Consider the following 115343-nt stretch of genomic DNA (forward strand, 5'->3'; position numbering starts at 1 on the left):
GTGTGCGTCGGCTGCACGCCACCTGTGCAGGTCGGCTCGGGTGCGGATGAGCGGCAGAACGGTGTCGGCGAGTTCGGTCACCTCACCATTGTGGATGAAGCCGTTCACTTCGACGCAGACTGTCGGCGCCCCTTCGTAGCGTGAGCCTCACCAGGTCATCTCCGATGGCCGACAGCACGGGGAGGGTGCCATGACCGAAGCCAAACTGAACGCCACCATATGGTCCTCATTTCGTGGCCGTCTCGCTCGACGGTTGGTGACGTTGAAACGCGACGAGTTCGTCGAGGTTCACGGCGCAAGTCAACGGAGTCATACCGCGCTGATCTTCACCTTGACCGGTTCGGGCCGCATTCGATGCGCAGTAGACGGAATGGCTCTCGGCCCCTTCTGGCCGCCAGAGGAGGCGTCGGTCGGGCTGGCGCAAGTCGCGACGCTTGATCGGCTCGGTTGGCGGCAGTTGCGGTCGGGCGAGTACATCCGCGAGTCTGGCAAACGCAGTCTGGGTGAGCTCGTGTCCGCGGTCGTTGACGTCCTCCGGCAGGTGTGGGGCGTCACCGACCCGTCGTCGTTGACGTTTCACGATCCGTTCGGACTGGAGGCAAAGAAGGCCGCGCCACCGCCGGACAGTCCACAGGAGGGCATCGCGCTGCCCGGCACGACCACCTCGGTCGGGATCGTCCCCGACGACGCGCAACACCTGCTGGAGTTGGTCCGTCAGGTGCTGTCCGCAATCGTGGGTGCCCGTGTCGAGATCGAAAGCAATGCGGTTCATTTCATGACTGTGGATCGTGTCGACACGAAGTGTCTGGTGTCGCCGCATGCGATGCGAGTCGAATTGTGCACTCCGGTCGGGCATGTGACACCCGATATGGCGCTCTTGGGCGCGGTGATCGCGGAGCATTCGTCGCGCTGGCCAGACATTTCCATGGTTGTCACGAAAGGCCACGTGTTCGCTGTGCGTGCACTGGACTGTGCAGTCTTCCATCCACTCAACTTCGAGGCGATGTTGACATCGTGGGTCGAGTTCTGCAGTGACGGTGCCATCGACATCATGGAGCAATTCCACCCCGGGTCGGTCAGTCACTACGACCCGCCGCCCGGCAAACTGCCGATGCGACTGGCCGCTTTGCTCGAGGAGTTCACTGCAGATCCGACCACGATGACACCCGCCGAACTCGTGCGACGCACGAAGGCCAACACGCCTCTACTCCGACGCTATGCGCGGATATGCACTGCGTTTCTTGAGGATTCGACCGTCGCCACCGATGCTGACGGCGAACTTCGACGATCAGTGATCGAGAAGTTCATGCCGGTGCTGGTGGCTGCGACAAGCCTTGCCGCCCAACATAATGTTGCGTGGGAGATGCCGCGAGGTGCGTAGTGTAGGCGTGCTCAGCAATTCACTCCCGCGAGCCTCATGCAGTGCGGCGGGAGCGGTACGGTCGGACCGAAGCCATCGGCGCTGTCGGGGTGGTACCAGATGCTGCGTGTCTCGTTCATCCAGTGGTTCGACTCGGCTTTGGACACATGCTGTTCGGCGAGCGCCTGGGTGAGCATGTCCCAGCAGACAACGTCGCTCGAGGGATCGCCGATCGCACGACACTGCCGGATTGCCTGTTTGCGGTGACTTTGCCCTGACGCCAGGCCGCCGCGAGTCTGTGGACCTCACGTTCCTGGCATCCTTCATCGCAGAGTGAACCACGGTGTCCACACTGGGAGCGATTCTCCCACGCAACCGGGATCGTTGGAATCCTTCGATTGGATGACCTCCGGAGCGCCGCCTTCCCAGCCCGACGGTCGGCGCGTGTCGCGGTCACGATGCTGTAGCCAGTCCGCCCGAATTGTCGGTGCTGCCCGATAGCTTGTCACTACTCGTCGGCACGAGACCCAAACGGCCACGGCAACAACGACGAACAGTATCGAAAGCAAGGAGTGAATGATGATGAAGGTACACAAGCTGCCGTGGGTGAGTGCTCTCGCCGCAGTTGCCGTGATCGGTGGTGTGGCTGTGACAGCGGGCCCGGTCGTGGGCGACGTCGCCGTGCGCGACTCGGGACAGATGTCCATTGTGTTGGCCGGCTACACCGTCAGCCAGCAGAACGCGATCGGCAAGGCCAAGGAATACCTTGCGATTTCGGAGTTCTCGCGCTCCGGACTGATCGGTCAGCTCAAGTACGAAGGCTTCTCGGAGTCGGATGCGACGGTGGCGGTCGACAGTCTGCGAGTCAATTGGAACGCGCAGGCGGTCAAGAAGGCCAAAGAGTACCTGGCGATCTCGTCGTTCTCGCACTCCGGTCTGGTCGACCAGTTGGAGTACGAAGGCTTCACCTCCAGCCAGGCCGAGTACGGAGTGCGAGGCGCAGGACTCTGACGTCGCACACCGGTGGGGTGTGATCTATCTCCGGATGTGAAGGACGACACCGACAAGTGGGCGAGTGTGGGCCTACGGTGACGTATGGCAAGTACAAAGTCGTACGCCCAGTTCATCGCTCACGACGTCGAGTCGGTGTGGCAGGTCGTCGGTGATCCGACGCGATTGCCGCAGTGGCACAGCGGATATCGGGAACTCTCGCTCGACGGTCCGGCTGCAACGGGTGCACGCGGTGACTACGTACAGTCGCACCGCGTGGCCGGACGGTTTCACCGCCGTCTCGCGCCACCGTTCACCATCACGGTGTACGACGAGCCACGACACTTGCAGCTGACCCAGCCGGAACCGGTGGGTGACGCCGTGATCGACTTTCGTCTCACTCCGGCCGACGGTGGCTGCATCCTGACCGAAACCGTCACCGCGACAGCCCGATCGGGTTCGGTGAGTCGGCTCATCCGGTCTGGAGTGCCGCAGTTGGCCGACCGGGTCGACGTGGCTCGCCTGGCCACGCTGGCGGGTGTGGCGCCCGCCGACGACGCGCTCACCGTTGTGCTGGCCGGTGGCAGCGGCGCGCTCGGCCGCCATCTCGCCGCCGATCTTGTGTGTCGCGGGATTCGTCCGGTGATCCTCACGCGCAGTGTCGATCCGGAATTGCCGTTCGAACAGGTTCGCTGGGACGGGCGCAGCGTCGGGGAATGGTCTGAGGTGCTGACCGCGGATCGTCCGACCGCGGTGGTGAATCTGGCGGGCAAGCTGGTGGATTGTCGACCCACCGAACGCAATGTGGCGCTGCTGCGGGACAGCCGGGTCGATGCGACCCGCGCGTTGGTCGAGGCGTCGAAGCGCCGCGCCACCCCGATCACACACTGGCTGCAGGCGAGCACTACCGCCATCTGGAGCGACGCCGGCGAGCAGTGGTGTACCGAGACCACGCCTGTCCCCGACGGCCTACCCCAGATGACCGGGGTAGCCCGGCCGTGGGAGGAAGCGGTGGCCGGCGCGAACACCGACCACTTGGTGACGTTGAGAACCTCGATTGTCCTCGACGCGCAGGCGCCGGCGATGAAACGTCTCGCCGACCTCACCCGCGTCGGACTCGGTGGTCGTGTCGGTTCAGGTCGCCAGTGGTTCAGTTGGATTCACGTCGACGACTGGCTCGCGATCGCCCGCGCCGCACTGGGTCTCGACCAGCAGATCACCATCCCCGACGGGCTGGTGATCGGCGCGAGCCCCAACCCGGTGCGCAACGTCGAACTGATGGCGGCACTGCGCTCGACGCTGCACCGACCGCCCGCGCCGCCGACACCTGCACCTCTGCTACGACTCGGCGCAATCGCGCTGCGCACCGACCCGGCGCTGGGCCTCACGGGGCGACGCGCGCGGTCGCAGGTGCTCGACGACGTCGGATTCGAGTTCCGTTTTCCCCACCTCGAGCAGGCGTTGGTGGACCTGTTGGGCGAGACGTCGTAAGACTCAACCTGGCCGAAGTCGTGGCGAGCGGGTGGGGGATATGGGAGTACGCTGCGATGTTTACGATGTTGTGGCGCAAAGTGGTCCGACGCTGTCTCTATGCGTGCTGCGCCTCAAATCAGTCGTAGATGGCGAACGGATGGACGGTGCTGCATGGGTCGCGGAGCGTGAGAAACGACGGATGGATGACCCACCAGTGGCGGCGCAGAAGCGCGATCGATTGCGTCGCGGCCCGGAAGAGCTGCTTGCGGCCGAATTCGTAAACGTACTCCTCCTTGCGCGGCAGATATCGCCACTCGCGGTCGTCCAGTGAGGGGTGGTCGGTCGACGAATAGCCGACGGCAAGAGAGTCTTTGGGGACAACCGCGCGCATACGACGGGACCTGGTGACGCGATAGGCAATGAGCAGATGGTCGCGCCCGTTCATTGGATGCGATAGCTCGATGAACTCGAAGGTCCCCGGGCTCAGGTCGCCGAGACGCGCGGCCAGGTCGTCGATGAACTCGCGCCACGACTGGTTGATCTGAGTGTCGTAGTCGCCAAGCTCGTCGAGATAGTCGTCGTGACAATCGATGGTGATTCTCCGTCCGTGCAACGCCGCGTAGCCGACCAACTCGTCTTTGCGGGGATCAGGGACCCAGAACGATCGGGGTCGGGGGAGCGAAGCTCGTGTTGTCGGGGAGGGATTGCTCGTCATTGTCTTCGCCGACCTGCTTCACCGTCTTCGCTTTGTTGAAGGGGGAGTCGCCCTGGCGGGCAAGTGAATCGTCGTACCACTGGAACCACGGGTAGTTGTACTGCCGGTACTGTTCGATGGTCAGCGGCTCGTGAGGCGGCTGTGTATCCGTGATCTCTTGCCACGCAACTGTGTTGACGATCCGCAAGACCGCGCTGGCCGGCGAACTGGTGTCCCAGTTCTCGGTGGGTTCGATCGGCGTCGCAATCGACTGTATGATCGATCCGCCCGCGCCCAGCCCCATGCCATCGGTGCTGGCATCGGGCACTGAGCCGCAGATCTCGGACATGTATTGGAACCGTGGGCGCTGGGCCCACTTGTCCGCACGCAGTGGTGCGACGACGAAGCGGATCGTGCCGTCGTCTTCGCCGGTCAACTGTTCTGCGACCGAGTACCCGCCACCGAGCGGCATCGCCACGAACTGCCGCACAGTGGTCGGGTCGGCGTAGAAGCCGTCGAGCCACGGCTGGGTGGGAATCTCCACGTAGTCGTCGTCTGCGGAGTCGATCTCCGGGCGGAAGGGCTCGCCGGTGATGGCGTTGAGCCCGCCGACACCGATCTTGACGAGAAACGGATAGCCCGAGTCCGTGGAGAAATTCATCCACATCGCCTCCGACTGCCACATCGGAATCACCGACTCGCGCGCTCGAGGATCGAGATACACGGGGAACTCGCCGAGGCTCGGCGGCAATCCGTAGGTGGTGTCGTCGTCGGGTACGCGCAAGGTGCGCTCGAAGGTGATGCGCAGGATCGCGTCCTCGTGGACCTCGGGGAACGTGAAGACGAGGGCGTCGAGATCGTCGGTGGCCGACATGGAAATCTCCGTTCGTGGATGTTGAGACCACCGTACGAACCGGGTACGACAAACAGGCGCGGGCGACGGATCTAGAGTGCTCAGCGTGACGTCTACTGCAGAGACCCGTGGCCACCTCTTCGTCCTCCATGGGCTCATCCAGAACTTCGACTACGACGCCGTCATCGTCCCAACCGACCATCGCTTCCACATCACCTCGAGCTGGCCAGAGTCGGTCACGGGAGTCCGCCACGACGCCAAGCCACATGACTGGCCGCGCCCCTTCGCTCGGAGCGCGACCAAAGCGCCGGTCTGGTTCATCAGCGTCGCCGACGAAAGCACGCTGATCGAGGACGAGTTGATTGGTCGGGTCGCCGACACGCTGTCGGCGATCGCCGACGCGGGATTGGTGAAGCCGGACAAACGTGAGTACCTCCGCATCGCGATTCCGGTACTCGGCATCGGAGATGGCGGCCTCGGTGACAGCCGAGGTGCGATTCTCCGATCGTTGCTGGCGACGCTGCAGTCGTTCACGACCAACAATCGCATCGACGTCCTCCTGGTGACCTCCAACCGGGCCGTCTTCAGCGCCGCCCAGCATGCTCGACGCGAACTCGCGCGGCAGGGTTCGCCGGTGTGGGACTTGAACGCGGACGAGATGGGCGAGGCGCGTCGGCTCGGTGGGCTGGCTGCCGATGGGCATCTCGCGCTGTTCTTGGGTGCGGGCGTCAGCATTGCCGCCGGACTACCGACCTGGGACGGGCTGTTGGAGAAACTCGGCACCGACGCCGGCGAGCGGCCAAAGGATTTCGATGACTTGGGCGCCCTCGACAAAGCTGAGTACCTCGCCGTAAAGGTGGGGGCGAGCGAACTGAATGCCCAGGTGCGCGCCGCGATTGGTGAACCCGCGAAAGTGGCTGTTGCACATGCCCTTCTCGCAGCGATGAGTTGTCGCGAGGCGGTCACCACCAACTACGACGCTCTGTACGAGCGTGCCGTTGAGGCGACCGGACGACATCGACCGACAGTCTTGCCGTGGGAGTCGGTCGACCCGAAACGGGAGTGGCTGCTGAAGCTACACGGTGACGCGAGCCGGCCCGAGACGATCGTGCTCACTCGCCGGGACTTCGTCCTGTTCGACACGAAGTCGAAGCCGGCCGGGTCGCTTCTGCAGGCGCTACTCCTCACCAAGCACCTGCTCATCATCGGGGCGTCGCTCAACGACGACAACGTGATCCGACTCGCCATGGAAGTCGACGAGTACCTCGTGCGGAGCGGATCACGCACAGCCCGTGGCACTTTCGTAGACGTCTCCGGCAAGCCGGCGAGGCAAGAACTCTGGACCGAGCAGTTCCACTGGGTTATTTGCGAGGGCGACAGCACGTCAGCACGTGCTCGACGCATGGAGGTCCTGCTCGACGCCGTCAGCGCGTTCGCGACCGCCGACGCGCCGTGGGTGCTCGACGAGCGATTTGATGGGTTGCTGTCTGAACAAGATCGAGCGGTGACGGCGGATGCGCGAGCGTTGCTGCGCGCGACGGGACTAGCGCACGCGTCCACTTTGCTGCGTTCTTCTCTTTGACTTTGGGGCTCAACTCCACGAGCTCGATCCTTTGTCAAGGGACATGTAGAACTGCCCACTGGTGGCCATCAAGACTGCCCGTAGGCGGTCACGTGGGGGTGCCCGGTGGCGGCCATGAAAGTGCCCACGAGACCACCACCGGGTTTGGAGTTGGGGTTAGGTCAGTGCGGTGACTCCTTTCCCGGTGAGGGCTTGGGCCAGGCGTACGGAGTCGCCGCTGGTTTGGCAGAGGTGTGCGTGATGCAGCAGCCGGTCCACGGTGGCGGTGGCCAGTGTTTTGGGCATCAGCTCGTCGAATCCGGAGGGGTGCAGGTTTGAGGACACTGCGACGGATTTGCGTTCGTAGGCGGCTTCCACGACGCGGTAGAGCCCTTCGGCGGCATCGGTACCCACCGGGAGCAGGCCGACGTCGTCGATGACGATCAGTTCGGCGCGCACGATTTTGGCGATTGCTTTGCCGAGGGTGTCATCGGCTCGGTGGGCACGCACGAGGGTGCCGAGTTGTTCGAGGCTGAACCAGGCCACCGGCATGCCCGCTTCGATCACTTTCTGCCCGAGGGCTTCGAGGAAGAATGTCTTACCGGTCCCGGCGGGCCCACACACGACGAGGTTCTCCCGACGACCGACCCATTCGAGGGTTTGCAGGGCGTGTTGGGTGGGGATCGGGATGGAGGAGGCGGACTCGTCCCACACGTCGAAGGTTTTGCCGGTCGGGAAGCTCGCCGCTTTCCGTCTGGAGGCGAGCATCGAGCGGGCGCGGCCGGCGGCCTCTTCGTCGAGGAGTGCTTTGAGGACGTCGGCGGGGTCCCAGCGTTGGGCGCGGGCGGTCGCCAACACCTCGGCGGCGATGGCGCGGGCATGGGGCAGGCGGAGTTGTTTCATCAACGCTTCCACCTCGGCGGGCAACGATGCCAGTGTCGTGGTCATCGACCATCCTCCTCGGTGACGTCGTCACTGTTGGTGTCGTCGATCATGTTGGTGCCCAGCATGTTCCATCCTTTGGTGCCTTGTGCCAGTGAGGTGGTTTCCGAGGCGTGCGCGCGGGTGAGGTCGAGGCCTTTGCTGGCCAGTACCGAGTCGAGGTCACCGGTGGCGAAGCGGCCGTGCACCGCGGCATGCCCGAGTGCCCAGTCCACATCGGTGTGGCCGTGCAGGGCCGCCAACTCGACGGCGTGGGCCATCTTCTGAAACATGCGTTCGGTCCCGACGGCAGCGGCTTCTTTCAACCACAACCCCGCACCCTCACCGATCGCCAGGAACGACCGCTCGGCATCGGTGCGGGCCCGAATCCGGTAGTCGCCCGGCGTTTTCGGGTGATACCCAGGGAAATGGGCGTCATCAATGGCCGGGATACCCCGGGTGGTTCGGGCATGCCGGGCTACCTCGGTCGGCCCACCCGCATCCAGGGCGCACACGATGACCTCATCGGCGCCGGGATGGTGCCGTACCCACACCGACTGTCCCAATAGTGTTGCCGGAACCGAGTATTGACAGTAGTCGAAGGTGATCATCGGGGTGTTGTCGGGAACCCGGCGGGTCACTCCCAATCCTGTCGTGTGTGGCATGTCGGGGATTGGATGCAACCGCTGTCGTTCCTCGGCGAGCATCTCCACCGGGCGCCGCCCGGTTGCCCGGTGCTCCCGATCATTGATCTGGGCCATGAACTGTTCACACGCCGCCTGCACCTGGGTGAACGACTCGTAGGCGTCGAGCAGGTTGGTGTCGGTCGGCACGATATCGGCTTTGGCCAGTTTGACCGCGTTTTCCACCCCGCCCTTGGTGGCGGGGTCGGCGGGCTCGCAGGTGAGCACACTGACGCCGTAGTAGCGGCCGAGGCTGACCGCGTCGCGGTTGCGGACCGGGACCCCGGCGACATGCCCGGTGGTGACGGTTTTCTCGTTGTCGGTCAACACATACGTCGGGGCGCCACCGAGGATCCGGAACACCCGGTCCAGGCCGGCGAACACGCTCGGCGCGGTCCGATCGCGCAACGGGATCACCACCCGATAGCGGCACCACGCCAGCCACGCCACCAACAGCACCACTTTGCGGCCATCGACGAGCGGGCCGTCACCGAAGTCGTACTGCAACCACAGCCCGGGTTCGGTGATCCACGGCCGGTGGACCCGTGTGTTCCCCAGTCGCCATTGGGTTTTCACTTCCGCGACCGCACGGCGGGTGGTGCGTTGCGCGCCGGTGAAACCCAACGCGACGAGTTTCTCGTGTGCTTTATCGGCGCGGATCTTGCCGCGTGACTCGGTCACCCATCGTTCGATCTGCGGTAGGAAATCGTCGATCAGCCGGGCCCGGCGCACCGCCGGCGCCAACCCCGCAGCCCGATCCTCGACCGCCTTCTTCACCGTGTGATGGGAGCAGCCGCACAACGCGGCCGCCGCCCGATACGACCCAGTCAGGTCGTAGGCATTGAGTATGTCCATGAGTTCTCCGTCAGACTTCAAGAGGGTCTCTCTCGTGAGGTTCCGATACGACTAGGCATCGACATCGAAACCAACGGGAGAGGCCCCCACAGCGCAGACGCGCCGGATCAACAAGCAGACGTGGGCAAAATCGTGGCCACCAACGGGCACCTACCTGACCGCCAGCGGGCAGTCCTTATTGGCCGTCAGCGGGCACTTTCGTGGCCACCCATGGGCAGTTTTTCATGGCCGTCGACAATCCTTCCTTGGCGGGTGCAGCCGGGACTCCGTCGGCCTCCGGATTTACCCGATCGGACAGTACCTGACTGGCCAAGAGGCAATCAGCGGTCTGCGTCATCGTCGCGTGCTGGAGATGGATCGCCTCGTTCGTAGTCCGAACGAACTCAGATCCACAGACACAGTGTCGACTGTCGGTGACGGCCGATACCGTATGTCCGGTAAGTCGGACACCGCATGGCAGCGGTCTGAGTTGGGGTGGCTAGTGGGCAGTCGTGAGGATGACGTGGAACTTCGGGACCGCGTTGGCAGATTGATGCAGTTCCTTCGGGAGATCGTGAAGGCGAGAAGCGCGCCAGTACTCAACGTTGAGGGCCACGAGCGGGTCCGATGGCTGTACAGCGACTCGACACCCTTGAACATTGACTTGAGTGCCTCCGCGGGTGAAGTGGTCGTTCGAGCGCCGCGGGTCAACCTAGACGAGCCACCAGCTGTCACTGCTGCTCTCCGTGACTGGCTGGATGACTATTCGTACCTCGATAACAGCTGTAGCGAAGGCCCTCGGCTGCGCGGCGAACTCGCCGCGGGAACATCATCGAGGTTCACTTCGGATCAGGCAGGTGAGGCGTATCGCCGCTGGTACGAGACTTGGAGGCGGTGGGCGCAGACCGACCGCCAACGTCGACCCCATGCAGAGCTCTACCAGTCGCTCAGCGACATGCGGCACGAGTTGAAGGCACAGCCTGAGTCGGTGGAGCTTGTCGTAGCTTCCGGCCTGCTGACGATGCCTGCACACCTATCCGGCGGCGATCGGGTGCGCACCCACCTCGTCACACAGGAAGCCACGATCGAGCGCGACGACGAAACTGGTGACCTACTTGTCCAACTCGCTGAGCTGACATCGTGCCGTCTCGAAGACACCCAGCTGCTGACCGGGATCGAGATGTTCGATCAATCCGGTAGCAGACTCCTACAGACACAACTTCAGGAGCATCTATCGCCGATCGACGATGGAATCGGGGTATTCCTGAAGGCCTGGGCGTTGCGCGCACTAGGGGCTGATATCGAGATCGACGGTTCATTTGAACCGCCGACGGAGACCCGGGATTTGGCCTTGCACGTCGCACCAGCGCTTGTGCTGCGGCGAAGAGGTGCATTCGCGCTCGTCGACTATTACGACCGGATGATCGCCCAGGCCGGACTCCCGGACGCGAAGACGCCGCTCGGGTTGGCGCAGCTCGTCACGTCGATTGAGGCCGAAGATCGCGTCGAATGGCTCGAATCGACGGGCGCAACCGCACCGCGTGAGCTTGCCGAGGACCCGCTCTTCCCGTTACCCGCGAACACCGAGCAAGCAAAGATTATCGACCGGCTCGGCGGCGATAGCGGAGTGGTTGTCGAAGGTCCTCCTGGTACCGGCAAGACTCATACGATCGCGAACCTCGTCTCGGCGTTGCTCGCCCGTGGACAACGTGTCTTGGTGACGAGCGAAAAATCCCAGGCATTGGAGGTGTTGCGGGGAAAGCTGCCACCCGAGATGCAGGAGCTGTGTGTCTCGATCACCGATCTCGCCAGAGGTGGATCGCAGGAACTCAACCGTAGCGTCGCCACGATCGCAGAACGTAAGACCTCCTTCATCCCCGAGGTCGCGGATCAAACTATCGCTGACCTCGCTCAGAAGCGCGACCAGGCACGAGCACGCCGCGCGGAGACTCTCGAGTCGATTCGTGCGCTGCGCGAATCAGAGACCTTTCAGCATCCTGAGATCGCACCTGGATATAGCGGAACTCTCGCGAACATTGTCCGTGAGCTAGAGAGCAAGCGTTCGAGACTTGCTTGGCTCCCAGGACCAGTCCGCGTTTCCGAACCGCCGATAAATCCTGACCAGCTCACAGAGTTCGCTGCCCTTCTGAAGGCACAGACGCACGAGCACCGATCCCGCGCCGATCAGTACCTTCCGTCACTTAACGACGTACTTCCGCCCCATGGGCAGATGATCAAGCTGTTCGACATCGTCAGCCGCCCAACTCTCGCAACGTCGCCACGCTCAGCGGAACTACTCGCCATAATCGACAGCGCCGACGTCGACACCACCGCTCGCGTACAAGCTACCTGTGAAGAACTGCAGAGAGCCATCAGTCGTATTCGGGCCTTACCGCCCGAACTGCAACAACTCGCCGATCGTGTCATGTCCGGGACCATGGATCACCTATGGGCACGCATCGAGAATGTCGACCAGTATCTGACTGCGGCGATTGACGCTGACCGAAGAATCGGTGTCACACAGGTCGACAGTCCTCCTGTTTCCCGTGGTGCGCTAAACGTCATCAAGCAATGGCTGGCAAAGCTCGAGGCAGGTGCTGAGTGGCGGGGTCGGTTTCGTAGGTCTGACGAGCAGAAGGCTTTCGACACGCTCGAATTGAGCCTCGTGGTCGACGGTGACGCGGTGACCAATGCTGCAGCACTGGTGACCGTCGTCGCGCACCTGAGCTGCCTCGACGCCATCGATTCCGCGCGGCACATCCTGCTCGACCTTGGGGTACGATTCGACCCGCCACCATCGAGATCCGGGCAGGTCAATGCGCTTCACAACCTGCGTCGACAGCTCGCCGACATCGAGCATCTGATTGCGATGAGAACATCGCTTCAGCGCGAGATTGAGCAGGTGAGTGGTCACCAGATCTATTTCGGCACAGTCGATGAGGCCTCTGACACCGCGACTGCTGCCGCCGGTATCACCCGCGAGATTCAACGGCGGGAAGCACACGACGAGATCGGTGCGACGGTCGACAACCTTCACAGCGTGTTTGGGAATGCACCGGCGCCTGAAGCTCGCGAGCTCGTCCAGAGCATCAGGTCTGCGTCGTCGTCGGCGTTCGACCAAGCGGTGCAAGCTTATGTGCGTGCCCAACAACAGCAACGGGAGTTGACGAACGCCAGTGCCATCGCCGCAGCCCTTCGCGATGCCGCACCAGGACTGCATACCGCGATCGTGGACAACCCGGACGACCAATGGGCCACTCGCGCAGACACTTTGTTTGACGCATGGCACTGGCGGTTGACAAGCGATTGGCTCGCCAACCATCGGCAGCCAGGTAGGGAAGCCACACTCAGTAACGAACTCGATGCCGCCACTGAGGACATTGCTTCACTTACCGCGCGACTGGCTGCACAGCGCGCTTGGAAGAGTTGTTTGCAAAGGATGACGGCCCGAGAGGTCACCGCGTTGCAGGCGTACCGCGATCACATCCGCAGCGTTGGCAAAGGCACAGGCAAGTACGCCGAGCGGTATCGACAAGCGGCTCGCGAGGCAATGAGCGAAGCGCAGACTGCCGTGCCCGCGTGGGTGATGCCGACGCAGCAGGTCCTCGCGTCCATCCCGCCGCAGCCTGGGGCCTTCGACGTAGTGATAGTCGATGAGGCCAGCCAGGTCGACATCACCAATCTCTATCTACTCTGGCTCGCACCCAGGATCATCGTCGTTGGCGACGATAAGCAATGCACACCAAGCGAAGTCGCCCTGGGAAGCCTTGACGACGTGTTCACCCGGCTCGACAATTACCTACCCGACCTTCCCGGTCACGTGCGAACGACCTTCACGCCCCGATCGAGTCTGTTCTCGTTGCTGCGGTCCCGGTTTGGGCAGGTGGTGCGGCTCCGCGAGCACTTCCGGTCGATGCCGGAGATCATCCATTGGTCGAGCAACCAGTTCTACCTTGACGCTCCATTGGTTCCGGTGCGTCAATTCGGATCGGACAGATTGTCCCCACTGCGAACAACATTCGTTCCTGGCGCTACCGTGACCGGCAAGAATCAAACCCTCGCGAACCTCGCCGAGGCCCGGGCAATCGCCGATCAAATCCTTGCGTGCGTCGACGATCCTACTTACGCAGGAAAGACGATGGGTGTGGTCGTGTTACAGGGGCAGGCACAGGTCGTTGCGATCCAGAATGCCCTGCGCGGGCATCTATCGGAGGAGGAGTGGAACGATCGCCGTTTCCGTGTGGGCACTCCTCCGGACTTCCAGGGCGACGAGAGGGACGTAGTGTTCATGTCGCTGGTGGTCGCTCCGGAACAGAACTTTCAGTCGCTGACTCGAACCGAGTTTGAGCAACGCTTCAACGTCGGTGCCACGCGCGCAAAGGACCAAATGTGGCTATTCCACTCGGTCACCATTGACCGACTGCGAGCGGGAGACTTGCGGCGATCGTTGCTGGAGTACATGACATCAACGGTGTCGGCGCCGGCTGATCCCATGCCGGAGAACGTTTCGAATGACTTGCGTGACAGTAGGTTCGATAGCCTCTTCGAGCAACGAGTATTCAATGAGATAGTCGCACGTGGTTACCATGTGAATCCGCAGGTACCCGTGAACAACCGACGAATCGATCTCGTTGTGACGGGCAGCGCGTCGCGCCTCGCTGTCGAGTGTGACGGCGACGCATTCCATACAACCCCCGACCAGCTCCGGGCAGACCTGGAGCGTGAGATCGAATTGCGTCGTTGTGGTTGGACGTTCTGGCGAGTGCGCGAATCAGAGTTCTACACAGATCCCGTGGAAGCAATGTCCGGACTGTGGGATGAGCTTGGTGCACTGGGTATCCTCCCCGGAGCACGAATCGCGGGACCAGAACCTGGACCATTTGACGGGCCGATCGCCGCCGCGACCGACGAAGAGGTGGAGAATTCCGCACCTGCGCGCGCCGCCGACATGGACACGGCGACTGCAGTGTTCGGAAAGGTGAGCGACCCTGTTGACCACGTGATCCGTGGGGGTGGGGTGTCTGGCGATTCGACGGCGTTCATGGCCGCTACGCGCGGCAACGAAGTTACCCCGATCGATGATGGCATGAGCGAGTTGGCCGCAAACGATCTAACGCTTCTGCCGGGCAGGGGAGCCGATCGCGAGCAACGGCAGGGAGAGAGGCCTTCCAGCAACGATGTGCTGGCACCGCCGCCTGCTCCAGCGAGCACGCAGGAAGAAGATCAGGGCGATGGCACACAGGTGACTGACGTTGTCATCCGAGATGCCGTGCTATACAACGTCGAAAAACTCGGCATCGTCGAGCCACAGGACCTCGCGGAACAGTTAGAGGTATCGGCTGACCGAGTAGAGCGAATCATGGATCAACTTGTCGCCGACGGCGAATTGTTGTGGGAAACAGAAGAACTCGACGAAGCTGCGGAGGCCGATTCTGACGACACCGTTCGGATGTCTGAATCGGTAGCCGAACCTTCGGGAACGGCCCGTGAAGCTGAGACCATTCGGCGTGTCCTGGTAGCAGGTGCGTGGTCGGCTATACCGATGACCGTCGAGCGGGCACGCGCGATCACTAAGCTCGACGAGGACGACGTGCGTGGTCAACTTGCTGCGTTGGTGGCGGCTGGCGAGCTGAAAGAGCAGACGGTGCATGGAGTCCAGGCTTGGGTGCGTCCTCAGCGAGTGCATTCATGACCGAACTACGCGCTTGGCAGCAGGAGGCCCTCGACCAGTGGAGTGAACTCGGCTACCGTGCGGTTGTCGAGGCGGTAACCGGTTCGGGGAAAACGGAAGTCGGGATTGCCGCCACGATCGCCGCGGTCGAGGAATATCGGCAAGTACTGGTAGTCGTGCCATCGCGGGACCTGCTTCGCCAGTGGTACGACCGTCTGCGTCATTCTGGATTCGCGGGACGTGTAGGCCGGCGCGGTGACGGCAGTAGTGACTCGTTCAGGCAATGCGACGTGTTGATCTCAACGGTTCAGTCGTCAATCGGCAATCACGTCGAGTTACCACACTCGGGTGCGTTGCTGGTAGCCGATGAAGTTCATCGATACGGGGCCGACAGCTTCGCTCGCGTGCTGTCCGACGTGTTCGAGCGCCGGCTTGGCTTGACTGCGACGTTCGAACGTTCTGATGATGGAATCGAGCGCGTGCTGGCGCCGTTTTTCGAGCACACCATCGTTGGCTGCACCTACCAACGAGGTTATGCCGACGGCATTCTCGCGCCTGTCAACGTTGCGATGGTTCCTGTCCCTTTCACGCCCCGCGAGCGTGCGCAGTACGACAATCTCGATGTCATTGCACGCTCCGAGCGCGGTGTTCTCATCAATGAGTTCAGTTGTCGTGCCGAGCCGTTTGGTGCATATCTCCGGGATGTCCAGCTACTCGCGGGGGACGCGAACGGCGATCCTCAGTCCGTTCGGTCTGCTCGGCGGTACCTAAAGGCGTTTGCCGATCGGCGGGAACTCTTGGCATCTTTGCGGGGCAAGGAAGAGGCGCTTGCCGAGATTGCTGGCGGATTGGAGCGGTCGGGCCGAGCCCTGGTCTTCGCCGAGACGAAGGCGGCTGCGGCGTCCGCGTCGGAAACTCTTCTTGCACAAGGTGTGGCCGCCGCGCCCTACACAAGCGATCTCAACCGTGCGGACAGAATCGCGCTCCTCAAGACCTTCAAAGAGGGCTCGATCACCACTCTTGCAGCTCCCCGGGTGCTCGATGAGGGCATCGACGTGCCCGAGGCCGATGTCGGGATTGTGTTGGCGGCCAGTCGTACTCGGCGACAGATGATCCAGCGGATGGGCCGCGTCATTCGGCCCAAACCTGACGGCCGGCCGGCAGTCTTCATCGTGATGTTCGCGGAAGGCAGCTCCGAAGACCCTAAGGAGGGTGCCCACGCGACATTTCTCGAGCAGCTCATCGAGATCGCTCGAGACCAGGTTCGAGTGGAAGCCCGTCAGGTGCGCGATCTACTCAACTCTTGGCTGCCCGAATCCAGACCGGGGAACTCCGCCGCGGACAGCGCGGTTGCGAAGGAGTTGGCGTCGTCGGCGACGATCAAAGTCGCCGAGAACGCTGCGCTCATTCACCGGCGTGCGTCCCAGATTCGACGTAGCGTGGTAGACGCGACCAAGTTCGCACGACCGGATGTCCTCGATACTGTGCTGACTGCACTGCTGGAGCTGGACCCTATCGAGGCCGAGATTCTGGTTCACAGTTTCGGTCTCGATGGTGAAGACCCGCTAGACATCGCATTGATTGCCGAGCGATGTGGTTCGGACGCGGGCACGGTCCTGAAGCACCACGAAGCGGCACTGCTGAAAGTTGTTCTGCCCGAGGGCAAGGCGTCCGAAGCAGCACCACCGCCGACGATCAATAAGGTCGTCGGGCCACATCCAGAACGAGTCACGCAACGCCCCGCGCGAAGTGGCGCGACGCCGACTCCGCTCGACGTGTTGAACAGAGCCCGTGGTGTTCGTTCGGTTCAGCCCATCGATAACCGAAAAGTTGTCCACAAGCAACGGTCTGCGCTGATCCTCGACCCCAACCCAGAGATCCAGAATCAGCCATTTGGTCTGCGGCATATCCACCTTCCGGGAAAGGAGGATCGTGGAGCACAAAAGGCGGCCGCGTCGATGAGTGGACCCGTCGTACAAATCTACCTGGAATATGAGGGCTACCGAGCTGATGCGCGCCTGGACTTGCGCACCGGAAGAGTAACCGTCGACCAACCGGTCCAGGGCCGTCGGGAGTTCGACGACCCTGATGCTGCCGCCCTCGCCGAGGTCGAATATTACGGAGGGACGGTGGCTGGCAAGGTCGACGGGTGGTCGATGTGGAGGGTGCGACATTCGGGGGAGTCCATTGACAATCTTCGTGATTGACGGGCCGAAGATCGCTGAGACTCAGGCTCTCAGGAAAAAGAGCTGCGGGCCAACAGTGGTCACGGTGGGTCCCAAGAGCGCTTCTGCGCTCAATGGAGAACTTTCAGTTGGGGGGCACGAATGACTCAAGCCTTGCTAGACCAGTTTCCGCACTTCTCTGAATTTGACCCTGGCGCCTACGGCGAGGGAAGTCTGGATCCGCTGGGCCTTTCAGCAGTTGCCGAACGAATGGCTGAGCAAATGGTTCCAGGCCTGCGAGCGCGCATGAGTCAACCAAGGTTCACGACTTTGGCAGTTGCCGGGGCGCATGCTTGTCAGGCAATCCGCGACCTGACGGCAGCTGATGGGAAGACGAAGCCCGACATCGCTTTTGAATGGATCATCGTCGAATCCTTTGTCCGGCATCGTGCGTCAAGTGACATACGCGCACTGCCGGGAACTCAGAAGACCTCACGTGCAATCAAGATGAATCGGCGGCTCGGTCCGTCGACATACTTGTCGGGCCCGCGAGTGTTCGGTTTCACGGGCGTCTATCGCCCGTTCGCATTGGATTCGGACCTACTCACCAAGGATGGCAGTCCAGGGACGAACGCGGACGCGCTTCTCGGCACTTGGGAGAAAGAGCGAAGCCTGGACGGCTTCTTGGGCGGTGTACCTCGGACCCCCGGCGGAAAGCTTCGACGCAAGATCGAAGAGGCTTGCGTCGCGGCCCTACAATCGTCGGAGGCCACGCTAGCGCCTGGTGGCAGTGTGATGCGGGACCTCGCTGCGACCATGGTGCCCTCCGATTCGGGGCCTGGCGAACGCAGGATTCTGAGGTCACTTATCCTGAGTGCCGTTGGCGGTGAGCCACATGAGATCCGGGCAGAGTTGTGCGACCGGCTCCTGCAAATGCCGCACAACGATATGGGGCAGCGGGAGATAGCCACCAGACTCTTGGACGATGGAACGGTGTCCGTCGCCGCGCGGGCGGTGCTACAAGCAGCATCCACTTACGAGGAATGCGCCAGCGCAATCGAGCGCAGCTTTCGCCGCATCCTGCAAGACGCGGCCGCCCGCGGCGGCACGTTCTCGCAGTCTAAGGCCAGCAAGACCGTGGGCCTGGAAGAGATCGCTGCCAAGTTGCCCGAACAGGTGAGGCGTGCGGTGAATGCTGCCGGCCACGTGCAGGATCACCTCGCGGAGGACGTCAGTCGAAATCTACAGGCGTTCGAGGACGCTGCAGAGCCCGCAGCATTCATCGAAGCATTGCTTTCCCGCCACGATCAGGTCCAGTCGGACAAAGGGAAGCGCCCGTGGATCGACCCGCTGGGAAAGAATTGGATCGTGCGCACGCCGTACCGCAACCAGTCCGTTGATCTAACCCACACGAACTGGATCCACCCGATGCGTTTGACCACGCTGGCAAACTTTCTCGAAGAGACAGCATGACGAGCAAGCTACGTCAGAAGCCGCTGCTAGACCTGTGGCAGGCGCCCGATGGTGCTGGCAAACCCGTTGGTGTTCTTGCGAGTACATTCGTCATCGAACCTGATTTCTTTGAGCGTAACTGCTTGGCACGCTTCTTATCGGTGCAAAGCGTCGATGAGGGGACTGGGTCGGTGGAGGACGTCGTTGCCCAAATCGAGCTCGAAGAGAAACTCTCTGAGCCAAGTGTTGCCGTTCTCGCTGACCGCAGCGCGCAAGGAGACCGCCTAACACTGCGATGGAACCTTCTGCACTGTCACGTCGGCACTGGTCTCATGCATTCGAAAGTTTCGATACTTCTGTGGGAGAACGCCACCCGGATCATCGTGGGATCGGCAAACCTAACGCCTGCCGGCTACCGATACAACCTGGAACTTATGATCGCGGCTGACTTCGGTGAAAACTGCATCCTGCCCCGTGACGTCCTCGATGAACTCGCCGACGAGTTCGAGTCGTACCTCGATCTGGTTCCTGGTCTGGGTCCGCAAGTTCCGTCCCGTCTGCAAGCCGAACGAATACTCGTTCAGCTTCGCGCCCGTATCGCGGAGCAGCCACGGACTCGTCCCCGTTTTCGAGTGGCCTTGGCTCCGACGAACGCGAATTTGACACCCCTGGAGCGCTTACCCGACGTTTTCGCCGGCAACGATCCTCTGTCGGCGACCCAGCTATCTCCGTACTGGGATAGCGCGAACAGCGCTGCACTAGAATCGGTCTCGGCATTGCTTACGGGAAGGCCAGCAATTGGTCGACGTCATGATGTCGCGGTGGTGGTCGGACCTACAGGCGAGGTGCCTTTCCCAGAGCAGCGCACGAGCGACGTCGGAGGGGTCTATCTCCTGGAAGGCGTTGTTGGCGACACTCCTCGCGTTCTCCACGCGAAGTGCCTCTTGATTCAGAACCGGGAGTGGGTCTCGGCGCTGATTGGGAGTTCGAATCACACCGCAGCGGGCCTGGGTCTCTCGTCTTCGAAGAGGCATCGCGAGCTCAATCTGTGGCTAGGTGCTCCCGCCGCTAGTAAGGAAGGCGCCGCGCTCAAAGCGCTCATCCCGCTTGGCAGTCCAATCGCAGCGGAGCCAGTATATGAAACTCCAGTAGATGAGGATGAACCGGAAATGACTGTGTCACTCCCGACCTTCTTCACGCTGTGCCGAGCAATGAAAGGTCCAGGGGGCTGGAAACTGAGTCTTGGCTTCGCGAGCAACCCTCCATCCTTGTGGACTATTACCACGCACCAGGGCAAGAAAGTAATCGACGAAAAGGTGTGGATTGAGCACGGTCGGCAAGAACAAGTCATATGGAAAGTCGAGACTGAGAACATCCCACCGTACCTAACGGTCGCGTGGTCGGATGGGCAGGCCAGTTGGGTCGTGCTTGCGGATAACCGTCACGATCTACCGCCTGGACCGCGTCTTGCCGATATTCGATCGAGCCAGCTACTCGACGCGCTCGGCAGAGGAAAGCCGTTGTCTCAGGTTGTGCGTGAGCACCTCGAAGATGAGACAACCCAACGCAGTCCAGACGACAGCGGTGTCATTACCGATCCGCTCAAACGATTCGACTCGCACAGCACCCTGCTGCGTCGAGGCCGTGCTCTGGCCAATTCGCTCACAGCGCTCGAGCGGCGGCTCGCCCGGCATGTCAATACCGTCGACGCGCTCGAGGCTAGGCTCAAAGGCCCACTGGGGCCGAGCTATTTGGCTACTCGAGTTGTCGATGACTTTGAAGACGGGCAGATTGGGCTTTCTGAAGCGCTGTTCACGGTCGCTGAAATCGCACTCTCCGTGTCTCGAGTGGATTGGGACGGCGTACTCCCAACCGATGATCGTCCCGAGGGGCGTGCTGCTGTTCGCGATACGGTGCGAGTGATCGATGCACTCCGTGTGAACCTTGGCAACGAACCACCAGATCTCGCGGGCTATGCCGCTCGTGCTCTCCAGGAGGCCAAGAAGTGCACAGCAACCTAACCTCGAGTCTCCGCAGCCATGCTCGAAGTGATTTCGCCGACGCGTGGCAAAGGCAGCGGCACACTGCAGACGACATTCTGGGTCGCCTGGCAAACGGGCAGGAAGGGGTAATCCTTGCCGATCAGGTCGGCATGGGCAAAACCTACGTTGCTCTGGCTGTAGCATCCTCGTACATCCTGCGTTCTGCGAAGAATGAGCAAGTTGTCGTGTTCGTACCGCCGCGGGTGGCACCGAAATGGGTCGAGGAATGGAAGAAATTCAGCGAGTCATTGCTTCACGAAGGCCATGGGATTCGCTGTGTCGATACACCGATCCGAAGTGGCGAGGACTTTCTACGCGCATTGGACGATGCACCGTCGCGTCGGAATCACGTTGTAATTCTCACGCATTCAGCGCTTACGGCGAACCTGCAAGACGCGTTCATTCAGCTCGCCCTCATGTGGTATGCGACCCGCAAGCGATGGGGAGCTGGATATAGGCGCGCGCAGATTGCAAGGTGGTCAAATGGCCGACGCGGGCTGCTTCGGGATCGCAGGTTCACTACTGAAACCGTCGACCAACTCATGCAGTCATCGCCCGAACAGTGGCGCGCAGAGTGGACCAGAATTACCGGGCAGGATCTCGCCGACGACCCTGTTCCGGCGCAACTCCACCTCGTGATGAGTGACATCAACCTCGACGGAATTTGGGAGGTGATCCAGGATCTGCCGCACCGAGCTTCGGCGAATACAGACGAGCGCCTGAAAGTCGCGCGCAAGACGCTCAACCAAGTCACCCAGGAAGTCTGGAGGCGAGTCCTTGCCCAGGCTAAGCCGAGAATGCCGCTGATCATCGTCGACGAAGCACACGCGCTGAAGAACGACGCCACTAACATTAGCCGTCTATTCTCGCCTCGCTCAGATCATCCTAGCGATGGCGCTCTCGCTGGAATTTTCGAGCGCATGCTCTTGCTGACGGCGACACCGTTTGAGCTGGGACACGACGAGCTCATTCGTGTCCTCAGCCGACTTAACGCGATCCGCCCGATGCGACCGAAGCCAGCAGAACCGCTCGTAGACCGCCTAGACCGACTCAAGATGACGCTCCGACGAGCTCAAGAGACAGCGATAACGTTGGAGCGATCATGGGCACGCCTAGTTGAGGACGATTGCATTCCCTTTGACCAGTGGTCACTAGATGGGGAGCCGAATGGCGAGTGCAGGGCGGAGGTTCGGCAGGCGTGGAGAGATGCGGGCTCTGCCGTCCGTGCTCGCCGTGAGCTCTTCAAAGAGCTTCAGCCTTGGGTCATTCGGCACGAACGAGACCAACGACGGGAATATTTCGAGGGCAACGCAATCCGTCTCAGTGCTGACAAGGGCGGTGGAGGTCTCGTGATTCCGGATTCAGCAGCTCTACCATTTCTGCTGGCCGCGCGAGCGCAGGCAGTCGCAGCTGATGAGCGTTCCGGCGCCGCTAGACCGCTGTTCGCGTATGGGATTGCGTCCTCCTATGAGGCATATCTTCGACTCGAATCAGGAGAGGGCGTTCTCGATGCAGACACGGATCACGAGGGGGTCGAATCCAATACGGACGTTGACGAGGACCCTGGCAGGGCGCACGTGCACTCTGGATCGTCGGCAGGGTGGTACAGCCGTGAGATTGCAGCGATGCTTGGTTCGGCAGAGATCCGCGCTGCTCACCCTAAGATTGATGCAACGGTCGAACGCGCTGTCGCACTGTGGGAATCGGGTCAAAAGTGTCTGATTTTCTGCTGGTATATCCGCACAACCGCCGCTCTGCGGGATGCCCTCAACAAACGAATTGACGATGTGGTGGAGGCCCGTGCGTCCCGCGCCCTAGGCGTATCAGCGGAGGAAACCAGCAGAGAGCTAGAAAGAATTGCCGATCGCCTGCTTCGAACTGGGAGCGCCAATCACAGTCGGATACGAGCGCATATTAAAGATCGATTTCAAGACGGGACGGCGGGTGACGTCGAGCTGGCCAATTCACTAGCCGAAGTCGCAATCCGGTGTCTCCGCACTCCTGGGTACCTAGTCCGCTACACCAGGCTTGGGCCAAGATTCGGTGTCGACGAGTTGCTCAGTGGAATTGACGGCGACAATCCCGCTCATGTTGACCTAGTTACCAGGTGGTCCGGCTATGCCGGTCGGGTTGCATCTATGACTCCAGCCGAACGGGCGAGCATTCTGCATCACTTACTGGGAGAGGATAAATCGGCCTCGGGGCGTGGCGCCTCCCTGCAGCAGGTTCGACGCGCATACGGTCAGACTGGACGAGAAGATCGCGAGCGGCTGATCAGGGTATTCAACACTCCATTCGCGCCCGACATCCTCGTCGCAAGCTCAGTCATGGGCGAGGGCATAGATTTGCACCAAGAGTGCCGTCACGTGATTCACCATGACCTTGACTGGAACCCAAGCAAACTCGAGCAACGAACTGGGCGGCTCGATCGAATCGGCGCTCTAGCTGAGCGCGAGAACACGAAAATCGCTGTATACGAACCGTTCCTCGCTGGAACCCACGACGAGAAGATGTTCCGTGTCGTGAAGGATCGCGCGGGCTGGTTCGGCATCGTCATGGGAAGTGCGGTACGCGAGGATGAGATCTTTACCGACGCGGTGGAGTCAAGGATCCGGTTACACCCGCGTATCGCCGGTGCGTTGAGGATGGATTTATCGAGCCCAAACGGGGATTAGTGTGTTCACGCGATACGAGACGGCCGTTCATTTCGGCGATGTGGTCACCGGCGGCTCAACTCCGTGTAGTCCTGAAGGCGCTGGACAGTGCGCCGTCCCGGAGCGCCAGTCCGCCAGGTTGTTGTTCTCCGTCGTCTTCAACGGGAACCTCGACGCGTCGATGGCACGCAACGAGATACTCAAGCGCGGCCTGTGCAGTGACGCTCACCCCAGGCGAGTGCGCGACGCGCAGCACGAACTCCACGAAGGTTGCGGCCCGCCATGACAGGCTGTAGACCGTCGCCCGTGCGACACCTTCACGGAAATGGCGGCACTAGTTGAAATAGGACTCAGATGGGGCTGAACGCATACCAGGCGAAGTACTACGCCTACGAGCTTCAGCGTTCCTATGCGAACGACCACGTCGGCAAAATTGCAGGCCTTCTATTCGATGCCCAGGTGGAGCCCAAGCCGCATCAGATCGATGCGGCCCTTTTCGCGCTTCAGACCCCGTACCTCAACGGCGTCATCCTTGCCGACGAGGTAGGCCTCGGGAAGACGATCGAAGCTGGCATCGTCATAACGCAGTACTGGGCTGAGCGCAAACGGCGAATCCTGATCATTGCGCCGTCCAGTCTGCGCCAGCAGTGGCAACAGGAGCTCATGGAGAAGTTCCTGATTCCCAGTCAGCTGCTCGACCCCAAGCTCAAGGACGAACAGCTAGCGCGAACGGCTGCCCAAGGCGCAGAGGTGCTGATCTGCTCCTACGAATTCGCACTCCGCCACGAGACGAGCCTGCTCCGCCAATGGGATCTGGTGGTATGCGACGAAGCCCACCGGCTTCGCAACTTTTACACTGGCCGCAACAAGGCCCCCGAATCCATCAGCCATATCGTTCGAGGTTCTAGAAAGACCATCCTGCTCACGGCGACCCCACTGCAGAACCGCCTCGAGGAGCTGTACGGGCTCGTCAGCGTCTTCGACCCCGACTACTTCTACTCACTCGACGCATTCCGTGAGCGGTACGTCAAGGCCAAGGGCCTAGGCGACAACGACGACCTCGTCGAGCGTGTCGCCGGGATCAGTAAGCGCACGTTGCGGCGTGACGCCGAGAAGTACATCCACTTCACGAAGCGCATGCCCCTCACCGTTGAGTTCATGCCCAGCCCTGCCGAGATCGAGCTCTACGACAAGGTCAACGACTACCTGCAGCGAGACGAGCTATTCGCGTTCTCGAACTCCCAGCGTCACCTGACAGCTTTGATTCTCCGCAAGCGCCTCGGATCGAGCACCTACGCAACGGCCAGCACGCTCGAACGCATTGCAGGCCGGCTTGACGCGGAGGTCGAGGCTGGCATTCGTCGAGACAGCCGAGGCGGCCTGGTCCTCGTTGATTTCGATACCGACGACCTGACCGACGAAGAGGTCGAAGAGCTCGAAACAAGCTCAGCGTCAACGGAGTTCGTCCCGACGGCTGGGGCGAATCTTGGCAACGAAACGCTTGAAGCGATGCGGGTTGAGGTCGAAGAACTCCGCAGCTACGCGGCTCTAGCGCGGTCGATCACGGTCAACCAGAAAGCCGTGAAGCTCGCCGAAGCTTTAGATCGAGGGTTCGAACGGCTCAAGGAACTCGGGGCGCCCCAGAAGGCCATCATCTTCACCGACTCCACCAAAACTCAGGATTACATCGCCCGCACACTGACCGAAGCGGGCCGTGGCGAGGGTCTCGTTCTCTTCAACGGCACCAACAACTCGGCCGCGGCCAACGAGATCTACCGCGAGTGGCTCAAAGCTAACGAGGACGGCGACGTCATCACCGGCATCCCGGCCGCGGACCGGCGCAAGGCACTTGTCGACTACTTCCGCGATCAAGGCACCATCATGATCGCCACCGAAGCAGCCTCCGAGGGCATCAATCTCCAGTTCTGCTCCATGCTCGTCAACTACGACCTTCCCTGGAACCCGCAACGTGTTGAGCAGCGGATCGGCCGCGTCCATCGCTTCGGGCAGAAGTTCGATGTCGTTGTTGCCAATTTCGCCAACAAGGGCAACGCGGCGGAGGCGCGCATTCTCGAACTCCTCGCCAACAAATTCCACCTCTTCAAAGGTGTCTTCGGAGCCTCGGACGAAGTGCTCGGCTCCATCGAGGACGGCTTCGACTTCGAGAAGACCATCAACCGAATCTTGAGCAACTCCCGCAGCGACGCGGATATCAATAAGGCGTTTAAGGCACTCGAGAAGCAGTACGCAGGCGAGATCAGTTCAGAGATGGCGGCCGCCAAGTCCAAGGTGTTCGACAACCTCGACCCCAACGTCCAGGACCGACTCAAGTCGTACGACGCCCAGTCCGGAGCGGTACTCAACAAGTTTGAGCGCTTGCTGCTCGCGATTACGAAGCGCCAGCTGGCCGACTGTGCAGACTTCGACGGCGACGGACGCCGCTTCCTCCTTCGCGAGTCGCCGGTCAACGACGCGCCGACAGGTCGCTATTACTTCAGGTCTGAACCGCTCGATAACGCCCACCAGTACCGATTCTCCGGACCACTTGCGGGCCACGTTGTCGAGTCCGCCAAGGCCGTCGACACCCCTGCCAGGGAACTTACCTTCAGCCTTAGCAAGTCCGAGCGGGCCAGCACCGCAGTCAAGGAACTTGTTGGCAAGTCGGGTGAACTCACGGTCAAGCTCATCACGTTCAGCATGAAGGCCAAGAACGACGACATCAGCGAGTCCTACATGCTCGCCGGAGGCGTGGCCGATGACGGTCAGTGGCTCGACCACGAATACGCCGCCGACCTGCTCGATCTGGCCTGCATAGATGAAGGCGCCCAGGTCAGCATCGACGACGCCAAGTTCGAGCAGTACCTTGCCGAGCGCCGCGGCCACCTTGAGCGGGAGGTGCAGGGCAGAAACTCTCGCTACTACGACCAACAGGAAGAGTTGCTCTACCGCAACCAGCAGGATCGCCGTGCCGAGTCTGAGGGCAAGATCCGCGAGTACAAGGCCAAGGAGAAAGAAGCCCGCAAGAATGCTCGAACTACCGACGACCCGATGCAGCAGCTCAAGTTCAAGAAGGAAGCCCGCAAGTGGGCCGAGCGCGCAGAGGACGAGGACGAAGAGGCGCGCATGGCTCGGAAGAAGATGCGCGAGGAAGCCGACCACTACCTCGAGCTGATCGAGCAGACCCTCAAGGGCACACAGACCATCAAGCACTTGTTCAACATCCGCTGGAACGTGGTCACCTGATGAGAACTACCACCGCGACGACACCGACTACTAACCCGTAAGGGAACAACCGAGGAACCAAACAATGACCAACGACGATCACCAAGACATCTACGAAACACCGGGCAGCACACCCGACTTCAAGACAGAACTGGCTGCTCAGCTCTCGGAGCTGATCCCTGAGGCTATCGCCGACGGCAAGGTCGATGTAGAGAAAATCAAAGAAATCCTCGGGGATGACGCCGGTGACGACCGCGAGCGGTTCGGCCTTTTCTGGGCGGGCAAGAAGCGAGCCCTTCGCGCAGCGCAGGAGCCGACGACGGCAACGCTGAAGCCCGATGTGGAGAATAGCAAAGACTGGGATACGACGAAGAATGTGTTCATCGAGGGTGACAACCTTGAAGTGCTCAAGATCCTGCAGAAGCACTACCACGGCAAGATCAAGCTGATCTACATCGACCCTCCGTACAACACCGGCAAGGACTTCGTTTACCCAGACAACTACAAAGAGGGTCTCGACACTTACCTCGAGTGGACACGCCAGGTCAACGAGGAGGGCAAGAAGGTCACGACCAACGCCGAGACCGAGGGCCGCTACCACTCCAACTGGCTGACCATGATGTATCCGCGCCTCAAACTCGCGCGGAACCTGCTCACGGATGACGGTGTCATCTTTGTCAGCATTGATGAGAACGAAGACGCGAACCTTCGGTTGCTCATGGATACGGTGTTCGGCGCGTCAAACTTCGTGGGTGAGTTCGTCTGGCAGCACAGCATTCAGCCGAAGGGTTACACCAACACGGTCTCTCTGCACCACAACGTTATTCTTTGCTATCGTCGCAGCGAATTGTTTGAGCTACATGCGCTTGAACGCACTGCTGAGCACAACGTCAACTATCGGAATCCTGACAACGACCCTCGTGGCCCTTGGCGCGCGGGCGACGTTCGAAACGCCCTCTACAGACCCAATCTTCGTTACCCGCTTGAGACTCCGAGTGGCAAGACGATTGAGCCGCCTGAGAATGGCTGGCGATGGAGCAGGGAGACGATGGCCGCGAAGATTGAAAGTGGTGAGATCGTCTTTGACAAGGCCGAAACCAAGATCACGCGAAAGATCTACCTCGACACCGTCGAAGGCCGCGCCGTTGAATCGATCTGGTTCGGCAAGGAGGTTGGCGTCACTCGCGATGCTGCGCGCGAACTCAAGGCTCTCTTTGACGGTGTTCTGCCTTTTGATACGCCGAAGCCGATCGGGCTGATCGAGCGAATGATACAGATTGCTGGGGTTGGCAATGGCGACATCGTCCTCGACTTCTTCTCTGGTTCCGCTACAACCGGACACGCAGTGATGGCCTCGAATGCGAAGGATGGCGGAACCCGTCGTCACATCCAAGTGCAGCTGCCGGAACCGACCGGTGAAAACTCTGCGGCTTACAAAGCTGGGTTCCCAACGCTGGCCGACATCGCACGCCGGCGACTTGAGCTGGCGGGTAGTCAGATAAAGAACGAGGTCACCGCTCAGACAGTGGACACAGGATTCCGCGCGTACCAGTTGGCCGATACGAATTTTTCGAAGTGGCGGCTGTCGAGCGACGTTGAAGAGGACGCGCTACAGCGGCACTTGCTCAGCCTTCGTGACAGCGCAACTGACGATGCTTCAGCCGATGAGCTGCTCAGCGAGATTCTGCTCAAGCAGGGCTACGCGTTGACCGAGCAGATCGGCAACGCTGAGGTCGACGGGCTCAAGCTCAAGACGGTTGGTGGCGGCCTGGTCGTGGCCTACCTCGACGAGAACATCAAGCCAACACTGCAGCAATTGCGGGCCGTGCTTTGCAGCGAGGACCTGGCAAGGTTCATCATTCTGGAGGACGCGTTCAAGGGTGACGACGAGCTGAAGACCAACCTGGTGCAGGAAGCGAAGACGCGCGGCGTGGAATTGTGGACGGCCTAAGCGATGGAGTTCAAGTTTGATCCCAAGCAGCCGTATCAGCAAGAAGCGATCGCCTCGGTGGTTGACCTGTTCGAGGGCCAGCCTGTAGACGCAGACGCACTAGAGATCAAGCTCGAGGGCACTTTGCCTACGCCCGGCGGTCAGCAGGCGCTCGACATTGCTGGAGAGGTCGGCGCAGTCGGTAACAACCTGTTGCTTGACGACGAGGCGCTGCTGCAGAACTTGCAGGCGGTCCAGGACCGCAATGGTCTCGAAGTCGTGAGCGAACTCGCTGGTGACGCGCTCGACTTCGACATCGAAATGGAGACCGGAACGGGCAAGACGTACGTCTACCTTCGGACGATCTTCGAGCTCGCGCAGAAGTACAACTTCCGCAAGTTCGTGATCCTCGTGCCGAGCACTCCGATCAAAGAGGGCGTGACCACCAGTATCAAGCTGATGGCCAAGCACTTCCAGGATCTCTACGCCGAGCCGTTCGACGCCACCGTTTACAGCGGTTCGAGCGCCGAGGAAGTGCAGTCGTTCGCGACCAGTACGAGCGTTCAGATCATGGTGATGAGCATCCACGCACTCCGCGGTGACAAGAACTCCCGTGTCATTCACCAGACCCGCGACAAGCTCAACGGACTACGCCCAATCGACTACTTGAAGGCCACCCACCCGGTCGTCATCATGGACGAACCGCAAAACATGGAATCGTTGCTTAGCCAGTCGGCGGTTGGGGAACTCGACCCGCTCTGCACACTGCGTTTTTCTGCCACGCATCGGAAGACCCGCAACGTCGTCTACCGACTTGACCCTGTGGATGCCCACGACCTCGGCCTCGTGAAGCAGATTGTTGTCGCAGAGGCAGTCCAGCAGGGCGCCGACGCTGCGCCGTATGTGAGGCTCGAACACGTTCGCAACGACAAAGGCTTCGTGGCGCGCATGGAGTTGGCCGTCCGCAAGGAATCCGACGGCTCGATCGAGCGCAAGTCCGTCAACGTCAAGAATGGTCAAGACCTCGCCGTAGTTACGAAGAACTCCGCCTATGAGGGCTGGCGTCTCAACGAACTCAGCATCGAACCAGAATCGGTTGAAATCTTTCCGCACGGGTGGTTGAACGCGGGTGAGTCCATCGGCGGCTCAAACGACTCGATCTACCGCGAAATGATTCGAGAGACTATCCGCGAACACCTCCGCAAGGAGACGATGCTTCGTCCGCACGGCATCAAGGTGCTCAGTCTGTTCTTCGTCGACAAGGTCGCAAGTTTCCTCGGTGAGGGCTACGACAACAGCACCGCCAGTGGCGACTTCGTGAAGTGGTTCGACGAGCTGCTGGTTGAAGAGCGAGCTAAGAGCCGACAGTGGGCCGCGATACTTCCGCTCGACCCGGTGGACTATCGCCGTGCCTACTTCTCGGTCCTCAAGGGTAAGAAGGGTCAGAACGACACGTTCAAGGACACCAGTGGCACGACCAAGGCCGACGACGACGCCTACGAACTCATCATGCGCAACAAGGCGAAGCTGCTCGATCAAGACGAGCCGGTCCGCTTCATCTTCAGCCACTCTGCGCTGCGGGAAGGTTGGGACAACCCGAATGTCTTCCAGATCTGCGCGCTGCGCGAGATGGGCGAGGCCGCCGAGCGACGGCAGACGATCGGACGTGGACTTCGCCTGCCGGTCAACCAGTCGGGTGAACGCGTTCCTGATCAAGGTATCGCCCAGTTGACCGTTGTGGCCAATGAGTCGTATCGCGAGTTCGCCGACAGCCTCCAGAGGGAGTACCGCGAGTCCGGAGTCAGTATCGGCCTTGTCCGGGTGGGCGAGTTCGCCAAGATCATGACCGTCGACGACACGACTGGGGAAGAAAAGCGCCTCGGGTTTGCTGGGTCGAAGTTGATCTGGGACGAGCTGGTAGAGCGAAGCTTCCTCGACAAGGAAGGCAAGGTCACTGCCAACTTCCGCCCCGAGACGCTCGGGTTCACGCTCGGCCCCAAACCGGACTTCTTCTGGCCTCAGGACGACATGATTCAGGTCATGCTCGACTGCCGAATCGAGCGCATGGTCAAGACCCAGCGCAAGCGCGTCGCGCGCAAGCTTAACAAGGAGATCTACACCTCCCCCTGGTTCGAGGATTTCTGGCGAACCATCTCCCAACGGACCACCTACAGGGTGTCACTCGATCGTGAACAGGTCATCGCGGAAGCAGTGGACAAGATCAAGGCTGAGCAGCCTATTCACCCGCTTCGTGTCCAGGTGACCCGTGCTGGCGTGAAGCTGGTTCGCGGTGGCACCAAGACCCGCGAGACCGCGACCCGCTCGGCCGAGCTCGCTGGGGCGTATCAACTGCCTGACATCATCAGCGAGCTGCAGGAAGCAACGTCTCTGACGCGCAAGACCCTGGTTGACGTGCTGACTCGTTCCGGCAAGCTGAACGAGTTCATCGGGAACCCGAACGACTTCATCGCCATGGTGAAGCGCCACCTCCTCAACGTCGTCGCTGCGTCCGTACAAGAGGGCGTGCAGTACGAGAAGGTCGGTGGATACGTCTACGAGCTCCGCGAGCTCCAGGCTGACGGCGCCGAAGCTCGCGACCTTTTCATGGACCGCGTCTATGAGGTCACATCGTTCGAGTCGAGCAACGCTAACGGCAAGACCGACTTTAACTACATCCAGATCGACTCCGACGGAGCCGAAGCACCTGAGCGAAAGTTCGCCGAGTTGCTCGACTCTCGCGAAGACGTGAAGTTCTTCATGAAGCTCCCCGGTAAGTTCAAGATCGAAACGCCGGTCGGTCCTTACAACCCGGACTGGGCGATCATCAAGCAAGAAGATGGCGAGAACCGCATCTACATGATCCGCGAGACCAAGAGCACACTCGACGAGTCGAAGCGTCGCCCGACCGAGAACGCCAAGATCAAGGCGGCAGGTGAGCACTTCAAGCAGCTGGGCATCGGTTCTGCAGAAGTGTCTGGTTACGCCGTGAGCACGCCAGGGAACTGGAACCTTGGATGAGCAGTGACATCCACTTTCCACAGATGTTCGGATTGTGTGCCGGTGGCGCTTGTTCGATGTCTTGTCGTCGTAGATTCTTCCTGCTCGAACACTCGAGCAACAGAGTCCAACAACGACTGGACCAACTCCGAAGGGCTCACCTCACAGCAACTTCTCACGGTGCGTGATTGCCCCTCGGACCAACCCGGAATGATGTCCCCATGACCACGCAGCTCGGCCAACTTCCCGGTGCCGTCGCCGAGGCGAAAGCAGGCAACCCGCTGGCCTCGGTCACCATCGTCGTGCCCAGTGTCGGCGCCGGCCGAGACGTTCTGCACCACCTCGCGCGCACGCGGACGGTCGCGAACATCGAGGTCCTCACTGTTCCGCGGCTGGTCAGCAAATGCGCAGCTCCGGTTCTCGCGCCGCGGGAGGCGTTACCGTATCCGCTACTCGAAGCGGCTATTCAGCGCGTCCTCGCCGAAGAACCAGGCCTGTTTCGCGATGTTGCAGAGGAGCCGATTACCGCTCAGGCGCTCGCGGGCGCTGCATGGGAACTCACCGCGCTGGGGCAGCCCGCGATGGAGTCCCCGACGCCGTTGGTCGCAGACCTGCTCCGCGTATACCGCATCGTGGTCGAGCGACTCTCGGACCGCTATTACCTCCAGCACGAGGCATTCACGGCCGCGGGTCAGAACACTCGCGCCCCTGGCTCGCTCATCCTGTACTGCTTGCGGCCGACCGCGGCGGCCGAGCGGGCATTCATCAGTCGCCTGCATCCGGTCGCCGTCGTCGAGGCCGAACCAACGGTCACTCCGACCCAGGTCGTCCATACTTCCGACGCCGACGACGAGGTACGTGCAATCGTTCGGCTTGTCCGCAAGCGTCTCGCCAATGGCGTTCCAGGCCATCGGATCGGAATCTTCTATCCTGCCGACGACCCCTACCTGCCGCTCTTGCACGAGCATCTCTCCGCCGGCCACATTGGCTTCACGGCGCCCGCGTGCCACACCCTTGTCGACCGCCCTGCCGGTCGGGCGCTGCTCGGCCTTCTCGAACTCGACCACGAGAAGATGCCACGTCGCGAACTATTCACGCTCCTTGCTGAGGGCGCACTTCGACGCCCCGAGGTCAACGACCAGCCCATTTCGCAGCATCGCCTCGAAATTCTCACTCGGCGTGACGAACCCATCGTCGGCGGTAGCGACTGGCAACGACTCACGCAGGTCGGTGCCCACGAAAAGCACCACCCCGCAGCCGTCGCGGTCCACACCTACATCAAGCAACTCCAATCGCAATTAGAAAATATCGTGGCCTCGCCAACCTGGGAAGCTGTCGCCCGCGAACTCGGCACCCTCATTGAGACCCAGTTCCGCACACCGGCTTCCGACATCGCGATCACCGACCTCCGAACCATCCGCGCCGATTGCGCCGACCTCGCCCATATGGATGGCATCGCACCGCCACTTAACGGTGCCCGGGTGCTCGATGCCGTGGCGGTTCGACTGCGCGCCCATCGCGGCACGCACGGGACGTCTGGCGAGGGCGTGACGGTGGCACCTATAGCAGTGGCTGCGGGCCGCGACCTAGACGTCAGCATCGTCGTTGGCGCCGCCGAAGGATTGGTGCCGCAACCGCGCCGCGATGACCCGCTGCTCCCACCCGAACTGGTGGGTATCTCCGCCCGGGATCACATCCAGGCGCAGTACCACGCTTTCGCGAGCGCCGTCAGCGCCGGTCACAACGAACGGATAGTCAGCTTCCCACGTGGCAACCTCCGTGGCGGTGCCGAGAAAGTGCCCTCGCGCTGGCTCATCCCGGCCCTCGCCAACCTGTCCAACCGCGACGTTGACGTTGTGCGTTGGCAACAGCAAACCGCAGGTGTGTCGACAATCGTGGCGGTCGAGTCTTTTGATGTCGCAGCGCAGCGAGCCGACGACCGCATCGGAGCTTCGGCAGCATCCGAAACCGAATGGTGTCTCCGGGAACTCGCGTCTGTTCCAGCCAACCGACGACGCGGCACCCTCAATGATCCGACAATCAACCTTGGTATGGAGATGCGCAGTGACCGCCTCAACGGTCGATTCACTCGCTTCAACGGAAACCTTGGGTCAGTCCGCGAACTGATCACTACCTTCGATCATCCGGTCTCGCCGACCGGACTTGAGCAATGGGTCGCAAGCCCGTATCAGTACTTCCTGGAACACATTCTGCGGTTGCAAGCGCTCGATGACCCCGACGAAATCGCACAGATCGACGCGCTGACACGAGGAACCCTGATCCACAAGATCCTCGAACGCTACGTCCTCGACACCATCGAGGGCGCACAACTGGACTACCGTCGCCTGAATCAGATCGCCCAGGACCTCCTCGACGAAGCCCAAGCCAACAGCCCTGGGTGGCTTGAACAACTCTGGGCCAAAGACCGCGGAGTCATCACACGCGACCTCGCTGACTGGTATCACCACGACACAGACGATCACATCGCCGGCTGGCGCCCCACCGCCGCCGAACGCGACTTCGGCACCGAACACGACGTGCCATTGAACCTGTCCAGCAGTGTCATCCGATTCCGCGGGCAAATCGACCGCATCGACAAGCACGCCGACGGGCGCATCCGGGTCACCGACTACAAGACCGGAAAAGCCGACAAGTACCGCGACCTCTGCGACGACACCCCGACCAACAGTGGCTTGCAGTTCCAGTTGCCGGTCTATGGGATCCTCGCACGCACGCTGGGCGACAACGTCGAAGCGCGCTACTGGTTCGTTACCGCCAAGGGGCAGTTCAAATCCATAGGCTATGCAGTGACCGATGACGTGATCGGGACACTCGCAGCTGACATGGAATTGGTCTACCGCCACATCACCGCCGGACACTTTCCGCCGAAAATCGAAGACACTCACTGGGAACTGCCGGTCGTCGACCTTCTTGGCCGTGCCGGGTTGCGCCGCGCCTGGGCGAACCTGGAGAACGTCGATGACCTCGCCGACTACCTCGCGAAGTATGGAGGCTGAGCATGACCACCTTCGCCCTTGCTGACCAGGCAGCCCGTAACCGGATCACCACCGAGACCGCTACGACGTTGTTCGTCGAAGCCGGTGCGGGCAGCGGGAAAACGCATTCGCTGGTCAATCGAATTTGTCAACTGGTGCTGCACGATGGAGTCGAACTCGACGCGATCACCGCCATCACCTTCACAGAGAAGGCCGCGGCCGAATTGCGTGAACGCGTCCGCGTCGAACTGGCGAAGCACGATTCAGACTTGGCGCGAACAGCTCTCGAGCAGATCGACACCGCGGCCATCGGAACATTGCATGCCTTCGCGGCCCGCATCATCGGCGAGCATCCACTCGAAGCTGGGGTACCGCCACGCATCGCCGTGGTCGACGCGATGGGATCGCAGCTGTCCTTCGAACGGCGCTGGCGACGCATGCGGACGAGGCTGTTCACCGACGAAGCGCCACCGATGCTCGTCGACGCGATGGGCATCGTCATGGCGACGGGCGCCTCGCTCGACCAGATCCGTGGACTCGCCGACGCGCTTGACCGTAACTGGGATCGGCTGACTCTCGACGACAACCCGCTAGGCATTGCATCCGCCGACATCGACCGAATCCTCTGGGAAGCCGACGACATCGTAAGCTCGCTCGATGACTGCCTAGACGTGAGCGACAAGCTCGCCGCGAAGCTTGAGGAACTCCGCGAATGGCGAATCCTCGTCGCAGCGGAACGTGATGCGACGGGCTGGATTCCGATGGTTCGCCTATGCCCTGGACCGGGCAGCGGCGGTGCCAAAGACAACTGGGTCGGCGGCGCCAAGCGGGTCAAAGAGATCAAAGCCCGGATCAAAGAGTTGCGCGATGAGATCTGCCCCGAAGTGGTCGGCTCCTACATTGACGGAGCCATCCGGGTCGTCGTCCGCCATATCGCGGAGATCGTTGTCGACGAAGCCGCCCAACGTCGGCGCAGCGGCCAACTCGAATTCCATGACCTGCTTGTCCTTGCCCGCGACGTCCTCGGTTTCCCCGACGTCGCCGCCGCAGCTCATAGCCGCTACCAGCGAGTGTTGCTGGACGAATTCCAAGACACCGACCCACTGCAGCTGGAATTGGCCCAACGCATTGTCGCCGGCAGAGACGAATCCGGGCGCTTATTCACCGTCGGTGATCCCAAGCAGTCGATCTACCGTTTCCGTCGTGCCGACATCACCGCCTACATGCGCGCCCGCGACCACGCGCCCGCGGCCGACATCGTTCAGCTGACCACCAACTTCCGATCGACGCTACCTGTTATCGATTGGGTCAACAGAGTATTCGGTTCGCTGATCGTCCCCTCCGCGGGAGTTCAACCCGACTACACACCACTCGATGCCGCGCCCGGACGGCCATCTTGGGACTTCATTTGGGGACCAACCCCATTCGTCTTCCCCGACAGCGACGAGCCGGTCGCTGACGAGCAATCGCTCTCGGTCGCTGAGGCCACCCGTGCCCGCGAATCCCGGGACGTAGCACGCATCATCGCCACCGCCGTCGAACATCGCTGGTGCAAAGAAACACTCAACGGCGAGGACTATAAGCACACGCCACTGCAGTGGAAAGACGTGTGCATCCTCATCCCGTCACGGGCGATATTGCCGTTTCTGGAGAAGAGTCTCGACGCAGCGGGTATCGAGTTTCGGTCTGAGGCGTCGAGCCTGGTGTACTCCACGCAAGAAGTGCACGACTTGCTCCTCGTGTGCCGAGCGTTGTCCAACAGCGCCGACGAGGCCGCGCTCGTCGGCGCTCTCCGCACGCCGTTGTTCGGGTGTGGGGACGACGACCTGCTTCGTTGGAAGGCCGCCGACGGCCGATGGCGCATCTTCACCGATCTTCCCCTCGGACTGGATGACTCACCAGTCGCGGCGGCATTCACCTACTTGCGGGGCGTGGCTTTCGAGCTTGGCAATCTGAATCCGGCCGCGCTGCTCAGCCGGATCGCAACCGATCGACGGGTGTTCGAGGTGTCGATGGACTCGCCCCGACACCGCGACGTCTGGCGCCGATTGCGCTTTGTGATCGACCAGGCCCGAGCGTGGTACGCCGAAGATCGCGGATCGTTGCGTGACTACATTGATTGGGCCTCCACCCAGGCCGACGAGAATGCACGTGTCGCCGAGACGGTACTCCCGGAGATCGGTGTGAATGCTGTGCGTATCATGACAATTCACGCGGCCAAGGGTCTGCAGTTCCCGATGGTCATCGTTGCGGGCATGAGTGGTGGGTTCCGCACTCAACCCGAATCGGTGCTGTGGGACGAGAACGACACACTGCAAGCCTGCATCTCCGCATCCGCGACCTCCGCCGGCTACGACGATGCTGCCGATGCGGAGAAGATCCACGCAGAGGCGGAGAAGATCCGGTTGCTGTATGTCGCGTGCACACGCGCCGAAAGCCATCTGGCGGTGTCGGGGTATGTGGGCAAGCGCGGAAGGTCGTGGGGTGAAACGTTGGCGCCCGGCCTCGATGGCCTGCAGAACCAGGTGCCCGACCTCGTCGAACCGGAGCGCCGCGACGACGAGGAAGTCGGTCAGGAGGCGCGGCAGTCGTGGGCTGCGTGGTTGGCAGAGACTGCAGCTATCGAGTCTGCGTCGTCGGTGAGAGCGTCGTACTCGGCGACCAGGATCGCGCACGGCGAAGACGAGACTGTGGAGTCGATTCTTCGGAGCTACCGCGATGCGGGTCTGTTGACGGCGGCTGCGTCGCCCGAAAGGGTGGCTGGCGGAACTGACAGCGCTGACCACGGCACAACACTGGGAACCGCACTTCATGCCGTACTGGAGAGCGTCAGGTTCGATGCTGACCCGCAGCTTGTCGATCAGACGGCGCGCGCGGCCGCATCGGCCGCCGCCATGGTAGATGTCGAGCGATTCGTCGCTCTCGTCCAGTCCGCGTTGGCATCTGAACCTGTTCGACGTTCCGCGGAACGTGAGCATTGGCGCGAGATGCAGCTAGCCGGGGTCGGCCCTGATGGCGAGACCGTTGTCGAAGGCATCGCCGACCTGATCTACCGCGACGACGACGGGTCCCTGGTGATCGTCGACTACAAGACTGATGTCGGGGTGGCCGAGGCGACGTTGGAAGCGTATTGGACACAGCTTTCCATCTACGCTGACCTGCTCAGGCGTGCGACGGGGGAGCAAGTGTCGAGGCTCGAGTTAGTGTTCTGTCGAGTGGGGGATGCATCGGTCCTCGCACGGACCATCAGCAAGTGAGCCCGGGCGATCAACCTTTTTGCGGAACCGGTACCCCTAGACTGACGGCATGTCCTCCGATATCCATATCCTGTCGGTTGATGGCGCTAGATCGCGACCTCTGGAACCGAGCACACTTGCTGCCTCGCATTACCTGGAGTCCACGCATCTAGAACAGTGGGTTTGCGATAACCCATCCGTCCTCGGGGAGGGCGTGATGGTCGTGACCCGCCAGTACGCCCAATGGTCGTCGGATGATGGCGATCTGGCACGCGAGCGTCTGGATATCCTCGGACTTGATACCTCAGGACAACTCGTCGTCGTCGAACTCAAACGCGGCAACGATTCCCGCATCCACCTCCAGGCCATCACCTACGCTGCGCTCGTCGCAGGTTTCGACAAGCACACGTTGGCGGACGCGCATGCAGAGTACTTGGGAACGCTTGGAGTCGAAACGTCGACAGAAGACGCCCTGAACAGACTGGTCGATCACGTCAGCGATGACTGGGACGACGACATTCTTAAGGCGCCACGAATTGTCCTCATCGCCGAGTCGTATGCGGCGCAGACGCTTACAACGGTGTCGTGGTTGTCCGAGATCGCTCCGAAGCTCGTCCTCGAAATGCACACAGCCAACCTGTTTCACGGTTTGGCGGACGGATCGGAGCCATGCGTCGTTTTTCGGCGGCAGTTCCCGCCGGATGATCCGGCGGCTCGCGTCCTGACTCCCGGTGTCGCAGCGGTTGAGTCAGCCTCGACTCGAATCGCAGAGCGCAAACGTGCGGCTCGATCGACCTATCTACTGCACGAGAACCGGGCGATCCCCGAAGGCGCCAGCATCGCACTCCGACTCCGTGGCTCGCTGTCCGCTGAGCTCGTCGACCAGGTGGAAGAGTGGGTTGCCGAGGCTCCGGAGCGAGGTCTATCAACGTGGGTTCGCAACAAGGACAAACCTCTCCAGTGGAATGCCGAAACGGTGCTAGGGCGCACCTGGACCCCGACAAACCTTGCTCGGCACGTCATTGCCGAAGCAACAGGGGTGGACAAAGATTCGATCCCCGGCGGAGATGTGTGGTACTTCGAGGGGAAGAGTCTGATCACCCTGGCACGCGAGGTTTCGGGGCAGGAATGATTGAAGTCCGGGTACGCGCCTGCATTGGTGCAGGAAGGGAAATGTGACGACTCAGGAGGAGTTCGACCGCGACCTGCGGCTCGAAGCGATGGGGTGGCTTACACGACGTAGCCAGGACGGTCTCGATGCGCTCCGATCGGACGACTTGCTCGAGTTCACCTTTCGAGGTGATCGATTTCGCCTCATGGACGCCCAGCGCGGGATTCGCAAGCCGCGTCAGCTAGACAGCGCGCTCTCCATCCGCACGGTGTACAGCGCTGACGAGGCTAAGCGACCCTATGCGGACGAGATCGGTGACGACGGGTCGATCAGCTACAAATGGCGAGGGGATGATCCCGAGCATCCGGAGAACCGAGCCCTGCGGCGCGCGATGGAGAATGGGCAGCCGCTAATTTGGTTCTTCGGCGTGGGCACAGCATTGTACAAGCCGATCTTCCCGATTTACATTGTGCGCGAAGAGCCCGAGAGTCATCAGTTCATTCTTGCGCCGGACGACGTCGCCCAGATCCTTCGTGACGGCCCTCCGACTGCCGAGCCGCTTAAGCGGTACGTGCAGGTTGAATCCAAGCGGCGCCTGCATCAGCCGGTATTTCGTGCGACTGTCATGCGCGCCTACGAAACGCGTTGTGCTGTCTGTGCTCTACGGCACGGAGAACTCCTCGATGCTGCGCATATCGTTCCGGACTCACATGAGTCGGGAATCGCCTCGGTCCGAAATGGTCTTGCGCTGTGCAAGATTCACCATGCAGCTTATGATCGCCACATTCTGGGGATCACGCCGAACAAGGTCGTCGAGATCCGTAAGGATTTGCTCGATGAGATCGATGGACCGATGCTGCAGCACGGCCTGAAGGAACGGCACGGACAGAAGCTGATGGTGCTACCACGTGCACGCGTTGAGCAGCCAGACCCCGAGTTGCTGGAGCTGAGCTACGAGCGGTTTAGGACAGCTGGGTGAATAGTGTTCGCCTCGAACAGTCGTTTATGCGCGCGGCAGGAGGTACGCGAGCACGTCGTTCCAATTGCGATACGGATCTTGGCCGAAGTGGATGTGCTTGCCTTGCTCCCACTTGTCCACGCCGCGTGCCGTTCGGTCGTCGATGATGTAGTCGCCGTGGTTGAGGTTCTTGTGGTGCGACAGGATCAGTCGCTTGTAGGCGGGCGAGTTCCTGTCTTCGCCAAGGTGCTGCTTAACCCACAACAGCTTGTCGGTCCAGGCGGTCGGATTGTTCCACGGTGCCGTCGACAGGATGTAGGTGTCGAAGGCCTCGGCGAGTTGGCGGAACGCATCGAGTGCACCGTCGATCGGGTCCATCAGCGAGAAGATCCCAGGCGCATCGTCGAACCTGCCCTTGAACTTCGCGCGGTCTGCGTCGCTGAGCCGGTTGATGCCCGACCGGAAGTCGACAAGGGTGTTGTCCATGTCCATGTCGATGTAGAGCACTTTCTTCGGTGATCCGGGATCGACTGTGACGTTATGGGGTCCGGTCATGGGTCTCCTTTCGTTGTAGGACTCTCTACCCGATTCGGTTGAAGAGCGTTCCTTCGATCCCGGAGTCCGTCAGGAACTGCTCCAGCGTCGGGGTGTCCCCGAAACGCTGGGCGATTGTCGTCAGCAGATCGTCGTCGGCGTTGAGCCCGAGTAGCGTGCGCAGCCGAGTGGTGTCCTCCGTCGAGAACGTCCTTGTGAACTCGTACTCGTCGTGTCCGAAGAACCGCTCGACGCCGCGGCCGATGTCGTGGCCTTCGATGCGCAGCGCTCCGTTGTCGTCGAGTTCGATCACTCGAAAGACGGTTCCGTCGCTGTCGTGCCTGTTGGTGAGCACCAGGCTGCGGGGGTGCTGCCGGTGTGTCGGCTGCGTTGGATTCGGGTTCATCTCAACCTTTCTGGTGATCGTGGCCGGACCGCCCAGCACGACGAGGCGCAGCGCCGCGCGGAGTTGCTCGGTGGTGGCGCGCCAGACCTGTTCTTCGTGTCGGCAGGCGGCTGCTTCCTCGGCGTCACCGGCGTCCTCGGCTTCGGCGGCCGACTTGCTCCACTCGATCGACTGCTGCTGGGTGACGCGGATGTAGTCGAGGATGGCGGACTGGTCCTGGTCGCAGATCACGGCGACCTCGTGCGCGCTCAACGAGGTGCCGTCGTCATCGAGCACGACGAGCGTCTGCAGCGGGTCGGGCAGATTGCCGTCCTCGGGCTCAGAAGGGTTGTCCGCGTGGGTGATCGCCGAGATTACCTCGGGGGCGGAGTCGGTCATGAACTCGAACCAGCAGCCGAGAGCGTTGACGAGATTCACCCGATGAAACACTCGTACGTTCACGGTCATGAACGCCATGACCGAGGTCTCGTGAAGGACCAGCTTCACGCCGGGAAAGTGGACCGATTCTGTAGCAACGTATTCCGCAGCTTTCGCTGTGTCGGGCACCTCGTCGACAAGCGTCGTGAACAGTTCCACCGTTGGTTCCTCGCCGAGCACCCGAAGCCACGATGGGGCGGTGTTGGTGGGCAGGGCGATGTCGCCGTCGGCGTCGGGCTGGATGTGCTGGCCGGCGATGTCGGAGATCACCTCGATGACGCAGCGCAGCAGGTGATCTCGCGAATCGGGGACGGTGGCAATGGCGAGCGACGCCTCGCGCGGCATCGATGCGGCGTCGGCCAGCATCGCCGGATGGACGACCTCCCAGATCTCGCGCAACGTCCACACCGCAAGGTGGGCGAGTTCGTCGACGCGTCGGCGCGAGACTTCGTAGATCAGGCGTCCGCCATTCAGGAGTCGCCAGTTGGCTCCCTGCATCTGCTTCACATTGACCACCCAGAACTCCCGGGTGCTGTGCAGATCGGTTACCTGGACAGTGGCGCGCACGCGGTGCGCGCGGGTCACCGTGAAGGTGATGACGCCGTGCGGTCCCTCCGGGAACTCGTCGGACTGTGCGACAGTCAGCTCGCCGCCGACTGGCAGCGTGCTGAGACGGTCAGCGAGGTCGTTGCGGAACGTCCGCCAGGCGTCGTCGACGAGGGTGTCGAAATTGGCGCCGGTCATGGTGGCTCCTCCTCTCTGTGGATGACAGTTGATCAGTAGTGCTTGGTCGGCTACCGAGGTCGCTGCACCAGGGCTTCGAGGCTCGTCGACTTCGAGACGCTCCATGCTCGTACCTCGCATGGGGCTCCTCAGCCCGGCGGCTATCGCTCCTCGCACCTCAGCCGGCGGGGGGTGTCGCTCCTCGCGCAGCCAGTGGTAGGGGGCTGACGCTCCCCACGCCCGGCTGATGGTCGGGAATCAACTTGCACCCTCAGAATAGGAGGGGGGTACGACAGTTTCGGGCATCATGGCGGGATGGTGCAGACCTACCCCGAGAATCCGCGTTTCGCCGCGTCGAGCGAGGAGAAGGTGTGGAATCTACTGACCGAGCAGTTGCTCGACCAGGATCTCGTCGTCGCCGGTCAGCGGGTCACCGACCACGATAAGGACCACGAGATCGACTTTGTGGTCGCCATCGAGGGTGCGGGGATCGTGTGCGTCGAGGTGAAGGGCGGCACGGTCTGGCACGACGGCGAGTCGTGGTGGCAGGAACGAGTGGGGCAGCCCAAGCAGATTGACCCCGTCGCGCAGGTGCGGTCCGGGTGCTATGCGTTGCGGGAGTTCGTCGAATCCGATCCGGGTTGGACGCAGGGCCGGGTGCGGTGGGATCACGTGGTGGTGTTTCCGAACACCGAGTTCGAGCCGGCATTTGCGGTGCCGGACTGTCCGCGGTGGAAGGTGATCGATCGAAACCAGCTCGATCACCTGATGCCGCTGATCAGGAAGGTGCTGCTGGACAAGGGTGGCGACCTACCCGTCATCGACGCGGCCGGCATCGAGCAGTTGCGCACGGCGCTGGGTGGTCGGGGTCTGCCGCAGCGCGACGTCGTGGCTCGGGCGTTGGAGAACGAGGATGTCGCGGATTCGCTGACCGAACATCAGGCCGTGATTCTGGGGGCCATCCGGAGTCTGCACCGCGTTGAGATCCGTGGCGGCGCGGGGAGCGGCAAGACGTTCCTGGCGGTGGAACAGGCTCGGCGACTGGCGAAGTCGGGTCTGCGTGTCGCGCTCATCTGCTATTCGCATGGCCTCGCGTCGTACCTTGAGCGGCTCACCGCGACGTGGAAGCGGCAGGAGCGTCCGGCCTATGTGGGCGAGTTCCACGATCTCGGTGTGCAGTGGGGTGCGCCGAGCGGGCCCGACGAGCTCGAACGGACCAAGGCGGCGTCGGAGTTCTGGGAGCACGACCTCCCACGGCTGATGCTCGAGAAAGCGCTGGAGCTGCCGCCGGGGCAGCGGTTCGACGCGATCGTCGTCGACGAAGCGCAGGACTTCGCCGACTCCTGGTGGCGTCCGCTGCTCGCGAGCCTCCGCGACGAGGATGCCAGCGGGATATACGTGTTCAGCGATGAGGGGCAGCGCGTGTTCGATCGCCAGGGGTCGCCGCCGGTTCCGTTGGTGCCGCTGATCCTCGACCATAATCTGCGTAACACCAAGCAGATCGCCGAAGCATTCAAACCGCTTGTCGGACAGCGCATGCAGCTGCGTGGCGGCGACGGCCCGGATGTGCGGTTCGTCCAGTGCGCACCTGAGGACGCGCTGGGCATGGCCGACGACGAGGTCGAGGCGCTGATGGAGCAAGGCTGGCGCGCCGAGGACATCGCGCTGCTGACCACCGGGAGTCGTCACCCTGAGCAGGTGGAGCGGCAGAACGAGGGCAACAAGTCGTACTGGGCGACGTTCTGGGATACCGAGCAGGTGTTCTACGGGCACGTCCTGGGTTTCAAAGGGCTCGAACGACGCGTCGTGGTGCTGGCGCTCAACGAGTCGAAACCGCGTGATCGCTCCCGGGAGCGGCTGTATGTCGGGCTGTCGCGAGCGCGGGATCAGCTCGTCGTGTGCGGCGACCCGGAGTTCGTGCGGGAAGTCGGCGGTGGGGAAGTGGTGAGGCGTTTGGGGATGGTGTGACGCGCGAGGTCAGAGGGCTCTTTCGGTCGCTGCGACACCCCCGTGTGCAGCCTGTTTCCGGCCGTCACGCGCAGTATTCTCGACCATTGTGACCACCCCTTCGCTCACCGTCAGTGTCGCCGAGTTGGGCAGGAGATTCACCTCCAACACCATCGCGAACGGACGGGCATCATCGAGTGGGCGGAGCGTGCAGGATCACGAGTGGTCGGAAGACGGCTTGACGCTGACCGGCACGGTCGCGGGCATTAAAGGCCGCTATCACACCTACCGACAACATATCCGTTTCCGTGGCGAGCCCGCGGTCGCGAGCATCAGTCACACGGTGTGCACCTGCCCTGCGCGCACCGACTGCCAGCATGTGGTTGCGTTGTTGCTGGCGGTGAGCAGAGCGACCGCAGTACCTGCACCTGCGCTGCCAGGCATCGTCGCGTCAACTCCGTCCACGACAGTGACACCGCTGCCGCGGACGTGGCGCTCGGCGGTCAAAGATATCGTCGGCGGTTCTTCGGCGTCGACGAACTCGGGAGGGAAACCGTTGGCGTTGGCGGTCGGGCGGACCACGCCGACACGCCACGGTGACGGTGTGCTGACCCTGCGCCCGATGACGGTCGGCGCTCGCGGCAATTGGATCAAGACCGGTGCCACGTGGCGCGACGTCGTGTCGCCCTACGCCGCCGGGCTCGACCCCAACCAGCAGGCTTCCTTGCGCGCAATGTATCGCGTGCTGGCCGGTGGAGCCTACGGCTACTCGTCCAACGACGACACCGTGTCGCTGGCCGCTCCGCCCCGCGCGTTGTGGCGACTACTCGCCGATATCGTTTCCGACGGCGTCGAACTTATCGCCGAACCGTCGCTGCGCGTGAACGAGATCCGGGTTGGTCGGGCGTCGCTGGGTTATGCGATCACCGCACATCCCGACGGTGCCCAGCTGTTCGGGGAACTCGTCATCGACGGTGAGGTGGTCGACGCCGCCGATGTCGACACCATCGGCCTGCCCGACCCGCACGGGGTGTGGCGCATCGCCGACGGAGTGCTGACGCTCGCGCCGCTCGAGCAGTCGGTGACAGCACGCGAGTTCGAGGCGCTGCAAGAGGGTTCGGAGATCGTCATCCCGTCGGCCGACCTCGCCGAGTTCAGCCTCGACGTGCTGCCCAATCTTTCGCAGCGTCGCGCTGTGACAGTCGCCGACGGTGTGCTTACGCCACCGAAAGTTGAAGGCCCCGAAGCGGTTTTGACTGTCACCGACTCCGAGAATGGTGCTCGCTACTCCTGGAGCGTCGGCTATCGGGTCAACGACGCCAACGTCGTGTTCGACCCATCCCAGCCCATCGGTGCCACGGCCTACCGCGACGAGTCCGCCGAAGACGCGCTGTGGACGCGCATCACACCCGACATGCAGACGGTGGCATTCCTGAACTCCCACTGGACGTATCACACGATCCTGCGGCTGGTCACCAAAGCTCGGCGCGCTCCCACCCAGGACGCGATCGACGCAATCGAACGCCTCGACGCAGCTGCCACACACTTTGACGCGGTGGCCGAGGCGTCGGTGACGATGCTGCGCCACCCGATGACCTTGACACAGCCGGAACTGGCCGTGCTCTGCGGCGAAGTGATTCCGGCAATGCGCGAGCAGGCCGACATCCGCGTCGACTACCGGTGCGCCGACGAGTACCGTCCAGCGGCGCATCAGGGAGAGATCGCCTTCAGCGCCGACGACCAGCCGGGAAACGACTGGTTCGGTCTCGAGGTCACAGTCACCGTCGGCGAACTGACTCTCCCGATCGCGGACGTGATCGCCCAATTGGCCACCGGGGCAACACACATGCTGTTGCCGGGCAATGAGTACATCGCGCTCGACACTCCCGAGCTGCTGCGGCTCACCGAGTTGCTCGTCGAGGCTCGCACGCTCGGTGAGATCGACGCCGACCGCGTCAGCACGCGCAGCCTCAATGCGACATTCTGGGAGGAGCTACTCGCTCTCGGCGTCATCGACAAACAACTCGAGCAGTGGCGTCAACGGATGGCACAGCTGGCGAAAGCCAGGCCGCCCCGACCGGTGAAGCCTTCGAAGCGGCTGAAAGCCGACCTGCGGCAGTATCAGCAAGACGGCCTGAACTGGCTGTCGTTCCTATGGAAGAACGAGCTTGGCGGTGTTCTCGCCGACGACATGGGTTTGGGTAAGACGGTGCAGACGTTGGCGTTGGTGGCCCGTGCCGTCGACGCTGATCGGACGTCGCGGTTCCTGGTGGTTGCGCCGACGAGCGTGGTGCCCAACTGGGTCGCCGAGTGTCGTAAGTTCGTTCCCGGGCTGAAGGTTTCGGCGGTCACGGCGACGGGCAAGCGCAGCGAGATCCCGTTCGACGAGCAGGTCGACGGCGCGCACATCGTCGTCACGTCGTACACCTTGCTGCGATTAGGGTTCGACGACTTCGACCGATTCCAGTGGAACGGTGTCATTTTCGACGAGGCGCAGTTCATCAAGAACCACACCGGCAAGACACACCAGTGCGCGCGTCGAATCGAGGCGCCGTTCAAGTTGGCGATCACCGGCACGCCTATGGAGAACAACCTGATGGAGTTGTGGTCGCTGCTGTCGGTCACCGCACCCGGCCTGTTCCCGTCGCCGACCACCTTCACCAACTACTTCCGCAAACCCATCGAATCCGGTTCGGCACCTGAGCGTCTCGACACGCTGCGGCGTCGGATCAAGCCGCTGATGTTGCGTCGCACCAAGGACCAGGTCGCCATCGACCTGCCGCCCAAGCAGGAGCAGGCGATGGTGCTGGATCTGTCGTCGAAGCACCGCAAGATCTACGACACCCGGCTCGCACGAGAACGGCAGAAGGTGCTCGGACTGCTCGGCGACTGGGAGAAGAACCGCTTCCAGGTGTTCCGCTCGCTGAGCATGCTGCGCCAGCTGAGTCTGCATGCTGCGCTGGTGGATTCGTCGCACAACGCGGTGAACTCGGCCAAGGTGGACTACCTGTCCGAGCAGCTCCCGGCGTTGGTCGACGAGGGACACAGCGCGCTGGTGTTCAGCCAGTTCACCCGGTTCCTCGACATCGTGCGCGCCCACCTCGACGAGGCGGGTATCACCTACAGCTACCTCGACGGCTCGATGTCGGCGAAGCAGCGCGACAAAGCGGTGCGGCAGTTCACCTCCGGCGTCAACCAGGTCTTCCTGATCAGCCTCAAAGCCGGCGGGTTCGGGCTCAACCTGACCGAGGCCGACTACTGCTTCGTGTGCGACCCCTGGTGGAACCCGGCCGCCGAAGCGCAGGCCGTCGACCGTGCCCACCGCATCGGACAGCAGCGTCCCGTCAACGTGTACCGACTGGTGTCGGCGGACACCATCGAAGAACGCGTCGTGCGACTCCAGGAACGCAAGCGAGCCCTGTTCGACGCGGTCGTGGATGACGGGGAGCTATTCGGAACCGCGTTGAGCGCGGCGGATATTCGGGAGATGTTGGCGTAGGGAGCCAGATAGCGACCAGCACCGATATCGCCTGCAAGCAATATCGTTTCGAAGTAATGTTTGTTTCATGCGTGGAAACGAGCGACTCGCGGAGATGCTGGCTGACCCCGAAACCGCGCAGCGAGTGGGTGTCATCCGCGCCGAGATGGCGCAGGCCGACCGCGCTCACGCGAGTCTCCCCACGGAATCCGACGATAGCGAGGGGCAAGAGTAACTTGCCCCGGACTGGAGTGGCTAAGCAGTCCTTGGAGCCGACATCTGCGGCGGAGCCGCCGCGATGGCGAGGTCCGCGAGCACCGATAGGCGGCGGACAGGCACGAAACCGAGCAGGAGTTCTACGGAGTTGTCCAGTCGAAGGTCTTCGCCGTCAGCTCCTCGTACCGGGGTTCAAACGGCATCACCCGGAAGTCGCCAGAAAGCTCATCGACGTCGTCGCCGTCGAACGTGATGCCGGACCAGATCCCGATGACGCACCGGCCAGGATTGTTCCGAGCATGGTCGACCTCACCCTTCGTGACGATCACCGTCGCCCCGTTCGACTGTGTGCCCTTGGCCTCGAGGTAGCAGACCTCGCGCCCACGGGTGGCTTTGGCGTCGTACGGATGCGTCAGATGGGTGTCTTCAACTGTCCAGCCTTCTGACTCGAAGTGTGCCATCAGGCGATTCTGGGCTGCCATCTCGATCTTGATTCGTATCGCGGTGAGGGTCTGGTGTCCCTGGCCGCCTCCCGGCGCGGCAGGTGGCAGTGTCTGGGCGATGTGCTCAGACCACAGCTGATCGACGCCCGCGGACACTTCTGGGCGCACTTGGGTGCCGCTGCTTTGTGGCCTCCAATTCTGCCCTGGGAATGCCGCTTTCAGATCCTCGATGTCGAGTCGATCCTCTGTTGCGACGATGCGATCCCACTCGACGTCAATGTAGTTCGCGGTCTTGGAGCTGTCGGCCCAGTGCTGGTCGGACTCGATGTGTGAGATCGCGATCCCGCTACCGACGATTCCACGACCGGCGGTCCCCTGACGAAGCAGGTAAACGCGGTCGCCGGGCTCGATACCTTGGCGCCGCCCACCAGTGGACCAACTCTCAGTCCACGGGACACCCGACGCGGTTGAGACTATCGCCTCGGCCATACCTTCATCGGAGGTGCGGGCCGGATTCCACGTAAGGAGGAATGCTGATGGGGGTATCCACATGTCTCGCGTGTCTTTGGGCATCTCGGGTGCGGTCGCCGCCATCGTGCGGGTCTCCAATCAGACGCGTTGGTAGTGCTTAAGGTCAGCAGCTGAGCCACGACGCCGAGTTCGCATCCGTACCGTCTTCATCTATCCAGACTGATCGTCGGAACTGGCCAGAGTCGGTGCCGTCACCAGGCCGCTTTGAGCGGGGTGATTCGATTTCCACGGCTGTGGTGGGTGTCAACTGTCATGTTCTTGATCGCAACCTCGATTGCGGCGTTACTGCTCGATGATGTGCCGAACTTGAGCGGCGAGCGCGACGAGATCCTGGTGGTCACTCGGTCGATCTCCTCGTGTGGGCCAGCCGTTGACGTCGCTGCGCCAGCTTGCGGGAATCGCCTCCGCGCCCCACCGACCACCGAGAAGTCCGCCGGCGATGGCTGCAACCGTGTCGGTGTCGTGGCCGATGCGGATCGCGTTGTGCAGCGAGTGCTGGAAGTGTTCTGAGGGCGTGTCGGCGGGTACGGGTGTCTGCATGATGGCGGCAGCCGCAGCCTGTAGTGCGGAGACGGTAAAGCCGTTGGGATTGAACGACTTCGGGTCGTCGGTGGCGGCGGCGTCGAGCCATCGTGACCATTGAGCGGCGCGCTCGGTGGGTAGGAGGTCGAGACCGGCTCGGATGTCGAAGCGACCGTCAAGCACGGCGACGCGGATGGCCTCGCACCAGATGACGCAGGAGTCGCCGGCAAGCGGGTCGGCGTGCGTCAGCGAGGCGACCGCGCGTGCGGCCTCGGCGAGGTGGGCGCGGTCGTCGAGGTGAGCGAGGGCGACGGGGGCGGTGCGCATGAGTGCACCGTTGCCTGCGGATCGCGGGCGGTGGTCTGCGTACTTCTGAGACTCCTCGCGCATGATGCGGCCGAGGCCTTGCTCGCCTGTGCGCAAACGATCGCGTGTGGCGTGCAGGACGTGGCTGGTCTGCACACCGATGTCGGGCGGGCCGTCGTCGAGCCAGCGCAGGAAGTTCGCTGCGATGGCGTCGAGTGCGTCGTCGGTGGTGAGGTCGGCGCCGGTGGCAGCGACCTCAGCGATGGCGACGGCCATCGAGGTGTCGTCGCTCCACTCGCCGGGAGCGAAGTTGCCCAGACCCCCGCCGAGCATCTGGGCCTCCTCGCCGGCGCGGAGGACGATGCGGTCGAACTCGTAGGGAACGCCGAGAGCGTCGCCGACGGCAGTGCCGACGAGAACGCCTGCAGCGCGGTCGAAATGGGTGGGGGAGAGGTGCAATGTGGTGGCCCTTCTTTGGGTGCCTGCGTGAGTGGTCTCGACACGACGCCTCGCCCAGGGGCTCGGTGTCGGCTCGACCAGCGGGGTGGGGCTCGGTGTCGGCTCGACCAGCGGTGGATGGCTGAGCCTCGAGGGTTTGGGACGTCGTGTCGCCAGCCCTTCGAGGCTCGCAAGCTCGCACCTCAGGGAGCGGTAGGGGCGGGGTCGCGCTTGTCGCACCTCAGGGAGCGGTGGGGGTGGGTCGCGCTTGTCGCACCTCAGGGAGCGGTGGGGGAGGGGGTCAGCTCCGTCGCCGACCGCGCTTGCGGTTCTGCTGGTGGTACGAGTCGCGCGTCATCTTCGACATGTACTGCGCCCCGGTCTCTTCCGCCATTGCCTGCATGCGGCCGAGGTCGTCCAACTCGTCGTGGATTGCGCCGGCGGCCGCAACGGGGGCGATCATCGCCGCGTCGTCGAGCCGCATGCGTGACTCGGCGAGACGGGCATTGCCGCCGTCGACGTCGCCGGACTCGTAAGCGCGTGACGCCTCGATCTTGGCGGCCTGGGCCTCCTGGAACAGCTTCTCCGACTGGACAGTTGGGTCGGGCACGCGGCCGGTGGCCTCGTCGCCGGGCACCACGTTGACCATGACGGGTACGGTGACGGTGTGCTCGACGAGGTCGGGCATCTCGACGTACTGCAATTCGAGACGGGCGATCTGGGTCAACCCCAGTGCGGAGAGGCTGTCGATACCGAGGCGCAGCAACAGCTTTCGCTGCTCGTCGGCGTACAGGTCGCCGAGTTCGATCATCACCTGACCGTCGCCGATCTGGTTGGCGGGCAGGTCGTTGTAGAGCTGCAGCGACTGCACCTGCGGCTCGTAGTGCACGGTGACGCTCACGGCTTGCGCCACCTTCGACAGCAGGCCGTCGACCTCACCGGCGATCGCAGCGCTCGCCGCGTCGGGGTTGTCGGCGAACACGTGGTTGCCGTTGCCGGCGCGTGCCATCGCCGAGAGCATCGTCTCGTCGTAGCGGCGGCCGTAGCCCAGCGTCGACGTGACGATCGCATCGCGCGCGGATTGTGCTGTCACGTCGGCCATCTGGTCGGCGTCGCGGATGCCGGCGTTGACGTGGCCGTCGCTGATGACGAGCACGGTACCGCCGCGGATGTCGGCGTCTCCGGTGGCGCGACGCAGTTCGCGCAGGCCGCGCAGGTAGCCCGACGACAGGTCGGTCGACCCGCCGGGATAGACCGCCTTGATGCGTTCGATGGCGTCGGCCTTGTCAGCCAGGGGAGCGGCCGGGATCGCCACCTGTGCCTCGTTGTCGAAGGTGACGAGGCCGAACACGTCGGTCGGGTCGAGGCGCTGCACCAGTGCGATCAATGCCTGCTTGGCGCCCTCGATCGGGGCGCCTTGCATCGAACCGGAACGGTCGAGCACGACCTGTAGCGCGGTCGCCGCGCGGTCCGTCGTCGAACGGCCTGCGGGAGCCTCGATCTCGAGGAGCACGTTCACTTCGTCGGTGGCCTCGTGAGCCACCACATTGACATCCAGAGCAGCGGAGAACTTCATTGCTCTACTCCCTTCTCCGCCTCGGCGTCGGACCGAAGCGACTTTGCGTGAAAATGAGATTACTACTTTGCGCAGACATTCGCATAGTCTTTGTCCATGGCGTCTGCGAAGAGCGCTCGTTTGAACGACTACCCGCGGCCGAATGTCGCCGTCGACATCGCCGTGCTGACCGTCGTCGATGACCGTGTGCACGTGGTGGTGCAGCAGTCCGACGAAGGGCCGGCCTTGCCGGGGCGGTTCATCCGTGAGCGGCGAACCGTCGGCGAGACGGTGCGGGAGGTGCTCGAACTCAAGCTCGGGCTCTCGCCCGACCACGTTCACCCGCACCTGCTGGAGGTGTTCAGTGAACCTGACCGAGATCCGCGGGGGTGGACGATCTCGATCGCGCATTCCGTGGCACTGCCGTCCGACGAGCTCGACCACGTGGCCGGTGAGCTGCAACCGCTCACCGAGGAGGGGCGGTTGGAGTCAGGTGAGCGGTTGCTCTACGACCATGACCTCATAGTGGCAGCAGCCACCGACAGTTTTCGTCGGCGCTACGAGGACCGGCCCGACCCGGACGGGTTGCTGCGTCCGCCGTACACGCTGACCGATCTGCGTGAGCTCCATGAGGCGGTCCTTGGGCGGCGGCTGATGCGGGACTCGTTCAACCGTCGCGTCGAACCGCTGTTGGCGCCGCTGGCCGATCCGACGGGCAAGCCGCAGACGAGGGTCGGGGGTGGTCGGCCGGCGCGGCTGTTCACCCCGAGCGGACCGCCGACGGCGACGTTCGGATGGCGGTTGCCGAGTGCGGAGGAATAGCAGCGCGGCCCGATATCGTGGTTGCCTACAGCTCACGTGGGATTGGAACTTTTCAACATGACCGTCATCGACGCACCCACACTGGCCGGGTCGCGCGACAAAGCGAAGGAACTGCTCAGCACGCTGCCGATGGACCTCAGCAATTCAGACGTCACGCTCGATTGCGGCGATCTCATCGCTGCAACTGCGTCGTTCGCTGACGAACTTGTGCGCGAGATTCTCGTGGTCCGACATGCACGTAGCCTGCGAGCCGTGCGTCTCGGCGACGAGGATTTCAGTACCTACCTGGTGCAGCGAGCGGCCGCGCGCGAGGTCGGGGATCGACTGTTCCTGATTGCTTCAGCATGGACTCAGCGGCTTGGGTGATCTTGACACGACGCCTCGCCCTTGGGGGCTCGGTGTCGGCTCGATCAGCGGAGGGGGTTCGATCAGCGTGAGGTGGGCTCGATTAGCGATGGCGGGTCACGAGAAGAACAACTTCGACGCCGCGGTGTCTTGGTGCACGCGTTTGGCGCCCTTCAGTGAGGCGTCGGCGCCGAACTTGACCTTCAAACCTGTTCGGATGCTGGATAGTTCGAAGTAGCCGCTTTGGCTGAAGGGTTCGTCGGCGTCGATGGCGGTCACGGTGAACTCTTCGGCGTGATCAGTGTTGTCACCGGGGCCGGTGTAGAGCATCTTGTGTCCCTGGCCGGTGACCAAGCCCTTGCTGGCGTGCAGGTGTCGACCACTCGCTTTGTTGGTCAACGACTTTCCCGTACCGAGATCGCCTATGGTCCACAGGTCTGAATCCTGGATATCGGCGGGGCGCGGGCGATGGGTGACCTCGAAGTTGATCGACTCGGGTGGGATGGCTTCGGTGGAGGCGTGCAGGCAGTCGTTGGTGGCGTCGTCGCGGATGTACACGGCGTCGGAGGACGTGAGCCCGCCCGCGAGGTATCCGGCGGACAACGCCAGACGCAGTTGCTTGCGCACTGTGCCGAGTTCGGTGGGCAGGTTCGGGACGCCGAGCGGGGTGAGGATTGTCTGCATCTTCTCGATCATCGGGATTAACACCGACTGCTGCACGTCGCGGTCGAACACAGACTGTCGCAGCTCGCGGATCTGATCGAGGAGTTGGGCGTGGCGCGTCGGATCTTTGCGCACCATGTCGGCCAGCATGCCGTCGTTGCCCATGAAGAAGTGGCGCTTGGGTTGCAGGATCTGGTCGAGGCCCCAGGGGATCAGCGTGAAGTGTACGTTGTCGAGGCCGGGTGCGGCGACGGCGTCGACGTCGTTGTAGACGTAGGTGTTGTTCGTGTTGCGCGAGTAGCCATCCCAGTGTTTGAGGAAGAAGTCCATGGCGTAGAGCCGGATGAACCGGTCGAGGTCAAACACGTCCGCGGCGCCGGCGATGCCGTGGGCTTTGAGATGGTTGATCGCGAGCCGAAGGTCGGCCTTGTCGTCGAACTCCGAGAGATCCTCGACGCCGATGAAATCGAAGCGCTTGTCGATGAAGTCGTCGGTGTGCTCGATCTCGTACAGGTTGCCGTCGCGGTGGGCGAAGTTGCGTTCGATGTAGCGCGGCATCACCGGTTCGACGCTGACGAACACGCCGGGCGCAGGAGCGGTCGGGATGCCCTGCCCGATCGGCTTGCCGTTCACCAGCACCCGCACGATGTTGCATCGGGAGTAGGGAAGGCCGGCGAGCTCGAACAGCTTGTATCCCACCACTTGCCGGGCGAATGACGGGTCCTGGATCGAGTTGTTCAGGGTCAGATATCGCGATCCGATCAGCCCGGTGATGAGTGGCTTGTTTGCCTCGTTGTCCTTGGCGAAATCGATGTGCAGACAAGGCTTGTCGCTGCGGATGGACCCGCAGAAGGACTTCTTCTTGATCCCGACGTTGGTGAAGGTGGTCTTCGGTGGGAACGACGTACCGGAGATCTCTACGGACGACGCCCGACGCCAGGTGTAGCGCGCACCTTTCGTCCAATCGAAGTTGCACCGACCGCCCTTCGGCTGCTCGTTGCGCACGAACTCCCAGTCGGCGGGCGGCATGGTGATCTTCACCGTCACGACGTTGTCGAGGGCGTAGAGCGAATCGAGCTTCTGTTGTTCTTCTGCGGACATGTACCGACTCTGCACCCGGTGAAGCCCGGTGTCGTGAGTAGTGCACTACGCGATTGCGGCCCGGAGTCTATCCGCCACGTCGGCGATCGCTGATTCGAAACGCTCACGCCCGCCTGCCGTGTTCAGTCCCCGCATCGAGCAGTGCGGGATGTTGCCAGGCGGGACGTAGAGACCGCGGCGGACGATTGCGGCCCGCTTCCAACCGTCGCGAGCGGACGCGCCGAGCAGGAGAACGATCTCCAGGTCGGGCAGCAGGTCGACGACCTCGCGCGTCCACGCGGTTGCTCGCGCGCGTTCAGCCGTCGTCGAGCTGCCGTTCTTCACGCCCGCGACCGGGAAGGGCACAACATTCCAGTGCACGACGTCGGACCAGCTGATCCCGTTGCGGGCGTAGGCCTCACGGCAGTTCCGTGCCGTGCGATCGTTGTTGTCGAGACTCAGCAGCCCCGACCCGGTGCCGGTTTCGGCCTTGGTCGACGGGTTGTCGAGCAGAACCAGCATGCGGGCGTTGACGCCACCGGTGTCCGGGTCGACGTAGGGCACAAGCCCACGCCGCAAGCCCTCGGCGTCGGCGATGCGGTCCGACAATGCGTTCAGCGCCGCGACGTGCGGGTCCCGGATTCGAGCGATCTTGTCAGCGACGACCCGCGGGTCGGCGTTCCGGCCGTTCATTCCGACGCCTTGTCTCAGGACGCGACGGGCGGCAGAACGAAAACCGAACCGTCCTTCTCCTGAACGATGTCGATCGTGACGTCGGCTCGTGCGTCGGGTGAGTCGACCAGGGCGCCAAGCCCTTGCAGACGACGCGAGGTGTCGAGGAGCTTGTCGACCGAGCCCGACGAGAACATGAAGTCGCGTGTTCCGTGCGAACGGTCGAGGTGCAGCGTCGAGAGTCGAAGGAGCACTGTGCGTAGACGGTTCGCGAGTTCATCGATCTCGCGTTCTTCGTTCTGCAGGGTTTGGACGAACCGCTCAAAGGGGTTGTCCTCGTCCTCCTGCGCGTGCTCGACCGCTTGCAATACCAGGGTGCGTCGTTTCATCTCGATTGCGGTGCGTGCCAATTGCACGTGGACGTAGAACTCGCCCGACGGGTCATCGATCGTGGGGATCTCCTGCACGAGTTTATTGAGTTCGACTCTGCCCTCATCGAGTGACTTTAGCGCCTCCTCCCACTTGATGATTCGTGCGTCGGCACGGACCACCGCGGTGTCGATGACATTCACTGCACTGTCGAGACCCAGGCTCACACCGAGACGTCCCTGGTCGAGCACGATAGATGTGGCCTTGCTGATGGCGCTCTTGCAGCCCTGCAGCTCATGCTGTTCGTCGGCGAGCTTCTCCGCGTGGAGCTTCTCGAGCAGGGCCGTGATGTTCTCGATGGCGCGCTGCCGCTTCTGGTCGGCGTGAGCACTTGCCGCCACCGCAACCGCCATCAGCACGAGCGGTGCGGCGACGGTCAATGCCGCAGCCCCTGTTGCGGCGAGGCCCGCAGTTCCGGCGCTACCGGCCGCGGCACCGGCGGCAGCGGCTTTGCCGGCACTGACAGGTACAAAGCTTGCATGGGCGGCGATCTTGGACCCGTTCATCAACGCGCTGTGGACTCCGCCGCTACCGGCCGCCTTAGCCGCCATGGGTGTGAGGGCCCCGGCACTCATCTGCGCTGCGGCCTTGGCCGGAACAACCATCCGATACAACGTCTCCCCGCCGTCTGTCACGACCTTTGGCGTCCGACTGACTAGCGAAGAAAGCTGCTGAGCGAGCGGGCTGGCCGCCGATAGTGCGAGGCCGCTGGATCGGTCGACCGACCCATCCAGCGAGTGGGCCTCCAGAGTGGCGATCGGAGCGTCGGCAAAGGCCGCCAATGCGCTGCGCAGCCCTTCAAGGCGCGCGGGAGTCATGGTGTCGTCGTTCAGCACCGCGGGAACGTCGGTGTCCCGCGTGGTGAGTGTCCAGAAGGGAATGACCTCGCCGGCAGTGTCAGACATGAGCACCTCATTCGTAGCTCTAACGGTTCGTTGGAATGAGGTGAATGTATCGGACGACTCGGACAATGTGCAGCGTTCATCCGTTCGGACCACATCGTCGAATACCGCGCGCCGCGAGAGTCATTCGCGATGCCCGACCATGCCGCGGCTGTATCTTCGTCCCATGCCTGCAGGTCGACCTCTCATGCCGAATCGCACACTCTCGACAATCTGGCTGACCGTCGTTGCTGCGCTTGTGTTCGCCGGCTGCAGCGTCGACGGAACGCCGACGAGCGAGACCGACCGACAGGTCCAGCCGAATCCGGTGCCGACGATGGTCGTGCTCGACGCCTCCCATTCGATGAACACCGCCGACGCACCCGGGCCGCGGTTGGACGCGGCCAAGGCCGCGGTGAGCTCGCTGGCCGGTGGGCTGCCCGCCGGAACGCCGTTCGGAGTCGTCGCGTTCGGTTCGCAGCAGGTGGCCCGCGAGACGACGCAGACCGTGGGGTGTGCGGATGTGCGGACCGTCGTACCGCTCGGACCTCTGAACACCACGGCGCTCGATGGCGCACTCGGCGCGCTGCAGGCCAAGGGCTACACGCCGATCGCGTTGGCGCTCCAGCAGGCCGCCGAGCAGCTTCCCGCGAGTGGTCCGGCGTCGATCGTGTTGGTGTCCGACGGCGAGTCGACCTGTCAGCCGCCGCCCTGCGAGGTTGCCGCAGCCATTCACCAGCAGCGTCCGGACGTCACGATCAGCGCGGTCGGGTTCCGGACCGACGACCCGTCGCTCGCCTGCATCGCCGAGAAGGGCGGCGGACTGTTCGTCACCGCCGACAACGCCGCGCAACTGTCGGCGAGGCTCGCCGCAGCGCAGAACGCCCAGGCCGCCACCACACGTCTCACCCCGACGTCACGGGGTGGGATCACGATCGGCCAGACGCTGTCCGATGTCCGAGCAGCGAATCCGAGCTTCCCGACCTCTGGCCGCACCGACGGCGACCGCACCATCTACCGCTGGATCGACTGCGACTACGCCTTCGTCGACGACGTGCTCGTGGAGATCGCGCCGGGTGATCCGCCGGGATCTGCGGGCACCACGATCGACGGGGTATCGAGCGGGACGCCGGGTTCGCGGGCCGTCGAGTTGTACGGCGAACCACTCGAAGACTCCGACAACGTGGCCGTGTTCACCGCCGACCAGGCGGCCGGTACCGCCTACCGGATCGGCTACGAGGGTGGCGACACGATCGCCGACGGCACCGTCACCACGGTGATCCTTTGCCACTGCCTGCCGTCGAAGAACTCGCCCGACGGTGGGCCCGAGCAGGTCAAGGTCATCGCCGTCGACCAGTCGGGAAATCCGATCAACGGATTTGCCGTCACCGGCAGTACGCAATCCTGGGACAGCAGCACGATTGGATACTGCTCCAACGCCATTGGTGCGATCACACTGGGCGTGTACCACTGCGGCAGCACAGCCGACTCGGCAAGCGTCTGTTGGCCCTCTCGCGGTCAGTTACTGTGCGCCTATTCGCCTTTCAAATCAGAACTGACGGCGTACAGCTACTCGGGAACGCTTCCCACACTTGATCAGCCCGACCCGGACGTGTCGCCCTGGGGATTGGAACTCGCCAACGGCGCTCGCTGTGTGAAGATCATCGGCGGTTCGTACCCGCCTGGGCCGACCGGCTATCTGTATTCGTATGGTTGTGGGTCGGGCTCCGAGAACACCTACGTGTTCGTGCGCAGCGACTCCGAGCAGCTCTTCGACAAATCCGGGTCGACGTGGACGGTCACCTACGGTGACAGCGATTCGGTGCCGACGCAGGTTGCCGTGACGAAAGCGTATTACTCTGCGGCGCAATGATTTAGCTCAGTCATCACCGTCGCCCGCGCCGGCTGAGGCGCGAGTCTGCAGCCTCAAAGCCTCTGGCGGATTGCGTTGTCGGCTCACCGCGCCGTTCGAGGCTCCTCGCTGCGCTCGTCGCATCTCAGGGAGCGGATGGAGGAAAGTACACCAACGTGACGTTGGTGTACTTTCTACCGCGCAAAGTTCGCTTGCGACCTCAGGAGTGAATTCTCCCCCGTAGGTGATGGGTGTAGATCGCGCCGGTGGTGACGTCCTCCTCGACTTCTTCCAGTGTCCGGCCCCGGGTTTCGGGCGCCTGCGTGTACACGAAGGCGAGGGCGAACAGCCCGATGACGCCGAACATGAAGAACGTTCCGGTGATGCCGATGGCCTCGACGATGGTCGGGAAGAACAGGCCGAGGAAGGCGTTGGTCATCCAGAGGCAGAACACCGAGATGCCGATCGCGAGTCCGCGGATCTGCAGCGGGAAGATCTCCGACAGCAGCACCCAGGTGGCGACGTTGAGGAAGGTCTGCATCGAGCCGACGAAGCCGACGATCAGGACCAGCAGAACGTACGGCCGGATCGAATTGCCTTCGGGGATCGCGAGGGAAGCGATACCGATGAGGAAGTGGAACGTGGTGGTGGAGGCGTAGCCGACGATCAGCGTGGTGCGTCGGTTGATGCGATTCATGAGCCACAGTGCGGTTGCCGAGCCGACGACCGCGATGATGCCGGGTGCGATGTTGGCGATCAACGCCGCGTTGGATGTGAAACCGGCATCCTTGAGCACCGATTGGCCGTAGTACATGATCGCGTTGATGCCGGTCAGCTGTTGGGCGACACCAAGTCCGATGCCCACCAACACGATTCGTCGAACCCATCGGCTGTCGCGGATCGCGCTCCAGGTGCCGTGGACCTGCTTCTCCTCGAGTTCCTTGACCTCGGCGATCATGTCGACCTCGGCGCGGGCGCGCTGCTGGCTGCGGATGGTGGAGAGCACCTCGTAGGCTTCGTCGCGTCGGCCCTGCGAGATCAGCCAACGCGGTGACTCCGGCACGCGAATCATGCCGACCATCAAGCAGATTGCGGGCAACGCGGCGATCGCGAGCATGTAGCGCCACACGCCCTCGTGCTCACCCCAGACGTTGCCGATGATGGCGTTGATGACGAAGGCGGCCAGCTGTCCGACGACGATCATCAACTCGTTGCGGCCGGCCAGCGAACCGCGGATCTCGTAGGGGGCAACCTCGGCCAGATAGACCGGGACGACGGTCGACGCGCCGCCGACCGCGAGGCCCAGAATGATGCGGCCGATCACCATGACGCCGAAGCCGGGCGAGAAGACGCAGGTGATGGTGCCGAGGAGGAACAGGACGGCCAGGCCGATGATGGTCTGGCGTCGGCCCAGCTTGTCGGCGACGCGTCCGCCGATCATCGCGCCGAATGCCGCGGCAAAAAGCAAGGAGCTGGTGACCACGCCTTCGGTGAAGGCCGTGAGTCCCAGCTCCTCTTTCATCGGCTCGAGTGCGCCGTTGATGACGCCCGTGTCGTAGCCGAACAGCAGACCGCCCAGTGTCGCGATGAGCGCGACGGAATGCAGGCGCCGCCGGAAGGGCCCGTGGCCCAGCGGCGGCAGCTTGGAATGGTCGGTGATAGTTCGGGGACTCTCGGCAGTGGTCATCGGAAAACTCCTTGTGCGTTACTTCGACGCGCTGTGGTGATCGCCGTCACAGGTCAGCATAGCGCATGACGGTTATATGTCCTAACAAACTGTCAAATTAGTTTGTGATGCTCGTCGCTAGGAGGTGAACCGTTGATCTGCCGACGTGGCACGCCTAGGATCGACCACACATGTCAGGACAAAGGAGTTGACGATGCGTCTTGGGCTGGTCGGATACGGTGCCGGTGGACGGCTTTTTCACGCTCCCTACATCGCGGCGGTCGAAGAGATCGATCTCGTCGGGGTAGTGACGCGCAACCCCGATCGTAGGCGTGAGGTGGCCTCCGACCTGCCCGGTGTCGCCGTGTACGACACCCTCGGCGACCTCCTCGACGCGGGCGTAGACGCGGTCACCATCACCACGCCGCCGGACACCCGACACGACCTCGTCCTGGAGGCCATCGGTCGCGGCGTCCACGTCGTCGCCGACAAGCCGTTCGCGCCCTACGCGGCGGGTGGTCGGGAACTGGCCGACGCCGCGCAGCGTGCCGGCGTCCTGCTCAGTGTCTTCCACAACCGTCGCTTCGACGCCGACCTCACCACCATCGCCGACGTGCTGCCCAAGCTCGGGCAGGTGTGGCGATGCGAGTCGCGTTTCGACCTGGACGAGCCTGGCAGCCTCGACGCAGGTCCCTCGGGCGGGTTGCTCCGCGACCTCGGCGCGCACCTCGTCGACCAGATGCTGGTGCTGTTCGGGCCGGTCGAGTCGGTGTCGGCGCATCTCGACGTCGTCGATCAGCGCGAGGGTCGCACGGATTGTGGCTTCGCTGTGTCGATGACCCACCGGTCTGGCGTCTACTCGACGGTGAGCGCGAGCAAGATCAACCACATCGCGGCACGGCAGTGGCGCATCTACGGGTCGCTGGGCACGTACGCCAGTGACGGCACCGACGCGCAGGTGGATCAGATCAAGTCGGGTAAGCGCCCGGCGGATGACCTCTCCGCGTGGGGGTTCGAAGACCCGACTCGGCTTGGCGCGGTCTACACCGCCGCCGGCGCCGAGGTGATTCCGTCGGCCCAGGGGCGCTACGACGAGTACTACCGCCGCTTCGCCGCCGCCGTCGACCATGCTGCGCCACAGCCGGTTCCGGCGTCGGAGGGTATTGCCGTGCTGGAGGTACTCGACGCCGCGCGTCGGAGCGCCGTCGAGGGGATCACGGTTCGGCTCTGAGGTCCACACACAGAACTACCATCTACACAGGAGATCCCGTGTGTAGATGGTAGTTCTGTGTGTGCGGAAACGCGATGGAACCGGATTCGGGTCGCCTGCGTCCAACCTGGTATGCAGACATTTCCCACTGACGCCAACGGCATCATCTTCCGCCAGACTGCCATCGACCGCGGGTTCACCGACAATCAGCTCGCGAGGGCGGTCGAGAACAAACAGATCGAGCGCATCTGGCCCGGTGCGTTCCTGCCGAAACAGACGCTCACGCGCGAAGAACGACACAAACGAACGGCGATCGCCGCGGGAACGCTCAGCGGTGGATCGACAGCGCTGGCCGACGAATCGGCCGCAGTCCTGCATGGACTGTCGCTACTCAATGCGCGGTGGAACAAGGTGCATGTGGCCAGCGGGCTGAAGTCCGGTGGCCGTATCGACAAACGCAAGCACATCCACTCCGGACCGCTCGACGCCGCCGACGTGGTGACCGTGGAAGGCGTGAAGGTGACTTCCCTCGAGCAGACGGCGGTCAGCATCGCGTGCTCGCGAGGCTTCTATGAGGCCTTGGCGGTGTTCGACTCGGCTTTGCGGCTCGGGGCCGATCGCGACGTGATGGCCGGCAAGCTCGAGAGTTACCGGCCGGGCGTACTCATCGGACGACGCGGTCTCCACTACGCAAATGGGAAATCGGAGAATGCGGGCGAGTCATGGGGCCGCGGCCAGATCATCGACGACGGTCTGCCGATTCCTGACCTGCAACGGGAATTCCACGACAGGGAGGGCGAGTTCATCGGTCGATGCGACTACGCATGGTCGGGCAAGTTGGTCGCGGAGTTCGACGGCATGCGCAAGTATCAGGGTGATCTGCGAAAGGGGGAATCGCCTTTCGACGCGATGAAGCGGGAGAAGATTCGCGAAGACGCGCTGCGCCGGATAGGCGTGATGGTGATCCGCTGGATCTGGGCAGACCTGAAGGACTTCAAGGTGGCGGCGATGGTCCGGGAATGGCTGGACCAGTTCGGTTTGCTGGCCGCCTGACGGTCAGAGGGCACACCGAAAACTCCCATCTACACACGGGATCTCGTGTGTAGATGGGAGTTCTGTGTGTACGGGATTCAGGCGTTCTGCGGGAAGCCCAGGTTCAGGCCGCCGTGGCTCGGGTCGAGCCAGCGGGTGGTGATGGCCTTGGTGCGGGTGAAGAAGTGCACACCCTCGGTGCCGTGGGCGTGGGTGTCGCCGAACAGCGACGCCTTCCAGCCACCAAAGCTGAAGTAGGCCATGGGAACCGGGATCGGCACGTTGATGCCGATCATGCCCACCTCGACCTCGTTCTGGAACCGACGTGCGGCGCCACCGTCGTTGGTGAAGATCGCGGTGCCGTTGCCGTACTGGTTGGCGTTGATGAGGTCGATGGCCTCGTCGTAGGAGTCGACGCGCACGACGGAGAGCACCGGGCCGAAGATCTCGTCGGTGTAGACGCTCATGTCGGTGGTGACGTTGTCGATCAGCGTCGGGCCGAGCCAGAAACCTTCTGTGTAATCCCCCGTCGCTTCGCTCGCCCCTGACCCGCCATCCACCTCCACGGTACGGCCGTCGAGAACCAGTGTGGCACCGTCGGCTTCGCCGGCGTCGACGTACGAAGCAACCTTGTCGCGATGCACCTTGGTGACCAGCGGACCCATGTCGGAATCCTTGGTGCCGTCGCCAGTCTTGATGGTCCTGGCGCGCTCGGCGATCTTGGCGACGAGGTCGTCGGCGATGTCGCCGACGGCGACGCACGCCGAGATGGCCATGCAACGCTCACCGGCAGAACCGAATCCGGCGTTGACCATAGCGTCGGCAGCAAGGTCGAGGTCGGCGTCGGGCAGCACGATGGCGTGGTTCTTGGCGCCGCCCAGCGCCTGCACGCGCTTACCTGCGGCGGTGCCGGTGGCGTACACGTACTGCGCGATCGGAGTGGAGCCGACAAAGCTGATGGCCTTGATCGACGGGTTGGTCAGCAGCTCGTCGACGGCGAGTTTGTCGCCCTGCAGAACGTTGAACACGCCGTCGGGCAGGCCCGCTTCCTTCCACAGCGCTGCCAGCCACAGCGATGCCGACGGGTCCTTCTCGGACGGCTTGAGGACGACGGTGTTGCCGGCGGCAATCGCGATGGGGAAGAACCACATCGGGACCATGGCCGGGAAGTTGAACGGCGAGATGATGCCGACCGGGCCGAGCGGCTGGTACACGGAATGGACGTCGACCTTGGTCGAGGCGTTCTCGGTGTACCCACCCTTGAGCAGATGCGGGATACCGCAGGCGAATTCGACGACCTCCTGGCCGCGCGACACCTCACCGAGGGCGTCGGAGACGACCTTGCCGTGCTCGGAGGTGATGATCTCCGCGAGTTCGCCCTTGCGCTCGTTGAGCAGCTCGCGGAATTTGAACAGGATCGAGGTGCGTTTGGCGAGGCTGGTGTCGCGCCAGACCGGGAAGGCGGCGGCTGCGGCGTCGATGACGGCGCGCGCGTCCTCGAGGTTGGCCAGCGCGACATCCTTGGTGATCTCGCCGGTGGCCGGGTTGGTCACCGGGGCGGTGTTGGTCGACGTTCCGGGGAACGCCTTGTTGTTCACCCAGTGTGAGACGGTGCGGGTGATGGCGGGTGCAGACATGGGGGTACTCCTGTGTGGGTTCTTTCGCTCCCTGAGGTGCGAGCTTGCGATCTGTTTTCGCTCCCTGAGGTGCGAGCTTGCGAGCCTCGAAGGGTGGTGGTGCGAGCGCCCTTCGAGGCTCGTCGCTAGCGCTCCTCGCACCTCAGGGAGCGGGGTGGTTGCGTTTGGTGGGTAATACAGGGGGTGGGTTGAGTTGGGTTGTTCAGCTGAGCGACGCGCGGTCGACCATCTCGACCTTCTGCGGCTCACCGGTTTCCAGGGACTTGACGCCGGCCGCGCACACGGCGGCGGCGGCGTAGCCGTCCCAGGCGCCCGGGCCGTCGACGTTGGTGCCGGCGTGCACGGCGTTGACCCAGCGCTGGATCTCGGTGTCGTAGGCCCGGCCGAAGCGTTCGACGAAGGATGGGGTGATGTCGCCACCCCAGATGCCGGCGATCTTGCGTCCGTCGCTGCTACCATTCGGCCCGCTCGCTCCGCTCCCGGCGCCGGCATCCGATTGAACCGGGTTGCGCTGCTTACGGACAACGCCGCCCTGGTCGAGTCCGATGAAGGCCGAACCGAATTCGCCGACCACCTCGGTGCGCACCTCGTAGGCGACGCCGGTGGTGACGAAGCACTCGACGTCGATGTGGCGGCCCGAGCTGGTGGTGAAGATCGCGATCTGCGGATCCTTCAGTCCCTCCGGTGCATTCGGGTTGGCGCCGGGGGTGATGATCTGGACCGACGCGATCTCCTCGTCGAACAGGAAGCGGGTCACGTCGACCTCGTGGACGAGCGAGTCCTTGACGATCATCGCCGAGTCGAAACTCGGCGGGACGGCAGGATTGCGGTGCACGCAGTGCGCGACGAGCAGCTGCCCGAACGTGCCGTTGTCGATGAGCGTCTTCAGCTGTTCGTACTCGTCGTCGAAGCGGCGCATGAAGCCGACCTGGATCAGCTTGCGGCCCGACTCGGCCTCCCGCTTCACCACCTCGAGCGACGTGGCGACGTCGGTGGTCAGTGGCTTCTCACACATCACCGGCTTGTTGTGTTCGATACACGCGAGCAGTTGCTTCTCGTGCGTCGGACCGGGGGTGGCGAGGATGACGGCGTCCACCTCGGGGTCGGCGATCGCGTCGAGCGGGTCGTTGATGACCCGACATCCGGGGATGGTGGCGGCGAGTTGCTCGGCCTTCTCGGGGAAGTAGTCGTTGACGACACTGACCCGAGCACCCTTGATGCGTTCGGTGATTCGGGCGACGTGGTCGGCGCCCATCATGCCGACGCCGAGGACGGCAACACGGAGTTCTGTCATGACTGTTCTCCCTGAGGGTTGGTCGGGTTGAAGTACGGCCGCTGCACGGCCTTCCACTGGGCGTAGACTTCGTAGGCCTGCTGGGTCGAATCCAGCGTCGACACCTCGGAAACCGGTACATCCCACCAGGACTCGCTGTCCGGTGCGCCGATCATCGGGTCGGTTTCGACGTGGATGACAGTGGTGACCTCGGCGGCCTTGGCCTTCTTGATCGCTTCGGTGAACTCGGCCGCGGAGGTGGCGCGGATGACGTCGGCACCGAGCGAGGCCGCGTTGGCCGCGAGGTCTACGGGGAGAGTGCCACCTTCGAGACGGCCGTTGTCGCCGCGGTACCGATAGTTGGTGCCGAACCGCTGCGATCCAAGCGATTCCGAGAGGGAACCGATCGACGCGAACCCGTGGTTCTGCACCAGCACGACGATGACCTTGAGGTTCTCCTGCACCGCGGTGACCAGTTCGGTGGCCATCATGAGATACGACCCGTCGCCGACCATGACGAACACGTCTCGGTCCGGGCAGGCCATCTTGACGCCCAGCCCGCCGGCGACCTCGTAGCCCATGCACGAGTAGCCGTACTCGACGTGGTAGCCCTTGGAATCGCGAGTGCGCCAGAGCTTGTGGAGATCGCCAGGCATGGAGCCCGCGGCGCAGACGACGACGTCGCGCGGGTCGGAGGTCTCGTTGACCAGACCGATCACCGAACCTTGCGTGAGGGCTTCCTCGCCGGTCGCGACGTTGGTGCCGACGGCGGTGGGTGAGTAGGCCTGTTCCACGATGTCGTCCCATTCGCGGGCCAGCGTGCCGACCCGCTCGCGGTAGGCGGCGTCGACCTGGTAGTCGGCCAGCAGCTCGTCGAGCGCATCGATCGACTCTCGTGCGTCGGCGACGACGCTGTAACCACTGTGCTTGACCGAATCCAGCGACGCCACATTGATGTTCACGAACCGGACACCGTCGCCGGTGAAGGCGGTACGCGACGCGGTGGTGAAATCGCTGTAGCGGGTGCCGATACCGATCACCACATCTGCCTCGGCGGCAAGCGCATTGGCGGCGGTGGTGCCGGTCGAGCCGATCGCGCCCACCGATTGCGGGTGATCGTAGGGCAGTGATCCCTTGCCTGCCTGGCTCTGGCCCACCGGAATTCCGGTGCGCTCGCAGAACCGGGCGAGCGACTCGGTGGCGCCACTGTAGATGACACCACCACCGGCGACGATGAGTGGACGCTTGGCCGACGCGATGATCTCGGCGGCATCGGCGATCACGCGTCGTTCCGGGAGTGGACGCGATATATGCCAGGTGCGCTGCGCGAACAGCGATTCCGGCCAGTCGAACGCCTCGGCCTGCACATCCTGCGGGATGGCGACCGTCGCGGCGCCGGTCTCGGCGGGATCGGTCAGCACGCGCATTGCGCCGAGCAGTGCACCCGGCAGCTGCTCGGGCCGCCACACGCGGTCGAAGTAGCGCGACACCGGCTTGAACGCGTCGTTGACGGTGACATCACCCGACGACGGGAGTTCGAGCTCCTGCAGCACCGGCGCGGTGGCGCGGGTGGCGAAGGTGTCGGCGGGCAGCAACAGCACCGGAATACGGTTGATGGTGGCCAGCGCGGCGCCGGTGAGCATGTTGGTGGCGCCGGGTCCGACGGATGCGGTCACGGCCCAGGCCTGCAGCCGGTCCTTCATGCGGGCGTACCCAACCGCCGAGTGCACCATGGCCTGTTCGTTGCGGCCCAGCACGTACTTCAGCGATGGCTCTCGGCGGCGATTCGGCCCGCTCGCTTCGCTCCCGGCGCCGGCAGCTTCGACGTCGTCGATCTCGTTCTGCAGCAACGCCTGGCCCAGGCCGGCGACGTTGCCATGGCCGAAGATGCCGAAACAGCCGGCGAAGAATTTGGTGCGTTCGCCGTCGCGTTCGACGTACTGGTTGGCGAGGAACCGCACGGTCGCCTGGGAGACGGTCAGACGTACCGTCGACTCACCGTGTGGGGTGCGCACGCCGGTGACGCCGCCGGCGCGTCCGGAGTTGATCGGTGCCACGATTGCTTCTTTCTCGGGTGGGGTCGGTTGTCGGGTTGTGTGATCTCGACACGGTGCCTCGCTTCGCTCGGTACCGGCTCGATCAGCGTGGGCGGCTCGGTACCGGCTCGATCAACGGGCCGGGCCGTGCAAGGGGAGTCGGGGGTCGATCTCCCGGTGTTCCCAGCTGCCGCGCAGCCAGGTGTGGGCCGGGTCGTCGCAGATGCGCCAGGCGCGTTCGTCGCCCGGTCCGGCCATCACGTTCAGGTAGTACATGTGGTAGCCGGGGGCGGCGATGGACGGTCCGTGGTAGCCATGCGGGACCAGCACCACGTCGCCGCTGCGGACCTCCTCGAGGACCTCGATCGGACGCTCGGGGGTGCCGTACACGCGGTGATAGCCGAAACCGGCTGTGCCGTCGGGTCCTTCAGAGATCTCAAAGTAGTAGATCTCCTCGAGCTGCGACTCCACGTCGGAGTTCTCGTCGTGTTTGTGTGCCGGGTAGCTCGACCAGTTGCCGCCGGGGGTGATGACCTCGCAGGCGATGATCGAGTCGGCCTCGAAGGCGTCGGCAGTTCCGAAGTTGTGGACCTGGCGACTGCAGTTGCCTGCCCCGCGCAGTTCGACGGGGACGTCAGCGGCGGGAACATATCGGAACGGCAACGACTTCGACGCACGGGCACCGCAGAGAGCGAATCGTCCACCAGCACTGCTGGTGAGGGTGAACTCCGAATCGCGACCGACGTAGGCGAAGTCGCTCGGGCGGTCGAAAACGCTTGCGCGACCGGTCAGCTCGAACGTCGTGTCGCCGGATGCGACACTGGCGGAGCCACTCAGCGGCACGACGATGATCTCGTCGGGTCCGGTTGTCCGGGTGAGGGATTCGCCCGCACCGAGTTCGGCGACGAACAGCGATGATTCGCTCCATCCGGCGGATTCGGGTGTCACGTCGACGGTCAGCGGCGCGGTCGCCGAGCCCGCCGGGATGTACCACTTGCTGTTCATGGCCCTCTCTCAGCTCACCAGGTTCACGGCGGTGTCGACCGCGGTCGACACGTCGTCGTCGGACGGGTACAGGAGTGTGCGGCCGACGATGAGACCGCGCACCGACGGAATGGACAGGGCGCGTTCCCAACTCGCGAAGGTCTCGTCGGGCGCGGTTTGCGGGTCGCCGCCGAGCAGCAGGGTCGGCATGGTGGTGGCGTCCATGACGCGCTCCATCTCGTCGACCACCGGAAGCTTGAGCCAGGTGTAGGCGGAGGTGGAGCCGAGTCCCTGCACGATGTGCATCGACTTGATCACGGCGTCGGCCGAGAGGTCGTTGCGGACCTTGCCGTCGAGCCGGCTGGACATGAACGGCTCGAGCATGGCGATCGATCCGCCCGCGGCGAGTTCGTCGACCGCAGCGGCACACGCGGTCATCATGTTCAGGGTGCCCGGATCGTCGAGGTCGACGCGACACAGCATCTTGGCGCCGTTGAGACCGGCGTCGATGGTCCAGCGTGCGGTCGCGGCGGTCATGCGGTCGTCGAGTTCGAAGGACGCGCCGGCCAGGCCACCGCGATTCATCGACGAGAAGACCACCTTGTTCTCCAGGGCGCCCAGCAGCAGCAGGTCGTCGAGGATATCGGAGGTGGCGAGCACGCCGTCGACGCCGGGGTTGGCCAGCGCGGTGCGCAGTCGATCGAGGAGGTCGGTGCGGCTGTTCATCGCGGTCGGCCGGTTGCCGACGGCGAGCGCGCCGCGGGCGGGGTGGTCGGCGGCGACGATCATGAGCCGCTCGTCGCCGATCACGGTCGGGCGCGGCCGGCGTCGGGCCCAGGCCTGGCCGATCGCGGCCGGATTCTGCGTGCGGACCGCGGTGACCTCGGCGTATGTGGAGCACATGGGGGTTGTCATTGGAGGGCTGGTGATGGTGATGTCAGACATGGGCGCTCTCTTGGGTGCGGGAGGTGGGCTCGGCTGAATCGGCCAGATCGGCGACTTCGACGGCGGTGGGCATCGCGGTGGAGCATTCGAGGCGGCCGGCGACGATCGCACCGGCGGCGTTGGCGTGACGGAGGATCTTCTCCAGCGGCCAGCCCGCGAGCAGTCCGTGGCAGAGACTTCCGCCGAAGCTGTCGCCTGCGCCGAGGCCGTTGACGACGTCGACCGGGATCGGCGGAACCTCGACCGACTCGTGACGGGTCTTGCCGAGAACTCCCTTCGGGCCCTGCTTGACGATGGCCAGCTCGACGCCGAGGTCGAGCAGGGCGTCGGCCGCGCGCTGCGGATCGGTCTCGCCGACCGCGACCTCGCACTCCTCGCGATTGCCGACGGCAACGGTGACGTGCTGCAGTGCGCGTCGAACCTGGGTGGTCGTCTCTGCGGGCGACTGCCAGAACATCGGGCGATAGTCGAGGTCGAGGACGGTCAGTGACTGGCGCCCGCGGGCTTCCCAGGCGGCGAAATGCGCTGCGCGGGAGGGTTCTTCGGAGAGGCCGGTCACCGTCGACCAGTAGAGGCGGGCGTCGTGCACCGCGGCGGTGTCGATCTCGTCGGCGCGGACCTGCAGGTCGGGGGCCGTCGGCTTGCGGTAGAAGTACAGCGGGAAGTCGTCGGGCGGGAAGATCTCGCAGAAGGTGACGGGTGTGGCGTACTCGTCGTCGACCCGCACGTACCGGTTGTCGACGCCGAGCCGGGCCAGTTCGGCGCGCACGAAGCGACCGAACGCGTCGTCACCCGCGCCGGAGATCAGCGCGCTGCGACGTCCGAGCCGGGCTGCGGCGACGGCGACGTTCGCCGCGCTGCCGCCGAGGAACTTGCCGAAGCTCTCGACTTCTTCGAGGCCGACGCCGACCTGGTGCGGGTAGATGTCGACGCCACTCCGGCCGATGGCCAGCACGTCGAAGATCGGGGTGGGGGCTGGTTGCTGGGTGGTGGAACCGCTCATGGCATCTACTGTGCGTCACACCACACCGCAAAGTCAAGACTTTGTTAGGACATTATTACCTGGCATGATGGACGTGTCTCCGGTCACACGACCACGAACCCATAGGGAGAGGAGCGACGCGCATGTCCATCGACACCGCCGTCGACATCGCAACGCCGACATCGGACACACACCTGACCATCCCCGTCGCCATCGTCGGTTTCGGCTGGATGGGCCGCGTGCACGCGCAGGCCTATGCACGCGTACGACACCACTATCCGACGCTGCGGCCGCTGCCGAAACTGTCCGTCATCGCCGACGAACTCGGTGATCGTGCTCAAGCCGCCGCCGAGCAGTTCGACGTCGCATCGGTCGTCACCGACTGGCGAGACGTGATCGCCGACAACACCATTCGGGCCGTCAGCGTGACCGCACCGAACTTCCTGCATCGCGAGATCGGCGTCGCTGTTGCGAATGCGGGTAAGCATCTGTGGATCGAGAAGCCGGTCGGGCTGTCGGCGGCGGATGCCCGCGCAGTGGCTGACGCTGCGTCGGACGCCGGTGTGGTGACGGCTGTCGGCTTCAACTACCGCAACGTGCCGGCGGTCGAAGCTGCGCGCGAGATGATCGCGGCCGGGGAGATCGGCGAGATCACCCACGCCCGATTCCGCCTGTTCAGCGACTACGCCGCCCACCCGGACGGTGCGCTGACCTGGCGCTATTCGCGTGACCGCGGCGGCAACGGGGTGCTCGGCGATCTCGCGTCGCACGGCGCCGATCTCGTCTGGTACCTGCTCGGCGACATCGACTCGCTGATCGCGGACACCGCCACGTTCATCACGGAACGGTCGAAGCCGACGGGCGCGACCGCAGGCCACCAGCTCGCGGTCGGCGGTGAGCGCGGACCGGTCGAGAACGAGGATTACGTGAGCGCGCAGCTGCGCTTGGCGTCGGGCGCACGGTGTGTGCTCGAGGCCAGCCGGGTGTCGGTGGGCGAACAGAACTCCTACGGCTTCGAGATCCACGGGACCAAGGGAATCGTGCGCTGGGATTACCGCCGCATGGGCGAACTCGAGGTCGGCACCGGGGGCGCCTACCAGGACCAATCGGTCGCCACCCGCTACGTCGGGCCTGGTGCCGGCGACTACGCCGCCTTCCAGCCGGGGGCCGCAAATCCCATGGGCTACGACGACCTCAAGGTCATCGAGGCTGCCCGCTTCTGCGCGTCGATCGCGGGGCCGGAGCGCCTCGGGGCGAACATTCTTGACGCCGTTCGCAGCGCCGAAGTGCTCGACGCGATGTCGGAGTCGGTGCGCTCGGGAACGTGGGTGTCGCCGGTGCGCGTCTGATCCTTGGTGACCGTGCGTCCCAAATCGCTGACCGCGCGTCGTGGACCGTTGACTGTGCGTCTCGAAGGGTGCCCTTCCGCCGGCTGAGGCGCGAGCCTGCGAGCCTCGAAGCCCCTGGCGAGACGACAACGTTGGCTCGCGAGGTTTCGATACGCGCCGGGCTCGCAGGCTCGCGCGACGCTACTCAACCAGCAGGTGGTATCCGCAGTTCAGGGATGTGGCCAACAGATCGGGACGCACGGTCAACGGCTTGGGACGCACGGTCAACGAGGAGGTGGCATGGACAGAACGGCCGAACGCACGACGTTTCCGCGTGCGCTGGCGCTGCTCGGGGCGTCGGCGATGTTCATGGAGATCCTCGATGCGACGATCGTCGTCACCGCACTCCCGGCGATTGCGTCGGACTTCGGGGTGTCGGCGCTCGACGCGACCGGGGTGGTCACGTCGTACCTGATGACGCTGGCCGTGGTGATCCCGGTCAGCGGGTGGGCGGCGCAGCGGTGGGGTGTGCGGCCGGTGTTCCTCACCGCGATGGCCGTGTTCACGCTCGCCTCGCTGGGCTGTGCGCTGGCCGGGGGCCTGGGCTGGCTGATCGCTGCGCGGGTGATCCAGGCCGCGGGTGGGGCGATGATGGTGCCGGTCGGTCGGCTGGCGGTGCTGCGGTCCGTCGACCGATCGGACCTGGTCCGTGCGATCGCCTATCTCACCTGGCCGGCGCTGGTTGCGCCCGTCGTCGCACCGGTGCTGGGCGGGCTCATCGTCACCCATTGGAGCTGGCGCGTCATCTTCTACATCAATGTGCCGCTCGGGGTCGTCGGGCTGGTTGCCGCGGCCATCATCTGCCGACCGGACAAGACTTCCGTTCAGCCACTTCGGCTCGACGTGCCCGGTCTCGTGGGCTCGGCGATCGCCATCGCGGCGATCATGGTGGTCGCGCACGAACTGACCGGGTCGCCGCCGCGGTGGGTCGTGGTGGGAGTCGGGGCCGCGATCGCGATACTCGCCGGCGCATGGACCATTCGCCACCTGCGTCGCGCCACCGATCCGTTGCTCGATCTCTCTGCACTGCAGCATCATTCGTTCGCGTCGGTGATGTCCTACGGGTCTCTCTACCGCGCCGTCATCACCGCCGTGCCCTTCCTGGTGCCGATCATGTTCCAGGTGCGATTCGGCTGGTCGCCGACCGCCGCGGGGGCGATGGTTACGGCACTGTTCGTCGGAAATCTCGCGATCAAACCGTTCACCACGACGCTGATGCGCGTCCTCGGCATCAAACGCGTCCTCGTGTACGACACCGCAATCTCGGTCGCCGGATTCGTCGCGCTGGCCTTCGTCGGTCCAGCGATCGCGACCGGGATCATCGCGGCACTGCTGGTGGTCTCCGGCGCGCTGCGTTCCATCGGCTTCTCCGCGTACAACACCCTCGCGTTCACCGACGTCGGACCCGACGAACTGCCACACGCCAACGCGCTTCATGCTGCGGCTCAGGAACTGTCGGCAGCGCTCGGAGTCGCGGCTGCGGCGGTTGCCGTGGCGGTGGGCGCCTCCCTGGGGGCCGATGCGCTGCCGGCAGGTCCGTACGGATTCGCGTTCCTGCTGCTCGCGGTGCTCACGATCGTGATGGTCGTGGGTGCGCTGAGGCTCCCCAGGGACGCCGGTGACGTGTCGGTTGGGCGACACTGACCAACCAATTCATCTGAATGTCTGGACAAAGTCTTGACACGCACCGTGTGACGGGTATTACATCTTCTCAGTGGGAGTGACACCCTCGACACTCCTCGTACGGATCGAAGGGATCGACAACGATGTTCTCCACAGAGCGCCCACGGCGCCGTCGCACCGGCCGGTCGGTCGGCCTGGTCGCGATTCTCGCCTCGGCCGTGGTGGCCGCGGCCGCGTGTTCTTCCACCGGCGGCAAGCCCGACGACTCCGCGAACGGCGCCGGCGTCGGCAACGCCGGTACCGAAGAGCTGACCATTGCGATGATCACGCACGAGGTTCCCGGCGACTCGTTCTGGGACCTCATCCGCAAGGGCGCGGAGATGGCCGCCAAGAAGGACAACGTCAAGCTCCAGTACTCCTCGGACCCAGAGGCACCCAACCAGGCCAACCTCGTCCAGACGGCCATCGACAGCAAGGTCGACGGTATCGCGGTGACACTGGCCAAGCCCGACGCCATGGCCCCGGCGGTGCGCAACGCCATCGCCGCCGGAATCCCGGTGGTGGCCTTCAACTCCGGCTTCAACGACTGGCAGCAACTGGGCGTGCAGCAGTACTTCGGCCAGGACGAGACGATCGCGGGCCGCGCCGTCGGTGAGCGTCTCACCAAGGAGGGCCGCAAGAATGTGCTCTGCGTGATCCAGGAGCAGGGCCAGGTCGCTCTCGAATCCCGTTGCGCCGGCGTCAAACAGGGCTTCACCGGCGGTTCGTTCCAGATCTTGTATGTCAACAGCAAGGACATGCCGTCGGTCGAGGCGACCATGACCGCCAAGCTGCAACAGGATTCGGCCATCGACACCGTGGTCACCCTCGGTGCCCCGATCGCGCAGACGGCGGTCCAGTCCAAGGGCAATGCAGGTTCTGACGCCGAGGTCGTCACCTTCGACACCAACGCGGCCCTCGTGCCGCTGATCGAAGGCGGTCAGGTCAAGTGGGCCGTCGATCAGCAGCCGTATCTGCAGGGCTACTTGGCGATCGACTCGCTGTGGCTCTACCTCACCAACGGAAACACCATCGGCGGCGGTCAGGCAGTCCTCACCGGACCGGCATTCATCGACTCCACCAACATCGGCAAGGTCGCTGACTATGCGAAGGCAGGCACACGATGAGTACCCAAGCAGATCTTGATCTGAGTACGCACAAACCGGTCACCGACGAACGGGTCAAGCGGCAGAAGCCGGTTCAGCGCCTGCTCGTGCGGCCGGAGGTCGGCGCCCTGTTCGGCGCGATCGCCATCTTCATCTTCTTCTGCATCGTGGCGCCCACCTTCCGGACGCCCGAGGCACTCGCGACCATCCTCTACGCGAGTTCGACGATCGGCATCATGGCCTGCGGCGTCGCGGTGCTGATGATCGGCGGCGAGTTCGACCTGTCGACCGGTGTCGCAGTGACTTTCGCATCGTTGGCGGCGTCGATGCTCGCCTACAATCTGCACCTCAACGTGTGGATGGGTGCGTTGCTCGCGCTGGGATGCTCGCTCGCCGTGGGCTTCTTCAACGGCTATCTGGTGATGAAGACGAAGATACCGTCGTTCCTCATCACGTTGTCCACGTTCCTGATGCTGACCGGTATCAACCTCGCGGTCACCAAGATGGTCACCGGTCAGGTTGCGACACCGTCGATCTCGGACATGCAGGGCTACGACTCGGCGCAGAAGGTCTTCGCGTCGTCCTTCGAACTGTTCGGTGTCTCGGTGCGGATCACCGTGGTGTGGTGGATCGTCTTCACCCTTGTCGCCACCTGGGTGCTGATGCGGACTCGCGTCGGCAACTGGATCTTCGCGGTCGGCGGTAACCAGGATTCGGCTCGGGCCGTGGGTGTTCCGGTCACCGCGGTCAAGATCGGCATGTTCATGTTCGTCGGCTTCTGCGCCTGGTTCGTCGGCATGCACCTGCTGTTCGCCTTCGACACCGTGCAGTCCGGCCAGGGCGTCGGCAACGAGTTCTTCTACATCATCGCGGCTGTCGTCGGCGGCTGTCTGCTCACCGGCGGCTACGGCACGGCCGTGGGTGCCGCCATCGGTGCCTTCATCTACGGCATGGTCAATCAGGGCATCGTCTACGCCGGCTGGAACCCCGACTGGTTCAAGTTCTTCATGGGTGTGATGCTGCTGTTCGCGGTCATCGCCAACAACACCTTCCGTAACTACGCCGCAAAGAGGTGACCGGACAATGAGTTCAGCAGTGGAAACCCGACCCGAATCCGAATCCAGCGACGGCAAGGTGCCGTTGATCGAACTGCGCAACGTCGGCAAGTCCTACGGCGCGATCATCGCGCTCAAGGACATCAGCCTGCGTGTCAACGCCGGTGAGGTCACCTGCGTCCTCGGCGACAACGGCGCCGGCAAGTCGACGCTCATCAAGATCATGGCCGGCCTGCACCAGCAGACCGACGGTGAACTCCTCGTCGACGGTGAGGAGACGCGGTTCGACTCGCCCAAGCACGCCCTGAACAGTGGAATCGCCACCGTGTACCAGGATCTCGCCGTCGTCGGCCTGATGCCGGTGTGGCGCAACTTCTTTCTCGGCCAGGAGATCCGCAAGGGTCCGTTCCGGATGCTCGACATCCAGGCCATGCGCGCCACCACCAAGGAAGAGCTGTTCAAGATGGGCATCGACCTGCCCGACGTCGACGCCCCGATCGGCTCCCTGTCGGGCGGCCAGCGTCAGTGTGTGGCGATCTCGCGCGCCATCTATTTCGGTGCGCGCGTGCTGATCCTCGACGAGCCCACCGCCGCTCTCGGCGTCAAGCAGTCGGGCACCGTGCTGCGCTACATCTCGGCCGCCCGTGACCAGGGCTTCGGCGTCGTGTTCATCACGCACAACCCGCATCACGCGCACATGGTCGGCGATCACTTCGTGTTGCTCAACCGTGGTCGCCAGAAGCTGGACTGCACCTACGACGAGATCACTCTCGAGGAGCTCACCCAGCAGATGGCCGGCGGCGACGAACTCGACACTCTCAGCCACGAATTGCGGCGCACCGAGTGACGAACGTCGGCGTGGTCCTCAGCGCGCGAAGCCCGTTCGAATGGGACCTCGTCGACGACCTGTACGAGGCCGCGGACGGTGCCGGCTACCGGCTCGTCCTCGGTCTCTACGGACCACGCCGCAGCCGGCATCGGGTGACGGCCGAACTCGCCGAAAGCTGTTCGGCCGTCATCGTTGTCGGGCCTGATCGGGCCGACCGGCTCGACGCGGTGTCGGGTCCGTTGGTGATCATCGGGGAACGCATCCCCGACCTCGACGCGGTGACCGTCGGCACCGACGAGTGGCTCGGCGGCGAACTGGCCACCCAGCACCTCATCGACCTCGGGCACACCACCATCGCGCATCTAGATGGCGGCGAGAACTCCGGTGCAGCCGAACGACTTCGCGGCTACCACGACGCGATGGCCGCCGCCGGATTACGCGAGCATGTCCGCGTCTTCGACGGCGACTACAGCGAACGCTCGGGGGCTCGTGTGGCCGACGAGATCATCGACGGCGACGACGCGCCGACGGCGGTGTTCGCCGCCAACGACCGGTCCGCCATCGGCCTGGTCACCGAGCTCCGACGCCGCGGAGTGCGTGTGCCCGAGGATATCTCGGTCGTCGGATACGACGACAGCGAACCCGCCGCGCTCGCGCACATCGCGCTCACCTCGGTCCGTCAGGACACTGCGGGGTTGGCCTCCGCGGCGATGTCGGCGGTGGGCTCGTTGGTGGGGGACAGCGACGAGGCGGCCGACACCGGCGGATGCGGCTACTACGGGGCGGTCGCGCTGGACCCGGTGCTGACGGTGCGGTCGTCGACCGCTGGTGCGCGGACTCGTGTCAGATCAGTATGAAGTTGTGCCCGGAATCCGGGCACAACTTCATACTGATCAAGCCGCGTCTCGTTTGATCGCATTGTTGACCTGCTCTGCGACGTGAGCAGCGCGATCGACGACGTCTCCGTAGGTGTAATTGAACATGGTCCATCCCGCGTCGGTGAGCGCGTTGCGTTTGGTGCGGTCTCGCTGGAAGGACGTGTCATCGCTGTGGAAGGCGAGACCGTCGATCTCGACACCTACCTTGAGCTCGGGGAAAGCAAAGTCGACCACGTACCCACCGACAGGCAAGTTCGCAACCCAGCCAACAATCCCGGCTGCATTGAACAGCTTGACCGTGAGGCGCTCCGCTTCAGACCGTGCGCCGTCCCCCAAGAGACGCAGGTAGGTTGCGACGCGTGTCGCGCCGTGCCGCCTCGGATAGCGAGCGTGCGCGGCCTCGAGATCCTCCACCGACACTCGCCCGGACAGCAATGCTCGGTCGATGACCGCGATCCCCAGCTCGATGGAGGCGTCGAGCACCGTGAGTGCGGCCGACGTGGTCCGCAATCCGTCGTGGACGACAACATCCTGGTCGAGCAAGACGCAGTATTGGATTACAGCAGTGGCAGACGATCGGGCGTGTGCCCCGCGAGTCTTGGTGAACACGAGGTGCTTGCGGGGTTCCTTGTCGTGGAACCCAAGCCACCACGCAGCGGCAACCCGCCGAGTGCCGCTTGGGTGTGGACCGACAGCACAGCGATGCGCGCTTGCGCTCGAGCCGACCGCAAGTGTCCGGCAACGATGTACACGCCTCGAGCGACAACTTTCCAGGCACCCGAGCGCACTTTGCGAGAGATGGTCGAGGCACTTACACCACACTCGCGAGCTTCCTGTGTCGTGAAGACACCGTCGCGTCGTGCGGACAATTCGTTGATGTCCATGAAAGTCTGACGCAGCCGGCGCCGAACCGGTTCCGTCGATGGTTCGAATTGATCAGTATGATGTTGTGCCCGGATTCCGGGCACAACTTCATACGGAACGTGGGGTGGTCGCGGACATCGTTGTCTCACCTGGCCCTTCGAGGCTCGCTTCGCTCGCACCTCAGGGAGCGGAAGGGGTTCTCCGCGGATTCAGGCTCGGGGAGCGGATGGTGCCCTCAGCGGGGGTCGAGTCCCGCGGCACGGTAGGCGGCGTCGATGTAACGCATGTTCTCGATGGCGTCGTCGATGCCGATGGGTAGGGGTGTGCCGTCACGCACGGCCGACGCGAACGCTTCGAGCTGGTAGGTGTAGGTCGAGCGGGTGCCGACGTTCTCGATGACGGTGCGTTCGGTGGTGGTGACGGCCAGGCGGTCGTCGCGGTTGGGGCCGAGGAAGTCGTGCAGGAGTAGTGCACCCTCGGCGCCGATGATGTGGCAGGCGAACTCGTACTCGCCTGACACCATCGAGTTCGTGTTGAATCCCGATGCGCCGCTCGGATATTGGACGTTTATCGAGCACGCTTCATCGATCTGGTCGTCCCGCAGCAGGGCGCGTGCGCCGGTGATGTTCGGCGAACCACCGCAGTAGCGGCCGAGTTGCCGGAACAGGTGCAGGCCGTAGCAGCCGAGGTCCATGATGGCGCCGCCGGCGAGGTCGTAGCGCCAGCGCGGGTCGTCGGGTCCGGGTTCGGGCATCCCCATGGTGATCTCGACGTGGCGGATTTCGCCGATCGTGCCGGCGTCGAGGAGTTCGAAGGTGCGGTGCATCATCGGGTGGAACAGGTAGTGGAAGGCCTCCATCACCACAGTGCCCGGTTGCTGCGCCATATCGCGTACCGCGGCCGCCTCGATCGCGTTGCGGGCGAATGGCTTCTCGGTGAGCACCGACTTTCCGGCCTCGATCGCCGCCCGATTCCACGGCGCGTGCAGCGAGTTCGCGAGCGGGTTGTAGATCATCTCGATCTCGGGATCGTCGATGAGGCTTTGGTAGTCGTCGTGGACCCGCTCGACGTCGTACTTGTCGGCGAAGGCCTGCGCCCGGTCACGATCGCGCGCGGCGACCGCGACCAGACGATGACCCAGCGTGTGTGCCGGACCGATGATGGCGGACTCGGCGATGCGCGACGCGCCCAGCACGCCGATGCGTAGCGGGTTCATACGCGCACCGGACGCTGCGTGGCCTTACGCAGAAAAGCCAGGGACACAGCGACATCGCCGGCTGCGGCGTCACCGTCGTTCTCGGAGGTCAGGATGGTGTCCTGCTCGAGGACGTACCAACCGCGGTAGCCGGAGTCGACGAGGGTCGCGACGACCTGTCCGATCTGGGCCTCACCGGCGCCGAGCGGCACGTACATGCCCTGCCCGACGGCCTCGGTGTAGGTGAGTTCGCCGTTCTGGACACGCTTGGCCAGGTCGACGCGCACGTCCTTGAGGTGGGCGTGCCGGATGCGATCCGGTACTGTGCGAGCCACTTCCAGCGGATCGGTGCCGCCGATGAGGAGGTGTCCGGTGTCGAGGCAGAGTCCGATCTTCGATCCGTCGATGACCCGGAAGACCTCGTCGTGCTGCTCGATCATGGTTCCCACGTGCGGATGCAGGGCGGCGACGACGCCACGCTCGGCGGCCATGTCGTCGATGCGATCGAGGTTGCGCAGCAACGTGTCCCACTGTTCCTCGGTGAGGTCGGGGCGCGAGTCGTATCCGTCGACGCCCGTGGCGGCGGCGACCACGAGGACGTCTCCGCCGCTGGTGACGATGCGGTCGAGTGCCGGCGCGACGTCGTCGAGCGGGTCGGCTGCGGCGTCGTGCAGCACGACGGGCACAAACGAGCCGACACATCCGAGGCCGTACGCGGCCAGCGCATCTCGCAGTTCGACGGGATCGGTGGGCAGAAAGCCCTCGGGCCCGGTCTCGGCGGAGGTCATGCCGAGCTCGTGCATCTCACCGAAGACGCGCTCTGGCGGCAGTTGGTGGCCCCAGCCGGGGACTTCGCAGACACCCCAGGAGATGGGGGCGCCGGCCACACGGAGCTGGGTAGCGGTCACAGCGGAGTTGGTCATGGGAGTGTCCTTGTGAGTCGAGGGTCGACCTCGGCGGTTTCTACGGGTCGGCGTTCGGTGAGGGAAAGTGTTGCGGCGTCGGCGATCACGGCGACCGCGAGGGCGTCATCGACGCTGCAGAGCCGGACTGGGCCGGGTGTGTCGTCGGTGACGGCGTGGCAGAACGCGGTCAGTTCACGCCGGTAGGCTTCGGCGAATCGGTCCATGAAGAAGCCGTGCGGGGTGCCGGACGGGAACGTGACCGCAGGGTCGGTGGTGCGCATCGGAGTGCCGTCATCCCAGCCGGCGGCAACGGAATCCTCGCTGCCGTGGACTTCGAGACGGCAATCGTAGCCGCGACCGTTGTACCGGCTCGCGGACACGATCCCCATGGTTCCCGACGCGAAAGTCAGTACCGCCGTGGCCGAGTCGACGTCGTCGTACTCGCTGAAGGCGGGGTCGCCCTGGTTGGTGCCGGTGGCGAACACTGTCTCGACTTCGTCGTCCAACACCCAACGGAGAGTGTCGAAGTCGTGGACCGCACAGTCGCGGAAGATGCCGCCCGAGCCGGCGATATACGCCATGGGTGGCGGTGCGGGGTCGAGGGTCGTCGAGCGGGCCGTCGTGATGAAGCCGAGTTCGCCCGATGCGACGGCGGCACGCGCGGCGCTGAAGGCCGGGTCGAAACGCCGGTTGTAGCCGATGGCGACCAGCACCTCGGAGCCTGCGATGCGTCGGGCGACGTCGGCCGACTCCTCCGCAGACATGGCGATCGGCTTCTCGCAGAAGACGGGAGTATTTGCGGCGACTGCCTTTTCGATGAACGGCGCGTGAGTGGGTGTGGCGGTCGCGACGATCACAGCGTCGACGTCGGCGTCGAGCACCGCGTCGATGTCGGCGACGGCACGTGCCGTCGGGAAAGCGGCGGCCGCTGCGTCGACCGCGGCCGGTACGGCGTCGGTGATCACCAGTTCGTCGACCTCGGGGAGGCCGGCGAGGGTGCCGGTGTGGAAGGCGCCGATCCGGCCGAGGCCGACAACGCCGATGCGCAATCCCATCAGTCCACCGCTCCCATCACGATCTGATCCCAGTCGATCACCGAACCGGTGACCACGCCGCTGTGGTCCGACAACAGCAGCACCACGAAGTCGGCGATCTCGTCAGGCTGGCCGAGCTTGCCCATCGGCACCGACGCGTTCGCCTTCTCGACCCACGTGTCGTCACCGCCGTGGAAACGCTTCTGGATGTCGGCCTCGCCCTCGGTTTCGGTCCAGCCGATGTTGAGTCCGTTGATCCGGACGCGGTCCCAGCGGTGGGCGTGGGCGGCGTTCTTCGTCAAACCCACCAACCCCGCCTTCGACGCGGAATACGGTGCGAGGAAAGGCTGTCCGCCGTACGACGACATCGTGATGATGTTCACGATGGAGCCCGACGCGCCGCGGTCGACCATGTCGCGCACAGCCGCCTGCATGGTGAAGAACGGCGCGCGCATGTTGAGTGCGACGTGATGATCGAAGAGCTCGGGCGTGGTGTCGAGCAGGCTGCCGCGACTGGTGGCGCCGGCGGCATTGCACAGGCAGTCGATGCGACCGAACTCGGCGATGGTCGCCGCCACCGAGTCCGACGCCGCGGCCGGATCGGTCAGGTCGGTCTGCGTGAACCGGACGGGCGTTTCGCCGTCGAGTTCGGCGACCAGCGCCTTGCCCTTCTCCGCATTGCGGCCGGTGAACATCACCGACGCCCCAGCCGCTGCGCCTGCCCGCACGATCGCGGCGCCGACGCCCTGCGTGCCGCCACTGACCAGCAGGACCTTGCCGGCCAGAGCGTTCGTCGTCGAAAAGGTCATCAGTGCGCTCCGTTCGGGTCGTGACGGGTGTCGAGTGCGGTGAGTTCGGCGTCGAATCGTTCGGCGGTGACATCGCCTGCGAGGCAACGTGCGACGAGTTCGGCCTGCGTCTCGCCGGCGAGTCCGGTGATCGGGGCGTCGATGTCGAGGTTGGTCGGGAATGCGTAACCCTCTGCCGCCGAGGCGATCACGTTGGCAACGGCGCGGTGGTCACCGGTCGCCGACAACTTACGCAGAGCGGGGTAGAGAGCCCGCAGCATCGCCGAGCGGTCGACGGCGTCCATCGCCCGCCCGAAGGCCGACGAGATCTGCAGCAGGTTCGCCATCCGCCTGATGTCACTGGACACATTGTGGCCGGCGCCATGGAAGAGGGCGGGATTGAAGAACACCGCGTCGCCCGCCGACAGCGGCAGCTGCACGTAGTTGCGGGCGAAATGCTCACGGAAATCGGGCAGATTGAACGCCAGGTAGCCGGGCTCGTAGGTCTGCGAATACGGCAGGTACATGGTCGGGCCGGACTCGATGGGCATGTCGACGTGCGCGACCGCACCCTGCAGCGTGAGCGCGGGAGAGAGCCGGTGGATGTGGGCGCGGAATCGGGCGGCGGTGTCGGTCGACATGAAGCCCAGGTGGTAGTCACGGTGCGGATTCTGTGCGGCACCACCGGGATTGACGACGTTGACCTGTGACGTGACCTGATACATCGGGCCCAGCCACGCCTCGCTGATCAGCGCGAGGACGTCGTTGGCGTAGTAGCGGCTGTAGAGCTCAGGTGCGCGTTGCGCGAACTTCTGCAGCGCGTTCCAGATGCGATCGTTGGCGCCCGGCTTGGCGAAATGGTCGCCGCCCGCCATCCCGGCGGCGTGCTGGTCGGCGATGATCTCGCTGAAGACACCGGTGGTTTCGCGCAGTGCGTGAGCGTCGCCGAACGCTCCGGCGAAGACGACGATGCCGGGTCCGGCGAGGAGTGCGCGGGCGAGTTCGTCGGAGATCTGCGCGCGGGTGCGATCGTCGGTCCCGGTGACCGCCGCGGCGTCGTAGAAGAGGACGCCGCGCTCGGTGCTCGCCGCGAATGGGTAGTCGGCGAGGTCGGTGGTGCGGTCGGTGAGCGCGATGAAGTCGTCGATCCGGCATTCCTCGGCGGTGATGCGATCGGCGCGGGCGGGGGTGATCTGCTGGGTGCTCATCAGTCTGGTCTTCCTCTCGGCACTGAAGGTGTCGAGATCAGGATCACAATATCCTATTGTCTGGACAAGAAGGAATATCCATCAAGAATCCCTCAGGAGTGCGGCATGCCACATCGGTATCCGGTGCGCGAGATCGCGCGGCAGGCGGGCGTCAGCGATGCGACGGTCGATCGCGTCCTGCACGGCCGGCCAGGCGTGCGCGAGGTGACGGTGCGGCAGGTCGAGCAGGCCATTGCCGACCTCGATCGGCAACGCACCCAGCTGCGGCTCTCGGGCCGACAGTTCCTCATCGACCTCGTGATGGACACGCCACGCCAGTTCTCGCGGCTGGTCACCGACGCCCTCGAGGCCGAACTGCCCGCACTGCGCCCGGCGGTCATGCGTGCGCGCTATCACGTGCGCGAGCGGTGGGAGGTGGCGTCGATGGTCGACGAACTCGACGCCATCGGACGGCGCGGCAGCCATGCGGTGGTCCTCAAAGCGCCGGACGTACCCGAGATCGAGGACGCGATCCGACGCCTGACTGCGCAGCGGATCCCGGTGATCACGCTGGTCACCGACGTCGTGCGCAGTACTCGCATTGCCTACGTGGGCATGGACAATCGGGCGGTCGGAGCCACGGCGGCCTACCTGATGTCGCGCTGGCTGCGGCACGTGGCGGGCGATGTCCTGGTGATCACCAGCGGTGCGACCTTTGAGGGCGAGGGGCTGCGCGAGCAGGGCTTCCGTGAGGCGCTGCGGGTTCACGACCCGGGTCGCACGGTGGTCGCGGTGTCCAACTCCGACGGTCTCGACGCGACGTGCCGACGCCTCGTCGACACCGCGCTCGACAAGCATCCGGGCATCGTGGCGGTCTATTCGATCGGTGGTGGAAATCGTGGCATCGTCGACGCGTTTGCGGCGTCGGATCGCGCGTGCGAGGTGTTTCTGGGGCACGACCTCAGCGACATGAACCGCACATTGCTCGCCAGTGGTCATCTGAGTGCGATCCTGCATCACGACCTGCGATCGGACATGCGGGCGATGGCCCAGGTGGTGATGAGTCATCACGGCGCCATCCCGGAGTTTCGGCCGCGGCGATCGGCGATCGCGGTGATCACGCCACACAACATCCCGGAGTACTGACACAAACATAGTTTGTTATGACATAATGACAGGCATGTCCGAGACGACGCAGTTGGCCGTGGAGCTCGACCGGTCGACTCCGGTGCCGCTGTATCACCAGCTCGCGCAGGCTTTCGAGTCTGCCATCGTCAGCGGTGACCTGCGCCCCGGTGACCGGCTGGAGAACGAACTCGATCTCGCCAAACGGCTCAAGCTGTCCCGCCCGACCATTCGTCAGGCCATACAAGAACTCGTCGACAAGGGCGTCGTCGTACGCAAGCGGGGGGTCGGGACCCAGGTGGTGCAGAGTCCCGTGCACCGTTCGGTGGAACTGACGAGCCTGTTCGACGACCTGAGCACCGCCGGTATGCATCCGGCCACGCAGTTGCTCGAATACCGGATCGGCATCCCGGACGAGGAATTGCGCCAGGATCTGGCGCTGCCGGTCGATGGCGAAGCGGTCACCATCAAACGTCTCCGCAGTGCAGGCGGAGAACCGCTGGCCGTGATGACCAACCACCTGCCCGCCGACATCTGTCCGCCCGCAGGGGAACTCGAAGACGGTGGTCTCTACAAGGGACTCCGCGCCCGGGGTGTACACATTCGACTTGCTCGCCAGCGGATCGGCGCCAAGGCCGCCGACGCCGACGAGGCCGCACTGCTCGGCGAAGAGGTCGGCGCACCGCTGCTGACCATGCAACGCACGGCGTTCGACGACGCCGGACGCGTCGTCGAGGTCGGGCGCCACGCCTACCGCGCCGACCGGTACTTCTTCGAAACGACCGTCGTCGACCGCTGATGGCCCCATCCGCTCCCTGAGGTGTGAGGAGCGCAAGCGACGAGCCTCGAAGGGCTGGTGAGACGACAATGTCCTCTCACCAGGGGCGAGGTTCGCAGGCTCGCACCTCGGCCGGCGGGAGGGGCGTCGGGGGTGGGCGCGCCCAGTCGGACGGGAGGGGACGCGCAGGTGGCGAAGAGACAAAGAGCCGTACCGGTTAGGCTGAGGTCCGTTTGGTGCAGGACGGTTGGGGGTGACCTTGCTGAACATTGGTGCGGATTTCGCCGGTTACCGCGTGCTCGACATTCTGGGCAGCGGGGGCATGGGCGCCGTCTACCTGGTCGAGAACGCGCAGCTTCATCGGTGTGAGGCACTGAAGGTGATCTCGGTCGGGGGTTCGAACAGCGCCGAGTTCGAGCGCCGATTCGTGAACGAGGCGCGAGCCGCCGCGGGTCTGGACCACCCGGGCATCGTCACCGTCCACCACTACGGTGTCGCCGAGGGCACTCCGTTCTTCACCATGGCCTTCCTGGCTGGGCAGGACCTTTCCGCTGCTGTGCTGAATGCACACGACATCGGCGCGGTCGTTGCGTCGGTTGCCGATGCGCTGGACTACGCCCATGGTCGCGGCGTCATTCACCGCGACATCAAGCCTGCCAATGTGATCGTGCGACGTGACGACAGTGGTCGCATCAGCCGGGTGGTCGTGGTGGACTTCGGGATCGCGCGACTCGTCGATGTGCCGGGAGCGACGACGTCGGGCGCGTTCATCGGAACGCTCGCCTATGCGGCACCCGAGGTGCTCGACGGCGGCGAGGCCAGCCCGCGTTCGGATCAGTACTCGCTGGCCTGCACGACGTATGAACTGCTGTGCGGACGGGCACCCTTCTCCGAACCGACGCCAGCGGCGTTGATGCTTGCCCACATCACGAAACCTGCGCCGAAGGCGAGTGCGGTTCTCGGAACCGGATACGTGGGAGTCGACGCCGTCCTCGAACGGGCGCTCGCGAAAGACCCGGCCCATCGATTCTCCACCGTCACCGACTTCGCGCGTGCGCTGACCCGGGCGCTCGAGGCGAGTTCGGCACAGTCCGCGGAAACGCTTCCGGGAGAAGTGATCACACACGCCGCGCAGCTGACCGATACGCCGGCCCCGAGATCGACAGCGAAGATCGTCGTCGGCATCGTCACGGGTGTCGCGATCGTCGCGGTCCTCGGGGTCGTCGCGGCCACCCTGTGGTGGAGGTCTGACTCGGAGTCGGCGCACGCGGCATCGGCAGCTGCACCGGACACCACGTCGGCGACGACATCGGTGGCCGCACGCGCGAACGGGCACTGTTCCCCGGAGACGACGACGATGACCCTGGTCGCCAGCAAGCCGGCGTTCCGGGTGGGTGATCGCATGATGTTCGCCTGGCGGATCCGCAACGACGCCGACACCCCGTGCCCGCTCGACATCGGTGTCTCGGCGACCGAGATCGTCGTGACGTCGGCCGCCGGAGAGCGGCAGTGGGGAAGCCGGGATTGCAGTCCGGAGAAGGGCACTCGGGTCGTGGTGATCGCACCACACCAGTACGCGCCCGCCGTCGGATACAAGTGGTCGCTCAAGACGAGCGAGTTGACCTGCACACAGCCACGGCAAGATCTGGTTCCCGGAACCTATCGCGCGGTCGCGAGCGTGGACGGGATCGACGCGGAGCCGGTGACGTTCACGATTCGCTAGGAGATTCGACGCCGGTGGTGACGGCAACGAGCAACTGCCGCACCGCCATTGCACGTCGGTGTGAGTGGCCTTCGAGCAGATCGAGCGCACACTCCGGGTCAGCGGGTGGGCCGAGATGGGTGCAGCCGCGCGGACAGTCCTCGATGGCGTCGCGGAGATCGTCGAAGGCGTCGACGATGTCGTCGGGGGTGACGTGCGCGAGTCCGAACGACCGGATACCTGGGGTGTCGACGACCCAGGTGCGGGGCAACTCGTCACCAGGCAATGCGAGAGCGACCGACTGGGTCGACGTGTGCCGTCCCTTGCCGACACCCGACACCACGCCCGTTGCTCTATCTGCCTCGGGCACAAGACGGTTAACCAATGTCGACTTGCCGACACCCGAGTGTCCGATGAGCGCGGTGAGGTGGCCGTCCAAGATGGTGAGGATGTCGTCGAGCGGGTCGTCTCGGCCGGCCCGGACAATCGGCAGGTCGAGGTCGGCGAAGGCGGCGGTGAACTCGGTGGGGTCGGCGAGGTCGGATTTGGTCAGGCACAAGATGGGCGCGAGACCGCCGACATAGGCTGCGGCGAGCGCTCTTTCGACGAATCCGGTGCGAGGTGGGGGATCGGCCATGGCGGTGACGATGAGGAGTTGGTCGGCGTTGGCGACGACGATCCGCTCGTACGGGTCGGAGTCGTCGGCGGTGCGTCGCAAGATGGTGGAGCGTTCGGCGACACGGACGATCCGGGCAAGGGTGTCGGGCTTTCCGGACAGATCGCCCACCACAGAAACGTTGTCGCCCACCACGATCGGTGTGCGGCCGAGTTCGCGGGCGCGCATGGTCACGAGGTGACGGTCGGGGTCGCCGCCCAGGACACATCCCCATCTGCCACGATCCACCGACACCACCATCGCGTCGGCTGCGTCGTCGTGCGTGGGACGTTGCTTGGTGCGCGGCCGACTGCCCTTACCGGGACGAACCCGGACGTCGGACTCGTCGTAGCTGGCCGCGCGGCGGGTCAAGGGCGGACCGTCGCGTTGCGCTTGCCAGCCGTTTCCGCTCCCTGAGGAGCGAGCTTGCGAGCCGTTTCCGCTCCCTGAGGAGCGAGCTTGCGAGCCTCGAAGGGCTGGCGAGGAAGTGTTGCGAGGCCTTCGAGGCTCGTCGGTTTCGAGACGCGCCGGACTCGCTGCGCTCGCTCGTCGCTCCTCAACCCGGCGGCTAGCGCTCCTCGCACCTCAGGCAGCGGGGGGCGGGTCACGGGTGCCCGATCATCTGCTGCCACATGCCGGGGAAGTCGGGGAGGGTTTTGGTGGTGGTTTCGATGTCGTCGACGGTGACGCCCTGGGTGACGAGGCCGATGATCGCGCCCGCGGTGGCCATCCGGTGGTCGGCGTAGGACTCCCAGGTTCCGCCGTGCAGAGTGGTCCCGGTGATCTGGAGGCCGTCGTCGGTCTCGGTGCAGATGCCGCCGAGCCGCGTGATCTCGGTGGTCAGTGCGGCCAGCCGGTCGGTTTCGTGTCCGCGCAGGTGGGCGATCCCGGTCAGCTCGGAGTCGCCGTCGGCCACCGCACAGAGCGCCGCGATCGTCGGGGTGAGCTCGCCGATGTCCCGCAGATCCAGCGATACGGCCGAAAGTCGTTGCGGGCCCTGCACGGACAGTGTGCCGTCGATCAGTTCGACGGTGCAGCCCATCGCGGCGAGGATGTCGGCGATGCGAGCGCCGGGCTGGGTGGTGACCGCGGGCCAGTACGGTACGCGCACGGTGCCGCCGGTGACCGCGGCCGCGGCGAGGAAAGCGGCCGCGTTGGAGAGGTCGGGCTCGACCGTCCAGTCGACGGCGGCGATCCTCCCCGGCGCCACCCGCCATGTGTTCGGCTCACTGGTGTCCACGGTGACACCCGCGGTGGCGAGCATGTCGACGGTCATGTCGATGTGCGGTGTGCTCGGTACAGGCGCGCCGACGTGGCGGATCATCAGGCCGTCGTCGAACCGGGCCCCGGACAGCAGCAGACCGGACACGAACTGCGACGATCCGGATGCGTCGATGGTGACCTCGCCGCCCCGCACTGTTCCCGCACCGTCGACGGTGAACGGCAAGGCGTCGCCCTCGACGCCCACGCCGAGTCCGCGCAGTGCGTCGAGGATGGTGGTCTGCGGTCGGGTGCGGGCCTGCTCGTCGCCGTCGAAGGTGACCGGTCCGTCTGCGAGAGCGGCCACCGGCGGCAGGAATCGCATCACCGTGCCGGCGAGTCCGCAGTAGATGTCGGCGGCATGCAGCGGTGCCGGTTCGATCGACACCGTCGTCTCCTGCGCCGGGTCGACGCGCACGCCCACTCCCAGCGCCGTGAGCGCGCCGAGCATCAAGTTCGTGTCGCGACTACGCAGCGTTCCGCGAATGGTCGACGGTCCGTCGGCGAGAGCGGCAAGGACGAGCGCACGGTTGGTGATGGACTTCGAGCCGGGCAGTTCGACCGTCGCGTCGAGCCGGGTCGGCGCCACCGGTGCGATCCAAGTGCTCATGGCGACAAGTCTGTCATGTGTCTATCACCGGGTGTCGCGGCGCAGCGGGTGGTCGTCGGGCACCTCGACGACGATCAACAGCCTGCCGTCCGGGTCCTCGATGTGCATCTCGATCAGTCCCCACGGCTCGGTCACCGGTTCGCGGGAGATGGCGACCCCGTTGGCTCGCAGTTCACGTTCGCATGCCTGCGCGTCGCGGACCTGCAGCCAGAGCACGGCGTCGGTTGCCGGGCCGACATCGTCGGACATGTGCCCGGGTACCTCGATCAGCCCGTTCCCGGCATGGAAGACCATGCCTCCGGGGTAGACACGGGCAACGGCGAGCCGCAGTTGGTTGCGATAGAAGTGCTGAAGTCGCTCGGGGTCACCGGAGCGCAGAAGCACACGGCTGGACAGAACCTCCACGACGGTTATTGTCTACTGCCCTTCGGTGGTCCCGTCGGTACCGCCGAGCGCGTGTCCCCGGTTGAGGTCGTTCCCGTGACGCGCAGCCTCGTAGATCGCCTTCTCGCGGGCGATCCGGTCGGTCTCGCCGATCGGCTTGGCGTCGCCGAACGCGAATGCCGATTCGTGCGGGTAGTCGTGCGGGATGTCCGGGTCGTCGGTCGGATCCTCGGCGGCCGGATTGTTCGGGCTCGGTTCGGTAGGGACATGCTCTGGGCTGGGAGACATGGTTCAACGATACGGTGGATCGGGAGGGCCAGCCGCGTTCCGCCCAACGTCGACGGTGCCCGATCACTCCCGGCGCGAGAACTGCCCGTCGGTCCGGCCGTCCCAGACGTCGAACACTTGAGTCACCTTGGGGTCGCCGAGACTCTTGATCCAGTCACACAGGTCCTGTGGCGCATTGGGATTGGTGACGATGAACCGGTGTAGTCCGGCGTCGTGTTCGGCGAGGACGCGTAGCGTCTCGGGTGGGGTGTCGGGGTCGGCCGCGGCCAGGGCGTCGCGGGGGTCGAAGGCCGCGCCGCGGGGTGCGTCGGAGGCGGCGATGCCCACTGGATCGCCGGCCACCTCGATCTCGCCGGTGTTGTGATAGTCCAGCGGGTCGGCCGATGTGCTCCGGGTGTTCAACAGCAGGTTGAGCAGAATGGCGGTGATCGCACCCGCTGAGATACCCGAATGGAAGATCGTCTGGAACCAGTCGGGGAACTGGTGGTAGAGGTCGAGCGAGACGTTGACCGCCTCGCCGCTGCTGCGGTCGGTGTAGTACAGCTTGGCCTCGGTCAGCATCGCGACACCCACCGAGATGGCGACGACCAGGATGTTGGTGTTGTTGAACTTCACCTTGGAGAGGGTTCGCACGCCACTCGCGGCGACCATGCCGAACAGTGCGACGCCCGCGCCGCCGAGCACGGGGAGCGGAATGCCCTCCACGATCGCGGCCACCTTCGGCAGCAGCCCGAGACCCACCAGAATGACGCCGGCGCAGGTGGCGACGTGCCGGGTCTTGACGCCGGTGATCGCGACCAGCCCGACGTTCTGGGCGAACGCGGTGTACGGGAAGGTGTTGAACACGCCGCCGATGACGGTACCGAGACCGTCGGCACGCATACCGTCGGCCAGCTTCTGGGGGGTGATCTTCTTGTCGACGATCTCGCCGACCGCGACGATGTCGCCGGTGGTCTCCGTCATGATCACCAGCGCCACGATGATCAGCGAGATGATCGAGCTGAGCTCGAAGGACGGCACACCGAATTGGAACGGCTGCGGAACGGCCACCCACGCCGACTCGCCGACACCATCCCAGTCGGCCATGCCGAAGGGCAGCGAGATCAGCGTGCCGAGCACCAGGCCGACGAGCACCGACACCCGCTTGATCGTCGGGGGAGCGAACATCTCGAGCGCGATGATGATGGCCAGCGTCAGGAAGCCGAAGGCGATGGCCTTGGGTGCGCCGAAGTCCTCGCCCTCGTTGGTTCCGCCGCCGAACCAGCCGGCCGCGACGCGCATCAGGGATACGCCGATGATGAGGATGATCGTGCCTGTGACCAGCGGCGGGAAGAATCTGATCAGTCTGCCGACGATGGGTGCGGCGGCGATCATGAAGACACCCGACGCGATCACCGACCCATAGATGGCGGTCACGCCGTGGTTCATCCCGATGGTGATCATCGGTCCTACGGCGGCGAAGGTGACGCCCTGCATGAGGGGGAGTCGGACGCCGAATCGCCAGAAGCCGACCGCCTGCAGGATCGTCGCGATACCGGCGACGAAGAGGTCGGCGGTGATCAGGTGGACGATGTCGCCCTGCTCGAGTTTGCCTGCGCTGACCATCGCGCCGCCGACGATGAGCGGGACGGCGACCGCGCCCGCGTACATCGCCAGCACGTGCTGGATGCCGAGCGGCAGAAGTTTGACCAGAGGCGGAATGTCATCCACCGGATGCTGGGCTTCTTTGCCGTGCTTGATCGTGTCGAGAACCGCCATGCACAGTGTCTACGATTCGGACATTTCGGTACTGCCGCATTCGTGTGTCGTCGGTGTTTCCGTGAAAATATATCCATGGCACATGGTTCGAAGCGCAGCGCGGGCATCCTCCTCTATCGGCGATCCGACGACGGAGTCGACGTTCTCGTCGCGCACCCGGGCGGACCGCTCTGGGCGCGCAAGGACGACGGCGCGTGGTCGATTCCGAAGGGGCTGGTCGAGCCCGACGAGTCGGCCTGGGAGACCGCCCGCCGTGAGTTCGCCGAGGAGATCGGCAGCTCGGTGCCCGACGGAGGCCACATCGATCTCGGGGAGGTGACGCTGAAATCGGGCAAGGTCGTCGTCGCTTTCGGGGTCGAAGGCGATCTCGACGTCACGACGGTTCGGAGCAACACCTTCGAGATGGTGTGGCCGCCACGGTCGGGGCAGATGCAGAGCTTCCCCGAGATCGACCGTGCCGAATGGATGTCACCGGACACCGCCCGGCGCAAACTGAACCCGGCCCAGGCCGCGTTCGTCGACCGCCTCCTCGACCTCCTGGCCAGTCGATGATGATTGCCATCAAGAGTGATCGGTACCGCCGAACGACCGTGGGGTCGAGGGTGGATTCAGATCTCCGGCCAGCGATGCTCGAGTCCCATCAGGATGAAGTCGACCTTCAGGTCGACCACCCCCCGCTCGCGCCAGGACTCCCGGGGTTCGATGACCGAGTGGGTGCTCACGGCCGCTTTCACCCGGTCCAATCCCGTTGTGCCGCTGTCATCCACGGTGCGCATCGACTCCACGGAAAGGTGGCAGGCGAAGACGGTGTCGCCGATGAAATCGAGTGCGAACATCGCCTGACCGGGAGTCTTGCCGTACGCGGTGATGCGTCGTGAGTATTCCGCCAGGATCTCCTCGATCCGGGTGAAGGCGGGTGCGTAGTCGTAGACCACGCGTTCGAGGCCCGGAAAATTCTCGCACACCCGCCAGCACTCGTCGGCCCAGAGTTTGAGCACCGCATGCCAATCCGGTTCGTCCGCGGGCAACCGGATACTGGCGGCGGCGCGGTCCAGGCATGCCACGACGACCTGTTCGCGAGAGTCGAACAGCCGGTAGATCGCCGGGGTGACCACGCCGAGCCGTTGTGCGACAGCCGACAACGTGAACCTGTCGATTCCCTCGTCGAGCGCAGCGGTGACGACGTCGGCTTCGGTGAAAGCCGGCTTGCGGCCGGCCTTCTTGCCCACCGTCCGTGCGTTGCCGTCGACGTTGCTCTGACGCATACGCAGATTCTAATTCGTCAGCTGCCAGCCTTGTGCGCTCTCGAGTCGATGCCAGAACCGGGCGTATGTCCCGTCGGTGGCGATCAGTTCCTCGTGTCTGCCCTGCGCTTCGACGCGGCCCTCGGCGTCGAGGGCGATGATCGTGTCTGCGCCGGCGATGGTCGCCAGGCGATGGGCGATGATGATCACCGTGGCCTGTGCGCGCAATCGCTCGACGGCGGCGACGATATTGGCTTCGTTCTCGATGTCGAGTGCCGACGTCGCTTCGTCGAGGAGGACGATCGGCGCTTGCTTGAGCAGTGCCCGCGCGATCGCCACACGCTGACGTTCGCCGCCCGACAGCCCTCGGCCGCCTTCTCCCACTTGCGTATTCCAGCCGTCGGGCAGGCGGGCGGCGATCTCGGTGACGCCCGCGAGGTCGGCCGCCTCGCGGACCTCGGCGTCGGTCGCGTCCGCTCGGCCCACTCGGACGTTGGCCTCGAGGGTGTCGTCGAAGAGGTAGACGTCCTGGAACACCATCGACAGCTGGCCCATCAGTTGTTCGGTGGTCTGTTCGGTGACGGGCACCCCGCCGACCAGCACACGCCCGGTGTCGACGTCGTAGAAGCGGCTGATGACGCGGGCGATGGTCGTCTTGCCGCCACCCGACGGTCCGACGAGGGCCACCATCGACCCGGCGGGAACGGTCATCGAGACGTTGCGCAGCGCGGGTGCGGATGCGCCGGGGTAGGTGAAGGTGACGTCATCGAGTTCGACGGTTCCCGGCTTGGTCAGTGCGACAGTCGTGTTCGGTTCGGGAAGCGGCGTCGCGGTCAGCACCTCGTCGAGGCCGTCGAGGAGGGGGCGGCGCGATTCGAGCGCCATTGCACTGGTGGTGATGGCCGAGACCGTCGAGGTGAATCGGAGTGCGAGTCCGATGAAGGCCAGTGCCGGAATGGGTTCCAGCGAGCCGTCGATGGCGAGTGACCCGGTCACCGTGATCAGGACAACGATCACACCTTGGGTCACCATGCCGCTCAGCAACATTCCCACTGTTTCGAGCCACAAGCCTTTGGTCTTTGCTTTGTAGGTGTCGTCGAGGGCTTGACTCAGGGGCCGGTAATCGTCGCTCCGATCGCAGGACCGGAGTGCGCCCTGGCATTGGGCGTACTCCACCACTCGATTGGCCAAATTCACTTCCTGCGGATCGTGAATGGCGCGTCCTTTGCGCATCAGCGCCGTCGACGCCAGGGTGATGAGCACGAACACCGGAACCGCAACGGTCAGAATGAGTCCGAGAGTCGGATCCCAGAACCACGCGGCGACGATGATCACGAACGCAGCGGTGCTGCGAGACACGAGCGGCCCGAACATGTGCGCAAAGATCTCGCCGGCCGACATCAACTCCGACGACACCATCCGGGACAGCGCCCCGGCCGCCGGCCGTGCGAACCAACCGAGTGGTTGCTTGGCCACCTGGTCGCCGACCAGCCGGTGCAGACTCCGCAGGAAGTCCAGCGCGACTGCGTAATTCGCGCTCTCCGAGAAGTAGTGTAGGCCAAAGCCGACGACGGAGAGAATGCCGAGTACCCAGAGCCAGCCGGCGAGGCCCATGCCCCAGACCGGGGTGCCCTGCGCCAGCGTGGTGATGGTGGGGAGCAGCGCCGCGAGCGCAACGCCCTCAACCAGGCCGACGATGATGCTCCCGGCGATGGCAGGCCGCATGTTTTCCGGATGCGAGACCATGCGCTTCATGCGCGGGACGATGTCGATGAGGGGGAGTGTGGTCATTTCTGAACTCGCTTCGCCGCGCCGGTGAGTTTCCACAGCCGCGCATAGTCGGGATTGTCCTGGAGCTCTTCGTGTTTGCCGATCGCTGTCACGTGGCCGTCGTTGACGACGATGATCTGGTCGACCCCCTTGATGACCTCGGGGCGGTGGGCGATCACCAGAACCGTTCGGCCATGCGCGAGCGTCGACAGTGCTTGCTGGATCTGGTGTTCGGACTCCGGGTCGGTCAGCGCGGTCGCCTCATCGAGGATGAGGATCGGTGCGTCGACGAGGACGGCGCGGGCGATCGCGATGCGCTGTGCCTGGCCTCCGGACAAGCCGGAGTCGGCACCGTACACCGTGTCGAATCCGTGTGGAAGAGACTCGATCTCGTCGAGGATACGGGCGGCGCCGGCCGCTCGTCGTACCTCGTCGTCGGTGGCATGCGGCCGACCCAGGCTGATGTTGTCGCGGATGCTGATGTTGAGGAGTTGAGCGTCTTGCAGCACAAAACCCACCCTGGAATAGAGGTCGGGCAGGTGGGCGATCGGGACGCCGCCGATGCTGATGGTTCCCGATCGCGGGTCGTCGAAGCGGGCGAGAAGGGTCGCGATCGTGGACTTTCCTGAGCCTGACGGTCCGATGAGGGCGGTGACGGTGCCCTCCGGCAACGTGAAGCTCACGTCGTCCACGGCGAGGATCGCGTCTGGGCCGGTGCCGTAGGAGTAGCTCACGTGGTCGAATGTCACTTCATGTGAACGTAATTCGTGGGGCACTGTCTCGTCTGCGCTGGGGAGGATCGGAGTGTTGGCCAAGTCGACGAGTCGCAGCGCCGACGCGCCGGCGATCTGCTGTGACCACATCGAGTGCATCAGGGTCTCGAGTGCGTAGGGGATCAGCAGGGCGATGAGCGACGTCGCGAGCACATCGGCCGTGGATACGATGCCGTTGTGTACGAGGATCGAACCGATCCCGATGTTGATGACCAGGATCAACGGAACTGCGAGGAACGACATCCCGAGTGCGGACACCCGGATCAGCGGCTTGACCCACTCGGAGTAGAAATCGTAGAACTCGTCGGCGGCGTCCTGATAGTTGCGGTGCGAACGTCCCACGCGCCCAAAGGCCTTCACCACGGCGATCCCGGTGACGAACTCGACCATGCGGGCCGAGACCGTCGACAGGCGCTGATCCATCTCGGCGGTCTTGCCGCCCATCCCGCGCATGGACAAGCTCATCGCGCCGACGTACAGCGGGAGAGTGGCGATGGCCAACAGGCCCAGGCGCCAGTCGATGACGAAGCTGTAGACCATCAAGGCCAGCGGCATCACGATGGCCATGGTGCCGTCGACCGGCTGGTGGGCGATGAGCTGGTGGATGGTTCCGATGTCGTCCTGCAGGCCCTTGCGCACTCGCCCCGAGTTGGTGGAAGTGAACCACGCGAGAGGTACCCGCGCGAATCTACGCACCAGTCGCAGCTGGATGACGTGACCGAGCTTGACGTCGGCGAAATGCGTGACGAGCAGCGCGATCAGGTAGACGAACAGTCGTAAGGCGAAGGTGATCACCAGGATTCGAATCCAGCGTTCGACTTCGTCGCGGTCGACTGCGGTGCCCGTGTTGTAGGCGTCGAGCAGCACGTCGCCGATGTGCACCAGTGCGACATAGGGGAATACCGCGAGGATGCCGGAGATCACGGCGAGAATCCGGCCGATCGCGAGTTGTCCCGCAACCGGTTTCATCAGGTCCTTGAGAGCCCGAGCGTCCGCCTTCTGTTGTGCCTTGTGCTCCTCGGCCGGATCGGGCTCGAGGCCGTGCTCGTCCGACTGGTCGGTCGGTGAAGATGTAGCCGTCGTCATGGACGCTCCCGAACGTAGGAGAGAATGGAACTTAGGGTAACCATACTCATTTGTGAATGGGCTTCAGTTTAGGAGTCGTCCGGGTCGAGCACAAGGGCGAATTGCGAGTGTCGAAGCCCCTCCGCTGCGAGATGCGACGCCTCGCGCCTCGAGCACCGTCAGGGAGCGGAGGAGGTCCCGGCAGGTGTCGTGTGCGTCTGGGTGCCGTGGCTGGGCGGCGCCGTGTCGTCGAGTGCCTGTGCCGTGGCGCGAACACGTTTGCTGCTCACCCAGACGATCAACCAGAACGCGCAGACGATCGAAACGATGAGGAAGCTCGGCGGCATGTTGTACATCGCGGACAGTGTCAGACCTGCGCCGACGGCGACAACGCTGATGAGCGTCGAGATTGCCATTGCCCGGGCCGGCCGGGGAGTGAGCATGATCGCCGTTGCGGCCGGGGTGACCACGAGAGCAAACAGCAGAAGAGTGCCCACGGCCTGTACCGCCATCGTCACCGCCAGACCCAGCAGGGCCATGAACAGAATCGACAACGTACGGATCGGAACACCTTTGGCTTCAGCCACTCCCGGATTCACCGAGGTGTACAGCAGCGGCCGATAGACGAATCCGATACACACCGCGAGAACGGCGAGCATGGCGGTGAAGGCGAGCAGCTGCTGATTCGAGATGGCCAGCAGGTTGCCGAACAAGACGTTGGTCATCGTCGACGAACTCTTGGTGGCCAGCGAATTGAAGAACAGTCCGAGCCCGGTTGCGAAGGCCAGCACGGTGCCGGTGATCACCTCGCGTTCGCCGGCCTTCTTACCGAGGAAGCCGATGACGAGTGCGCCACCGATACAGAAGGCGCCGAGCCCCAACGTGACCGGAACCCCGATGAGGACTGCCCCGGTGGCGCCGGGAAGACCGATGTGCGCGAGTGCGTGCGCGGCGAACGAGGTGTTGCGGACGACGGTGAAGTAGCCCACCAGTCCGGCCGCCAGGGCGACGAGAATGCCGCCGACGAGCGCGTTCTGCATGAACGGTGATGTGAGGATGTCCCACCAGTTGGACTGGTACCCGATGGCCAGAGTTGTCGTCGTCATCACGGTCAGACGCTCCTCGTGTAGAGATCGCCCTGTGGGGTGCGGAGGACCTGGACGCGCGTGCCGTACAGGTGGGTCAGGAGGTCTTCGTCGATCACGTCGTCGGTCGCGGCATAGTGTGCGTGGCCGTCGAGGAGGTAGATGGCCCCGCTCAAGACGGGTAGGAACGGATTGAGGTCGTGGGCGACCACCAGAATGGTCACTGACATCTCTTGCTGGATCTTGGTGAGAAGACTGACGATCTCATGCTGGCTACGCAGGTCCAACGAGGCGAGCGGTTCGTCGAGGATCACCATATCTGGTTGGGAGACAAGCGCTTCGGCGATGGCCACCCGCTGGCGCTGACCCCCGGAGAGGGACGCCAGGCGGGAATCGGCGAAGGACTCCGCGTTGACGGCGCGCAGTGCGTCGTCAACACGACGTCTGTCGGACGCCGAGGTGGGGCTGAATGCCCAACGTCGACCGGTCAATCCGAGAAGAACGGCGTCGCGTGCGCGGATGGCTCCACCGCTGATCTCGGCGTAATGCTGTGGGACGTAACCGATGCGATCCCGTTCGGCGCCGGGAGCCTCGCCGAACACCCGCAGCGATCCTTCGCTGGGGATCAACCCGAGGATCATCTGGAGAAGGGTGGTCTTGCCCGATCCGTTGGTGCCGATGACCGCATAGATGCCGCCGGCCGGGATCTCGAACGTCGCCTGCGACCAGATCACCCGACCACCCCGAACCGCGCTGACATCCGAGAATGCCAGCGCAGTGGTACTGCCGTCCTCAGACTTGGACACCAAGCGCCTTCGCCAGGGCAGTCAGCTGTGCCACCTGCCAGGCCGCAAACGAATCCTGGCCCGGCGGAACGGTTTCGGTCACCTCGACCACCGGGACGCCGGCGGACTCGGCGGCGGAACGGATCTGTGCGGGGATCGACCCTTCGGTCTGGCTGTTGTAGATCAGCACGTTGATCTGCTTGCCGGCGAGCGCGCTGGTGAAGGCGGTGATGTCACCGGGTGAGGGGTCGCTCTCCGCGGCCGCCGCAGCACGGAATCCCGCAGGAGTCTTGTCCATCAGGCCCACAGCTTGGGCCATGTAGTCGAAGACGCCCTCGGTCGCGCCGTAGGTTTTGCCGGTCGCCCCGGCCTTGATCTTGGTGATCAGGTCATTGTAGGGGGCCATCGAGGTGTTGAAGGACTGACGCTGCGTCGCGAAGTACTCGGCGCCCTTCGAGTCGATCTTGGTCAGCTCGGCGGTCACCGCATCGGCCACCGCAGTCACCGCGGTCGGCGAGTACCAGAGGTGGGGATTGGCGCCTTCGGCGGTGTTGGTCACCTTTGCCGCATCGACTGTCGGAGCCTTGGTGCCCGACGACGCTGCGAGCTTGGACGCCCATGAGTCGTAGTCGGCACCGTTGACCACCACGAGTTGCGCGTCGGTGAAGGCGGCGCCGTCTGCCGGGCTGGGCTCGTAGTCGTGCGGGTCGACCGAACTGCTGGCCAGGATGGTCTTGACCTCGGTGCACTTGCCGCCGAGTTCGGAGACGATGTCGCCCCACTGGTCGACGCTGACGACGACCTTGATCGGGGTGATGGGACACGCAGGCGCAGAGGCGGCAGGACCGGACGGGGACGCGTCTTCGGTGTTGGAAGTACATCCGACGAGACCCAGGGGCAGTAGAAGAAGGGCAGCGGCCGACAGCTTGATTCGGCGGGGGATGAGCGGCATATGCATAACGATAATCGATATCAACTAGCGTCGCGAAGTCGGTGCCCGGAACTAGCGACTCGACGCAGGTCGAAGCCGGTCATCCTTGACGCGCCTTGAACCGCGGGTTCGCCTTGTTGATCACATAGATTCGGCCCTTGCGTTTGACCACCTGTGAACCCGGCTGATTCTTCAGCGACCGGATTGATGCACGTACCTTCATGTCGGAGTCCTCTCGTTAATGACAACAATTGCCATTAGAGCACATCCGGGGGAAGCCCTGCTCGCGCCGGCGGTGGCTCAGTCGAGCAGGTACGTCTTGATCATTGCCTTCCACAGATCCAGGTGCGGATCGGTGGTGGGATCGCGTCGGTCGATGAGGTACGTCGTGGCGGCACCGCGCATGCTACTGAGCAGGACCGGGAAGAGTTCGCGATAGCGCGGGCGTGAGGTGAGGTCCTCGCCGAGGAACCCGGCGACGGCCTGACGCACGATCAGGCCGATCTCCCTCTCCGTCGGCAGCAATGCCTGCCGTAGGTTCTCGTTGTTGCGCGCGGCGATCCACAACTCCATCGACGCCACGAAGTAGGGCTGGTGGAAGGTCGACCAGCCGGTGTCGACGGCCAGCGAGATCCGGGCGATGGGGTCGTCGGGCCACTCGACCTGTAGCGGCAGCTCTTCAATCCGGGTCCGGGCAAGGTGCTCGACCGCTGCCATCAAGAGGGCGTCACGCGATGGGAAGTGATGCAGCATGCGGCCGCGGGAAACCCGGGCTTCGTCCTGGATCGCCACCGTCGTCGCACCCGCATACCCGCGTTCGACGAGAACGCGGATCGCGGCGTCGAGCACGCGGGTGCGCGTCACGTCGCTGCGATGCTGACGTGACTGTTGAATGTCCGCAGTCAAGTGGCTGCTGCCCACATCCGCATCGTAGCTGTCGGTGATGCTCACCTGGGCTTCAGAAGTCGAGGACGTTCGTTGGCCCAGAGCGTGCGCATCGCGTCGATGTAGTCGGCGGTACGTTTGCCACGACGCTCAAACGGCACCCCGAGCGCATCGAATTCTTCTCGTGCCCAACCGATTCCCACGCCGAAGGTAAACCTCCCGCGACTCAAGCGGTCGAGGGAGGCCACCTGCTTGGCCATGATCAGCGGATTGTGTTCCGGTAGGAGTACCACTCCCGTGGCCAGCCGGATCCTCGAGGTGTGCGCGGCCGCGAAACTCAGGCAGGCCATCGGGTCGAGCCAGTCGGCTTCGGCGGGCACCGCTATGCGCCCGTCGGCTGTGTACGGATAACGCGACGTCGGGTCGTCGACCATCACGACGTGTTCACCGCACCAGAGTGTGGCGAAACCTCGGTCCTCTGCATGCCGTGCGGTCGCGGCGATGATGTCCGGATCGGCTCCGGTGCCGATGCCCAGGGCGTGCAGGCCTATCTGCATGTCAATCCTTCCGTGCGGTGGCGCGGTTTGTCTTCGTCATCGAGTGATGATGCCGTGTAGCGACATGGTCGCGCAGGCGTGTGCCGTAGATCTACGCCACCCAGTGACCTAGAACTACGGCACAAGCCAGGTGCGTGTCCGCCGAACTCGCCGGATCACTCGACGGCTGCGAGGAACTGGCGCATCCACGGTGGGGCGGTGGTCGCGATGACGCGGTCGGAGGCGGCGTCGTCGAGGTCGACCAGTTCGTATCCCTCGGAGCCGGCGGCGGTTGCGAGGATCACGGTGCGCACGTCCGCGCGCCGCTGAAACCACGACGCGCGGGTGGCCCAGCCGACGATGCCGTCGCGATCGAGTGCGTTCCGGTGCCGTGCGATCTTCGGCGGCGCGATCACCACGGACTGATCGGTGATGGCATGACCGAGGTGGCGGTAACGCGCCACGCCAAACGTCATCGACGCGGCCAGTGCGATGACACCGAGCGCCAGAAACCACACCGGACCGCCGGTCACTGCCGGGATGCCCGAGAGAATCAGCGCGGCGGCACCGGCCATCGCCGCGCGATTGAGCCGACGGGTCCGCGCGGTGCGTCCGTGCTCGACGAGCGGCATCGTCAGTTCCACCCCATCGTCGGCGACCAGGTTGCCCACGCGCACTGCCTCGTCCTTCGGTGCGGGTGGGAGCAGAAGGGGGTGCTTGATGTGGCCAATGGCGATACCGCCCAGGCGGGCGCCGTGTACCGGTCGCATCAGAACCGGTTCGTGCAGATGCGTACCGCGGATACGGGATTCGTCGAAACTCACGGCGTTGGTGGTCAGGAGTCCGCGCTCGGTGCGCAAGGTGCCGTCCGGGTGGCGGGTGAGGGTGAAGTTCCAGAAGCGCAGAATGTAGCCGAGAACCGAAAGCGCGGACCCCAATCCGATGACACCGACGACCACGATGATGATCACCACGGCCACCGGGATGCCGCGCACTGCATCGGCCGCGCGTTCCGCGGTCCCGACGCTGCGTTCGAAAAGTCCGGCGTCGTTGGCTATCTGCGCGCCGAGCCCGAGCGCGGCACCCGCAGTGGCCAGGCCGGCCATCGAAAATGGGGAATACCGAAGCCATTCCGGGCGAAAACGGGTGAGAACGGTGACCGGTTGGTGGTCCACATCTACGGCCGGTACGTCGCCCCGGGGCGCGGTGGTCATCAGGTATCCGTGCAGTCCGTCTGCATCGGCAGCCGACAGGGCATTGAGTTTGACTGTCGCGGAATCCTTGTCGCCGCCGGTGCCGATGATGACCTTCTTGAGACCCAGAATTCGGTGGACCGGGCCTGCGGTGAGGTCGACGCTGCGGATGCGGTCGCGGCGGGCAGTGACGACCTTGCGTGTCAACAGTCCCTTTCGCACCTGTACGTGTTCGGGTGTCACCTGGTAGCGGGTGGTCAGCCAGGGCAGCACCGTCACCAACAGCACCACGACGACCGTGGCCAGCAACGAGAAGACCGGCGCAGACTGGCCGGCGAAGACGAGTGCAATCAGGGCAGGAATGAGTTGCGGTAGCTGCTCGACCGGCTGCACCACCATTGTCCCTGGTGAGAGCCGCCGCCACGGCTCAGGTTGCGTCATCGCGGTGCACCTGGGTCCGTCGGGTCAGCTCCGCGGCCACCTGCGCAGCGACCGCCGCGTCGAGTCCGACGATGCGGATGGTGCCCGCCGACGACGCCGTGGTCACGGTGAGCGTCGACAGGCGCAGTAACTGCTCGAACGGTCCGGCCTCGGTGTCGACGATCTGGATTCGGGCGATCGGGATGATCACCCGATGCCGGACAAACCAGCCGGACTGCGTGTACACCGCCTCGTCGCCGATCTCCCAACGATGAAAGCGATAGCGCCACGCGGGTATTGCGGTGACAGCGACCACCGTTGCGACAGCCACGACGACAGCTCCGAGCGCAGCGATCCAGCGTGCTTCGGGGACGAGGATCGCGACGACCAACCCGGCGATGGTGAGGGGTATGCCCACCACGGCGGGAACGATCCGCCACAGCGTCTTGGCACGGGGATCGACCCGATTCGTCGGCTCGCGCAGCGTCACCGAATCAGGTTATCGTCACTCCGCCGTCGACCGCGACCGTCTGCCCCGTCACGTAACCCGACGCCGGCGACGCGAGCCAGATTGCGGTGGCCGCGATCTCCTCGCCGCGCCCCACCCGTCCGAGAACCACGCGCGGTAGCTGGCTGTCGAGGTAGCCGTCCTGGTAGGTGTCGGTCATCTCGCTCTCGAAGAAGCCGGGCGCGATGGCGTTGACCCGAATTCCCTTGCGGGAGCCCCACTGTTGGGCCAGGTCGCGGGTGAGGCCGATGACGCCGGCTTTGCTCGACGCGTATGCGGCCTGCGGCAGACCGGCGGTGGTGATGCCGAGAATGCTCGAGATGTTGATGACGGCGCTGCCGGGCTGCATCACACGCCCGCATGCCTGCGCCATCCAGTACGACCCGTTGAGGTTGATGTCGATGACCGTGCGGAACTGCTCGGGAGTCTCGCGGGTGGCCGGGAAGGCGGTTCCGACGCCGGCGTTGTTGACCAGCACGTCGACCCGCCCGAACGTCTCCATGGCCGTGTCGACGACGTTGCGGCAGGCGGCCGGATCGGCGACGTCGGCGGGCACGACGAGCGCCTTGCGGCCCAGGCCTTCGACCATGGCGGCGGTGTCGGCGAGTTTCTCGGCACGACGCGCGGCAAGGACGATGTCGGCACCGGCCTCGGCGAAGCCGCGGGCGAACGCGACGCCGAGCCCCGATGACGCGCCGGTGACGATCACGACCTTGCCGCTCATGTCGAACAGATCAAGAATCGGCATGGGTGAATCTCCTTGGTGCGGTTGGTCAGAACCACGCCGGGTCGGCGTCGAGGGTGGTGCGGTCGAGGGTGGCGAGCAGATCGAGCTGTGGGCCGGTCTTGGGTAGCTCGTACCGGTAGAAGTATTGGGCGGCAGCGCGTTTGCCGTCGTAGAAGGCGCCGTCGTGGCCGTCGGCCGCCAGTGCTTGTTCGAGCCAGATCCAGGCGATCACGATGTGGCCGGTTGCCTCGAGGTAGGCGGTCGCATTGGCCAGCGACACCGCCGGGTCGCCCGCGGACCAGATCTGTGCCGTGGTGGACACCAAGCGGTCGGTTACCTTTCGCAGATCGTCGGCGTATCCGGCGACGGAGCCGACCGACGATGCCCGATCGATGGTGGCACCGATCGTCTCGACGAGCAGCGCCAAGCCCTTACCGCCACCCATCACGACCTTGCGGCCGAGCAGGTCGAGAGCCTGAATACCGTGCGTGCCTTCGTGAATGGGGTTCAGGCGGTTGTCGCGGTAGTACTGCTCGACGTCGAACTCCTTGGTGTAGCCGTACCCGCCGTGCACCTGGATGGCCAGGCTGTTGGCCTCCAGGCACCACTGCGACGGCCAACTCTTGGCGATCGGGGTCAGCACGTCGAGCAGCAGGGTGGTCTGTGCCCGTTCGTCGCCGTCGGTGGTGGCTTCGATGTCGACGAGCCGGCTGCAGTAAAGGCCCAGTGCGAGTGCGCCTTCGGCATACGACTTCTGGGCCAGCAACATCCGCTTGACGTCGGCGTGCTCGATGATCGGCACCGGCTTGCTTGCCGGATCCTTGGCGTCGACCGGTCGGCCCTGCGTGCGTACCTTGGCGTATTCGACGGAGGCCAGGTAGCCGGCATAGCCGAGCGACGTGGCGAGGAAGCCAACGCCGATGCGGGCCTCGTTCATCATGTGGAACATGTAAGAGAGTCCGCGGTGTTCCTCGCCGACCAGATAGGCAACGGCGCCGGGAGCGGAGCGAGCGGGCCGACTTGATGCGGCGCCGGAAACGTCTGTCGGCGTGTGTGTTCCGTCGCCGAAGTTCAGGAGCGTGTTGGTGGTCGCCCGGTTGCCCATCTTGTGGTTGAGGCCGACCAGAGCGACGTCGTTGCGGGTGCCGTCGGCGAGATACTTGGGGACCACGAACAGGGAGATCCCCTTGACGCCGGGACCGCCGCCGGGTGCCTTGGCGAGGACGAGATGCACGATGTTCTCGGCGAGTTCGTGTTCGCCCGCCGAAATCCACATCTTGGTGCCGGTGATCCGATACGTTCCATCGTCCTGGGGTGTGGCCTTGGTGGTGATGTCGGCCAATGACGATCCGGCCTGCGGTTCGGACAGGCACATGGTGCCGAAGAATCGGCCCTCGACCATGGGCCGCACCCAGGTGTCGATCTGCTCGTCGGTGCCGTAGGTGGCCAACAGGTTCGCGTTGCCCACGGTGAGGAACGCATACGAGGACATCGCTGCGTTCGCCGCCTGGAACCAGGCCGACGACGCCCGGCTGACCACTGTCGGCAGCTGCATGCCGCCGAGCTCGGCGTCGAACGATGCCGCCATCAGGCCGGTCTTGCGGAACTCGTCGATGCCGGCGCCGAGTGCGTCGGGCAGAACCACACGACCGTCGTCGCCGACGTATGGTTCGTTCTGATCGCCCTCTTTGTTCACCGGCGCAAAGCGTTTCGTCGCGAGATCTTCGCTCAGTTCGAGGACCGCGTCGAAGGTTTCACGGGAGTGCTCGGCGAACCGTTCCCGCTCCGTGAGCGACTCGACGTCGAGCCATTCGTAGAGCAGGAATTCCAGATCACGTTTGCTAAGCACTCGCTTATAATGGCTGACGAGATGAGTGACGTCAACGTGCTTGGGGAGAATGATGGCTGAGCGACGGGCAGAATCGGCAGCGGCCGAGCGAATCCGCAACGCCGCGATCGCGTCGTTCGCCGAGGTCGGCTACGGTGCCACGTCGACGCGGCAGATCGCCCGGAAGTTGGGCATGTCTGCGGCCGCGATGTATCCGCACTACCGGTCCAAAGAGGAATTGCTCTACGCGATCGCGCTGGACGGACACCGTGGCGTACTCGCCGCGCTGTGGGCCGCCGACGACGAGTCCGCGCCACCGATGCAGCGACTTCGATCGGTGGTCGCGGCGTTCACGGTCTGGCAGGCCGAACATCACGACCTCGCGAAGGTGGTGCAGTACGAGTTGCACGGGCTCACCCGGCCGCACTACTCGGCGATCACCCGGATTCGGCGCGAGACAAGTTCGGTCCTGGCTCAGATCGTCGGGGCGGGGATCGAGTCGGGCGACTTCGACGTCGACAACCGGGACGACGTCGTGCTGGCGATCTCGTCGCTCTGCGTCGACGTGTGCAGATGGTTCCCGACGCGCACACATCGCGATCCGCAGCAGTTGGGCCGCGTCTACGCCGATCTCGCGGTTCGGATGGTCACTCCCGCTCCGTGAGGTGCGAGGACCGTGAGCGGCCACCCCGCTCCCTGAGGTGCGAGGAGCGCAAGCGACGAGCCTCGAAGGGCCAGGTGAGACGACTTTTCATATCGGCAGAAACGACCCCGACGGGGCCAGTGGCTGATTGATGCGTGGGGCGTACTGATCGAAGTACACGCGGGCGATGAGGTCGCGGCGGCTGCGGACCCCGGCCTTGTCGAAGATCGACTTGAGGTGATCTTGCACCGTGTACGCCGACACGTGCAGGGCAGCGGCGATGTCCTTGGTGGCCACGCCTTGAAGCACCAACTGGGTGACGTCACGTTCGCGGGCGGTGAGCCCGAAGGCCTCGACGACGATCGGCACGATCTCGGGCGGCCGGGCCTCTTCGATGGTGATGACCACCTCGCCGACCCGTCCGTCGGCCGACGACAGCGGCGACGCATTGATCACCAGCCACATGCCTGATGCCCCGCGCACGCGCAGACGCGGCGGCACCGTCGATTCGCCGCGGCCGTATAGCCTTGCGGCACCGATCAATCCGAAGATCGGATTGATTGCGGCGCCACTGTTCGCACCGGCGACCAGTTCATCGATCCGCTCCTGGCTGCCGGCACTCATCTGCACGATCTGATCGTTGCTGTCAACGATGATCACCGCGGGTCCGGTCATCGAGGTTTGCGATTCGAGGATCTGTGGTTCGGCCACGACGGTGCTGAGCAGCCCGGCTCGGACGCCGACAGCAAGCGTCTGGGACACCGAGGCGAGGAAGTCGATCTCGGCGCGATCGAAGGGCAGACACCCGGTGCCGCTTCGGAACAACGAGATCCCGCCCCATACCCCGCGGCCGTCGCGCAGGAGAACCCGCGCCTCATCGTGGTAGGAGAACTCCGGAATCATCAGTTCGCTCATCCGGTCCGACCGCCGGGTCTCGCCACGGGTGAGTTCGCTCAATCCGACCGCATCGACGCCGCGTGCCGCCATCTCTCGAAAGGACGATTCCTCGACGCGTCCGTACTCGAGGAGACCCCAATCGGGATCACGTCCGTCCTGACCGAGAAGGTCGCCGTACTTGCGGGCGCCGGTCAGGATCAGGGAACTGGGGTCCAGACTTGCGATGCACACCGCGTCGTTGGGTATTGCTCGGCTCAGTGACGCCACCGATTCGGCGAAAAAGTCATCGAGCCCGAGGCCGGCGTGTGCGACCACGTCCAGGTCGCGGCGCACACGCTCGGCTGTCAGGCTCGATGTCATTGCTCAATTGTGCGGTTGCGCTGGGACGATGTCTATCCCAGATTGTTGGGGTCGGTCAGGGAGAATACGCCCGCCGGGTCGTGGCGACGGCGGATCTCGGCGAGGTGTTCCCGTTGTGCTTGCGGCCAGAGCTCGTCGCGATTGTGGGCGCGACGACCGGACAGATTGAGCAGCGCACCGCGCGACCATGGCGCGACGGCGTCGACGACGCCGGAGAGGTGGGCCTCGACCTGATCGCCGAGAGGTCCGGCAGGAACCCCGATGGCGAGCACGGTGAAGGCGGCATCGCGACCGCTCACCGCGTTGGGTACCCGCTGCGGCGCAACCAGCTTGCCGCCGAGCAGTCGGATCTCGACGATGGCCAGGGGGCTGGCGACGTCGGGCCCGGCCGCATCGAGCAGTGCGTCGACGGCGGATGCGGTCAACTCGCCGAGTGCGACGCCCTGCTCCACCGAGGGCATCGGCCCGGGAGGGTCCATGTGCACCGCGTCGAGCGCGGCGGCCGGGTGTACGCCCACGTTCTCCAGCAGTACCGGGCCGGCCGACCGAATCGGTGCGAGGAGCGATTCGGCGACGCCCGGGTCGCCGGTGTGGGTGTAGCGGACGTGCACCGCGAGCTGACCCTGCAGCGGCGGGGGCAGGTTGGGGTCCGGCGGCAGGCGCAGGATGGCGATCGAGGTTCCGGCCTCCTCCGGCAGCGTCGGTGCCCATTGCCGCCAGGCGTGCAGGACATCGGACGCCGCGTTCCCGGCGAAGAAGATGCCGCCACCGTAGAAGGTGGCTACGGGGAGAAGGTCGAACTCGATGGCGGTGACGATACCGAGACCGTCTCGGGCGCCGAGCAATGCCGTGAACAGGTCCGAACCCGCCGTCGCGTCGAGGGTCCGAACGATCCCGTCGGCGGTCACGACCTCGATCGACCGCACATGGTCTGCGGCGTAACCGAATTCGCGGCCGAATGGGCTCAGGCCGCCACCGAGGGTGTAGCCGACGACGCCCACGCTCGACGACGACCCGGCAAGCCCGGTCAGGCCGTGCGGCGCCGTTGCGGCGGCGACGTCGCGCCACCGGACTCCGGCCCCGACCCGGGCGGTGCGCGCGATCGGGTCGACGGTGATGTCGGTCATCCGGGATGTGCTGATGGTCAGTTGATTTCCGCCCTCGAGGACGGGTCCGTGCCCGGTCGCGCGAACCCCAATGCGGAGGCCGTTGGCGCGGGCGTGGCGAACTGCTGCGGCAACGTCGGCGGCGGATGTCGCACCGACCACGATCGACGCGCCGGGAGTGACCGCGACGTTGAAGCCGGCGAGTTCGGCACCGAATTCCGGGTCGTCGGGGGTGAAGACGGGTCCGGCGACCGCGGCGCGCAGGTCGGACAGCGATGAGGAGGGTGATTGATCGATGGTGATGGACACGAAAGTTTCCTTCTGTGGGTGTGATTCGGTCTTGGCTATCGGGCGGCTTGGGCGGTGATCTCTACGGCGAGACCGGGGAAGGCAAGTGCGGTGACGCCGACCAGTGCGGCGGGCGGGGTGGCGGCGACGGTGTCGAGGCGTTCGGTCAGGGCCGAGTAGGCGGCGAGAGTTGCGGGAACATCGGTCGTGTAGATGGTGAGCATGGTGACGTCGGCCAGCGACATGTCGGCCATTCGCAGGATTTCCTCGATGTTGTGCATCGCCAACGAGATCTGTGCTGCGACATCACCTTCGTGCAGCACCTGCCCCTGCTCGTCGACCGACGCCTGCCCGGCGATGGACAGGGTTCGGCTGGGTGCCGGTCGCAGTTGCGCATGGTCGAAGCGGAACGGCTCGTTCCAGGTCGATGGATTGATGCGGACGGGTGCGCTGGTGCTTGTTGTGGTTGTCATGCAATCGAGAATCGTTGAGTAACCAGCTGCTTCACCATCCCCGGCCGCTGGTGACTTGTGCCGCCAGAACGCTGGGCGCACCGACGCCCCAGAAATCTGGGAGCTGTGCCGGAGGGGGTCATCCCGCTGAGTGTCCGCAACCGTATGGTCACCGACATTCTCGGCTTTCGTGGTTTCGATACGCATCGGGCTCGCTGCGCTCGCTCGTTGCTACTCAACCAGCAAGTGGTGGAGCGGTAGGAGGGGTGGAGCGGTAGGAGGGTGGTGGAGCGGCAGGAGTAGAGGTCGGAGGGACCTCAGTTCGCGGTGATCGAACCCCAGGTGAAGTCGCCGTGGTCGCTGCCCAATCCGGTGGCGACGATCCCCGCGACCGTGCAGCCGACCCGCGCCGAATCGAGCAGGGACAGGTCGTGGCCGCGGGCGGCGAGGAAGCCGGCCGAGAAGGCGTCGCCGCAACCGCTGGTGTCGACCACCTCCACTCCAGTGGCTTCGGCATGCTCGGCGTCGTCGGCGGTGACGACGTGCGCACCGTCGGCGCCGGCGGTCACGGCCACACATCGCACACCACGGTCGATGAGGGAACGGCAGGCAGTGACGAGGTCCTCGATCGCGGTGAGGCCGCGCACCTGATCGTCGTTGGGGAGTAGGTAATCCAGATGCGGCAGAATCGGTTCCAGCCACGCGAGGACGCCGGGATCGCCGTCGGCGAGGATGTCTGCCGAGACGGTCGTGCCACTTTCCCGGATGTCACCCAGAAGCGGAGCCAGCTCGGGTGGATTCAGGAGTTCGGGTGCGCCGATGTGGACATGGTCGGCGCCGGTGAGCAGTTCGAGCGGGGCTCGATCGAGAGGGTAGGCGAGGTTGGCGCCCGGCATGTGGATGGCAGGCCGATCGCCATTGCTGCGGATCGGCAGCATGCTCATCGACGTCGGCGCGTCCACGCGGACAAGGTGATCGGTGACGACGCCGAACCGGTTGAGTGCGGTGTCGAGCATCGCGCCGGCATCGTCGTCGCCGATGGCGCCGACGGTGAACACCTCGGCCCCGAGTTTGGCGAGGGTGATGGCGGTGCCGCCGGCCGGGCCGGCCGCGGACATCCGCATGTTCTGCACGAGTACTGAGCCCTGACCATCGGGGATGGCGTCGACAGGCTGGGCGAGGACGTCGAGTACGTGAGCCCCGAAGGTGACGACTCTCATGCGTCGCTCCCGCCCCGGAAGGCTCGGTAGTGCCGCCGCGTGGCTGTCTCGAGCACCTCGACGACCTGTGCTTGATCGAGAACTGTTCCGCCGGGTGCTTGCAGATGAATGCGGGCGAGCCAATCGAGCAGTTCGATGCTGTCGCAGGCGGATTCGAGGGTGTTCCCGTATCCGACGGAACCATGGTTGCGCATGAGTGCAACAGTGCGGTCGGCCAGGGCGGCGACCACGCCGTCGCTGAGTTCCCGACTGCCGAACACCGCATACGGGGCCACGCGGATGGCTCCGCCGAGCATCGACTGCGTGTAGTGAACCACCGGCAGCTCGTCGGTCAGATTCGACACCGCGATCGATGCGACAGGGTGGGCGTGTACGACGGCGCGGGCCGATGTGGATTTGTAGACGTCGAGGTGGATGTGCAACTCCGACGTCGGCACGTAGGGCGTCTCCTCCACCACGGTGCCGTCGAGGTCGACGACGACGAGTTGGTCGGCGGTCACCGAGTCGAGGTAGCAGCCCGACGGGGTCATCACCACCGCGTCGTCGATGCGGATGGACAGGTTGCCCCCGGTGCCGAACGTCAGGCCCCGGGCGGCCAATCGGTGGGCGGCCGCGACGATCGCCGCTCGTTCGTCTGTGAATCGCACGGTTAAGACCGTACTCGGTGGCGGCAGGTCACACGTCGATGCCGAATTCCTTGATCTTGCGGTAGATCGTCGCGCGGGAGATGCCCAGCGCGTTGGCGGCGGCGATCTTGTTGTGCCCGTTCTCCTCCAGGCTTCGCACGATCGCGTCCCGTTCCAGCGCCTCGATGCGGGTCAGGGTGTGGCGGCTGAGCGACCGGCAGGTCGGGGGCAGTTGTTTGACGGTGATGACGCCGCGACGTTGGTGGGTCACGACCTCCCGCAACATCTGTCGCAGCTCGGCGACGTTGCCCGGCCAGCTGTACTTGCTGAGCTGACGCATCGCCTCACCCGACACGGTCAGCTCCCGACCCCGCGTGAGTTGGCGGAGCAACGTCGGGACGAGATCCTGCAGATCTTCGATGCGATGCCGCAGCGGTGGTAGTTCGACGGTGTGCCCGAAGAATGGAAGCAGCGTCGCGCCCAATCCGGGGTCGGTGGCGTCAGAAGACATCGTGATCCCGACCATCCCGGTGTGTTCACGACCCGGCAGCAGATCGGCGATCGCGGCAGTCGTCTCGTCGTCGAGCTGGTCGACATCGCGCAGAACGACGCAGAAGTCGTCTCGTTCGAGTTCTGTCGCAAGGGTTTCCAGTGATTCGGGGTCGCCGAAGTCGCGTGGTCCGAAGTCGCGCGTCGACCCCTGCCGATAGAGTGCTGCGGCTGCACGCAGGATGGCCGCGCGACCCGAGCCGGGTTCGCCGGAGACCACGATCCACTCGCCGGACCGGGTATAGCGGGCAACGCGATCGCAGCACTGCCGCCACGATGAACTGCGGCCGACGACGCCCGGGAGTGGGGTCGGGGTGGTCCTTTCCACAGGTGACGCGGTCGGTGGATCGACCAGATGGACATGAAATACCGCCATCTCCGGGACGTCCTGATAGCCGTCGACGGGGGAGAGGCGCACCGTGCGGCCGCTCGGCAGCGTGTTGATGCTGCGTGAGGTCGTGCCGTCCATGGTGAGGTCGACAGCGTGCTCTAGCATCGAGACCTGATCGGCCGGGTCGATGCTGAGCCGCAGGCGCCGATTCATCAGGACCACGTCGGCGGCAATCGCGAGCACCATCATCTGCGGCGCCCGACGACACGTCGCGAGGTAGGCGGCGAGCAGTCGCGACTCGCGTTCGCTGGCCATCGACAGCATCTGATGTTCGATCTGCACGGTCGCCGACTTGGCGAGCGCCATCAGCAGTGACCCGCCCTCGTCGACCCAGCCGGTGAGGTCGAGCGCGCCGACCACGGCGCCGGTGATCGGGCTGCGGATGGGCACCCCGGCGCACGACAGTTGTGCCAGGCAGCCGGCGTAATGCTCGGCGCCGGTCACCAGGGTCGGCTGCCGGGATTCGAGAGCGGTGCCGATGCCGTTGGTGCCGGCGAACTCCTCGTTGTAGCTGTATCCGGGGGCCAGGCTCACGTCGTCCAGACGTGCCTGCAGGTTCCGCGACCGCGTGGTCCGCGACAGCACCACACCGTCGGGTGAGGTGAGGATGATGCTCACCGGTTCGGCCGACAGGTTCTCGGCGAGTTGATCGATGACGGGCCGTGCCGCTCTGGTGAGCACACCGTCGGGGTTGGGTTCACGCACGAACGGCAGTTCGAGACGATCGGCGTGCACGTTGAAGGAACGCGACCGCTTCCATGACGTGGAGATGCTCTCGCGGATGGCATCGTCAATGCCGTCGTCACTGAGAAATCGTTCGCGTGCTTTCGCAACGTAGATGGGCGATTGTGGTGCCTGGGCTGTGGGCTGAACTCTCACCGATCCGGTCGGACCTCCTCCTGCGGATGTGTCGTGGATCACATATTTCCAGTGTGCCCACGCGGCTGTGTGGTGGGGGATGGGCCGGCGGCGATCAACGCCGCGAACATGATGTTCGGATCGCCGCCGACCCGGCTCGAGACGTCAGTAGATGTTGGACGGACGTACCATTCCTTCGGCGAGGTCGCCGAAGCCCGGTGCCGGGATGGCACCTGGATTGCCCATCACTTCTTCTACGACGGCCGTCTCCGTGGTGATCAGGAGCGCGGCGATCGAAGCAGCACTCTCCAGCGCCGCTCGCGTCACCTTGCACGGGTCGATGACGCCCTCGTCGAACATGTCGCCGTAGCCACCGGTGAGTGCGTTGAAGCCGTGTCCGAGGGGCAGTCCCGCGACCACCTTGACGACCTCCTCGCCGTCGAAGCCGGCGTTGGTGGCGATCCAGAACAGCGGCTCGGCGAGCGAGCGTCGCACGACGTCGATGCCCACGGCCTCGTCGCCGAGTGCCTCGAGAGGTTCGAGTGCTCGGTGGGCCTGTGCGAGCGCGGTGCCGCCACCGGAGACGATGCCCGCCTCCACTGCGGCCCGGGTCGCGGCGAGTGCATCCTCCACGCGCAGCATCCGCTCCTTGAGTTCGACGCTGGTGACACCGCCGACCCGGATCACGGCGACCCGGCCGGTCAGCCGGGCAATGCGCAGTTCCAGGCTGTCGCGATCGGCGTCGATGCGGGCCCGGTCCAACTGTGCTTCGAGCTGACTGACCCGGGCGTCGACGCGCGCCTGGTCGCCGTGGGCGCCGACGATGGTGGTCTCGTTCTCCGTGACCGTCACCCGGTCGCAGGTGCCGAGATGCTCGACGGAGACCTCGCTGAGTTCGAGGCCGGTGTCCTTGGCGATGACGTGACCGCCCAGTGCGACGGCGAGGTCCTCGAGTTCGGCGACCCGACGATGACCGAAACCGGGCGCGCGCACCACCACGGACTGCATGGTCTTGTGCATGTTGCCGCCGACGAGCAGCTGCAGCGCGGGACCGTCGACATCTTCGGCGAGGATCAGCAGCGGGCGATCGGCGCGCTTGGCCGACTCGATGGCCGGCATGACGTCGCGCACGTCGGTGATCTTCTTGTTGGTGAGCAGCACCACCGGGTTGTCGAGGACAGCTTCCATGCGATCGGGATTGGTGACCATGTAGCCGGAGATGTAGCCGTGGTCGAACTCGATCCCGTCGACGACGTCGACCGCGAGGCCGAGCACGTCGCTCTCTTCGGTGGTGATCACACCATTGCGGCCGACATGTTCGACGGCGGTCGCGATCACCTCGCCGATCACCTCGTCGTCACTGGCCGCAAGGCTGGCGATCCGCGCGAGGTCGTCGCGGCCGCCGATCTGCACTGCCTGCCCGGTGAGGGCCTCGGTGACCGCGCCGACGGCTCGTTCGATGCCGCGGCGGACCCGCATCGGGTTGGCGCCTTGTTCGACGGCACGCAACCCCTCCCGCACCATGGCCTGGGCGAGGACCGTGGCGGTGGTGGTGCCGTCACCGACCACCCCGTTGGTCTTCATCGCGACTTCCTTGACCAGCTGGGCACCCATGTTGGCGAACGGATCGCGCAACTGGATCTCCCGGGCGATGGTCACACCGTCGTTGGTTATCGTTGGCGGTCCGGTCAGCTTCTCCAGCACCGCATTTCGGCCCTTGGGCCCGAGTGTCACCTTGACGGCGTCCGCGAGGGCGTTGACGCCCCGCTCCAGTCGCAGCCGCGCTTCGGCGTTGTAGCGCAACTCTTTGGCCATGATCTCACCTTTTCTCTGTGTTGTGGATTTTCTTCGCTCCCTGAGGTGCGAGGAGCGCTAGCGACGAGCCTCGAAGGGCTGGTGAGGTTGCGTCGCCGGCCCTTCGAGGCTCTCGGCTAGCGCCTCGAGCACCTCAGGGAGCGGGGGTCGGGTGTCGCTCGGGGTGAGCGGCGGTCGTTGTCAGGGAACGAGGATCGCGCGGCCCCGGACGCGTCCGGCGTCGAGGTCGTCGAGTGCCTGTTGGTAGTCGTCGAGGGCGTATTTCGTGGTGTGCAGCTTCACCTTTCCTTGGGCGGCCAGGGTCATCAGTTCGTTGAGGTCGTTGTAAGAGCCGACGAGGTTGCCGATGAAGTTGATCTCGGTGGAGATCACGTCGATGGTCGGGACGTCGATGTTCTCGCCGTAGCCGACCACGAAGTAGTTGCCGGCGCGGCGCAGCATCGCGATGCCCTCGGCGGTCGCGCCGCCTTCGCCGACGAAGTCCAGAACCGCCTCGGCGCCTTTGCCGTCGGTGAGGTCGAGGACCTGCTGGACGTGACTTCCGTCGGCGACGATGCCCTTGTGCGCACCGACTTCGACGGCGAGTTTCACCGCGTCCGGGTTGCGGTCGACCACCACGAGAGTGAGTCCCGAGATGGCGGCGAGAACCTGAATCCCGATGTGTCCCAATCCGCCTGCGCCGATGATGACGCACGTGTCGCCCGGTCGGGTCATCCGGTCGACCTTCGCCGCGGCGTGGTAGGCGGTCAGCCCGGCATCGGCAAGAGCCGCGACGTCGGCGGGTTCGAGGGAATCGTCGATCCGCACCACGCTGCGCGCGGTGGTCTTCAGAAAGTCGGCGTAGCCGCCGGCAGTGTCGATTCCCGGGAATTGGCTGTTCTCGCAATGCACGTCATCGCCGTCGCGGCAGGCACGACAGAGTCCGCAGGTGATCAGCGGGTGCAGGATCACCTTCTCGCCGACCGTCACATTGGTGACCGCATCGCCGATCGCCTCCACGACGCCGGCGTTCTCATGCCCGATCGTGTACGGCAGTGCGACGCCGCTCTTCTCGGCCCACTGCCCTTCCAGAATGTGCAGATCGGTGCGGCACACGCCGGCGCCGCCGA

Annotated in this window: 87 protein-coding genes and 1 pseudogene (2 of these 88 cut by a window edge); 35 read left to right on the forward strand and 53 right to left on the reverse strand. The window is 64.3% G+C overall.

Annotated features, from left to right (window positions below):
• Positions 1–81, reverse strand: the 5' portion of a protein-coding gene (locus MKW15_RS06440; protein ID WP_240856763.1) for a DUF6880 family protein. The gene continues 1149 nt to the left of window position 1, outside the view; only the first 81 of its 1230 coding nucleotides appear in the window; it begins with the start codon at positions 79–81; the stop codon falls past the left edge of the window.
• A 109-nt stretch (positions 82–190) separates the two neighbouring features.
• On the opposite strand from MKW15_RS06440, the gene MKW15_RS06445 reads away from it, so the two are divergent.
• The 3 genes from MKW15_RS06445 to MKW15_RS06455 all read left to right on the forward strand — a co-directional run bounded on the left by MKW15_RS06445 (position 191) and on the right by MKW15_RS06455 (position 3841).
• A complete protein-coding gene (locus MKW15_RS06445) occupies positions 191–1381 on the forward strand; it encodes a TY-Chap domain-containing protein (RefSeq protein ID WP_240856764.1) in 1191 nt (396 codons plus the stop codon).
• A gap of 558 nt (positions 1382–1939) precedes the next feature.
• Positions 1940–2371 carry an Ltp family lipoprotein gene (locus tag MKW15_RS06450; protein WP_240856765.1) on the forward strand — a complete coding sequence of 144 codons (432 nt, stop codon included), beginning with the start codon at positions 1940–1942 and terminating at the stop codon, positions 2369–2371.
• An 84-nt stretch (positions 2372–2455) separates the two neighbouring features.
• Positions 2456–3841, forward strand: coding sequence for a DUF1731 domain-containing protein (locus MKW15_RS06455; protein WP_240856766.1), 1386 nt, complete (start codon positions 2456–2458; stop codon positions 3839–3841).
• Positions 3842–3959: 118 nt separating this feature from the next.
• Here MKW15_RS06455 and MKW15_RS06460 read toward each other — a convergent pair whose 3' ends face one another.
• Both MKW15_RS06460 and MKW15_RS06465 read right to left on the reverse strand, forming a co-directional pair.
• Positions 3960–4538 (reverse strand): TY-Chap domain-containing protein, encoded by a 579-nt coding sequence (locus MKW15_RS06460; protein ID WP_240856869.1) that lies wholly within the window; start codon positions 4536–4538, stop codon positions 3960–3962.
• Entirely contained in the window at positions 4471–5391 is a 921-nt protein-coding gene (locus MKW15_RS06465; protein WP_240856767.1) for a hypothetical protein, read from the reverse strand. Before MKW15_RS06465 ends, MKW15_RS06460 begins: the two co-directional genes overlap by 68 nt.
• Positions 5392–5476: 85 nt before the next feature.
• On the opposite strand from MKW15_RS06465, the gene MKW15_RS24515 reads away from it, so the two are divergent.
• Positions 5477–6952 (forward strand): SIR2 family protein, encoded by a 1476-nt coding sequence (locus MKW15_RS24515; protein ID WP_240856768.1) that lies wholly within the window; start codon positions 5477–5479, stop codon positions 6950–6952.
• 156 nt (positions 6953–7108) lie between these two features.
• Here MKW15_RS24515 and istB read toward each other — a convergent pair whose 3' ends face one another.
• Together istB and istA are read right to left on the reverse strand one after the other, a co-directional pair.
• Entirely contained in the window at positions 7109–7879 is a 771-nt protein-coding gene (istB, locus tag MKW15_RS06475; RefSeq protein WP_240856769.1) for an IS21-like element helper ATPase IstB, read from the reverse strand.
• The gene (gene istA / locus MKW15_RS06480) at positions 7876–9411 is read right to left on the reverse strand and encodes an IS21 family transposase (RefSeq protein WP_308221018.1); all 1536 of its coding nucleotides are present in this window, start codon (positions 9409–9411) and stop codon (positions 7876–7878) included. Before istA ends, istB begins: the two co-directional genes overlap by 4 nt.
• A gap of 511 nt (positions 9412–9922) precedes the next feature.
• Here istA and MKW15_RS06485 point away from each other — a divergent pair.
• From MKW15_RS06485 to MKW15_RS06540, 12 genes are all read left to right on the forward strand, one after another.
• On the forward strand, positions 9923–15061 hold the full coding sequence (locus tag MKW15_RS06485) for an AAA domain-containing protein (protein ID WP_276614691.1): 5139 nt from the start codon (positions 9923–9925) through the stop codon (positions 15059–15061).
• Positions 15058–17247, forward strand: a complete 2190-nt coding sequence (locus MKW15_RS06490) for a DEAD/DEAH box helicase (RefSeq protein WP_240856772.1) — start codon at positions 15058–15060, stop codon at positions 17245–17247. The genes MKW15_RS06485 and MKW15_RS06490 overlap by 4 nt, the downstream gene beginning before the upstream one ends.
• A 120-nt stretch (positions 17248–17367) precedes the next feature.
• On the forward strand, positions 17368–18678 hold the full coding sequence (locus MKW15_RS06495) for a hypothetical protein (RefSeq protein ID WP_240856773.1): 1311 nt from the start codon (positions 17368–17370) through the stop codon (positions 18676–18678).
• Complete coding sequence (locus tag MKW15_RS06500; RefSeq protein ID WP_240856774.1) at positions 18675–20678, forward strand: phospholipase D-like domain-containing protein; 2004 nt, start codon at positions 18675–18677, stop codon at positions 20676–20678. Before MKW15_RS06495 ends, MKW15_RS06500 begins: the two co-directional genes overlap by 4 nt.
• Entirely contained in the window at positions 20663–23374 is a 2712-nt protein-coding gene (locus tag MKW15_RS24520) for a helicase-related protein (RefSeq protein WP_240856775.1), read from the forward strand. Before MKW15_RS06500 ends, MKW15_RS24520 begins: the two co-directional genes overlap by 16 nt.
• A 333-nt stretch (positions 23375–23707) precedes the next feature.
• Positions 23708–26596: an SNF2-related protein gene (locus tag MKW15_RS06510; protein WP_240856776.1), complete on the forward strand. Its 2889-nt coding sequence runs from the start codon at positions 23708–23710 to the stop codon at positions 26594–26596.
• A gap of 64 nt (positions 26597–26660) precedes the next feature.
• Positions 26661–28526, forward strand: coding sequence for a site-specific DNA-methyltransferase (locus MKW15_RS06515; protein WP_240856777.1), 1866 nt, complete (start codon positions 26661–26663; stop codon positions 28524–28526).
• A gap of 3 nt (positions 28527–28529) precedes the next feature.
• Positions 28530–31523: a restriction endonuclease gene (locus MKW15_RS06520; RefSeq protein ID WP_240856778.1), complete on the forward strand. Its 2994-nt coding sequence runs from the start codon at positions 28530–28532 to the stop codon at positions 31521–31523.
• A 200-nt stretch (positions 31524–31723) separates the two neighbouring features.
• A complete protein-coding gene (locus MKW15_RS06525) occupies positions 31724–34519 on the forward strand; it encodes a PD-(D/E)XK nuclease family protein (protein ID WP_240856779.1) in 2796 nt (931 codons plus the stop codon).
• A 2-nt stretch (positions 34520–34521) separates the two neighbouring features.
• On the forward strand, positions 34522–37755 hold the full coding sequence (locus MKW15_RS06530) for a UvrD-helicase domain-containing protein (protein ID WP_240856780.1): 3234 nt from the start codon (positions 34522–34524) through the stop codon (positions 37753–37755).
• A 196-nt stretch (positions 37756–37951) separates the two neighbouring features.
• Positions 37952–38866 (forward strand): DNA-binding protein, encoded by a 915-nt coding sequence (locus MKW15_RS06535; protein WP_240856781.1) that lies wholly within the window; start codon positions 37952–37954, stop codon positions 38864–38866.
• 43 nt (positions 38867–38909) lie between these two features.
• Positions 38910–39824 (forward strand): HNH endonuclease, encoded by a 915-nt coding sequence (locus tag MKW15_RS06540; RefSeq protein ID WP_240856782.1) that lies wholly within the window; start codon positions 38910–38912, stop codon positions 39822–39824.
• A 24-nt stretch (positions 39825–39848) separates the two neighbouring features.
• Here the strand turns inward: MKW15_RS06540 and MKW15_RS06545 are convergent, their stop codons facing one another.
• Together MKW15_RS06545 and MKW15_RS06550 are read right to left on the reverse strand one after the other, a co-directional pair.
• Positions 39849–40358: a 5' nucleotidase, NT5C type gene (locus tag MKW15_RS06545; protein WP_240856783.1), complete on the reverse strand. Its 510-nt coding sequence runs from the start codon at positions 40356–40358 to the stop codon at positions 39849–39851.
• Between the two features lie 25 nt (positions 40359–40383).
• Positions 40384–41904 carry a TY-Chap domain-containing protein gene (locus tag MKW15_RS06550; RefSeq protein ID WP_240856784.1) on the reverse strand — a complete coding sequence of 507 codons (1521 nt, stop codon included), beginning with the start codon at positions 41902–41904 and terminating at the stop codon, positions 40384–40386.
• A gap of 294 nt (positions 41905–42198) precedes the next feature.
• On the opposite strand from MKW15_RS06550, the gene MKW15_RS06555 reads away from it, so the two are divergent.
• From MKW15_RS06555 to MKW15_RS06565, 3 genes are all read left to right on the forward strand, one after another.
• Positions 42199–43851, forward strand: a complete 1653-nt coding sequence (locus MKW15_RS06555) for an NERD domain-containing protein (protein ID WP_240856785.1) — start codon at positions 42199–42201, stop codon at positions 43849–43851.
• An 88-nt stretch (positions 43852–43939) separates the two neighbouring features.
• Positions 43940–47329, forward strand: coding sequence for a DEAD/DEAH box helicase (locus MKW15_RS06560; RefSeq protein ID WP_240856786.1), 3390 nt, complete (start codon positions 43940–43942; stop codon positions 47327–47329).
• A gap of 67 nt (positions 47330–47396) precedes the next feature.
• Positions 47397–47543 carry a hypothetical protein gene (locus tag MKW15_RS06565; RefSeq protein ID WP_240856787.1) on the forward strand — a complete coding sequence of 49 codons (147 nt, stop codon included), beginning with the start codon at positions 47397–47399 and terminating at the stop codon, positions 47541–47543.
• Positions 47544–47664: 121 nt separating this feature from the next.
• Here the strand turns inward: MKW15_RS06565 and MKW15_RS06570 are convergent, their stop codons facing one another.
• The 3 genes from MKW15_RS06570 to MKW15_RS06580 all read right to left on the reverse strand — a co-directional run bounded on the left by MKW15_RS06570 (position 47665) and on the right by MKW15_RS06580 (position 51340).
• On the reverse strand, positions 47665–48456 hold the full coding sequence (locus MKW15_RS06570; protein WP_240856788.1) for a protein NO VEIN domain-containing protein: 792 nt from the start codon (positions 48454–48456) through the stop codon (positions 47665–47667).
• A 324-nt stretch (positions 48457–48780) separates the two neighbouring features.
• The gene (locus tag MKW15_RS06575; RefSeq protein ID WP_240856789.1) at positions 48781–49785 is read right to left on the reverse strand and encodes an ADP-ribosylglycohydrolase family protein; all 1005 of its coding nucleotides are present in this window, start codon (positions 49783–49785) and stop codon (positions 48781–48783) included.
• Between the two features lie 280 nt (positions 49786–50065).
• Entirely contained in the window at positions 50066–51340 is a 1275-nt protein-coding gene (locus MKW15_RS06580) for a vWA domain-containing protein (RefSeq protein ID WP_240856790.1), read from the reverse strand.
• 96 nt (positions 51341–51436) lie between these two features.
• Between MKW15_RS06580 and MKW15_RS06585 the strand changes: the two genes are divergently transcribed.
• Positions 51437–52141 carry an NUDIX hydrolase gene (locus MKW15_RS06585; RefSeq protein WP_240856791.1) on the forward strand — a complete coding sequence of 235 codons (705 nt, stop codon included), beginning with the start codon at positions 51437–51439 and terminating at the stop codon, positions 52139–52141.
• Between the two features lie 57 nt (positions 52142–52198).
• Positions 52199–52507 (forward strand): hypothetical protein, encoded by a 309-nt coding sequence (locus MKW15_RS06590; RefSeq protein ID WP_240856792.1) that lies wholly within the window; start codon positions 52199–52201, stop codon positions 52505–52507.
• Between the two features lie 96 nt (positions 52508–52603).
• Here MKW15_RS06590 and MKW15_RS06595 read toward each other — a convergent pair whose 3' ends face one another.
• Genes MKW15_RS06595 through MKW15_RS06605 form a run of 3 tightly spaced genes read right to left on the reverse strand, consistent with a single transcriptional unit; the run spans position 52604 to position 56235 of the window.
• A complete protein-coding gene (locus MKW15_RS06595) occupies positions 52604–54250 on the reverse strand; it encodes a CotH kinase family protein (RefSeq protein WP_240856793.1) in 1647 nt (548 codons plus the stop codon).
• A 45-nt stretch (positions 54251–54295) separates the two neighbouring features.
• A complete protein-coding gene (locus tag MKW15_RS06600; protein ID WP_240856794.1) occupies positions 54296–54922 on the reverse strand; it encodes a uracil-DNA glycosylase in 627 nt (208 codons plus the stop codon).
• A gap of 14 nt (positions 54923–54936) precedes the next feature.
• The gene (locus MKW15_RS06605; protein ID WP_240856795.1) at positions 54937–56235 is read right to left on the reverse strand and encodes a hypothetical protein; all 1299 of its coding nucleotides are present in this window, start codon (positions 56233–56235) and stop codon (positions 54937–54939) included.
• Between the two features lie 184 nt (positions 56236–56419).
• Between MKW15_RS06605 and MKW15_RS06610 the strand changes: the two genes are divergently transcribed.
• Complete coding sequence (locus MKW15_RS06610) at positions 56420–58084, forward strand: vWA domain-containing protein (RefSeq protein WP_240856796.1); 1665 nt, start codon at positions 56420–56422, stop codon at positions 58082–58084.
• A 199-nt stretch (positions 58085–58283) separates the two neighbouring features.
• Here the strand turns inward: MKW15_RS06610 and MKW15_RS06615 are convergent, their stop codons facing one another.
• Positions 58284–59750, reverse strand: coding sequence for a sugar porter family MFS transporter (locus MKW15_RS06615; protein WP_240856797.1), 1467 nt, complete (start codon positions 59748–59750; stop codon positions 58284–58286).
• A 193-nt stretch (positions 59751–59943) separates the two neighbouring features.
• Here MKW15_RS06615 and MKW15_RS06620 point away from each other — a divergent pair, with 193 nt between their 5' ends.
• A complete protein-coding gene (locus MKW15_RS06620; RefSeq protein WP_240856798.1) occupies positions 59944–60960 on the forward strand; it encodes a Gfo/Idh/MocA family protein in 1017 nt (338 codons plus the stop codon).
• Between the two features lie 111 nt (positions 60961–61071).
• The gene (locus MKW15_RS06625; protein ID WP_240856799.1) at positions 61072–61992 is read left to right on the forward strand and encodes a hypothetical protein; all 921 of its coding nucleotides are present in this window, start codon (positions 61072–61074) and stop codon (positions 61990–61992) included.
• 77 nt (positions 61993–62069) lie between these two features.
• On the opposite strand, the gene MKW15_RS06630 is transcribed toward MKW15_RS06625, so the two are convergent.
• From MKW15_RS06630 to iolC, 6 genes are all read right to left on the reverse strand, one after another.
• Entirely contained in the window at positions 62070–63608 is a 1539-nt protein-coding gene (locus MKW15_RS06630; protein ID WP_240856800.1) for a CoA-acylating methylmalonate-semialdehyde dehydrogenase, read from the reverse strand.
• Positions 63609–63810: 202 nt separating this feature from the next.
• Positions 63811–64902, reverse strand: coding sequence for a Gfo/Idh/MocA family protein (locus MKW15_RS06635; RefSeq protein ID WP_240856801.1), 1092 nt, complete (start codon positions 64900–64902; stop codon positions 63811–63813).
• The gene (gene iolD / locus MKW15_RS06640) at positions 64899–66938 is read right to left on the reverse strand and encodes a 3D-(3,5/4)-trihydroxycyclohexane-1,2-dione acylhydrolase (decyclizing) (protein WP_240856802.1); all 2040 of its coding nucleotides are present in this window, start codon (positions 66936–66938) and stop codon (positions 64899–64901) included. The genes MKW15_RS06635 and iolD overlap by 4 nt, the downstream gene beginning before the upstream one ends.
• 111 nt (positions 66939–67049) lie before the next feature.
• Positions 67050–67922 carry a 5-deoxy-glucuronate isomerase gene (gene iolB / locus MKW15_RS06645; protein WP_240856803.1) on the reverse strand — a complete coding sequence of 291 codons (873 nt, stop codon included), beginning with the start codon at positions 67920–67922 and terminating at the stop codon, positions 67050–67052.
• Positions 67923–67931: 9 nt separating this feature from the next.
• On the reverse strand, positions 67932–68846 hold the full coding sequence (locus MKW15_RS06650) for a Cgl0159 family (beta/alpha)8-fold protein (protein WP_240856804.1): 915 nt from the start codon (positions 68844–68846) through the stop codon (positions 67932–67934).
• Positions 68839–69849 (reverse strand): 5-dehydro-2-deoxygluconokinase, encoded by a 1011-nt coding sequence (iolC, locus tag MKW15_RS06655; RefSeq protein ID WP_240856805.1) that lies wholly within the window; start codon positions 69847–69849, stop codon positions 68839–68841. Before iolC ends, MKW15_RS06650 begins: the two co-directional genes overlap by 8 nt.
• Positions 69850–69971: 122 nt before the next feature.
• On the opposite strand from iolC, the gene MKW15_RS06660 reads away from it, so the two are divergent.
• The 6 genes from MKW15_RS06660 (at position 69972) to MKW15_RS06685 (ending at position 76725) form a co-directional block, all read left to right on the forward strand.
• Positions 69972–71177 carry a Gfo/Idh/MocA family protein gene (locus MKW15_RS06660; protein WP_240856806.1) on the forward strand — a complete coding sequence of 402 codons (1206 nt, stop codon included), beginning with the start codon at positions 69972–69974 and terminating at the stop codon, positions 71175–71177.
• A 279-nt stretch (positions 71178–71456) separates the two neighbouring features.
• Positions 71457–72860, forward strand: coding sequence for an MFS transporter (locus MKW15_RS06665; protein WP_240856807.1), 1404 nt, complete (start codon positions 71457–71459; stop codon positions 72858–72860).
• Between the two features lie 122 nt (positions 72861–72982).
• Positions 72983–74005, forward strand: a complete 1023-nt coding sequence (locus MKW15_RS06670) for a substrate-binding domain-containing protein (protein WP_240856808.1) — start codon at positions 72983–72985, stop codon at positions 74003–74005.
• On the forward strand, positions 74002–75060 hold the full coding sequence (locus MKW15_RS06675; RefSeq protein WP_240856809.1) for an ABC transporter permease: 1059 nt from the start codon (positions 74002–74004) through the stop codon (positions 75058–75060). Before MKW15_RS06670 ends, MKW15_RS06675 begins: the two co-directional genes overlap by 4 nt.
• 7 nt (positions 75061–75067) lie before the next feature.
• On the forward strand, positions 75068–75886 hold the full coding sequence (locus MKW15_RS06680; RefSeq protein WP_240856810.1) for an ATP-binding cassette domain-containing protein: 819 nt from the start codon (positions 75068–75070) through the stop codon (positions 75884–75886).
• Positions 75883–76725 (forward strand): LacI family DNA-binding transcriptional regulator, encoded by an 843-nt coding sequence (locus MKW15_RS06685; protein ID WP_240856811.1) that lies wholly within the window; start codon positions 75883–75885, stop codon positions 76723–76725. The genes MKW15_RS06680 and MKW15_RS06685 overlap by 4 nt, the downstream gene beginning before the upstream one ends.
• Before the next feature lie 36 nt (positions 76726–76761).
• Here the strand turns inward: MKW15_RS06685 and MKW15_RS06690 are convergent, their stop codons facing one another.
• From MKW15_RS06690 to MKW15_RS06720, 7 genes are all read right to left on the reverse strand, one after another.
• Entirely contained in the window at positions 76762–77289 is a 528-nt protein-coding gene (locus MKW15_RS06690; protein ID WP_240856812.1) for an endonuclease domain-containing protein, read from the reverse strand.
• Between the two features lie 14 nt (positions 77290–77303).
• Positions 77304–77630, reverse strand: a complete 327-nt coding sequence (locus MKW15_RS06695; protein ID WP_240856813.1) for a type IV toxin-antitoxin system AbiEi family antitoxin domain-containing protein — start codon at positions 77628–77630, stop codon at positions 77304–77306.
• A 215-nt stretch (positions 77631–77845) separates the two neighbouring features.
• Complete coding sequence (locus MKW15_RS06700) at positions 77846–78826, reverse strand: Gfo/Idh/MocA family protein (RefSeq protein WP_240856814.1); 981 nt, start codon at positions 78824–78826, stop codon at positions 77846–77848.
• Positions 78823–79728: a sugar phosphate isomerase/epimerase family protein gene (locus MKW15_RS06705; protein WP_240856815.1), complete on the reverse strand. Its 906-nt coding sequence runs from the start codon at positions 79726–79728 to the stop codon at positions 78823–78825. The genes MKW15_RS06700 and MKW15_RS06705 overlap by 4 nt, the downstream gene beginning before the upstream one ends.
• Positions 79725–80765, reverse strand: coding sequence for a Gfo/Idh/MocA family protein (locus MKW15_RS06710; protein ID WP_240856816.1), 1041 nt, complete (start codon positions 80763–80765; stop codon positions 79725–79727). Before MKW15_RS06710 ends, MKW15_RS06705 begins: the two co-directional genes overlap by 4 nt.
• Positions 80765–81553, reverse strand: a complete 789-nt coding sequence (locus MKW15_RS06715) for an SDR family oxidoreductase (protein ID WP_240856817.1) — start codon at positions 81551–81553, stop codon at positions 80765–80767. The genes MKW15_RS06710 and MKW15_RS06715 overlap by 1 nt, the downstream gene beginning before the upstream one ends.
• Positions 81553–82740, reverse strand: coding sequence for a phytanoyl-CoA dioxygenase family protein (locus MKW15_RS06720; protein ID WP_240856818.1), 1188 nt, complete (start codon positions 82738–82740; stop codon positions 81553–81555). Before MKW15_RS06720 ends, MKW15_RS06715 begins: the two co-directional genes overlap by 1 nt.
• 105 nt (positions 82741–82845) lie before the next feature.
• On the opposite strand from MKW15_RS06720, the gene MKW15_RS06725 reads away from it, so the two are divergent.
• From MKW15_RS06725 to MKW15_RS06735, 3 genes are all read left to right on the forward strand, one after another.
• Positions 82846–83865 carry a LacI family DNA-binding transcriptional regulator gene (locus tag MKW15_RS06725; RefSeq protein WP_240856819.1) on the forward strand — a complete coding sequence of 340 codons (1020 nt, stop codon included), beginning with the start codon at positions 82846–82848 and terminating at the stop codon, positions 83863–83865.
• A 34-nt stretch (positions 83866–83899) separates the two neighbouring features.
• Complete coding sequence (locus MKW15_RS06730) at positions 83900–84643, forward strand: GntR family transcriptional regulator (RefSeq protein WP_240856820.1); 744 nt, start codon at positions 83900–83902, stop codon at positions 84641–84643.
• A gap of 232 nt (positions 84644–84875) precedes the next feature.
• Positions 84876–86345 carry a serine/threonine-protein kinase gene (locus MKW15_RS06735; RefSeq protein ID WP_240856821.1) on the forward strand — a complete coding sequence of 490 codons (1470 nt, stop codon included), beginning with the start codon at positions 84876–84878 and terminating at the stop codon, positions 86343–86345.
• Here the strand turns inward: MKW15_RS06735 and rsgA are convergent.
• The 5 genes from rsgA to MKW15_RS06760 form a co-directional block, all read right to left on the reverse strand.
• Positions 86332–87351 (reverse strand): ribosome small subunit-dependent GTPase A, encoded by a 1020-nt coding sequence (gene rsgA, locus MKW15_RS06740; RefSeq protein WP_240856822.1) that lies wholly within the window; start codon positions 87349–87351, stop codon positions 86332–86334. The genes MKW15_RS06735 and rsgA overlap by 14 nt on opposite strands.
• A gap of 232 nt (positions 87352–87583) precedes the next feature.
• Positions 87584–88849, reverse strand: coding sequence for a 3-phosphoshikimate 1-carboxyvinyltransferase (aroA, locus tag MKW15_RS06745; RefSeq protein ID WP_240856823.1), 1266 nt, complete (start codon positions 88847–88849; stop codon positions 87584–87586).
• A gap of 24 nt (positions 88850–88873) precedes the next feature.
• Positions 88874–89254, reverse strand: a complete 381-nt coding sequence (locus tag MKW15_RS06750; protein ID WP_240856824.1) for a VOC family protein — start codon at positions 89252–89254, stop codon at positions 88874–88876.
• Between the two features lie 12 nt (positions 89255–89266).
• Positions 89267–89521: a hypothetical protein gene (locus MKW15_RS06755; RefSeq protein WP_240856825.1), complete on the reverse strand. Its 255-nt coding sequence runs from the start codon at positions 89519–89521 to the stop codon at positions 89267–89269.
• A gap of 63 nt (positions 89522–89584) precedes the next feature.
• The gene (locus MKW15_RS06760; RefSeq protein ID WP_240856826.1) at positions 89585–91279 is read right to left on the reverse strand and encodes a nucleobase:cation symporter-2 family protein; all 1695 of its coding nucleotides are present in this window, start codon (positions 91277–91279) and stop codon (positions 89585–89587) included.
• Between the two features lie 75 nt (positions 91280–91354).
• On the opposite strand from MKW15_RS06760, the gene MKW15_RS06765 reads away from it, so the two are divergent.
• Positions 91355–91831: an NUDIX domain-containing protein gene (locus MKW15_RS06765; RefSeq protein ID WP_240856827.1), complete on the forward strand. Its 477-nt coding sequence runs from the start codon at positions 91355–91357 to the stop codon at positions 91829–91831.
• A 56-nt stretch (positions 91832–91887) separates the two neighbouring features.
• On the opposite strand, the gene MKW15_RS06770 is transcribed toward MKW15_RS06765, so the two are convergent.
• The 13 genes and pseudogenes from MKW15_RS06770 to MKW15_RS06830 form a co-directional block, all read right to left on the reverse strand.
• On the reverse strand, positions 91888–92544 hold the full coding sequence (locus tag MKW15_RS06770) for a TetR/AcrR family transcriptional regulator (RefSeq protein WP_240856828.1): 657 nt from the start codon (positions 92542–92544) through the stop codon (positions 91888–91890).
• 9 nt (positions 92545–92553) lie between these two features.
• Positions 92554–94314, reverse strand: a complete 1761-nt coding sequence (locus MKW15_RS06775) for an ABC transporter ATP-binding protein (RefSeq protein ID WP_240856829.1) — start codon at positions 94312–94314, stop codon at positions 92554–92556.
• Entirely contained in the window at positions 94311–96152 is a 1842-nt protein-coding gene (locus tag MKW15_RS06780) for an ABC transporter ATP-binding protein (protein WP_240856830.1), read from the reverse strand. Before MKW15_RS06780 ends, MKW15_RS06775 begins: the two co-directional genes overlap by 4 nt.
• Positions 96153–96310: 158 nt before the next feature.
• Positions 96311–97171: a metal ABC transporter permease gene (locus MKW15_RS06785; protein ID WP_240856865.1), complete on the reverse strand. Its 861-nt coding sequence runs from the start codon at positions 97169–97171 to the stop codon at positions 96311–96313.
• A gap of 71 nt (positions 97172–97242) precedes the next feature.
• On the reverse strand, positions 97243–98022 hold the full coding sequence (locus tag MKW15_RS06790; protein ID WP_240856831.1) for a metal ABC transporter ATP-binding protein: 780 nt from the start codon (positions 98020–98022) through the stop codon (positions 97243–97245).
• Positions 98009–98953: a metal ABC transporter solute-binding protein, Zn/Mn family gene (locus MKW15_RS06795; RefSeq protein ID WP_240856832.1), complete on the reverse strand. Its 945-nt coding sequence runs from the start codon at positions 98951–98953 to the stop codon at positions 98009–98011. Before MKW15_RS06795 ends, MKW15_RS06790 begins: the two co-directional genes overlap by 14 nt.
• A gap of 79 nt (positions 98954–99032) precedes the next feature.
• Positions 99033–99155 (reverse strand): type B 50S ribosomal protein L36, encoded by a 123-nt coding sequence (gene ykgO / locus MKW15_RS06800; protein ID WP_160900747.1) that lies wholly within the window; start codon positions 99153–99155, stop codon positions 99033–99035.
• A 77-nt stretch (positions 99156–99232) separates the two neighbouring features.
• Entirely contained in the window at positions 99233–99838 is a 606-nt protein-coding gene (locus MKW15_RS06805; protein ID WP_240856866.1) for a TetR/AcrR family transcriptional regulator, read from the reverse strand.
• A gap of 68 nt (positions 99839–99906) precedes the next feature.
• Positions 99907–100374: pseudogene (locus tag MKW15_RS06810) on the reverse strand (TIGR03619 family F420-dependent LLM class oxidoreductase); the annotation flags it as partial.
• A 155-nt stretch (positions 100375–100529) separates the two neighbouring features.
• Entirely contained in the window at positions 100530–101987 is a 1458-nt protein-coding gene (locus tag MKW15_RS06815; RefSeq protein WP_240856833.1) for a PH domain-containing protein, read from the reverse strand.
• Positions 101974–102456 carry a PH domain-containing protein gene (locus tag MKW15_RS06820; protein WP_240856834.1) on the reverse strand — a complete coding sequence of 161 codons (483 nt, stop codon included), beginning with the start codon at positions 102454–102456 and terminating at the stop codon, positions 101974–101976. Before MKW15_RS06820 ends, MKW15_RS06815 begins: the two co-directional genes overlap by 14 nt.
• A 4-nt stretch (positions 102457–102460) precedes the next feature.
• Positions 102461–103222, reverse strand: coding sequence for an SDR family NAD(P)-dependent oxidoreductase (locus MKW15_RS06825; protein WP_240856835.1), 762 nt, complete (start codon positions 103220–103222; stop codon positions 102461–102463).
• A gap of 25 nt (positions 103223–103247) precedes the next feature.
• A complete protein-coding gene (locus MKW15_RS06830; protein WP_240856836.1) occupies positions 103248–105050 on the reverse strand; it encodes an acyl-CoA dehydrogenase in 1803 nt (600 codons plus the stop codon).
• Between the two features lie 49 nt (positions 105051–105099).
• On the opposite strand from MKW15_RS06830, the gene MKW15_RS06835 reads away from it, so the two are divergent.
• Positions 105100–105693, forward strand: coding sequence for a TetR/AcrR family transcriptional regulator (locus MKW15_RS06835; RefSeq protein ID WP_240856837.1), 594 nt, complete (start codon positions 105100–105102; stop codon positions 105691–105693).
• Between the two features lie 87 nt (positions 105694–105780).
• On the opposite strand, the gene MKW15_RS06840 is transcribed toward MKW15_RS06835, so the two are convergent.
• The 8 genes from MKW15_RS06840 to MKW15_RS06875 all read right to left on the reverse strand — a co-directional run.
• Positions 105781–106929 carry a helix-turn-helix transcriptional regulator gene (locus tag MKW15_RS06840; RefSeq protein WP_240856838.1) on the reverse strand — a complete coding sequence of 383 codons (1149 nt, stop codon included), beginning with the start codon at positions 106927–106929 and terminating at the stop codon, positions 105781–105783.
• A gap of 32 nt (positions 106930–106961) precedes the next feature.
• Positions 106962–108344 (reverse strand): FAD-binding oxidoreductase, encoded by a 1383-nt coding sequence (locus MKW15_RS06845; RefSeq protein ID WP_240856839.1) that lies wholly within the window; start codon positions 108342–108344, stop codon positions 106962–106964.
• A 35-nt stretch (positions 108345–108379) separates the two neighbouring features.
• Positions 108380–108796, reverse strand: coding sequence for a RidA family protein (locus tag MKW15_RS06850; RefSeq protein WP_240856840.1), 417 nt, complete (start codon positions 108794–108796; stop codon positions 108380–108382).
• A 296-nt stretch (positions 108797–109092) separates the two neighbouring features.
• Positions 109093–109995, reverse strand: a complete 903-nt coding sequence (locus tag MKW15_RS06855; RefSeq protein ID WP_240856841.1) for a carbohydrate kinase family protein — start codon at positions 109993–109995, stop codon at positions 109093–109095.
• Positions 109992–110642 carry a class II aldolase/adducin family protein gene (locus MKW15_RS06860; protein ID WP_240856842.1) on the reverse strand — a complete coding sequence of 217 codons (651 nt, stop codon included), beginning with the start codon at positions 110640–110642 and terminating at the stop codon, positions 109992–109994. Before MKW15_RS06860 ends, MKW15_RS06855 begins: the two co-directional genes overlap by 4 nt.
• A 28-nt stretch (positions 110643–110670) precedes the next feature.
• A complete protein-coding gene (locus tag MKW15_RS06865; RefSeq protein WP_240856843.1) occupies positions 110671–112440 on the reverse strand; it encodes a sigma-54-dependent Fis family transcriptional regulator in 1770 nt (589 codons plus the stop codon).
• 144 nt (positions 112441–112584) lie between these two features.
• Positions 112585–114234 (reverse strand): chaperonin GroEL, encoded by a 1650-nt coding sequence (gene groL, locus MKW15_RS06870; protein WP_240856844.1) that lies wholly within the window; start codon positions 114232–114234, stop codon positions 112585–112587.
• A gap of 180 nt (positions 114235–114414) precedes the next feature.
• Positions 114415–115343, reverse strand: partial view of an NAD(P)-dependent alcohol dehydrogenase gene (locus MKW15_RS06875; RefSeq protein ID WP_240856845.1) — the 3' portion only. It continues 97 nt past the right edge of the window; the window shows 929 of its 1026 coding nt (coding positions 98–1026); its start codon lies off the right edge, out of view — the gene reads right to left on this strand; the stop codon is at positions 114415–114417.

It is taken from the genome of Gordonia gummivorans, assembly GCF_022513585.1.
Lineage (GTDB): Bacteria > Actinomycetota > Actinomycetes > Mycobacteriales > Mycobacteriaceae > Gordonia.

What these genes read in the sequence shown, in the direction of transcription:
- MKW15_RS06445 (WP_240856764.1), top strand. Translation starts at nt 191, where the DNA reads ATGACCGAAGCCAAACTGAACGCCACCATATGGTCCTCATTTCGTGGC.
- MKW15_RS06450 (WP_240856765.1), top strand. Translation starts at nt 1,940, where the DNA reads ATGATGAAGGTACACAAGCTGCCGTGGGTGAGTGCTCTCGCCGCAGTT.
- MKW15_RS06455 (WP_240856766.1), top strand. Translation starts at nt 2,456, where the DNA reads ATGGCAAGTACAAAGTCGTACGCCCAGTTCATCGCTCACGACGTCGAG.
- MKW15_RS06460 (WP_240856869.1), bottom strand. Translation starts at nt 4,538, where the DNA reads ATGACGAGCAATCCCTCCCCGACAACACGAGCTTCGCTCCCCCGACCC.
- MKW15_RS06465 (WP_240856767.1), bottom strand. Translation starts at nt 5,391, where the DNA reads ATGTCGGCCACCGACGATCTCGACGCCCTCGTCTTCACGTTCCCCGAG.
- istB (WP_240856769.1), bottom strand. Translation starts at nt 7,879, where the DNA reads ATGACCACGACACTGGCATCGTTGCCCGCCGAGGTGGAAGCGTTGATG.
- MKW15_RS06485 (WP_276614691.1), top strand. Translation starts at nt 9,923, where the DNA reads ATGCAGTTCCTTCGGGAGATCGTGAAGGCGAGAAGCGCGCCAGTACTC.
- MKW15_RS06490 (WP_240856772.1), top strand. Translation starts at nt 15,058, where the DNA reads ATGACCGAACTACGCGCTTGGCAGCAGGAGGCCCTCGACCAGTGGAGT.
- MKW15_RS06495 (WP_240856773.1), top strand. Translation starts at nt 17,368, where the DNA reads ATGACTCAAGCCTTGCTAGACCAGTTTCCGCACTTCTCTGAATTTGAC.
- MKW15_RS06500 (WP_240856774.1), top strand. Translation starts at nt 18,675, where the DNA reads ATGACGAGCAAGCTACGTCAGAAGCCGCTGCTAGACCTGTGGCAGGCG.
- MKW15_RS06510 (WP_240856776.1), top strand. Translation starts at nt 23,708, where the DNA reads ATGGGGCTGAACGCATACCAGGCGAAGTACTACGCCTACGAGCTTCAG.
- MKW15_RS06515 (WP_240856777.1), top strand. Translation starts at nt 26,661, where the DNA reads ATGACCAACGACGATCACCAAGACATCTACGAAACACCGGGCAGCACA.
- MKW15_RS06520 (WP_240856778.1), top strand. Translation starts at nt 28,530, where the DNA reads ATGGAGTTCAAGTTTGATCCCAAGCAGCCGTATCAGCAAGAAGCGATC.
- MKW15_RS06525 (WP_240856779.1), top strand. Translation starts at nt 31,724, where the DNA reads ATGACCACGCAGCTCGGCCAACTTCCCGGTGCCGTCGCCGAGGCGAAA.
- MKW15_RS06530 (WP_240856780.1), top strand. Translation starts at nt 34,522, where the DNA reads ATGACCACCTTCGCCCTTGCTGACCAGGCAGCCCGTAACCGGATCACC.
- MKW15_RS06535 (WP_240856781.1), top strand. Translation starts at nt 37,952, where the DNA reads ATGGTCGTGACCCGCCAGTACGCCCAATGGTCGTCGGATGATGGCGAT.
- MKW15_RS06545 (WP_240856783.1), bottom strand. Translation starts at nt 40,358, where the DNA reads ATGACCGGACCCCATAACGTCACAGTCGATCCCGGATCACCGAAGAAA.
- MKW15_RS06550 (WP_240856784.1), bottom strand. Translation starts at nt 41,904, where the DNA reads ATGACCGGCGCCAATTTCGACACCCTCGTCGACGACGCCTGGCGGACG.
- MKW15_RS06555 (WP_240856785.1), top strand. Translation starts at nt 42,199, where the DNA reads ATGGTGCAGACCTACCCCGAGAATCCGCGTTTCGCCGCGTCGAGCGAG.
- MKW15_RS06565 (WP_240856787.1), top strand. Translation starts at nt 47,397, where the DNA reads ATGCGTGGAAACGAGCGACTCGCGGAGATGCTGGCTGACCCCGAAACC.
- MKW15_RS06570 (WP_240856788.1), bottom strand. Translation starts at nt 48,456, where the DNA reads ATGGCCGAGGCGATAGTCTCAACCGCGTCGGGTGTCCCGTGGACTGAG.
- MKW15_RS06580 (WP_240856790.1), bottom strand. Translation starts at nt 51,340, where the DNA reads ATGAAGTTCTCCGCTGCTCTGGATGTCAATGTGGTGGCTCACGAGGCC.
- MKW15_RS06585 (WP_240856791.1), top strand. Translation starts at nt 51,437, where the DNA reads ATGGCGTCTGCGAAGAGCGCTCGTTTGAACGACTACCCGCGGCCGAAT.
- MKW15_RS06590 (WP_240856792.1), top strand. Translation starts at nt 52,199, where the DNA reads ATGACCGTCATCGACGCACCCACACTGGCCGGGTCGCGCGACAAAGCG.
- MKW15_RS06595 (WP_240856793.1), bottom strand. Translation starts at nt 54,250, where the DNA reads ATGTCCGCAGAAGAACAACAGAAGCTCGATTCGCTCTACGCCCTCGAC.
- MKW15_RS06600 (WP_240856794.1), bottom strand. Translation starts at nt 54,922, where the DNA reads ATGAACGGCCGGAACGCCGACCCGCGGGTCGTCGCTGACAAGATCGCT.
- MKW15_RS06605 (WP_240856795.1), bottom strand. Translation starts at nt 56,235, where the DNA reads ATGTCTGACACTGCCGGCGAGGTCATTCCCTTCTGGACACTCACCACG.
- MKW15_RS06610 (WP_240856796.1), top strand. Translation starts at nt 56,420, where the DNA reads ATGCCGAATCGCACACTCTCGACAATCTGGCTGACCGTCGTTGCTGCG.
- MKW15_RS06615 (WP_240856797.1), bottom strand. Translation starts at nt 59,750, where the DNA reads ATGACCACTGCCGAGAGTCCCCGAACTATCACCGACCATTCCAAGCTG.
- MKW15_RS06620 (WP_240856798.1), top strand. Translation starts at nt 59,944, where the DNA reads ATGCGTCTTGGGCTGGTCGGATACGGTGCCGGTGGACGGCTTTTTCAC.
- MKW15_RS06625 (WP_240856799.1), top strand. Translation starts at nt 61,072, where the DNA reads ATGCAGACATTTCCCACTGACGCCAACGGCATCATCTTCCGCCAGACT.
- MKW15_RS06630 (WP_240856800.1), bottom strand. Translation starts at nt 63,608, where the DNA reads ATGTCTGCACCCGCCATCACCCGCACCGTCTCACACTGGGTGAACAAC.
- MKW15_RS06635 (WP_240856801.1), bottom strand. Translation starts at nt 64,902, where the DNA reads ATGACAGAACTCCGTGTTGCCGTCCTCGGCGTCGGCATGATGGGCGCC.
- iolB (WP_240856803.1), bottom strand. Translation starts at nt 67,922, where the DNA reads ATGAACAGCAAGTGGTACATCCCGGCGGGCTCGGCGACCGCGCCGCTG.
- MKW15_RS06650 (WP_240856804.1), bottom strand. Translation starts at nt 68,846, where the DNA reads ATGTCTGACATCACCATCACCAGCCCTCCAATGACAACCCCCATGTGC.
- iolC (WP_240856805.1), bottom strand. Translation starts at nt 69,849, where the DNA reads ATGAGCGGTTCCACCACCCAGCAACCAGCCCCCACCCCGATCTTCGAC.
- MKW15_RS06660 (WP_240856806.1), top strand. Translation starts at nt 69,972, where the DNA reads ATGTCCATCGACACCGCCGTCGACATCGCAACGCCGACATCGGACACA.
- MKW15_RS06665 (WP_240856807.1), top strand. Translation starts at nt 71,457, where the DNA reads ATGGACAGAACGGCCGAACGCACGACGTTTCCGCGTGCGCTGGCGCTG.
- MKW15_RS06670 (WP_240856808.1), top strand. Translation starts at nt 72,983, where the DNA reads ATGTTCTCCACAGAGCGCCCACGGCGCCGTCGCACCGGCCGGTCGGTC.
- MKW15_RS06675 (WP_240856809.1), top strand. Translation starts at nt 74,002, where the DNA reads ATGAGTACCCAAGCAGATCTTGATCTGAGTACGCACAAACCGGTCACC.
- MKW15_RS06680 (WP_240856810.1), top strand. Translation starts at nt 75,068, where the DNA reads ATGAGTTCAGCAGTGGAAACCCGACCCGAATCCGAATCCAGCGACGGC.
- MKW15_RS06695 (WP_240856813.1), bottom strand. Translation starts at nt 77,630, where the DNA reads ATGGACATCAACGAATTGTCCGCACGACGCGACGGTGTCTTCACGACA.
- MKW15_RS06700 (WP_240856814.1), bottom strand. Translation starts at nt 78,826, where the DNA reads ATGAACCCGCTACGCATCGGCGTGCTGGGCGCGTCGCGCATCGCCGAG.
- MKW15_RS06705 (WP_240856815.1), bottom strand. Translation starts at nt 79,728, where the DNA reads ATGACCAACTCCGCTGTGACCGCTACCCAGCTCCGTGTGGCCGGCGCC.
- MKW15_RS06710 (WP_240856816.1), bottom strand. Translation starts at nt 80,765, where the DNA reads ATGGGATTGCGCATCGGCGTTGTCGGCCTCGGCCGGATCGGCGCCTTC.
- MKW15_RS06715 (WP_240856817.1), bottom strand. Translation starts at nt 81,553, where the DNA reads ATGACCTTTTCGACGACGAACGCTCTGGCCGGCAAGGTCCTGCTGGTC.
- MKW15_RS06720 (WP_240856818.1), bottom strand. Translation starts at nt 82,740, where the DNA reads ATGAGCACCCAGCAGATCACCCCCGCCCGCGCCGATCGCATCACCGCC.
- MKW15_RS06725 (WP_240856819.1), top strand. Translation starts at nt 82,846, where the DNA reads ATGCCACATCGGTATCCGGTGCGCGAGATCGCGCGGCAGGCGGGCGTC.
- MKW15_RS06730 (WP_240856820.1), top strand. Translation starts at nt 83,900, where the DNA reads ATGTCCGAGACGACGCAGTTGGCCGTGGAGCTCGACCGGTCGACTCCG.
- aroA (WP_240856823.1), bottom strand. Translation starts at nt 88,849, where the DNA reads ATGAGCACTTGGATCGCACCGGTGGCGCCGACCCGGCTCGACGCGACG.
- MKW15_RS06755 (WP_240856825.1), bottom strand. Translation starts at nt 89,521, where the DNA reads ATGTCTCCCAGCCCAGAGCATGTCCCTACCGAACCGAGCCCGAACAAT.
- MKW15_RS06760 (WP_240856826.1), bottom strand. Translation starts at nt 91,279, where the DNA reads ATGGCGGTTCTCGACACGATCAAGCACGGCAAAGAAGCCCAGCATCCG.
- MKW15_RS06765 (WP_240856827.1), top strand. Translation starts at nt 91,355, where the DNA reads ATGGCACATGGTTCGAAGCGCAGCGCGGGCATCCTCCTCTATCGGCGA.
- MKW15_RS06770 (WP_240856828.1), bottom strand. Translation starts at nt 92,544, where the DNA reads ATGCGTCAGAGCAACGTCGACGGCAACGCACGGACGGTGGGCAAGAAG.
- MKW15_RS06775 (WP_240856829.1), bottom strand. Translation starts at nt 94,314, where the DNA reads ATGACCACACTCCCCCTCATCGACATCGTCCCGCGCATGAAGCGCATG.
- MKW15_RS06780 (WP_240856830.1), bottom strand. Translation starts at nt 96,152, where the DNA reads ATGACGACGGCTACATCTTCACCGACCGACCAGTCGGACGAGCACGGC.
- MKW15_RS06785 (WP_240856865.1), bottom strand. Translation starts at nt 97,171, where the DNA reads ATGCAGAACGCGCTCGTCGGCGGCATTCTCGTCGCCCTGGCGGCCGGA.
- MKW15_RS06795 (WP_240856832.1), bottom strand. Translation starts at nt 98,953, where the DNA reads ATGCCGCTCATCCCCCGCCGAATCAAGCTGTCGGCCGCTGCCCTTCTT.
- ykgO (WP_160900747.1), bottom strand. Translation starts at nt 99,155, where the DNA reads ATGAAGGTACGTGCATCAATCCGGTCGCTGAAGAATCAGCCGGGTTCA.
- MKW15_RS06815 (WP_240856833.1), bottom strand. Translation starts at nt 101,987, where the DNA reads ATGACGCAACCTGAGCCGTGGCGGCGGCTCTCACCAGGGACAATGGTG.
- MKW15_RS06825 (WP_240856835.1), bottom strand. Translation starts at nt 103,222, where the DNA reads ATGCCGATTCTTGATCTGTTCGACATGAGCGGCAAGGTCGTGATCGTC.
- MKW15_RS06835 (WP_240856837.1), top strand. Translation starts at nt 105,100, where the DNA reads ATGATGGCTGAGCGACGGGCAGAATCGGCAGCGGCCGAGCGAATCCGC.
- MKW15_RS06840 (WP_240856838.1), bottom strand. Translation starts at nt 106,929, where the DNA reads ATGACATCGAGCCTGACAGCCGAGCGTGTGCGCCGCGACCTGGACGTG.
- MKW15_RS06850 (WP_240856840.1), bottom strand. Translation starts at nt 108,796, where the DNA reads ATGACAACCACAACAAGCACCAGCGCACCCGTCCGCATCAATCCATCG.
- MKW15_RS06855 (WP_240856841.1), bottom strand. Translation starts at nt 109,995, where the DNA reads ATGAGAGTCGTCACCTTCGGGGCTCACGTACTCGACGTCCTCGCCCAG.
- groL (WP_240856844.1), bottom strand. Translation starts at nt 114,234, where the DNA reads ATGGCCAAAGAGTTGCGCTACAACGCCGAAGCGCGGCTGCGACTGGAG.